Here is a 101,951-nt window from a genome sequence, read left to right on the forward strand (position 1 = left end):
GAACAGTTCGGCGTCACGGCCGAGCGCTTCCTGATTGATGAGGTAGGGCCGATGGTGGCCGAGACCGAGGCTGCGTCCATCGCGGTCAATCAGGCGTCAATGGAGACCTATGACGCGCTGGTTGCCCTGCGCCCCGGCCTGGAGGCGTTTGCCAGTGACGGCGTTTACCAGCTCAACGCGGCGTCGCACGATTTGCGCCAGCTTGTTGAAAACCTGGAGCGTCTGACAGCAGATCTTGAAAATGACCCCGGCGGGCTTCTGACCCGCCGGCGTGGTGAGGAAGTCGAGGTGCCCCAATGATCGCAAGAAACCTGCTGATGGCCGGAGCAGCGCTGGCGCTTTCCGGTTGCATCTCGCTTCTGCCGGAGTCTGAAAGCAGCTCGCTCTACAGGCTTTCAAACCATGTTCCCGTGGACACGGCCGTAAATCACGATGCCCCCGTTGTGCGCATCGCCCGGCCCGTGGCACCGCGCGCGCTGTCGGGTGACAGGATCGCTCTGGACGCGGGGCAGGGGCGGGTGGCCTACATGGCCGGAGCAAACTGGATCAGCGCCGTGCCGGTTCTGGTGCAAGAGCTGGTGGTCGATACGTTCGACCGGCGCTCCACCGTGCTTATGGCGGCCAGACCCGATGACGGTGTGGCTACAAGCTGGGATCTTCGCATGGAGCTGCGGCGGTTCGAGGCCGTCTACGATCAGGGCAGCAATGCCGCGCCGCGGATCGATATCGCCATTCGCGCCCGCCTGATTGACACTACAAGCCGCGAAGTGGCGGGGGTACGTACATTCGAGGCGTCGCGCCGGGCTGATGGCAATCGCCAGACCCTGATTGTCGATGCGTTCAGCCGCGCCGCGTCGGACCTGTCGCTTGAAATGGTTGACTGGGCGTCTGCGCAGGTGACGCAGGCTCAGGAGAATACGGCCCAGGAGGCGCAGCCAGACTAGTCGCGCCGTTTACCGCGTTTGGCCGGACTGCCGGCAGGCGGCTCGTCATCCTCGTCCGGCTCCATATTCGCCAGCAGGTCTTTCCACCGCCAGCCGCCTTCCGGCCGGGCCTGTGTGGCCAGACGCTCGTCGCGCGGGCGCTCCCGGCTGCTGCCGTCCTCGTCGGCGTCGTCAAGAATCCGGTCGCGGGCTTCTAGCTGGACCTCGTCCTCCGCCGGAGCGGGCGACGGACGCGATGACCGCCGCCGGACGTTCAACGGATCGGGCACCTCATCGGGGGCGATGTCGATCGGCTTGCGTCCGCCAGCCACCGAGCCCATGCGCAGCATGAAGTCTGACAGAAGCTCGTAATTATGCCGCACGCGCGCCTGGAACATGGCATCGATCTCGCGTGCGCTTTCAGAAGCGTCCTCGGCGGTCTGGTTAAGCTTGGCGAGCCCTTCCGACAGGGCGCGTTCCAGTTCGAGCGTTGCCCGGCGGGCGGCGGCGGGTGCGTCGTCAAAGCGCGAACGCATGTCGCGCAGCATCAGCTCCACATGGTCGGCCTGCTTGCGCGCGGCTTCCAGCGTGTCGGCAAGCTGCTTGCGGACGGTTTCACCCGCCTCCTCGGAGGCTTTTGCAGCCTTGTCGACGAGCAGTTCAGCCTCCCGCAGCCGCGCCTGGAAGGCTTCGTCAGACCGGCGGGCCGCTTCGAACCCGGCTTCGCTGACGCGTTCCAGTGCGGCCTCGGCGGCGCTCGCCTGCCCGGAGAAGCGTTCAGCGGACTCGGTGGCCGCTTCACGGGCTTCCCTGGCCGTCTCGGTCAGGCGCTTGAGAATGGCCTCATTGGCCTCGGCGGCAAGCCGGGTCTCGCTCTCAACGGTTTTCGACAGGGCGGAGGCGCGGGTAATGGCGTCATTGATAGCGCGCGTAAACACTGCGCCGCTTTCCTCGGCGGACTTGCGCAAAGTCTCTGCGCCCGAGCCTGCAGTCTTGGACAACGTGGCGAGTTCGGCCTTGTGGAAGTCCAGCGCGGCCGCAATCTTTTCCTGCTCCTTGCGCAGGGCTTCACTGGCCTCTGCCAGACGCTCGCGATGCTTGAGATAGGCCGCATCCAGACCATCGCCGCGGCTTTTTAGCGTCTCGGCTAGCTCGCGCATGCTGCTGGCGCGCTGCGCCAGTATCTCGGAGGCTTTCTCAGCGGACTTGATGGTTTCGTCACCGGCGCCGGAAAGGCGTTCCGCCCCAGCGCGCAAGGTGAGGGCGCCTTCATTGGCCTTCTCTTTCGCTAGCTCGGCCGCTGCCGCGACCATCTCGCCCTGTTCCTGAATGGCCGCAGCGATAAGCGAGGCTTTATCATCAAGGCTGTCGGCAATCTCGGCCAGCTTCTCTCGCTCGCCTTTAAGGGAGCGCATAAGCGACTCTACCCGTTCACGGGCCGCCTTCGACGTATCTTCTAGACTGTCGGCATGGTGGGTGATGACTTCCTCCATGGCGGCAAGGCGCGCCAGCGCGCTGTCCATGGCGGTATTTATGCGGCCGACCTGCAGGCTTACGGCATCGGCCATCTGGCGCACCTCGCCCTGCAGGGTGTCGGCGGGGGTGGAGAGCCGGGCAACCGCGCCTTCAACCGAACGGATTTGCGCGCTGGCGCGGGCAACCGTTCGTCCCAGAAGCCCGGAAAGCAGGAAAAGCAGGGCTGGGGCACCGGCGAAGATGGCAATACCCGCCAGCTGGGCAGGGCTTAGCGCCGCGAAATCATCAATCACGTAGCCATAGAGGTAGGCGCCCGCACCACCAAGCCATAGCGCGGCGCAGGCAGCCCCGGCGAACGCAATCCATCCGCCTCCATTTGCCGCCTTCGCGGGCGCCACACTGATCGAAGCCGCGGTTCGCGGTGCTGGCACCTGACCCTCTGCCGGATCTTTCAGCACGGCCGGTGTCACCGGCTGTGCGGTTTTGGCGGATTTGGCAGCGGAGTTGTCGTCGGCAGGCATTATTCGCCTCGATCACAGCACAAGGGGCATGTCAGCACCAATGCCGACAGCAAAAGCTGGTTCTAGGGCGAGACGGAGAAAAATTAAAGCCGCAAGACCGGCGCAGCCGGCACGGATGGCAGGCGGCCGGGCGCTGAAGCGCAGCCGGAGACGGGTTCAACCGGCCCATTGCGAACGACAAAAATCAGCTCGCCGTGGACGGTGCGCGTCTGTTCTACATACACTTCAGATGCAAGGAAGTGGACAGTGGCCGCGTCATCCATGAAACGGGCTTCCTCGAAGCTCTGCTGGCGAACCGCCGGAGTGCAGTCTTCCGCACGATCATAAGCGATGCCCACGAGTGCCAGCACGGCCCCCGCGATCCAGTGCAATATGTCGATTGCCACGCCTAACATCGATTTTGTCCCTATCCCTGTGTCAGCTTATGAACCTGTGCCCGCGCCCGCTCAAGGAGATTTACCCGTTTTGGCCATGAAATCTTCGTAAGGTTGCCGGGTGGTTGCGGGTTTTCTGCTTGCATGGCGCGGCGGGCGGCCCGAAGTTGGCGTCGAAGCAGCGGGGAGAGCTTATCACCATGAAATCGGCACCAGTCACTTTGACGGACCGTCATCAGAGTCTTGATGTGCTGCGTGGCATCGCTGTGCTGGGCATTCTCATGGTGAATATCCCGACCTTTTTCCTGTTGCCGGAAGCCTATCAGTACCCACCAGCTGACCCGGGATTTGACGTGGCCGGTGCGCAGGCCTGGCTGTTTGTTCACGTCTTCTTTGAGATGAAATTCATCACCATTTTCTCTGCCCTCTTCGGTGCAGGCATATTGCTGATGACCGGGGACGGGCCGGACTCTTCCGCGAAGGTTCACTATCGCCGCATGCTCTGGCTGCTCGCCTTCGGCATGGTGCACGCCTACGCGCTCTGGTTCGGGGACATTCTGGTCTCGTATGCCGTGTTCGGCATGATCGCGGTGATGTTCCGCAAGATGAGCGTGGGAAAGTTGGTCTTCTGGGGCTTGTTCTGGATCACGCTGACCGGATTGCTGATGGTGGGCATGTTTGCCGCCTTCATGATGTTACCCGAAGAGGTGGACCCCGCCTCGATCGGTATGGCGCAAAGCCCTGAGGCGGCCGCCAGCATCATTACAGCCTACCAGGAGGGCAGTGCGGGGCGCTGGGGCCACAACGCACTCATGGCCCTTATGGCGCAGCTGAGCGGGATAGCCATGTTTGGTGGCCGGGTGATCGGAGTGATGTTCCTGGGCATGGCGCTATTCAAGACCGGCTTTCTGATGGCGAAATGGGGTGTGACGAAATACGCCGTGGCCGCCATTGCGGGGCTCGCCATCGGCTTGCCGCTCGCCTGGTATGGCGGACAACACGCAGTTGCTGGCAATTTCGATCTGCGCGGCATGTGGGTTTACACAGCCACCAATTATGTCGCCAGCCTGCTGATGGCGTTCGGCTATGCCAGCTTGGTGATGCTCATCTGCAAGATTCCGGTGCTGGCACTGCTGCGCGCGCCTTTCGCCGCCGCCGGTCGGATGGCCTTTACCAATTACCTAACCCAGACGATCACGCTGGTGATCCTGTCCACGGGCACGATTGGTCTGGGCCTCTATGGCACGTTGGGGCGCGAGGAGCTTATACCCATCGTGCTCATCATCTGGGTGGTACAGCTCGCCGTGTCGGTCATCTGGCTGCAGGTCTTCCGCTTCGGGCCGTTTGAATGGCTGTGGCGCTCGCTGACCTACTGGAAGCTGCAACCGATCATCAAACCCAAAGCATGAGCGCGGTAAAGGCGGGAGACGCGTTCGCGGTCTACGGCCTGCTACGCAAGGGTGCGTCGGGATTTGCGCAGTTCGGGCTGGAGCGCGCGTTCCGCCCGCTTGGTCCCTGCCGCATTCCCGGCGTGATCCACGATCTGGGCGGGTATCCGGGGCTTGTGGATGGAGAGGGCGCGGTTATTGGCGAGCTGTTTGAAGTCGCCGACCCGTCAGTGATCGCCCGGCTCGACGCGTTCGAGGACTATTATCCGCAAGCGCCCGACCGCTCGCGCTATCTGCGCCGCCAGATCACGCTTCTGACCCCGGCGCGCAAGGCATGGGTCTATCTCTGGAACCTGCCAGTGACAGGATTTGCACGCGTGGAGAGTGGCGACTGGCTGGAATGGGTGGCCAGCAAGGCCTGATCGCTCCGACCTGTTCCTGAAGCCCGGCCTATTCCTGAAGATAGCCGCTACGCACATCCACGCTGGAGCGCTTGCCGACATGGGTGACGCAATTCTCCAGCCATTCCTTCGCCGCCTGCCGCCCTGCGTCACGAAGGCCGGTCAGGAAGCGCCAGCTTGTGTCGTACTTGCTGGCGGCTGAATAGTCTTTGAGCGCTTCATCGGCGCGGATGGCGTGAATGTGCAGATTGCGCAGGCGGGCCTTTTCCGCGTCTTTGAGTAGATCATCCTCGATCAGCCGCTTGACGAAGGCGACTGCGCGCAATTCGGCCATTAGCGAGGCGTTGAACGTGATCTCGTTGACCCGGTTCATGATGTCGTCGGCCGATTTGGGCGTTCCGGGCCGTTTGAGCGGATTGATATGCACGATCAGCAGATCACCCGGCGTGTCCGCATAGAATAGTGGCCAAAGCGCCGGATTGCCCGTAAAGCCGCCATCCCAGTAAGGCTCACCGTCAATCTCCACGGCCTGACGGATGAAGGGCAGGCAGGCCGACGCCAGCACGGCATCGGTGCTAATGCGCTCGCCGGTAAAGACTTCGGCGCGCCCCGTCGTCACGCAGGTCGCGGTCACGAACAGGGCAATCTGGCCCTGCGCGCGCAGCCGTTCAAAGTCGATCTGCGCGTCCAGAATTTCCTTCAGCGGATCGAGATTGTACGGGTTGAGATCGTAGGGGCTGGTCAGGCGCGAGAAGGCATCGAAGAACGGCATCAGCTTCAGGAACGCCCCGCCCGGAACCATTGGCCGGAAGGCCGCGCCGCGCCGGGACACCTCGTGCCAGAAGCTCTCAAGGCTTTCGCGGGCACCGTCCGCGCCGCCATCCAGCCAGCCATGAGCGAGCGCAACGGCGTTCATGGCGCCAGCGCTGGTAGCCGTTATAGCTTGTGGGGTTATGCGGCCATCTTCCAGCAGGGCATCAAGCACGCCCCAGGTGTAGGCGCCATGCGAACCGCCGCCCTGCAGGGCCAGCGAGACCGCTCTGGCGCGCGCGGCCATCAGGCCGCCACCCAGCCGCCCTCGACAGGGAAGGCCGCACCATTGGCCGAGGCGCCGGAGTCCGACACCAGATAGAGCAAGAGGCCGGTCAGGTGATCGTATTCAACGAACTTCTTCGTCGGCTGCGCGCTCAGCATCACGTCGCGCACTACTTCTTCCTCGGAGATGCCGCGCGCCTTTGCCGTGTCGGCGATCTGGCTTTCCACAAGCGGGGTACGCACATAGCCGGGGCAGATGGCGTTGCAGGTAATGCCCGCTTCAGCCACTTCCAGCGCAACCGTTTTGGTCAGGCCCAGCACTCCATGCTTGGCGGCCACATAAGCCGACTTGTAGGGCGAGGCGACAAGCCCGTGCGCGGAGGCGATGTTCACAATCCGCCCGCGCCCGGCCTTTTTCATCACTGGTACGGCGTGGCGGATGGTGTGGAAGCAGGAGGTCAGGTTAATCGCGACGATCGCGTCCCATTTCTCCGGGGCAAGCTCTTCAACCGCAGCGACCTGCTGGATGCCCGCATTGTTGACGAGAATGTCGAGCCGGCCAAAGGTTTTCACCGTGTCGGCGATCAGCTCCTTGATCTCGCCGGCGTCCAGCATGTTGGCGCCGTTATAGGCCGCCTTCACGCCGAACTCGGTCTCGAGGGACTTGCGGGTCTTCTCGATATCGCCGGCATCGCCCAGCCCGTTGAGCATGATGTTGGCGCCATTCGCCGCCAGCGCATGCGCCAGCGCGAGGCCGATGCCGGAGGTCGAGCCGGTAATGACCGCAACCTGGCCGCTCAAGTCGGTCTTCAGACCGCCCATGACTGTCTCCTCGGCCTTGTTGGCCTGTGTCGGGATTTGTTGCGGTGCAGAAGACGGTTTGCGCCGGTTTTGTCAAGACCTGAGGCGTAGGCTTCAGCCCTTCTTCGAGAGCGGCTGAGGGCGGGTGAACAGGAGCCGGTCTGGATTCGAACCGGCCTTGTCGAGCTTGTAACCCTCAACATTGAAGCGGGAAAGCTGGGCTGGATCCTCAATCCGGTTCTCGATGATCCAGCGGGCCATCATGCCGCGTGCCTTCTTGGCGTAGACCATCAACGCGCGTAGCTGGCCGTCCTTCTCTTCCTTGAAATCAACCGTGATGACCCGCGCCTTCATTGTCGCCAGACGGGCGGCCTTGGCATATTCGTTGGACGCCAGGTTGACGATCACGGGATGGGCATGACCCTCCAGCGTGCGGGTGAGTTCTTGCGCGATATCGTCACCCCAGAAATCATAGAGGTTCGCGCCCTTTTTCGTTTTCAGGCGCGTGCCCATTTCGAGCCGGTAGGGCTGGATGGCGTCCAGCGGGCGCAGGCTCCCGTACAGCCCGGAGAGAATGCGCAAATGGTCCTGCGCCCATTGCAGATCGTCCTTGGACAGGCTCGCCGCATCCAGCCCGCGATAAACCTCGCCTGCGAAGGCCAGGGCGGCGGCTTTGCCATCGTGGCCCTCAGGGTCGAACGCCTTGAAGCGCTCCACATTAAGCGCAGCGAGATCATCGGAAATGTGCATGAGCTGGCGCAGCTGGGTGCGCGACAGCTTCGCTGTGGTCTTTGACAGTTCTGCCGTGCGCGTCAGGAGGGCAGGCTGACTGGTCTCCAGCTCCGGGCGGGCCGGTTCGAAATCGAGCTGTTTGGCCGGGGAGAGAAGGATCAGCATGGAAATTTGGTCTCGCCTGCAACGGTAGTGGTGGTTTCTATCGAAATAGGGGTGTTCACCGGAAATGCCAATGGCAGGTGCCCGGCGGATTTCAGGCCAGCCCCGTCAGGATGCGCGGGTTCATGATATTGTTCGGGTCCAGCGCCGCCTTGATCGTCCGCATCAGCTCCACCTCTACCGGCTTGCGGGCTTTTAGCTCTGCCTGTTTGAGAATGCCGATACCGTGCTCTGCCGAGATTGATCCGTGATGCTTGTCTACCAGATCATAGATGAGCCGCGTGGCGGGTGCCGCGCGCGCGATGAAGTCCTCTCCGGCCCCCGGCTCCCGGGCGGCCAGATTGAAATGCACATTGCCATCGCCGACATGGCCGAACGCGATCACGCGAGAGCCGTCAACCAGCGCTTCGGCCTGCTGGGTTGCCTCGCGCATGAAGGCGGCCATGCGCGATACCGGCACCGACACATCGTGCTTGGCGGCCTTGCCATGGGCGCGCTCGCCTTCCGGTACGTTTTCACGCAAGGCCCAGAACTTCGCGGCCTGCGCGTCCGACTGCGCCAAAGCGGCGTCCGACACCAGCCCGGCCTCGAACGCGCTTTCCAGCGCGGTCTCCATCAGAATGCCGGCGCGTTCTTCCTCCGCGCTCGACAGCTCGATCAGCACCATCCAGTCCGGATTGCCTTCCAGGGGCGAGCGGGCGCCGGGCACGTGCTGGCAGACCAGCTCCATCGCGAAGCCGGAGATCAGCTCGAACGCGCTGACCGCGCCGCCTGTCCTGTCCTTGAGATGGCCGAGCAGGCTCACTGCCGCTTCGGGATCGGGTACGGCCGCGATCGCGACACTCACTGATGCCGGGCGCGGGAATAGCTTCAGCGTGGCCGCGGTGACGAGGCCGAGCGTGCCTTCCGCGCCGATGAAAAGCTGTTTGAGATCATAGCCGGTGTTGTCCTTGCGCAGGCCTGAGAGCCCGCTCAGCACCCGGCCATCGGGCAGCACCGCCTCCAGTCCCAGAACCAGCTCGCGCATCATGCCATAGCGCAGCACCTGCACGCCGCCCGCATTGGTGGAGATCAGTCCGCCAATCATGGCGGAGCCTTGCGCGCCGAGGCTCAAGGGGAAGAGCTTGCCCGCATCCCGTGCAGCCTCCTGCACGGTTTGCAGCACCACCCCGGCCTCCACGGTCATCGACTCATTGGCCGTGTCGATTTCGCGGATGGCATTCATCCGCTTCATCGAGATTACAACCTCATTGGCTGGCGTAGAGGCGCCCACCAGCCCGGTAATGCCGCCCTGGGGCATGACTGCGATGCGCGCATCATTACAGGCGGCCAGCATCTGAGCGGCCTCCTGCGTGCTGGCCGGTTTCAGGACCAGCGGCGTCCCGCCCGCATAGCGTCCGCGCCAGTCGCGCGCATGGCTTTCCAGCTCCGCCGGATCAACGGACCAGGATTTAGGATCCAGCGAGGCGGTCAGCGATGCGAGGGCAGGGGGCAGGGCGTTCATGGCGGGAAGCTAGTCCTCCAGTTCGACAGGCAGGCGGGACATGATTGCGGTCAGTTTCAGGCCGGGTGCGCGATCCATGCGGCCTTCGAGATGGTATAGCTCACCATCCACCCGGCCGTCATAAACCACGCTGAAACGCTCCACATCCCCTACGACTGATACAGTCTCTGGCCTGTGACGGACGAACAGCATGCGCGCGACCGGGCCATCGGGCCCCTCTTCCAGATAGCCGTCATAGTAATAGCTGCTATCGCCGCCCGTCGCGCGGCCATTGCGCACGGTCACGACCCCGCCGGACTGGTCCAGCGGGCTGCGGAAGCGCACGACATAGACGCCGTCGGGTATCCATCGCGAGCGCGGGAAGTGAGGTTTTGTTGTCTGGGTGTCCATGTTGGATTCGCCTGCTGACGGGTTCACTCTTCAGTTGTCTTTCGGTGCGGCGGCGCGGGCAAGCCGGTCATTGATGGCTTCGCCCAACCCTGTCGCGGGAATCGGTGCAACAGCTATTGGCCAGCCGAGTGCGTCTGCTTCGCGCAAACAGGCAAACAGGCGTGTGGCCGCTTCGGCCAGATCGCCGCTGGTGGAGAGGTCCAGCACGGTACTGGCAGGGTCTCCGCGCCATGTGCCAAAAGCCAGATAGGTCTCGTGCGGATCGGGCTCGGTAACATTCAGGCGCAAGGGGCAGTCCGGGGCGTAATGGCTTTTGAGCATGCCGGGCGCGGCAATGGCGGCGTCAGCGCCAGCCCTCTGAACCGGCTGTCCGGTCAGCGCCTCGATGCGTTCAGCTTCCAGGGCGCCAGCGCGCAACATCACCAGACCGTCGGGCGTGTCCGCCAGGATCGTACTTTCGAGGCCCATCTGGCACGGCCCGCCATCAAGGATAAGGCCAATCCGGCCGCCAAGGCTTTCGGCGACATGCAGGGCGGTTGTGGGGCTGATACTGCCCGAACGGTTTGCACTGGGCGCGGCGAACGGGCGGTCGAGGCGAGACACCAGTCCGGTCATTGCGGGCGATACCGGCCAGCGTACGGCCAGCGTATCAAGACCCGCCCGCGCCAGATCACACACTGGGCTGGTGTCGCGGTGACGGCCCACAAGCGTCAGTGGGCCAGGCCAGACTGCTTTAGCTAACGCAATGGCCGCAGGTGACAGGTCCACCAGCGTCAGCGCGCGCTCCAGACTGTCCACATGGGCGATCAGCGGGTTGAATCGCGGACGCCCCTTGGCCTCGTACAGCGCTGTAATGGCTGCCGGGTTGGTAGCGTCAGCGGCCAGCCCGTAAACAGTCTCGGTCGGCACCGCCACAAGCCCGCCCGCATCCAGCAACGCAGCTGCCCGGTCAAGGCTCACAGCATCGTGTGCTGGCAGGATGGGGGCGGTCGCTGTATCGCTCATGGCGGGAGGCTTGGCGTGTGCGCGCCGCGTTGGCAAGAGGCGTGAGGCGCAAACTGCGGCAAAGCGCCCCGGCAAACCTGTTTCAGGTATCACACCCTCGTCACACTGGCCTGCTAGGCCCATATCGCAATCAAGAAGAAACTCCCCGGAGCGTGCCATGACCGATCTCGCCACACGACTCGATCCCGATTTCGAGCCGGAAACCAACCGTTCGGGTAATCGTCCGTTCGCTGATGTGGTGAGTGCGCGCCTCGACCGGCGCAGCTTCCTGCGCGGCGGGCTGGGGCTGGCGGTCAGCGGTTTTGTGGCCGGTCCGGTGGCCGCCTGCGCACGCCCGCCGGAGGCTCAGGCGATGACCGGGCCTTCTCTGGGCTTCAATGCGGTGCCGGTGACGGCGGCCGATACGATTGTTGTGCCAGACGGCTACGAAGCAAAAGTCGTCTATCGCTGGGGCGATGCCATCAGTGGTGATTTCCCGGCCTTTGCCCCGGACAATTCCGGCGACGATCAGGCTCACCAGGCCGGCATGCACCATGACGGCATGCACTTCTTCCCCATCGATGGTAGTTCCACAGACGGGCTGCTGGTGATGAACCACGAATATATCGAGACGCGATTCCTGCACTATGGCGTGACGCAAGGCAGCGAGATTAACTCCTGGGGCACGCCCGATCATGCAGGTCCGCGTCCCGCTGACCACGTCCTTAAAGAGTTGAACGCCCATGGCGTTTCCGTCGTGCGCATGCGTGCGGACGGCAATGGTGACTGGCAGATCGTGCGCGACCCGCGCAATCGCCGCATCACCGGCCTGACCCGGATGGAAATTGCTGGCCCGGCGCGCGGTCACGCCAAAATGGCGACGCTCTACAGCCCGGAAGGCACCCACACGCGCGGTACGCTGTCCAATTGTGCGCACGGCGTCACGCCGTGGAATACGTATTTCGCGGCGGAAGAGAACTGGTCGGGCTATTTCGTCAATACGGACGCGGAGCATCCGCGTGAACATGCCCGCTACGGCGTACGCCCCGATGTCAGCCGGCATAACTGGCACCTCGCTGACGATGGCGGGGACGGGTTTGTGCGCTTTGACGCCTCCACCAAGGCCGATGCGCCAGCCGGCGATTACCGCAACGAACCGAACATGTTCGGCTGGATGGCCGAGATTGATCCGTTCGACCCGGACTCCACGCCCGTCAAGCGCACCACGCTCGGACGCTTCGCCCATGAGGGCGTGGTGTTCGCACCGGCCGAGGCCGGTCAGCCCGTGGTCTGCTATTCGGGCGACGATGCGCGCTTTGAATACATCTACAAATTCGTCTCGGACGGGGTGTATGAGCCCGGCGTCTCGCGCGGCGATATTCTCGACAGCGGCACGCTCTATGTGGCCCGCTTCAATGATGATGGAAGCGGCGACTGGCTGCCGCTCGTTTACGGCCAGAACGGACTGGACGAAAGCAATGGGTTTGCCGACCAAGGCGATGTCCTGATCAACACCCGTACGGCGGCTGACATCGTGGGCGCAACGCCGATGGACCGCCCTGAATGGGGCGCCGTCGATCCGCAGACCCGTGCGGTCTATTTCACGCTGACCAACAATTCCCGCCGCACCGAAGATCAGGTGGATGCCGCCAATCCGCGCGCCGGCAACGCGTTCGGCTCGATCATCCGCTGGAACGAGGCCGATGGCGACCAGACCTCCGCCCGCTTCAACTGGGACATTTTCGTCCTCGCCGGTCCGGAAGGTGACAGCCGCGATGCCAATGGCGAGCCGCTGGATCAGGATGCCATTTTCGCGGCGCCGGACGGGCTGTGGTTCGATGCCGACCGTCGCTTGTGGATCCAGTGCGATATCTCTGACAGCGCCTTGAATGCAGGCGTTTACACGCCCTTCGGCAATAACAAGATGCTGGCGGCCAATCCGGACACGGGAGAGATACGCCGCTTCCTGACCGGCCCTGTCGGCTGCGAGATCACCGGGGTGGTCACGACGCCTGATCAGCGCACCATGTTCATCAATGTGCAGCATCCCGGCGCGAACACGCCGGAGGCCGATTTCGCAGCGGGCAATTTCGACAGTCACTGGCCGGATGGCGGCAACACCCTGCCGCGCTCGGCAACGGTGGCGATCCGGCGCCTGGATGGCGGGAAGATAGGGGCGTAGGGGGCTAGCCCCTTACCCCGTCCAGAAAATCCGCCACTTCGGCCAGCACGCCGGGATCGCGCAATACGCCGCGATGGCCGAGCCCCGGCTTGATGACGAGCTTGGCGCCGGGCCAGTCTCTCGACGCCTTCTCGCCCGCGCCGAGCGGCACGATCACATCGTTGTCGCCGTAGATAAACAGCGCCCTGGCGGTCATGGCGGGAGCGTCACGGGCGATATCGAAGCGGGTTATCGGCGTCTTCAGGACGGATTCCATACCGTCCTTGATCAGCGCTATTGCCCGCTCCGACACACCCATCGAGCCAGCCTGGAAGCTGACATTGTCGTCCATTGAACATGGCGCAGCCAGGGCGATGAAAGCAGCCGGTTTGACGAAGCCTTCGCTCATCGCAAAGACGCTCGATGCTGCTCCCATGGAGTGGGCCACAACCGCGAAGGGCTGGCCGAGAGTTGCCGCTGCGGCGCTCAGGCCTTCGCCAAATTGCGGCAGGGTGGCTGCGTGTCCTTGTGATGCCCCGTGGGCAGGCCCGTCGATCAGGACAACCCGGTAGCCGCGCTCCATCAGGTTTTGTGCATGACTGGAGAGATCCGCCGCATCTGCCTCCCAGCCATGCAGGAAGAAGACGGACGGGCCATTGCCGCCAGAATAGATGCGCTGGCGGCCCAGCGGCCCCTCGATCCAGCTCGCGTCGAGCGTCTCGAGAAAATCCCTGCCGGTATCGCTCTGCTTCCGCACGCGGGGGCGCTCAAAGCGTTTTGCGGCAATGGCGCGGAAGCGCGCGGGTGCGATAGTGGCCATGATATTGGCCATCAGAATTGCAGTTTTCATCGGTCTCTCAGGCGCGTGCGCTGTCGATAAGGGCGGTGAAGCTGGCGCGGGCCAGCCGCCCGGCCTCGTCGCGCCCCTGAACGACCGACCAGGACTGGCAGCCCACGCCAATCGCCTCAAACTGGAAGGCGAAGCGCTTGGCGTCGGTGGTGGCGGCAAATCCGCCTTCGTGGATGGCCAGCTTGGCAAGACGCTCCACCCAGTCTGTCCAGCCGCGCCGTGCCTGCCGGGCGAGTTCTGCCGCCTTTGGCGTCAGGGCAGGTGCCTCGAAGGCGGCTTGCAGGATCGGGCAGGGGCGTGACGGATCGCGTAAGAGCCAGCCCGTCCAGTTCGTGCCCAGCGCCTCGATCCGGGCCAGTGTGCCACTTTGCTGGCGTGCAGGCTCTACCACCTGCTGGCGGAATTGCTCGATAGCAGCTTCGATTACGCAAACCTGCAAGGCTTCCTGGCCGCCGAAATGGGCAAACAGCCCGCTTTTCGACATTTCGCACGCCTTGGCCAGATGGCCGATGGACAAGGTGGCAAGACCACCCTTGGACATCTCGTCCAGCGCGGTTTCAATGATACGGGTCCGGGTGGATTTTTCGTGTGGCATGGCGCCTATGTGCGAACGTTCGTTCGCAATGTCAAGCGGGTGTCATTTCAGTCTCGGAATCGCCAGCCCGAGCGCCGGACCCGCGTTCACCGCCTCCTTGCAGAAGCGGTAGAGCTCTGCCGGGCGGCCGCCCGTGCGTGCCTCGAACCGGCCCGTGCCTTCGACGAAGCCTGCCCGGTCCAGCGCGCGGCGGAAATTCTGCTTGTGCAGGGCAAAACCGGCAATGCCCTCAACCATGCGCTGCAGCTCGGACAGGGTGAAGGTTTCACCCATTAATTCAAACACTACGGGGCGGTACTTCACCTTGCCGCGCAGGCGTGAAATGGCGGTAGCCAGAATGCGCCGATGGTCGGAGGCCATGATCTGTCCGGTTCCGGTGCGTGCGCGGGAAGGTTCGCCCTGATCGCGGGCCGCCTCGGCCACCAGACCCGCTTCATAGAGCAGTTCATAGCGGTCCAGCGCGCGTTCCTCATTCCAGACAAGCCCATCCAGCGCGAAATTGGTACGGACCCGCTCCAGCCGCGCTGCGCGGCCTCCCGGTGCGCCCGCCTCATCGGCCCAGCTGCGCAAGGCAGGCGCCAGTAACTCATCGATGAGGGGCGGGCGGCCATGGCGATGATCTTCCCAGGGAAAGAACTCGTTCCAGCTTGCCCAGCGCGCGCCCAGGCCTGACAGCTCACGCGCTTCACGGGCGAGACCGAGATAGCCCAGCGAGATAACGCGTCCACCGGCTGCGCCGGTGAGCGCCGCCAGCGGGGCCTCACGCCCGCGGTCGCCAAACGTGTAGAGCTGCTCCACATAGCCCAGCTCGAACCCGGTCTGGCCGCGCACCCATTCGCGCAGGCCGATCTCGAAGGTGCGGTGAGCTTCCGGATCAAACGGACCGAAGGGCAGGGCGGCTTCGGGCGTCGCCAGCCCTTGCGTGACCAGCACGCGCGGCTCGCCCTCTTCACTGGCGAAAATCACCGCGTTCAGGCCGACGACCAGACCCTTCGATACCGGAAGAGGCGGGCGCGAAGGACTCATGACTGGCCCGCCTTGTGGCCTGTCTTGCGGTCTTCCTCGTCCATGGCAATCAGTAGCGCCTCAAAACGCATCACGTAATCACCCTGCACCTCGGCGGTAGAGCGTACGGGAACCTCCACGCGCAAACCCAGAGGCGGCTTGCCGAAGAACTCGCGCGCGTCTTCCACGCTGAAACCGGCAAGCTGGACCGCCTCGAAGAAGGCGCACAGACGGTCGGCCTTCTTGATCGTGGTCTTCACGTATTTGGGCAGATGGGCGGGCAGGCCGAAACGGGTGTGGATGGCGCGCTCCAGCCGCGCCTCGAAATCCTTGTAGTCAAAGCCGAGCGCGCTCTTGAAAGGCGAAATCATGTCGCCGATCACGTATTCTGGCGCATCGTGTAGCAGGGCGGCCATGCGCCATTTCGCCGGCCATGAGGGTTCCATCTGGCCGCACAGGCGCTCCACGATCAGGCTATGCTCGGCGACGGAAAAGGCGTGTTCGCCCAACGTCTGCCCGTTCCAGCGCGCCACGCGGGCCAGACCTTGGGCAATATCCTCAATTTCGATGTCGAACGGGGAGGGGTCCAGCAAATCCAGACGCCGCCCGGACAGCATGCGCTGCCAGGCTCTGGGCGGGGGCGTCGATGTCTTGCGTTGAGCCATGTGGGTAATCGTGTCGCGGGCCAGCTTCTCCCCTCCCGGTCTAGAAGGAATTGGCGTAAGTTCAAGCACAAGGACACGCACATGGAGGCTGGTGATGAACCCCGAACGCATTCTGGTAGCCCTGCAGGGCGATGAAGCCGACGACACGCCGCTCGCCGCTGCCATGGCGCTGGCACCGCTGGTCAAGGCGGACATACGCGCTGTTTTCGTGGAGCCGGACCCCGCGAGCTACATGCTGTGGACCGGGCCGGGCGCAGCCGGCGCCTCGGTCGTCACCAGCGCTATCGAGACGGTCCGCGAAGAGGCGGCCAAGGCTGCCATAGAGGCCGAAGCGCGCATGAAGCGCCATCTGGAGACTATGGAAGACCGGGGCGTGAATGCTTCCTTCCGCCGGGTGACGGACAGCCCGTCAGAGGCCGCCCAGCAGGCAAGGCTGGTGCGCATGCTGGTCGCCTGCCCGGACGCTGCCGCCGGTAAGGGGCCGCTCTCCGGCTTTACCGCGTCCTGCCTTGTCGATGAGGCGTGCCCGCTCTTCGTGCCGCGTGGCGGGGCGATACCGCCGAAGAAGATCTGTGTGGCGTGGGATGGCTCGCGCGAAGCCTCACGCGCGGCGTTCGCCGCCGAGCCTTTCTTCACCAAGGGCGTGGAGGTGACGATCCTGCACAGTCCGAAAAACCTCGACTATGCAGACCGGGCTGCCGCCGCGCCCAACCGGCTGGCCAACTGGCTTGCCCCGCGCGGTATCAAGGCGAAATCGCAAGCCGTGGAAGCAAAGGGCAGTCTCGGCGAGGCGCTGCTGGAGGCAGCTTCGGGCGCGGACCTGCTGGTGGCGGGTGCCTATGGCCAGTCCCGGCTTGCCCAGTTCATTTTCGGTGGTGTCACCCGCACCCTGCTGGGCGCCAAGGACGGGCCGTCCTTGCTGGTTGCGCACTAAGCGGTGATGCAATCTGCCTACGCTGACCTGCTGGCGTTTGCGTGCCAGCGGGCGCGCCTTGCCCATGAGGCCGAAGACCTTGTTCAGAACGCCTTGCTGGTTGCCTTGGAAGCGGGCCGGGCTGATCTGGATGATGCGCACAACCGGCGCTGGCTGCGCGGTGTGATCCGCAATCAGGCGCGCATGGAGGCGCGCAGCGCAGCGCGCCGGAAGGAGCGGGAGGCTGGGCATGTGCCGCTGGACAGCGATGATACCGCAGACGCACAGACCAATAGCCCGGTATTTGGGTGGGTGCGCAGCCTGCCCCCTTCCCTGCGCCCTGTCGCGGCGCTCGCCCTGACGGGGCATACGCGTAGCGAAATCCGCAGTGCGCTGGGGCTTTCCGATACGGCTCTGCGCCAGCGCCTTCGGGCCCTGAAGCGCGCTGCCCAGGCGGGCGGCGTGGAGATGGAGGGGTTTACGGCCCTGCGTACTGACCTTGCCCATGGCCTGCTGCGCAGGGGCATGCCTGCGACGCTCGCGCGGCGGAATGCCACGTTCGGCACCTATGACCCGGATGGCAATCTGCTGATTTTCCGCACACAGGCGCTCACAAAAGTCGAAGCGGCGGCAACAGGGGTGCGTCCGCCTGCGATGTCCGCAGGCGCAATTGTGAAGGATTGAACCATGATACCGAGGCCCCATGAAATTGCCGTGGTGTTCAACGTGGCCGATATCGGGCGTACAGAGCGCTTCTATCGTGACACGCTGGGCCTTGATGTCTCCCGTCAGGAAGGGGCGGAGCCGTTCTGGCTGATTGCCGATCTGATACCCGGCACCCAGCTTATCTTCTTCCAGTCCGACGATGTGCGCCCCGGCAATACGCCGATTGTCGTGTTTGATCTGAAAGCGGGCGGTATTGATGACCTGATTACCGCGCTGGCAGAGCAGGGCGTCACCATCGTCACGCCGGTCAGCGAGGCACCGGGCGGCTGGTCTGCCGACTTTCTGGACCCGGATGGGAACATGCTGGCCTTTTGGCAAAGGGCGGAGGTCCCAAAATCGCTGAAGGGCTAGCCCGCTGTGCGGTGAGGCTCGTTATGAGCCACACCTGTGCGCGCGGGAGGGGCGATGACACCCTCTCCCGCTTGCGCTTAAAGCCCTGATGGAGTAAGGACGCGCGCGCTTCGTGATTGCCTTGAAAGCAGGCGGGGCGCTTAACCGGGCACGATTTTGTCATCGGCCCTCCGGCTCCTCCAACCCCTTTCTTCAATGATAGACGGGCCCGGAGTGCCGGGTTCCGGTGGCAGAGACGTGTCCAGACTTTAACCATTCCGGCTGCGAGGGGCGTTTGCTCCAAAGCAGCAAGACCGCCGGAGACAACCGGCCGGCCGGAATACAAACGCATAAGCTGGAGACTGTCTTTTCGCATGAATGCTACATCTTCCTCTGCGGCTAGCCGCGACGATTTTGCCTCAATGCTCGAAGCGAGCTTTGCGGGCCGTGACCTTGTAGAAGGCTCTGTGGTGCGTGGCACCGTGACCGCCGTCGAACACGACATGATCGTGATCGATGTGGGTCTGAAAACCGAAGGCCGCATCTCGCTGCGCGAGTTCGCAGGCCCGGGATCGACCACGCCGAAAGCCGGTGACGAGGTTGAAGTCTATCTGGAGCGCATCGAGAACGCGCTCGGCGAAGCGGTGCTGTCACGTGACAAGGCCCGCCGCGAGGAAGCCTGGGACCGTCTTGAGAAAATGTTCGAGGCCAAGGAGCCGGTCAACGGCGCCATTGTCGGCCGCGTCAAGGGCGGCTTCACGGTTGATCTGGGCGGCGCTTCGGCCTTCCTGCCCGGCTCTCAGGTTGATATCCGCCCCGTGCGCGATGTCGGCCCGCTGATGAACAAGGAACAGCCGTTCGCGGTTCTGAAAATGGACCGTCCGCGCGGCAATATCGTGGTTTCGCGCCGCGCTGTGCTGGAAGAGTCGCGCGCTGAACAGCGCGCCGAGCTCGTCGGCAATCTGGCCGAGGGCGAGACCCGCGAAGGCGTCGTCAAGAACATCACCGATTACGGTGCGTTCGTGGATCTGGGCGGTATTGACGGCCTGCTGCACGTCACCGACATGAGCTGGAGCCGCGTTGGCCATCCGAGCGAAGTCGTGGAAGTCGGTCAGACCGTGAAAGTCCAGATCATCAAGATCAACAAGGACACCCAGCGCATCTCGCTCGGCATGAAGCAGCTGCTCTCCGATCCGTGGGATGCTGTGGCCGCCAAGTACCCGGTGGGCGCGACCTTTGAAGGCCGCGTGACGAACATCGCCGAGTACGGTGCGTTCGTTGAGCTGGAATCGGGCGTTGAAGGTCTGGTCCACGTCTCTGAAATGAGCTGGACCAAGAAAAACATCCACCCCGGCAAGATCGTCTCCACCTCCCAGGAAGTCACTGTCATGGTGCTGGACGTGGACGAGGAGAAGCGCCGCATCTCGCTCGGCATCAAGCAGACCCAGCGCAATCCGTGGGAAATCTTCGCTGAAACCCACCCGGCCGGGACGGTCGTGAAGGGCGAAGTGAAGAACATCACCGAGTTCGGCCTGTTCATCGGCGTCGGCGAAGACATTGATGGCATGGTCCACCTGTCCGACATCGACTGGGATCGTTCTGGCGAAGAGGCGCTTGCCGACTTCAACAAGGGCGACATGGTCGAAGCCAAGGTGCTGGACGTGGATGTCGAAAAAGAGCGCGTCTCGCTCGGCATCAAGCAGCTGGCTGGCGATCCGATGGAAGATTCCGGCGGGTTCAAGCGCGGCGAGACCGTGACCTGCACCGTGACGGAAATCACCACCGGCGGTATCGAGGTTTCCTTCGGCGAAGGCGGGCAGATGAAGTCCTTCATCCGCAAGTCGGACCTGTCGCGTGACCGCGCCGAGCAGCGCCCCGAGCGTTATTCGGTCGGTGACAAGGTTGATGCGCGCATCACCAATGTCGACAAGGGCGCACGGCGCGTATCCGTCTCCATCAAGGCCCTGGAAATGGCCGAGGAGAAGGAAGCGGTCGAGCAGTACGGCTCGTCTGAATCCGGCGCATCGCTCGGCGACATTCTCGGCGCCGCGCTGAAGCAGCAGGACACCAAGAAGGACGAATAGTCCGCCTTGCTGACGTAACGGCAAATGGCCGGACCTGTCACGGGTCCGGCCATTTTCTTTTGCCGGTATCACTCTTTTTGCCTTGAAGTGATTGACCTTGGCCGGTACCCGTCCCAAGGTTCGAGCCTTCGTCATCCCGGGGACGCGAAACCATGATCAAGTCTGAGCTGATCGAAAAACTGGCCGCCGCCAATCCGCACCTTTTCCAGCGTGACGTGGAGCGGATCGTCAATTCGATATTCGAGGAAATCACCCAGGCGCTGGAGCGCGGGGAGCGCGTGGAGCTGCGCGGGTTTGGTGCCTTTTCGGTGCGCAATCGTCCGCCGCGTCAGGGCCGCAATCCGCGTACCGGCGATTCTGTGTCGGTGAAAGAAAAGCATGTGCCCTTCTTCAAGACGGGCAAGGAATTGCGCGAGCGCGTGGACGGCAAGGCGTAAGACGCGTTTCGAGACCGCGTTGCGGCTAGGCGCGCGCGGCAAACCGTCATAGGCTTTCCTGCAGCTTCGTCAGGAGGGCTTTATCATGCTCAATGAATTCAAGAAATTCGCCATGCGCGGCAATGTGGTCGACCTTGCGGTCGGCTTCATTCTCGGCGGCGCGTTCTCCACGATCGTCTCCTCGCTGGTGAACGACATTCTGATGCCGCCCATCGGCCTCCTGATGGGCGGGGTGGATTTCACCAATCTCTTCATCGCGCTCAATGGCGAGGAATACGTGAGCCTTGCCGCCGCGCGCGAGGCCGGGGCTGCGACCATCAATTATGGCATCTTCATCAATGCGGTGATCAGCTTCGTGATCGTTGCCTTCGCGCTCTTCCTGCTCATCAAGGCGATGAACCGTATGGAAGACAAGAAGAAGGACGAGGTGCCAGCCGCTCCGCCCGCCAAGCCGCGCAATGAAGAGCTGCTGGAAGAGATTCGGGATCTTCTGAAGAAATAGCTGGTTTTCTCGCCGCCGGGGGCGGGCTAGGACCGTCCCCATGAGCACGCGCGTAAAAATCTGCGGGATGAGTGACGAGGCCTCGGTGCGCGCCGCTGTGGCCGCGGGCGCCGATTATCTCGGCTTCATCATTTTTCCGAAGAGCCCGCGCGCCGTCACCTTGGAGAGGGCCGCAGACCTGGCCGCGCTGAAAGGCTCTGCCAGATCGGTTGCCGTACTGGTTGATCCTGATGATGCGCTGCTGGGCGAGGTGTTGAAGGTGCTGCGCCCCGACATCATCCAGCTGCACGGGGGTGAGAGCCCTGAGCGCTGTCTGGATGTGAGAAATTACGCTAGGCATGGCGTCTGGAAGGCCGTGCCGGCCAGCGGGGCAGCCGATGTGGCGCGCGCCAGCCGCTATGCGGGCTTTGCCGACGCGATCCTCTTTGACGCCAAACCGCCGGCAGGCGCGGACCGCCCGGGCGGCTGGGGCGAGGGCTATGACTATAGCCTCGTCAAAGCCTTTGACGCCTTGCCCTTCATACTGGCGGGCGGGCTGACGCCTGAAAATGTCGCCGACGCCATCACCGTTTCGGGGGCGCCTGCCGTCGATGCCGTGTCGGGCGTGGAAAGCGCGCCGGGTGTGAAGGATGCTGCCAGAATTATAGCCTTCCTGAGCGCCGCGAAGCGCCCGGAAGCCCGCTAGCGCGGCGTTAGCGGCAGGGAAAATCCGGACGGGTGCGCGCTGCACCAATTGCGTGCAGACGAGCCCCAAACTCCGGCACGTCCGCTCCTGCTGCGCCGCAATACAAGCCGGGACGCTGACAAGCTTCGACAGGCGGACGCACGCTTTGCGCAGGTTTTCTGCCAAGGGGTAATCCGCAAATGGAAGACGCTGCCTTCTCTGCAGGCGATACCGCCTGGATTCTGACTGCTTCAGCGCTGGTGCTGATGATGACCGTTCCGGGCCTTGCGCTCTTCTATGGCGGCATGGTGCGCCGGACCAGCGTTCTGTCCACCCTGATGCATTCGCTGGCGGCGGCTGTTCTGGTCACGGTCACGTGGACGCTGGTTGGCTACTCGCTCGCGCTGACGGGTGAGGGGGCATTCATTGGCGGGCTGGACCGGCTCTTCCTCGCCGGGCTGGAGCCGGGCAGCGACGCGGACGGACTGCCAGAGCCGGTCTTTATCCTGTTCCAGCTCACCTTCGCCATCATCACGGTCGCGATCATCTCCGGCGCGGCGGCCGAGCGGATGAGCTTCAAGGCGTGGGTGATCTTCGTGCCGGTCTGGCTGCTGGTGGTCTATGCGCCGATTGCCCACTGGGTCTGGGGTGGTGGCTTCCTGGATGAGGCGGGCGTCATCGATTTTGCGGGCGGCGCGGTCGTGCACATCAATTCGGGCGTTGCCGGGCTCGTTCTGGCGCTGGTTCTGGGGCCGCGCCGGGGCTGGCCGAAGGAAGGCCATCCGCCGCACAATCTCGTGCTCACGGTCATAGGTGCGGGCCTGCTCTGGGTTGGCTGGTTCGGCTTTAATGGCGGCTCGGCGCTGGCAGCTGACGAGATCGCTGCCCATGCCGCGCTCGTGACGCAGATTGCGGCGGCCATGGCGGCGCTGGTCTGGTGCGCTCTGGAATGGATCCTGCGCGGCAAGCCGACCGTGCTGGGCGCAGCCTCCGGCGCTGTGGCGGGTCTTGTCGCGATCACGCCCGCAGCGGGTTTTGTTGGCCCGCAGGCGGCCTTTGCTCTGGGGGCTGTTGGCGCTGTGGCGGCCTATTTCGCCGTCACGGCCCTGAAAAGCACACTGAAATACGATGACAGCCTGGACGCATTCGGCCTGCACGGGATTGCCGGGTTCGCCGGCGCGGTGCTCACCGGGGTATTCGCCGTCGAGGCGATAGGCGGGACCGCCGGCGGCATTGAAGGCAACTGGCTGCTGGTGTGGACCCAAACCTGGGGCGCGTTGGCCGCCGCTGCCTGGTGTGCCATCGGCACGTTTGTCATTCTCTTCCTGATCGGGCGCGTGGTGAAGCTGCGCATCGAGGAAGAATACGAAGTTACCGGGGTCGATATCGCGCTGCATGGCGAAAGCGCCTGACGACCTCAGTTTACCGTTCCTCCCTGACTGAAAACCCCGCCAGTTCGCTGGCGGGGTTCTTTTTTTCAGGATGTCAGGGCCAGTGCGGTCCGCAGCATCGCCACCAGCGCGCGCGGCGAGGTGGTTTCCTGGTTGGAGTGGTAATTCACTGTCGGCACCTGCAGGCTGGCGCCGGTAAACGCACCCTTGGACTGGGCGGTGATCTTGCCCAGCTCGGTCAGGCCGATGCCTTTGAGTGGCTGCCCGCGCCGGGTGCGCGCTGCATTCTCCGCCTCGATAAACGCATCCTTGAAAATGATCGGCGCGCCTGCGCTTGCGGCTGCGCGTTCGACCCGCTCTACCATCGCTTTGTGGAAGCTGGCACTGGCATCACGCCGCCGCAGGATGACGGCGCCTGCTAGCATGGCCGCCGAATCCTCGAACGGGCTGGTGTCCAGAACGACGACATCCTTGCGCGCGGGCAGCGCCTTGTCTGCCCAATGCAGGAAATGCGCGGCGGAACGCCCGATTTCCTCTTCGGCGGTGAAGACGATATGACCGCCCAGTCCCAGCTCTGCGGCAACGCGCAGTACCGCCACCGATACCGGGTTGTCCAGCTGGCCGGAGACCTGGCCGTTCGAGCTGCGGTCGAGCGCGCGGGCAAAGCTGATAGGGGTTCCCGGCGGCAGGGCCGGCATCCCGGGAATATCCAGAACGATCCGGCCCTCGCCATCCAGCCTCGCGCCGGTGACATCGCCGTAGGCGAGGCGTCCGCCGGTCTTGCGGTCATAGGCGAAGACTTCCTCGCCGCCATAGCGTTCGTTAACGCGCACAGCGAGAACCTCCGACGCAACCGCCTGCTCGCCATACTTCTCGTTCTTGACCGCGTGGGCGGCGTAGACGGGGGCTCCGTCGGGCGCGATCACGGCGCCGTGCCTGTCTATATGCGCGATGAAGACCGGGCCGGGCCTTGCGGTATCGATGACGCACAGATTCGCATGACGCTCGGGGTTAAAGCCAAGCCCCGCAAAATCGCGCGCGAGATGGTCAAGAAACGGTGTCTCGTGGCCAACGACGCTCGGAAAATCGAGATACTCGTTGGTCTTGGCCAGAATCCGCGCGGCGAGATCTGTCTCGCCGGCCAGGTTCATCTAAAGCTTCTCCACAAAGACGGTGCCGGCAGAATATCCGGCGCCGAAGGAGCAGATCACACCCTTGTCGCCGCTTTTCAGATCATCGGAGTGCTTGTGAAATGCGATGATCGAACCGGCAGAGGATGTGTTGGCGTATTCATCCAGAATGGTCGGCGCATCCTCGCCGCCGGCCTCCCGCCCGAACACTTTCTTGGCGATCATCAGATTCATGTTGATATTGGCCTGGTGCAGCCAGACACGGCGCATCTGGTCTGGCTCCAGCCCAAGATCGTCCATGTGCTCGCGGATCATGTCCGATACCATCGGCACGACTTCCTTGAAGACCTTGCGGCCCTCCTGGACGAAGAGCCTGTCATCTTTCGGTGAGCCGTTTTGCAGCGGACGGTTGTCGCCGGTGGCGCGCTCGGTGCGGTTCAGGAAGCCGAAGTTATTGCGGATATTGTTGGAGAACTGCGTTTTCAGGCGCGAGCCGATAATCCGCCATCCGCCTGTCCCCAGCTCCGCGCGCTCCAGCAACACCGCCGTGGCCACATCGCCAAAGATGAAATGGCTGTCGCGGTCGCGCCAGTTGAGGTGCCCGGACGTTATCTCCGGGCTGACCACCAGTATGGCGCGGGCATTGCCCGCCGCGATCATGTCGGCCGCTGCCTGCATGCCGAACGTGGCAGAGGAACAGGCGACATTCATGTCGAACCCGAAGCCGTGCTCCATCCCCAGAAGCTGTTGCACCTCGATCGCGACCGCCGGATAGGCGCGCTGCATGTTGGACGCGGCGACAATGATGCCATCCACGTCAGCAGGCGTCTTGCCGGCGCGCTCCAGCGCATCGCGGGCAGCGTGGGCGCCGATCTCGGCAAGGATGGCAGGCTCATCGTTCGAGCGCTCAGGGATGTTGGGCACCATGCGCGTAATGTCGAGGACGCCGTCCTTCTCCACCACATAGCGCGACTTGATGCCCGACGCCTTCTCGATGAACTCCGCTGAGGAGGGTGTCAGCGCTTCCAGCTCGCCGCGCGCGATCTCGTCGGCATGCTCGCCATTATAGCGCTCGGCGTAGGCGTTATACGCGGCCACCAGCTCTTCATTGGATATGGAATGGGGCGGCGTCCACAGGCCTGTGGCGCGAATGACGGCTTCACTCATCGGTTTCCCCGAACGATTCCTGATCGCTATCTCGTTATCCTAGCCTTCACAATGGTACAAAGTCGACCATCGTGAGGGCGGTGGCCTCCGGCCATACCCGATTATCCGCGCGCGTGCATGTGGCTTGCGCACAACAAGGGATGGTCTTTGGAGCGGGTCAGCCGCTGCGCCCGCCGCTGATGACGCGGTGAATGGGCTGCGGGCGCTCGCGTACGACGCCGTCTCCGTCCGTACACTGGTATTCCAGCACGCCAGTGGGGCCGTGGCGCCCGCCCATCTCGCAGTCCCGGTCCAGCGCGTGCGCTTCCGGCCGGTTGGCGCAGGCGCCGAGCGCGAGAAGACCAAGGGCAAGAACGGCGAGTTTCAGTGCAGATTTCATGATGACCTCGACAGGTTTTTCACTTCCTCATGGCGGTGACAGCTGACCAGATGATCGTTGACCAGTCCGGTCGCCTGCATGAAGGCATAGACGATGACGGGGCCGCAGAATTTGAAGCCTTCTTTCTTCAGGGCTTTGCTCATCGCCTGGCTGACCGGTGTTTCGGCAGGCACTTCCTTCATCGTAGAGAAACGGTTCTGCACGGGCTCGCCGTCCACGAAGTTCCACAGATAGTCGCTGAAGCCCTGTCCGCGGTCGCGCATGGCGAGATAGGCTTTCGCATTGCCGATTGAGGCCTCGATCTTGGCGCGCGAGCGGATGATGCCCGCATTACCGAGCAGGCGGGCAATGTCGGCCTCGTCATAGCGTGCCAGCGTCTCCGGGTTGAAGCCGTCAAACGCCTCCAGGAACGCCTCGCGCTTGCGCAAAATGGTGATCCAGCTGAGGCCGGCCTGAAACCCGTCAAGGATCAGCTTGGCAAACAGCGCCTCGTCATCACGCTCGGGCACACCCCATTCGGTGTCGTGATAATCGACATAGAGCGGGTCTTCGCCCGGCCAGGGACATCGATGGAGCATGGGGTTTTCCCGCCTTACGGAGGCCAGCCAAGCATTGAAGTGCGAGGTGGCCAAGTGAACAAACGCTAATGGTCTTTCAGGGAGCGCCCCTTGATGACCGCCGAGGGGCCAAATCTGGCTCGGGCCTTGTCCATGGCGCGCTCGGCAGCGGCGCGCTTCGGCCCGTCCGGATCCAGAAGGTCGCGCGCATCGCCCGTGGCCGGTTCCAGATCGCTGAAACCTATGCCGATAAGCCGGTAGCGTGGGCCTTGCGCCTCCGCGCGCAATAGCTCGCGGCCGGTGCGAAACAGCGTGTCGGCCAGCTGGGCGGGCTGGTTGAGCGTGCGCCGCCGCGTCAGGGATTTGAAGCTGTCCGTCTTCAGTTTCAGCATGACGACGCGGCCAGCAATGCCTTGCGCCTTCATCCGGTCGGCCACCTTCACGCATAGCGGCCAGAGACGTTTTTCCAGCTCGTCATGGCTTGCGACATCATCAAAGAAGGTGGTTTCGGCTGACACGCTCTTGCGTTCGCCATCGCGGGCCACCGGGCGGTCGTCTATGCCTTGCGCCAGCCGCCAGAGCCGCGCGCCCGACGGCCCGTGACGGCGCACCAGCGCATCCTCGCCGCGCGCAATGACGTCTCCGAGCGTCTTCAGCCCGTCCCGGTTCAGCGTCGCCGCGAAGGCCGGGCCGACGCCAAACACGCTCTGCACCGGGCGTGGGCGCAGGAAGTCTGCCGCCTCAGCCCGTCCTATCACCGAAAATCCGTCCGGCTTGTCGAGCTCGGATGCCGTCTTGGCGAGAAACTTGTTGTAGCTGAGGCCCACCGACACCGTGACGCCCACCTCCGACTTGATGCGCGCCGCCAGCTTCATCAGCGTGAGAGCGGGCGAAGCTCCGTGCAGGCGCTGCGTGCCGGTGAGGTCCAGAAACGCCTCGTCAATGGAGAGCGGCTCCACAGCCGGGGTTACGTCCTCCATCATCTGGCGGATGCGCTTGCCTTCGGCTGCATAGAGGCTCATGCGCGGGCGGATCACCACCGCATCGGGGCAGGCTTTGAGTGCCTTGAACATGGGCATGGCCGAGCGCACGCCGTGTAGCCTTGCCACATAGCAGGCGGTGGCCACCACGCCGCGCTTGCCGCCGCCAATAATGACCGGCTGGTTGGCCAGCGACGGATCATCGCGCTTCTCAATGGAGGCATAGAAGGCATCGCAGTCGATATGGGCGATCGAGAGGGTTTCCAGCTCGTCATGGACGAACACCTTGCGCGAGCCGCACGCCCCGCATCGCGGCAGCGTTGATGGTGCAAAACAGGTGCGGCAATACCCGGTCATTACGCTTCCATTGGCCATAGCCAGGCAGCCCCGCGCACACCGGAGGAGTCGCCGTGCCGGTTCACCACGACGCGTGTGCGGAACTCGTCGGAGAAGACATGCGGGGCGAGGCGGGTTTCCAGATCGGCGGCGAGGCCGGGCAGGTTCGACAGTCCGCCGCCCAGTACGATCACATCCGGATCGATTATATTGACGATGGTGGAGAGCGAGCGCGCCAGCCGGTCAGCGTGACGGGCGAGCGTGGCAGCTGCTTTCACGTCGCCTTCGGCGGCCTTTGTTGCAATCTGGTCGGCTGTAAGGCTTTCGCCTGTCACTCGCTGGTGGTCGCGTGCCAGCGCCGGGCCGGAACACCAGCTCTCCACGCAGCCAAGGCGGCCGCATCCGCATCGGGGTCCGGGAATCTCGTCCGTTGAAGGGCGGGGCAGGGAGGTGTGCCCCCATTCACCGGCAATAAGACCGCCGCCATGGTGGAGGCGTCCGCCGATGACGATGCCGCCGCCTACCCCTGTGCCCGCGATCACGCCGAATACGCAATGCACGCCTGCGCCTGCGCCATCCGTGGCTTCGGACAGGGCAAAGCAGTTGGCGTCATTGGCGCAGCGCACGTCCTGTCCCAGCGCGTCTGACAGATCACGCTGCAGGGGCTGGCCATTTAGATGCGAGGAGTTGGCATTGCGCACCAGCCCGGTGCGCGGATTGACCGAGCCGGGATGGCCGATGCCAACGCTTGCGGGCGTGCCGCCCGCCAGCTGGCGGACTTCGGCGACGAGATCGCGAATCAGTTCCACGCCGAGGCGGTAAGTGGACTGCGACGGCTTGCGGATGCGGGCCAGAATGGTGCCGTCAGCGCCCAGCGCGATGGCTTCTGTCTTGGTGCCGCCCAGATCAACGCCGATGCGGATCATGCGGAATCCCCTGCCAGTCATGGTGTGGCCACGTTCTTATCTTGTTCCTTACCGGGTTCCTAGCGCGCGACTCATCGTTGATTAAGGAAAATGGTGTCTACTCGGCAGTGGATGGAAAAAGGTCCACGCCAAAGGCGGGGCAAACGGGGGAAGCACGCGGTCGCCATGCTGCAGGTCATGTCCAAAAAAGTTCTGATCGTTGAAGATAACGAGCTGAACATGAAGTTATTTCATGATCTGCTCGAGGCCCACGGCTACGAGACCCTCCAGACCCGGGAGGGCCTGAAGGCCATTGATATCGCGCGCGAGCACCGCCCCGATCTCATCCTGATGGACATCCAGTTGCCGGAAGTGTCCGGGCTGGACGTCACCAAATGGCTCAAGAGCGATGAAGACCTCTCCGGTATCCCGGTCGTGGCCGTCACCGCCTTTGCCATGAAGGGTGATGAGGAGCGCATCCGCGAGGGCGGGTGTGAGGGCTATCTCTCCAAACCCATCACGGTGACGAGCTTTATCGAGACAATCCGGAAATTTATCGGATAGGGAGGCGCCAGACCCATGAGTGCGCGCATCCTCGTAGTCGATGATATCGAGACCAACAGGCGCTTGCTGGAAGCGCGCCTGTCGGCTGAGTATTTTGATGTCGTGCTGGCATCTTCCGGGCTTGAGTGCCTGGAAAAGGCGCGCGACACCATGCCGGACATGATCCTTCTGGACATCATGATGCCAGGCATGGACGGGTTTGAAACCTGCCGCCGCCTGAAAGCTGATGCCGCGACACGGCATATCCCCGTCATCATGGTAACGGCGCTGGATCAGCGCGAGGACCGGGTGAAGGGGCTGGAAGCTGGCGCGGACGAGTTCCTCACCAAGCCGGTCAACGACGTTGCCCTGTTTGCCCGCGTGCGCTCGCTCCTGCGCCTGAAGGAAGTGCTCGACGAGCTGCGCCTGCGCCATGAGGGCGCGCTGGCCGATGATGGCGTCGAGGACGGTGATCTGGACGGTCCGGCGATTGTTATCGTGGCCGCTGGCGATGATATTGCCGCCGAGCGCCTGTCTGCCAAACTGCCCAAGGGATTTGCGCCGCGCCCGATTGGCGATCCGGCAGGCGTGGTCAAGGCCGCACGCGCCGGTGCCGAGCTGGTGCTGATCGATCTGGCGACGGCAAAGTTTGATGCCTTGCGGGTCTGTGCGCGCATCCGCTCCGACGCTGTAACCCGGCACACGCCGATTATCTGTGTTGTTGATCCCGATACGCCGCAGGACATGGTCCGCGCGCTGGATCTGGGGGTTAGCGATGTGGTGACGCGCCCGGTTGATCCCGGCGAGCTTGCCGCACGCCTTAATACCCAGCTGAAGCGCAAGCGCTATGCCGAGCAGCTTCGCGAGCGTCTGGAAGAGAGCCTGGAAATGGCGGTCATTGATCCGCTGACCGGGCTTTATAATCGCCGCTATATGGGCTCACGCCTGCGTCAGGCTGTCGATGCCTGGGAGGCCGCCGCCGAGACGGTGTCGGTCATCCTGTTTGACATCGACCATTTCAAGCGCATCAACGACACTTGGGGCCACCAGGCCGGAGATGAGGTGCTGCGCGCCTTCACCGAACGCATGAACGCCCAGCTGCGCGCGCTCGACATTGCCGGGCGTCATGGCGGCGAGGAATTCATGGTCGTGCTCTCCGGTGCGACCCAGAGGGAAGCGGTGGAAGCCGCCGAGCGGGTGCGGGCAGCGATCGCGCGTACCCCCTTCCGTCTGGCGAATGCGGGAATCACAGTGGATGTGACAACCAGTGCCGGCGTGGCCGAGATCATGCATGGCGATACGCCAGAGCGTCTGGTCGCGCGCGCCGATGCCGCGCTCTATCAAGCCAAGGCGTCCGGTCGCAATCAGGTGATGGCGGCACAGAAAAAGGCCGCGTGACGATCACGCGGCCTTCCTCAAATCGGCAGATGCGGTAAGGGGCAGATCTACTTGATCTTGCCTTCCTTGAACTCGACATGCTTGCGCGCGACCGGATCGTACTTTTTCAGCACGAGTTTCTCGGTCATGGTACGCGCGTTTTTCTTGGTCACGTAGAAGTAACCCGTGCCAGCCGTCGAATTGAGGCGGATCTTGATGGTTGTCGGCTTGGCCATGTCACTCACCTGAAACTGGATTGCCGCGCCAGACCGGACCTGACGCTTCGCGAGCGCGCGAAAATACGCATGTTCGTATGGGTGTCAATGGCGGTGATGCGTTCAGCTCCGCCAGCTCATGGACACGATTGCGGGAAAAAGTGACTGAAAGCCAATGAAGCCGTATACTCTGTTTTCGGCGTTGATCCCGCGAATGGGTTGTTGACGTCGTGCGCCCAGGACTAGGTTTATGGCAGACAACGTTACAAACGAGCTTTTGCTTGAACACCTGAAGGCGCTGCGAACCCAAGTGGGACCGCTGCAGAACGATATGTCCGATGTGAAGATCAGCCTTACTAGCCTGCGTCAGCACCTGACCGCGTTCATGTCCACCGATGCCGCACATGAAGGCGCGCTGGCGTCTTCAGGCACGCCTTAATCGCATCGAACGTCGGCTGGAAATCTCCGAAACCTGATCACAAGCCGGGTTCAGCGTCGCCAGTTTCTCAGCGCAATCGGCAGATAGATTGCCGCAATCACGCTGAGTGCGAGCAGGAAGCCGTGCGGGTTGATCCAGTCCATGGCGAGGCCGCCCAGTGGCGGCCCGAACAATGATCCCGAACCGTAGGCGAAGATGAAGGCCGCATTTGCTGCCGCCAGCTGGCCTGCCTGAACCCGCTCGCCGATCACGGACAACCCGACTGTGTAGTAGGCGCTGGCAAGGCCGACATAGAGGAAGATGAGCGGGAAGAGGGCAAAGCCGAACCCGCTCGACGCGATGATGAGCAGCGGTATGGCAACCGCGCCGCCGGTAATCAGCGCCAGTGTACGCATGCGTCCTGCCCGGTCGGCAAAATTGCCGATGGGGATCTGCATGCAGAGCGCCCCCAGCGCGCCAGTGGTCATCAGCAGGCCCACCATCACGGTCGTCAGGCCTATCCGGTCGCCATAGACGGGCATGAGGGCAAAGAAGCTGTTCTCCAGCGCCCCGAACAGGAAACCGGCAAGAATCGCCGCCGGAGCAAGGCGCGCCGTGGTGAGCATGGCCAGCGGGCTGCCCTCATCCCGGCTGGGCGGTATCAGGCCCGGACCGCGCAGGAACACAACCGGCAATACGCCCGCCGCATAGATCGCCGCTCCGGCTATCCAGGGCGCCCAGCCTTCTGCGCCCAGCAGCGCCAGCAGCAGCCCGCCAGAGCCGAACCCTGCTGACAATACGGTCGCATACACCGCCAGCAAGGAGGCACGCCGTTCGGGCTTTGCCAGCTGGTTGATCCATGTCTCGCTGGCGATGAAGACGATGGTGACAGCAATGCCGATAACAAAGCGCGTGCCAAACCATACCCAGACATCGCGCACGGCTGGAAACACCAGAATGCCAAGCGCGATAACCGCCAGGCTGGTGGCCAGCAGCGCGCGCGGGCTGATGCGCGTGAAAAGGCCCGGGATGAAGGGGGTCGCCAGAATCATGGCCAGCGCGGCGGCGGCGGCGTTGACACCTGCTTGCGCGCCAGAACCCGTCATCGCTTCCAGATTGAGCGAAATGAGCGGCATGAGCAGGCCGAAGCCGCACCCGGCCAGCCCTCCGCACATGATCGCCACGAAGAGCGAACGGGTGCGCGCGTGAGTGTCGCTGATGAGGAATGAGAGAGCCATGGGGCCAGTCTATAGCCGGGTCGTAAGCAGCCGTCCCGCCAGTTTTCGCACATGCATCGGCCTGATGATCACGCCGGATGCCGCAGCCCGCGCAAGCGGTATGAAAGGGGCAAGCCCGGCAAGGCCCAGACGTGCCTCTAAGGCCTCTTCCTCAACCCAGATGGCCCGTCCGCCGGGTGCCACGGGAAAGAGTGCCTGCACGGCGCGCGAGGCGGCAATGGCAAACAGGCGCACATGCCAGCGGCCACCACCCGGCAGGGCGAGCATGCTTCGGCCCAGATAGATGAGGCTGTGCCGGTCAGGGGCGAGGCCGTGGCGCGCTGCGCGTCCCCACAGGCCCGGCTGCGGCGTCAGCGCTACGGCATGGTGCGCGGGAGAGGCGAACAGCACGCCCAGCTGTGCATGCGCCGCGCTTAACGCCGTGTCGGTGAATGCACGGGCAGGCAGGCTGCGAACACCAAGGGCGCGTGACGATATATCGGGGTCATCGCCCACATTGACGGCGGCACGCGCGCTCACTGGCGAAAACGCCAGCGGCAGCGCGTCTGGCACGGCGGGCAGGGCGAAGCGGCCTGTGGCGCTGTCGACGACAAAAATACCGGCTGCAGGGCGCGCACGCTGCTTCTGGCGCGGCGCGCTCATAGCTCGTCGACGCGCGGACCTTTCGGCGTCACGCGCGCGCAGCGTACCGGGGCAGGGCCCTTCATGTGGCCAGCCAGCTCGGCCAGAACGAAGCGGGTGATGATGGGCAGGTCCAGCGTGCCGGTATCCTCCAGGGATACCCAGCGTAAATCTTCCAGCTCCGCAGCCAGAAAATCATCGGTGCGTCCGGTAACGGCCTCTTCCGATGCGCGGAAGAACCAGGCGTCAAACCGGCGCGGACGGCCGGGCGGTGTGATGGCGCGCGCCACCAGGTCCAGCGGCGCGGCGGCCGGAGCGAGCCCGGCCAGCGCGAAGGGTTTCCATTGCGGGCCCGCCCGTGCAATGGGCGCGCTTTCGCCGATCAGAAGGCCGGTCTCTTCTGCCGTCTCGCGAATGGCTGCGGCTGCGGCCGCGCGGGCCCTGCGCTCTGTCATGCAGCGGGTCAGCACGTCTAGCACGGGTTCCGCCGGTTCACTGGCCAGCGGCGCGTAGCCGTCCGTCCGGTCTACGCGTCCACCGGGAAATACGTATTTGCGCGGCATGAAGACATGCTCGCCCGAACGCCGGCCGAACAGGATTTCGGTCGTTCCGTTGGCACGCTCGCGCGTGAGGATCAGGGAAGCGGCCAGCGCTGGCCTGCGCACGGAAGGGTGCGGTTTCACGCCGGGGCGTTCATTGCCTTCCGAATGGCGCGTCGGGTCGAAAGGATTGTCTTTAGCCACGTTTTTTAAGGTCTCTACCGCCGTCGTCTGGACTTGTTGCCCCTGTCCCGGCCCGCCGGAGGGCGTCCGCCCTTGCGGCGCCCCATCGGCTTTCTGCCCGGTTCAGGCGGGGTCAGTATGTCCACCAGCAGGCCGCCCGTCACGGGTGTTGCTTCGCTAAGCCGCACATTGACATTCATGCCCAGCCGGTAGGTTGCACCGGTATTCTCCCCGATAAGGGCGTGTGCGGACGGATCGTGATGGAAATATTCCCGGCCCAGCCGCGATACCGGGCAGAGCGCATCAGCCCCGGTTTCGCTCAGACGGATAAAGGCGCCAAAGCGGGTGACGCCGGTAATGCGCCCCTCAAATTCCGCGCCCACCCGGTCAGCGAGGAAGCCGGCAATGAAGCGGTCGGTCGCGTCGCGCTCGGCGGCCATGGCGCGGCGTTCATTCGAGGTCGTCTCCTCGGCGATCACCTGCAGCGAGGCGCGCTCCTCGTCGGTCGTGCCGTCGCGGCCCAGCTTGAAGGCGTGGATCAGCGCGCGGTGAACCGTGAGGTCTGCATAGCGCCGGATCGGCGAGGTGAAGTGCGCGTATTTTTCCAGATTCAGCCCGAAATGGCCCAGATTGCGCGTGTCATAGATGGCCTGTGACTGGCTGCGCAGCACCACCTCGTTGACGGTCTCGTAGTGCGGCCCGTCCTTTGCCCGCTCCAGCACCTGATTGAAGCGCTTGGTCGTCAGGCGTTCACCGCGTGCCCAGCTAAGCCCCACGGTCGGCAGGAAGTCGGAAAGGGCCTCGATCTTCTCGGTGCCGGGCTCGTCATGGACGCGATAGATGAGGGGCGTGCGGGCGGCTTCCAGTGCTTCTGCAGCGGCGACATTGGCCTGGATCATCATCTCTTCGATCAGCTTGTGGGCGTCGAAGCGTTCGCGCCGTTCCACCGCGATCACCGAGCCATCCTCGCCAATGCGTACCTTGCGTTCGGGCGCATCGATTTCCAGCGGCTCGCGCACCGCGCGCGCCTTTTGAAGCGCGGCATAAGCGCCCCAGAGGGGTTCGAGCACGTGTTTTTTGAGCGTTTCCGCTTTGCCGGTGCCCTGGCCGTCAATGGCGGCCTGCGCCTCCTCATAGGAGAGCTTGGCCGCCGAGCGCATCCAGCCGCGCAGGAAGCGGTGGGCGCGCTTGTTGCCATTGCGGTCGAACACCATGCGCACGGCGAGGCAGGGACGGTTCTCGCCCTCGCGCAGCGAACACAGATCGTTGGACAGGCGCTCTGGCAGCATCGGCACCACACGGTCTGGCAGATAGACCGACACGCCGCGCTTCCTCGCGCCCTTGTCGAGCGCTGAACCGCCCTGCACATAGGCGGCCACGTCTGCGATGGCGACGATAACTACCCAGCCGCCCTTATTGGCCGGATCATCGTCCGGTGCAGCCCAGACCGCATCGTCATGGTCCCTGGCGTCTGCCGGGTCGATGGTGATGAGGGGGATGCCGGTCAGGTCTTCGCGGTCCTTGGCCGTCACCGGCTTGATGGCCCGCACTTCCTTTCCTTCGGCATCGCCAAAGCCTTGCGGGATGCCATGTTCGGCCAGGGCGATGATCGACCCGGCGCGCGGGCTGTCCGCGCTGCCGATGACTTCCTCGATGGCGCCGGTCTTGAGCCCGTGCGCGCGTTCGGAGGCGAGGCGCACCATCACCAGATCGCCATCCTTCGCGCCTGTGCCTTCGCCCTTGGCGGGGATCAGCTCGTGCTTGGTGCGCCGGTCCACCGGCACCAGCCGCGCGCCGCCGCGCCCGGTCTCTCGATAGACGCACAAAATGCGGTGCGCAGACTGGCCGAGCGTGCGCATGACGGTGGCGAAGTATTCATCGCCGTCCTTTTCCAGGCGCGCCAGAAACTTGTCGCCAATGCCCAGCGCGCTTTCGCGCCTGCCGCCCTTGCCCTGACCGGGCGCCAGCCGGATGACGGGACTTTCGCCGACGCCCCGCACCGCGCGGCACAGCATCTCGCCATCGACATCCCGGTCGACGATCTCCACCACGGTCACGGGCGGCAGGCCGCCACGTATGGCATAGGATTTCTGCCCTGTGCGGGTGATCTCGCCATCTGTTTCCAGCACTTTGAGCGCGGATTTCAGGGCAATCTTCGCATCCCCGCGCAAGGCCAGAGACCGCGCGATCTCGCGCTTAGTGAAGCGGCCTTCGCCCAGCCGGATCGCTTCCAGCAGGGCTTCGCGGGTAAACCCGCCATCGCGGAACGGATCATTTTCGCGGCTCACTTACTTCCTGCTTTCGCCTTTGAGGCGGCTGTCTTCTTTGCGGCAGGCTTCTTGGCCGAGGCCGCTTTCTTCGCCGCCGGCTTCTTGGCCGCTGCGGTCTTCTTCTTGGCCGGTGCCTTGCTCTTGCCCTTGGCAGAACCGGCCTTGGCGTTGATCAGTTCCACGGCCTGTTCCAGAGTCACGGTCTCCGGCGTCACATCCTTCGGCAGGGTGGCATTGACCTTTGCCCATTTCACATAGGGGCCATAGCGCCCGGCCATGACCTGGATGGGGCCGCCATCGGGATGCTCGCCCAGCTCTTTGAGCGGTTCCGCGCTGGCGCGTCCGCGCCCGCCATTGGCCTTCTTGTCCTCGATCAGCGTGACGGCGCGGTTGATACCGATCTCGAACACTTCATCGATAGAAGGCAGGTTGGCGTAGGTCTTGCCGTGCTTGACGAAGGGGCCATAGCGGCCAAGCCCGGCCTCGATCATCTCGCCATCATCGGGGTGCGGCCCCACCTGACGGGGCAGATCGATCAGCATGACCGCCTTTTCCAGATTGATGGAAGCCGGGTCCCAGCCCTTGGGCAGGGAGGAGCGGCGCGGCTTGTCCTCGCCCTCCAGCTTCATCTCCAGATAGGGGCCAAAGCGCCCATCCTTGAGATAGATCATCTGGCCGTGTTCGGGGTGGGTGCCGATCTCGCCATCACCCTCGATGGCGGATTGCCCCTCGCCATTGCCACCGAGCGGGCGGGTATAGCGGCAGTCAGGATAGTTGGAGCAGCCGACAAATGCGCCGTGCTTGCCAAGGCGAAGCGACAGCGTGCCCTCATTGCAGGACGGGCAGAGCCGCGCATCCTTGCCGTCCTCGCGGGCCGGGAAGATCAGCGGGGCCAGCGCGATATTCATCGCATCGATCACCTGACCGACGCGCAAATCGGCAATGCCTTCCACGTTGGCCGAGAAATGCTCCCAGAAGCGGCGCAGCAGCTCCTTATAGGGCATCTCGCCGGCCGAAACCTTGTCGAGCTGGTCTTCCAGGTCCGCCGTGAAGTCGTATTCGACATAGCGGGTGAAGAAGTTTTCCAGGAAGGCGATGACGACCCGGCCCTTGTCCTCTGGCACGAAGCGCTTGTCTTCCATGCGCACATAATCGCGGTCGCGCAGGACCGAGAGCACGGAGGCGTAGGTGGAAGGCCGGCCAATGCCCAGCTCTTCCATCTTCTTGACCAGCGTGGCCTCGGTATAGCGCGGCGGCGGCTGGGTGAAGTGCTGCTCGGTAAAGGTTTGCGCGGCCTTGCCGCTAGCGCCCTGTTTCACCGCAGGCAGGCGCGCTTCGCCGTCTTCATCGGCATCATCGTCCAGCCCCTCGCGATAGAGCGCGAAGAAGCCGTCGAAGGTGACGACAGAGCCGGTGGCGCGCAGGGCGAGCTTGCCGCCATCCGCTTCCAGATCGATCGTGGTGCGCTCCAGACGCGCGCTTTCCATCTGGCTGGCGACCGCGCGCTTCCAGATCAGCTCGTATAGCCGGGCCTGATCGGCTTCCAGACGCAGCGATGAGGGATGGCGCAGGAAGCTGGTCGGACGGATCGCCTCGTGGGCTTCTTGCGCGTTCTTGGCCTTCGAGGAATAGGCACGCGGCACGTCCGGAACGTATTCTTCGCCATAGCGCTCACCGATGGCCTTGCGGGCCTGATGAATGGCGCTGCCATCCATCGAAACGCCGTCGGTCCGCATATAGGTGATGAGGCCGGTCGTCTCGCCGCCAATATCGATGCCTTCATAGAGGCGCTGCGCCACGCGCATGGTGCGCGCCGCATCAAATCCCAGCTTGCGTGAGGCTTCCTGCTGCAGGGTGGAGGTGGTGAAGGGCGCGGGCGGATTGCGCTTTGTCGGCTTGGCCTCGACCGCCGCGATGGTGAAGTCTGCAGACTTCACCGCCGCCTCGGCGGCGCGCGCGGTCGGTTCGTCGCCAATGGTCAGGCGCGTGATCTTCTTGCCGTCAAACTGGGAGAGGCGCGCGCGGAACGGATCGGAGCCGTCGGCGCGGACATCGGCCTCGATGGACCAGTATTCCTGCGGTGTGAAGCGCTCAATCTCGCCTTCGCGCTCGGTAATCAGGCGTAGCGCCACCGATTGCACACGGCCCGCAGAGCGTGCGCCGGGCAGCTTGCGCCACAGCACGGGCGAGAGCGTAAAGCCGACCAGATAATCGAGCGCGCGGCGGGCGAGATAGGCCTCCACCAGCTCCATATCCACATCGCGCGGGTTGGCGAGGGCGTCCTGCACGGCGCTTTTGGTAATCGCGTTGAAGGCGACGCGCTTGACCGTCTTGTCCTTCAATGCGCGGCGCTTCGTGAGCGCTTCAAGCAAGTGCCAGGAAATGGCCTCGCCCTCGCGATCCGGGTCAGTGGCCAGGATCAGCGTGTCGTGATCTTTGAGGGCGTCGGCGATGGCCTTCACCTTGGGGGCAGACCGGGAATCGATCTCCCACTCCATTGCGAAGTCTTCGTCGGGCCGTACTGATCCATCCTTGGCGGGCAGGTCGCGCACATGGCCAAAGCTGGCCAGGACGGTGAAATCCTTGCCCAGATATTTGTTGATGGTCTTGGCCTTGGCAGGCGACTCAACGACGACGACAGTCATGAAATGCTATAGGCCCTTTGCATGAGGGATGGGGCTGGCCGCCCGGCGCGCGAAAGTGGGGGTGGTTCCGGCGCAAGTCAACATGGCCGGATATCGTCATCGCAAGATGCAAGTTAAAGGTGTGAGCGTTATAAATTGCACGTTAAGCAATTTTCCGCTAACTGGGTGGACAGCAGATTGAGCGGGTTCCTCTCCGATGAAAAACGACTCAACAGACTTGCCGGCCGGTGCGTCATCCAATCTGGTTGCCGATTACCTCATCGACCTGTTGCGGTCGATGGCCGCACTGGCGGACACCGCCGGACTGGAGCAGTCAAAACTGGCGATAGACCGAGCACTGGACGCCGTTCTATCGGAGAAGGACGCTGACGGGAGCGGCCGGATGGCATCAACAGGCTAGGCGCACCATCCCGCCGGGGTCCACTTCGCAGCGTCCGGCCAGTTCCAGCTCTACCAGAGCAGCGGCCACGATGCGGGCAGGCGCGCCAGACAGGCGTACCAGCTCGTCGCGTGAGATGGGCGCGGGCGAGAGCAGGGCGGCAACGCGTTCGCGAACGGCATCGGTGGCGCCATTGTCCTCTGTATCCAGCAAGGGTTCGTCCTCATAACCGGCGCGTTCGCGCTCTTGCACATTGTCCCGGCGCAGGCCGGAGAGGATGGTGATGACATCATCGGCGCACTCAATCAGGGCTGCGCCTTCGCGCAGGAGCCGGTTGGTGCCCTTGGCGCGGGGATCGAGCGGGGAGCCGGGAACGGCCATCACTTCGCGCCCCTGTTCGAGCGCATAGCGCGCCGTGATGAGCGAACCGGACCGCTCGGCGGCTTCCACGATGACAACGCCCATGGACAGCCCGGAGATCAGCCGGTTGCGGCGTGGAAAGTCGCGCGCCTGCGGGGAGTAGCCGGGCGGGGATTCGCTGACCAGCAGGCCCTGTCCGGCGATGGCCGCGTGCAGATCGCGGTGCTCTGGCGGGTAGACGTTGGTCAGCCCACCCGCGAGCACCGCCACGGTGCCCGTGTTGATCGTTGCCGCATGTGCCGCGCCATCTATGCCGCGCGCCAGACCGGAGACCACGACAATACCGTGCTCACCGAGGCCGCGTGCCAGATCACCGGCAAAGCGCAAACCCACGCCCGATGCGCTGCGCGCGCCTACGATGGCGCAGGCCGTGCGGTCAGTCAGATCAAGCGGGCCTAAAGTGGTGATGACGGGTGGGGGCGGATCAAGTACGGCCAGTCCCGCCGGGAAGTCCGGCTCGCACGCACACAATAGCCGCGCGCCGATCCTGTCCAGCCAGTCGAGTTCGGCCTCCGCTTCATCGCGTGAGGCAGGCACCAGCGCGATCGAGCGGCCACCCTTTTTCGCCAAGGCGGGCAGGGCATCCAGAGCGTCTTCGGCGGTCTTGAAACGCTTGATGAGCTCGTTGAAGGTGACGGGGCCAACCCCGCGCGTGCGCGCCAGTCTCAGCCAGGCGGTGCGCCCGGCGGGGCTGAGCGGCGTGCGCTTCACGCCTTCTTCGCCCCGATGCGCGGTTCCTCACCGCGAACGAGGCGCGCGATATTCTCCTTGTGCCGCCACCACAGCAGCGCGGCGAGAAACAGGGCCAGTAGCGCCACGTCCGGCCGGCCAAAGGCCAGCGCCAGCAGCGGCGCGAAGGCTGAAGCGGTCAGCGCGCTAAGGGACGAGATACGGAAAACCAGCGCCATGCCGAGCCATGTGGCGCAGACCAGCAGGCCAACCGGCCACAGCACGGCGAGCAGGACGCCAAGGAATGTCGCCACGCCCTTGCCGCCCTTGAAGCCGAGCCAGACCGGGAAGCAATGGCCCAGAAAGGCTGCGCCGCCGGCGATGAGGCCAGCAGTGGGCGAGACGGCGAAGGTGAAGATGAGCGCGGCGATGCCCGCCTTGCCGCTATCAAGCACCAGAGTGGCGAGCGCGAGATCCTTGCGGCCCGTGCGCAGCACGTTCGTCGCGCCGATATTGCCGGAGCCTACCGTGCGGATATCGCCCAGCCCTGCGAGCTTTACCAGCACCAGGCCAAAGGGGATGGAGCCGAGCAGATAGCCGCCAATCGCAGCGAGGATCAGAAACAGTTCGGCTGGCAAGAGGCTTACTCCGCAAATCCGGGCCGGGCGTACACCATGGCCCCGTCAACGATACTCAGCAAGACACGGCCCTGGAGGCGGCGGCCCGAGAAGGCGGATGGCGCGGGGCTTTCCAGCCCGTCTTTGCCGTAAACATTGGGCGTTTGCGGGTCGAACAGCACCAGATCGGCCGGCGCGCCTTCTTCCAGCCGCCCCTGCGGCAGGCCCAGCAATTCGGCCGGATTGCTGGTGAGGGCTTTCAGGCCCGCGGCCAGCGGCAACTGGCCGTCGGCGTCCAGCGTACACAGGACGGGGATCAAAGCTTCAAGGCTGGATGATCCGGGCGCCGCATCGGAGAAGGGATTGGCCTTGGCCTCCAGCGCGACCGGCGTGTGGTCGGAGACAATCACGTCAATCAGCCCGTCAGCGATGGCGGCCAGCAGCGCCTGCCGGTCGGCTTCGCTGCGCAGAGGCGGGTCGAGCCGGTAGGCCGGGTCCAGCCCGCCCATATCCACTTCGTTGAAGAGCAAATGAGTGAGCGGCGCGCTGGCAGCGACATCCAGCCCGCGCTTGCGGGCGGCTTTCAACGCGTCGAGCCCGTCAGCGGTCGTCAGGCGTTCAAAGAGGATGCGCGCGCCGGTCAGCTCGGCGAGGCCAGCGAGGCGTTCCACGCCAAGGCGCTGGGAAATGCCCGGACGCGCGGATAGGCCGAGGCGCACTGCCATCGCGCTTTCATGGGCGATGGTCCCGGCGGAGAGATGCATGTCTTCCGCCGTCAGCCCCACCCAGGCGTCAAACGCGCTGGCATAGCTTAAAAGATTGCGCAGGAAGCGGGTGTCCGCGATCAGATCACCGCCATCAGAGACCAGCGCCGCACCGGCGCGCAGCATGAGACCGATCTCGGCCATGTCGCCAGCTTGTGTATGCGTGCGCGCCGCGCCCAAGAGGCGCACCGGCGCGTGCAGGGCGCGAAAGCCGATCCAGTCAATGTCTTCAGGCCGGGTGAGGCCAGCGCCACTGGATGAGGACAGGACCAGCGTGCCGACACCCCCTGCGGCAGCAGCACGGATGGTGGTGTCGAGGCTTTCAATGCCGGAGCGGCCCGGCTCAGCGGCGCGCGCGCCGATATCGATGAGGGCCGGGCTGAGCACCGCACCATCCGCCTCGATAATCTGGTCTTCCGCATCCGGGGAGAGACCGGGGCCGATAGCGTCGATCACGCCGTTCTCGACGCGCAGATCGCCTTCTCTGTCGCGCCCCGATGCCGGGTCGATCAGGCGCGCGCCCGCGATGAAGATACCGCCGCTCATGGCACCATCTCCTGCATGCCGCGCCCTGCAAGCAGTTCCAGCACCGCCATGCGCACGGCGACGCCTGCCTCCACCTGATCGAGAATGACGGAAATGTCCGTGTCGTCGGCCAGTGCGGATGTGATTTCGATGCCCCGGTTCATCGGCCCTGGATGCATGACGATGCAGCCCTCATTGGCCAGCGACAGGCGGGCATGGTCGAGGCCGTAGATTGCCGCGTATTCGCGTGCAGACGGGATCAGGCCGGAGCTCATGCGCTCGCGCTGCAGGCGCAGCACCATCACCGCGTCACAGCCCTCAATGGCCGCCTCAACCGAATGGAATACAGATGCGCCCCAGCGGTCGGCATCGGCGGGCAGCAGGCTGGCGGGGCCGCACAGGCGGATATCGGCATTCATCAGCGAGAGCAGGGCGACATTGGAACGCGCGACGCGTGAATGGAGAATATCGCCGATAATCGCGATGCGCTTGCCGCCGATATCGCCGAGGTGTTCGCCCAGCGTGAACAGGTCCAGCAGGGCCTGTGTCGGGTGCTCATTGGCGCCGTCACCGGCATTGATGGTGGAGATGCCGGTCGTGCGCTGGAAAAACTCCGCCGCGCCGGGGCTCTGATGGCGCACCACCAGCAGGTCAGGCTGCATGGCCGCCAGCGTGTTGGCGGTGTCGGCGAGCGTTTCGCCCTTTTTCAGCGAGGCATTGCCAGCGGAGAAGTTCACCACATCCGCGCCAAGGCGCTTGGCGGCGATCTCGAAGCTGGCGAGCGTGCGCGTGGACGCCTCGAAGAACAGATTGATGACCGTCAGCCCTTTAAGGCTGGGGTGCTTCTTGTCCTCGGTCCGGTTGCGGGCGAGATGCGCGCGGGCGCTGTCGAAAATGAGTTCCAGATCAACGCGGTTGAGAGCGGACGCCGCTATCAGTCCGCGATGGGGGAAGGTGTAGCTGTATTCACCCTGTCCCATTCAAGCACTCCGCCTCGATTGCGGTTGCGCGGTATAGTGGTGTGCGCGCCGCCCGGCAATAGACCCTAACCCAAAAGCGTCAGCGCGGTGAGGACCGGCAGGGCAATCGCGCTGGCCAGAACCGTGAGCGTGATCATGCCGGCCGTCAGCCCGGTTTCTCCGTCGAACTCGGTAGCCACCGCGTACACAAACGCCGCTGATGGCCCGCCCGTGGCCAGTACCAGCAGGGTTTCCGCATTGCCGTTTATGCCCAGCATGCCTGCGGCCACGAGCACGAATAGCGGGATGACAACCGACCGGATCGCCGCCGCGCTGAACAGTAGACGGATGCGGCCCTTGAGGGCTGCGAAATCCAGCCCCGCCCCCATGCAGATGAGTACCAGTGCCAGCGAACCGTATCCCGCGAGATCCAGCGGAGAGAGCAGGGTGTCCACCGCTTCTGCGGTCATTAGCGGGGGCATTAGCGGCCAGATCAGCGCGGTGGCCACGGCCAGCAGGCAGGCTATCAGGACCGGGTCCCTCGCCAGAGCAGGCAGCGCCTTTCGCATGCCGCCATCGCGCGTGCCGGCAAAGGCCATGACGATGATGATGGTCGCCAGCACCAACGCGGGCGCTGCGATGGTTCCTGTCCATTGCGTGGAGGCTGCCCCCTGCAGCCGGTCAGCCAGCGTGAAGAACAGGACCACGTTCCACACGCAGCACACCGCCACCAGCGCCGCCGTCTCGCGGGCTGTGGCTTTGAGCAGTCTTGCCACGCCCAGCGACAGGATGAGCGCCAGCAAAATTCCGCCTGCTGACAGGGCGATGACGGGCAGGGCGCCGGCCTGCGTCAGGTCTGCGCGCGCGATGGTCACGAACAATATGCAAGGCAGAAGTACGCGGTAATTGAGAAGATTGATGCCGCGCCACTGACCGTCAGGAATGACCTGCCAGCGCCGAAGTGCGTAGCCCAGGGCGACCAGCACGAAGGCCGGAAAGAAGACGGCGAGTATGTGCAGGGTCATAGCGCGGCAATCGCTATCCAGATGGGCATGGTGATGGCGGCGAGCAGGGTGGTGGCGGTGACGTGGCCTGCCATCATCTCCGCATCCCCGCCCATTTCACGCGCCAGCACATAGGCGGCGGCTGCGCCCGGTGTCGCGCCGATCCCTACCAGCACGGCCAGCGCTACGCCCTCCACGCCCAGCAGAATGCCCAGCGCGTAGAAGACTGCAGGCGCGATGAGCAGCTTCGCCGTCACCGAGAGCGAGATAATGCCGGGACGGGCGCGCAGGGAGGTGAAATCCAGCCCCGCCCCGATGGTCAGAAGAATGAGCGGCAGGGAGGCGCGCCCTGCAAGGTCCAGCGTGTCGGCGACCGGCCCGCTCTGGAACACGCCGGCCACATTCGCGGCAAGGCCTGCCAGACAGCCGATAATGATCGGGTTGGTGATGATGCGCAGGCCGACGCGTTTCAGGTTGGGCACGTGATCGCTTCTGCCCCACACGGTCATCACCGCCACGCACATCACATTGACCAGCGGCACGGTAGGCGCAAAGGCAAGAGCGGCCAGCGCTGCGCCTTCCTCGCCAAACGCGGCAGGCGCGAGCGCCAGCAGCACGAAGCCGTTCCAGCGCACCCCGCCCTGAAAGAGGCTGGTATAGACCGGCCCCGGCATGGGCAGGAGGCGGAAGGCGAGCATGATCACGCCCATGGCCAGAAATCCGCCAGCCGCCGCCAGCATGAAGCTGCCCGCCGGTACGCTGGCATAATCGGCCCGGCTGATCGTGATGAAGAGGAAGGCGGGCATCAGCGCCTGATAGGAGAGCTTGTTGATTCCGCCCCAGAGCGGCGCTGCCACCAGCCCGGACCGGCGCAAGGCCCACCCCAGAGCGATCACCCCAAACACCGGGAAAAGGGCGATGACGACCGGGCTCATGCTTCCGGCACGCCTTCGGCGATACGCAGGAGCGCGTCCTCGAGGATCACGGCGGCGGCTTCGGCGTCGATCATTTCCTTGTGGCGGTGAATGGGTATGCCCGCTTCGGAGAGGGTTTCACCCGCCTCGAAGGTGGAAAGCCGCTCATCCTGATAGGCAATCGGCAGGTCACGCAGACGCAGGAGATTGGTGGCGAGCGAGCGGGCAGACTGTGCGCGCCGTCCATCACCGCCATCCATGTGCAGGGGCAGGCCGATAATCAGCCCCTTGCAGGCGCGCTCGTCATAAAGCTTGAAGATCCGCGCGGCGTCCTCGGAGAATTTCATGCGCTCAATCGTCTCAATCGGGCTGACCAGCGTACGGTCTGAATTGCACGCGGCAACGCCAATTGTGCGTGTGCCGGGATCCAGCGCCATGAGCGGTCCTTTTGGCAGCAAGGCCGGGTGCAGGAAAATCATGGCGCTGGGAATGCTCCGGCTGGGTTCAGGCGGTCAGGCCGCCTGCGACATCAATCGTGGTGCCGGTGACGAAGCTGCTCTCGTCGCTGGCAAGGAACACCGCGACACTCGCGATTTCATCGGCTTTACCATAGCGGCCCAGCGGCACCATCATGCGCTGCAGGTCGGCGGTCTCGCCGTCCGCCGGGTTCATGTCGGTATCGATGGGGCCCGGCTGGATGACATTGGCGCGCAGCCCCTTGCGGCCCAGCTCGCGCGCAGCAGCCTTGGTCAGAAGCTGCACGGCGGCCTTGGAGGCACAGTAAGAGCCAAGGCCGGGCGAGGGCGCGCGGTCTCCCAGGATCGACCCGACCGTGATGATCGAGCCGCCCGGCTCCATGATGTTGGCGGCAAGGCGGATGGCCTCGAACGGCGCGGTGACATTGACCGCCATCACATCGTTCCAGTCCTCATCGCTCATCTTGCGCAAGGTTACTTCGCGCGCGATGCCGGCATTATTGACCAGAATGTCGATACGGCCGTGCTTCTCCGCCGCCGCGCTCATTACGCGGGCAGTTTCGCCCTGTTTGCGCGCGTCGCAGCCGACGGCCTCTGCCTTGCCGCCCTTGGCGTTGATGGCCGCGGCCACCGCCTCGGCCTTGTCCTTCGATCCGCCATAGGTCAGCACCACGGTTGCGCCCTCATCGGCAAATGCCTGACAGATGGCCGCGCCGATCCCGCGTGATCCGCCCGTTACAAATGCGACTTTTCCTGACAGCCTTGCGCCCATGACAGATGTCTCCTCCAACTTGTTGCGTTGCCGCTCTATATGAGCGCGAGAGACAAGCCCGTTCGCTCACCTACTGCAAGTATTGAGACGCATGAATGTCTGAAATCAGCGTGCGCATGATCGAAGGGCTGGCGGAGACCACACCACAGGCGTGGGACGCCATTGCCAACCCGGCGGGTGCGCCGTTCGATCCGTTCCTGAGCTGGGACTTTCTTGAAGCGCTGGAGCAATCGGGCTGCGTCAGCGAGGAGGCGGGCTGGATACCGCGCCATCTGATCGCTGAAGACGGCGCGGGCGGAATTGTTGGCGTGTTGCCGCTCTACGTGAAAACCCACTCCTATGGCGAATACGTGTTTGACCATGCCTGGGCCGACGCGCTGCACCGGGCAGGGGGCGAATACTATCCCAAACTCGTCACGGCCGTGCCGTTTACGCCCGTGACCGGACGGCGCGTACTGGCGGCGGATGAAGGCATCCGCCGGGCGCTAGCCGCATCCGCCAAATCCGTCGCCGGGCAATGGAATGCTTCGGGATGGCATGTGCTGTTTCCTGATGCCTCGGAGCGCGAGGCGCTGGCCGCATCGGGCCTTTGCGAACGCCTCGACATCCAGTTCATCTGGGATAATCGCGGCTATGGCTCTTACGATGATTTTCTGGGTGATCTCGCCTCACGCAAGCGCAAGGCACTACGCAAGGAGCGCGAGGCCGCGCAGGCCGGGCTTGAGATCGTGGCGCTCACCGGCGCGGAGCTGACGCAAGAGCACTGGGATGTGTTCTTTGCCTGCTATCAGGACACCGGCGCGCGCAAATGGGGCACGCCCTATCTCAACCGCGAATTCTTCCAGCTCGTCCATGAGCGCATGGCGCAGCATGTCCTGATGGTGATGGCGCGCCGGGACGGGCAGTGGATTGCCTCCGCGCTGAACTTCATTGGCTCGGAGGCGCTCTACGGGCGCTATTGGGGCTGTCTGGAGGGCCAGGACAGCCTGCATTTCGAGCTCTGCTACCATCAGGCCATTGACTACGCGATTGCTCATGGCCTGAAACGCGTGGAGGCGGGCGCGCAGGGCCATCACAAGCTGGCGCGCGACTACCGCCCGCAGGCGGTCGGTTCCGCCCATTTCCTCACCCATCAGGGCCTTGCCAGCGCCATTGACCGCTATCTGAGCCGTGAGCGGCAGGCGGTGCTCTCAGAAATCGCTTCTCTCGACGCGGATTCGCCCTTTAAATCGGGGGTATGAGCTTTGTCCGGCTTGCCAATCCCCTGAGCTTCAACGCTGCGACCGCAATGGTCGCAGCGCTCAACGGGCAGGGAATTTACGCCTTCATGGGCAATGAGCACCTCGCGCAGATGAACCCTGCCTATCATTTCGCGCTGGGAGGCTTCCCAATTTACGTCGCTGAGGCTGACCTGCAGACTGCACGCGAATATCTGGATCTGATCGATCGAGGGTGGGCGGAAAGGAAAACGTTTGAGCAAAGGGGTGATGATGAGGCGCGTGACGACATGCCTGACTGCCCTGTCTGCGGAGGCGAAAGCCACCCCCGGACCAACTGGCTGCTCACAATTCTGACGAATTTTGCTGTGACGCTGACGGGGTTTCCGGTGCCGTCAAAACGTCGCCAATGTGTTGATTGCGGCCAAGTCTGGCGGCCGGGTGGGCGCGAGCCTTTTTCACCCGAGGAGCTGGGTTATGATCCGGACGGTCCCGTGGAGGGAGATTTTCTGTCGAGGATCCGCTCCATCGGGTACGAGCACATGCAAGACAAGCAGGAGACCCGCCATGAGCCTTGATGGCCGTTATGACGACCAGAATATTTTCGCGAAAATCCTGCGCGGGGAGGCTCCGTGTGTGAAGGTTCGAGAGGATGAGCACACGCTGACCATCATGGACGCGTTCCCGCAGGCGCCGGGCCATGTGCTGGTGATCCCGAAAGAGCCCGCGCGCAATCTGTTCGAGCTGTCCGAGGAAGCGGCGGAAAAATCCATTCTCGCGGTCAAGGCCGTTGCCGCTGCCGTACGGCGCGGGCTGGAGCCGGATGGCGTGTTCGTGGCCCAGTTCAACGGCGCGCCCGCCGGGCAGACCGTATTCCACATTCATTTCCACATCATCCCGCGCGTGGAAGGCGAGGAGATTGCCGGACATGGCAAGGCGGGTATGGCCGATCCGGCGGAGCTGGAACAACTTGCGGAAAAAATACGCGCCGCGCTCTGAATTGGGGTCTGCCCCGAAAATCCCGCTTGATTTTTTCCTTATTCGCGCATCATAGGCGCTGGAGCGTCGCACTCTGCACGGGGCATTGAATCGCCCCTTGCCCCTTTACCCGCCCGCGTCGACGCACGGGCGCGTTCTGGCGTTCTTGCACCATGTTACTCATCGACACCTTTGTCGGTCCCAGTGCCATTGAAGGCGTTGGGGTTTTTGCGGCTGAACCGATCCGCAAGGGACAGCTCATCTACCGCTTTGAGCCGGGTTTTGACCGGCTGATTGGCGAGGCTGAGCTGCCCAATCTTCCCGAAAGCATCCGCCGCTTTGTCGAGCGTTATACCTATCCGCACCCGAAAGAGGCCGGGATGCTGGTGCTGGACGCGGATAATGGCCGGCACATGAACCACTCGCTTCAGCCCAATACCGATTTCCGGGACTCGGTGTTCGGCTATGCGATCTGCGACATTGCGGCGGGTGAGGAAATCACCTGCAATTATGCCGAGTTCGAGCCCGGCTTCTACATGCTGCCCTCTATGGTTTCGGCCCACGCCGCCGCCCCGAAGGCGGTCAATGGCAGCGGCGCGCATCTTTAAGCCCGGGTGGCAATTTGCTTGTGAACGGTGTGAGGTGATGGCAGACACGTGCCCATGCGCACGATTGCCATCACTTCTGCCACCGGCTTTGACCACGTAACGCCGGACGGCCATCCCGAACGCGTGGCGCGGCTTGAGACCGTTTCCCGCGCCCTTGCGCCGCTGTCACCGCGCGAAGCCTCGCCCGCGACGCGCGAGGCTTTGGCCCGCGTGCATGATGCAGTCCATATCGACCAGGTTTTCGCTGCCAGTCCCGCCGAGGGTCATGTCTCGCTGGATGCCGACACCTGGATGAGCCCCGGCTCGCTGGATGCAGCGCTGCATGCGTGCGGCGCGGTGATTGAAGGTGTCGACGCGGTGCTGGACGGGGAGGCCGAGGCGGTGTTCGTCGGCTGCCGCCCGCCCGGCCACCATGCTGAGCCTGATCGGGCGATGGGCTTTTGCCTGTTCAACCAGATTGCCGTCGGGGCGCTGCACGCGCTGGAGGTGAGGGGGCTTTCCCGCGTCGCAATCATCGATATCGATGTGCATCACGGCAATGGCACCCAGGCCACAGCCGAGCGCGAACCGCGCCTGTTTTTCGCCTCCGTCCATCAGGGCTGGATCTATCCCGGCACCGGCGCAGCCCATGAGACCGGCCGTCACGGCAATATCGCCAACCGGCCCCTGCCCGCAGGCGCAACCGGCGAGACCTGGCATCCCGCGCTGGACGAGCTGATCGAGGCGGTGCGCGCCTTCCAGCCTGACCTGCTGCTGGTCTCTGCCGGATTTGATGCGCACAAGGATGATCCCCTTGCAGGGCTGGCTCTGGACCAGGGCGATTTCGCCCGTGCAGGCACCGCTCTGGCGCGGCTTGCACAGGAAAGCGCGCACTCCCGGCTTGTCTGCGTGCTTGAGGGCGGATACGACTGCCCGGCGCTTGAACGGTCGGTTGCGGCTTTTATTGGCGCGCTGCAGGCGGCCTGACGGGGACCAGCGCTTGTCAGTCCTTGTTGATCTATCTCCGAAAAGCACCATGAAACAGACCGTTGCCACGCGCCTGCCCGGCTCCATCATCATTGCCCGCCACGGTGAACCCGATGCGGACCGCCGCATGGTGCTGGACTGGCGCGGCTATGAGAAATGGTGGGCCGATTATGACCTTGCGGGTCTGAAAAACGGGCAGAGCGCGCCGAAGGCATTGTGCGAGGCCGCTGGAAAGGCCCATTCGGTCTATGCCTCCACCCTGATCCGCGCGATTGAAACCGCGCAGGCTTGCGTCGGCGCGCAAGAGATCACGCAGAACTCGGTCTTTATTGAAGCGCCGCTGCCGCCTCCACCCATTCCGGGCCGGTTCAAGGCGCGCACCTGGGGCGTCTATGCCCGCTGCACCTGGTGGCTCGGCATGGCGCGCGGCAAGGAAACCCGCGCGCAGGCCGAAACCCGCGCCGAGGAAGCCGCCGCCATCCTCATCGAGGCCGCCCAGCACGGCGATGTGGCCCTGTTTGCCCATGGCTGGTTCAACCGCATGCTGCGCCCGGTGCTCAAACGCCATGGCTATGTCTGCGTGCGCGATGGCGGGGATGATTACTGGTCCTGGCGGCGCTACGAGCTCAAAGGGCGCAGCTAGCGTTCTCGCCACTGGACGTGCGCCGCGGCGCTTGTCACTCTGGTAACATGACCGACTCGAACCCATCCGGTAACGCCAAACTCAGATTTGAAGCCGCGCTGAAAGAGCTGGAGGACATTGTCCAGCAGCTTGAGCGCGGGGATGTGGAGCTGGAGAAATCCATCGCCATGTATGAGCGCGGCGCTGCGCTGCGTGCCCATTGCGAGGCGCGGCTGAAAGATGCGCAGCTCAAAGTTGACAAGATCGTGCTGGGTGCGGACGGCAAGCCGGGGGCCGAGCCTGCGGGCCTTGACGGCTGATGCGCCGTCCTTCCGACCCGCCTGCCAGTGAAATCAGCCCGGACCATTTCTTCGCCGCCGATATCCGCCTAGGCACGGTCACGCGCGCCGAACCGTTCCCGGAGGCGCGAAAGCCAGCCTACAGGCTCTGGATCGATTTTGGTGAAGGCGTAGGCGAAAAGCGCTCATCCGCGCAGATAACAGCCCATTACAGACTGGAAGACCTGCCGGGACGGCGCGTGCTGGCGGTGGTCAATTTTCCGCCGCGCCAGATTGGCCCTGTGCGCTCTGAAGTGCTGGTGCTCGGCGTAACGGACAGCGCGGGAAATGTGGTCTTGCTGGAAGTGCCGGAGCACGCGGATGTGGCCAACGGCGCTGGTGTCAGCTAGACCGGCTGCGTACCAACCCCTTTTGCCCGGAGCGCACCGCCCGTCATGGCCAGTTTTCAGGCCCAGTTGGAAGAATCCGCTGATCGCGTGACCGTGGCGCTCGACGCGCTGCTGGCGCGCGCTGACGGGCCTGAGGCGCGCCTGGCCTCGGCCATGCGCTATGCGGCCCTGGGGCCTGGCAAGCGCATCCGGCCCTTCCTTACCCTCGCCGCCGGGCGCATGCTCGGCGCGGATGAGCGCGGGCTGTTGCGCGCGGGCTGCGCAATCGAGTGCATTCACGCTTATTCGCTGATCCACGATGATCTGCCGTCCATGGACAATGATGATGTTCGCCGGGGCCGGCCCACCGTGCACATCGCCTATGATGAGGCGACGGCGATCCTGGCCGGTGATGCGCTGCAATCGGCGGCCTTCGAGATCATGGCCGGCGCCGACACCCATCCCCATCCGACTGTCCGTCTGGCGCTGGTCGAAGGGCTGGCCAAGGCCTCCGGCGCGCGCGGCATGGCTGGCGGGCAGATGATCGACATGCTCTCGCCCCAGCGCGTAGGCGATGATATTGGCGTGCTGACGCGCCTGCACCGGATGAAGACCGGCGCGCTTATCAGCTTTTCGGTGGAGGCTGGTGCAGTGCTGGCGGAGGCGGGCAGCGATGCGCGCCACGCGCTTGAAGGTTACGCCCATGATCTCGGGTTAATCTACCAGATCGTCGATGACCTTCTGGACGCCGAAGGCCTGCCAAGCATTGCCGGCAAGGCGGTCAATAAGGATGCCCGTCAGGGAAAAACCACATTTGTCACGATTCTGGGGGTGGACGGCGCGCGCGAACGGGCGCGTCATCTCGCCGCTCAGGCCAAGGAATACCTCGCACTCTTCGGCAGTTCTGCCAATATCCTCAAGGACTGCGTGGACTTCGTTCTTGAGCGGCGTTCCTGACCGCCACAAACATTGCCACGGGAACCGGCAGATGCCGGACTGACGCTGGAGCCATCATGCCCGAGACGCCCAATCTGGACCGCATCGCCTCTCCGAAGGACCTAAAGGGCCTCGACCTTGCCACCCTGCGCGCGGTTGCAGACGAGCTGAGGACCGAGACGATTGATGCGGTGTCGGTAACAGGCGGGCATCTGGGCGCGGGGCTCGGCGTGGTGGAGCTGACTGTAGCGTTGCATCACGTGTTCGACACACCCGATGACGTGCTGATCTGGGATGTCGGCCATCAGTGCTACCCCCACAAGATCCTCACCGGGCGGCGCGATCGTATCCGCACGCTGCGCCAGGGCGGGGGGCTTTCCGGCTTCACCAAGCGCTCCGAGAGTGAATACGACCCGTTCGGCGCAGCCCACGCCTCAACCTCCATCTCCGCCGCGCTCGGCTTTTCTGTTGCCAGCGATCTCAAGGGCGAGAAGCGCCATGTCGTGGCGGTGATCGGGGATGGCTCCATGTCGGCCGGCATGGCCTATGAGGCGATGAACAATGCCGGGGCGCTGGACAAGAATCTCATCGTCATCCTGAATGATAACGATATGTCGATCGCTCCGCCCGTGGGCGCGATGAGCCATTACTTTGCGCGCCTTGTATCTTCCAAGGGCTATCGCTCCCTGCGCAGGATCGGCAAGGGCCTCGCCAAGGTGATCGGCGTTGAGGAAGCTGCGCGCCGCGCCGAGGAATATATGCGCGGCATGGCGGTTGGCGGCACCATGTTCGAGGAGATGGGCTTTCGCTATGTCGGCCCGATTGATGGCCATGACGTGGCCCAGCTCGTCGCGGTGCTGAAGAATGTACGCGACGGGCAGGACGGCCCGGTCCTGATCCACGCCGTAACCCATAAAGGCCATGGCTATGCGCCTGCCGAGGCCGCTGCCGACAAGTATCACGGCGTTGCCAAGTTCAATGTCATCACTGGCGAACAGGCCAAGTCCAAGCCCGCCGCGCCCAGCTATACCGGCGTCTTCGCCGACGCGCTGATCCGCGAGGCAGAGGCCGATCCGTCAATCGTCGCCATCACGGCCGCCATGCCGGGCGGGACGGGTCTGGACAAGTTCGCCGCCCGCTTCCCGGAGCGCTGCTTTGATGTCGGTATCGCTGAGCAGCATGCCGTCACCTTCGCGGCGGGGCTCGCAGCAGCGGGCATGAAGCCGTTTGCCGCGCTCTACTCCACCTTCCTGCAGCGTGCCTATGACAGCGTGGTCCACGATGTCGCCATCCAGAACTTGCCGGTGCGCTTTGCCATCGACCGGGCAGGGCTGGTCGGCGCGGACGGCTCCACCCATGCGGGCAGCTTTGACGTCGGTTATCTCGGCATGTTGCCGGGCATGGTCATTATGGCCGCAGCCGACGAGGCCGAGCTGGCACGCATGGTGAAAACCGCCACGCTGATTGATGATGGCCCCAGCGCCTTCCGCTATCCGCGCGGCGAGGGCATTGGCGTGGAAATTCCCGCCAACCCTGAAGCGCTGGAAATCGGCAAGGGCCGCATCGTGCGCGAGGGCAGCGCGGTGGCGATCCTTTCGCTGGGCACGCGGCTTGCGGAATCCCTCAAAGCCGCAGACCAGCTGGCCGCCCATGGCCTGTCCGCCACGGTCGCCGATGCCCGCTTTGCCAAGCCGCTTGATGAGGATCTGATCCTGCGCCTGGCCCGCGAACATGAAGTCCTGATCACCATCGAGGAAGGCTCGCGCGGCGGATTCGGCGCGTTTGTGCTGCACCTGCTGGCGGAGAAAGGCGTGCTCGACCGGGGCCTCAAAATCCGCACCATGACGCTCCCGGACGTGTTCCAGGAGCATGATAGCCCGGTGAAGCAGTATGACGAGGCGCGCCTGAATGCCCGCCACATCACCGCGACCGTGCTCGATGCGCTGGGGCGATCCGAAGAGGCGGCAAAAGCGCTGGCGTGATAGGAGGGGGCGGTTCCATTTCGAGGATTCGCCCCATGCCCTTCGCCAAACCCTCCCGTTCCATCCCGGAGGTTTCCGGCACGTCCTATCCTCCGCCGCATGATGAGCCGGTAAAGCACCGCGCATGGCGCGCGCTGGGCGATGCGTTCGGGCTGACGCAGTTTGGTGTCAATCTGGTGCGGCTGGAGCCGGGGGTATGGTCCTCCCAGCGCCACTGGCATGCGAAGGAGGACGAGTTCGTCTACGTGCTCTCCGGCCATCCCACGCTTGTCACCGATGCGGGCGAGGAGCGCCTGTCGCCCGGCGATTGCGCAGGCTTCCCAGCCGGCGTGAAGGACGGTCACCATCTTAAGAACGATACAGGTGAAATGGTGGAGTTTCTGGTCGTCGGCAGCCGTATTCCCGAAGATCACGGGGAGTATTCCGATATCGACATGGTCTTCCTGCCCGGCAGGGGTGGCTATACCCGGAAGGACGGGCGGCCGTTCGGCCTCTCGGGCCGCTTTACGGCCCGCAAGCGCGACCGCGCGCCCGAGCCTATGCGAGGAGCGAAGCCCGGATGGGCTGAGCATCAAAATAAAAGGTCTGGGTTCCGGGTCTGCGCTGCGCTTCGCCCGGAATGACGAAAAATGGGGCCGCGCTTGACCGCATTTTGGCCCTTCTATTCGTCGTTCCCGCGCAGGCGGGAACCCAGAGCCGCCCGGCACTGTCTTCGCTTTATGATCTCTGGATCCCCGCCTGCGCGGGGATGACGAAGCGGGAGAGTTACAGCCAAAGAAAAACCCCTCCTGCCCGTCGGCAGGAGGGGTTTTCCCGGTCAACGCCTGCGCAGCAAGCTGCGCGGTCGTGATCTCAATCTGTCAATCAGGCCGATTGCAGGTTGGTCGCGGAGAATTTGCCGCTCTTGGCGTCGCGCGCTTCCTCGTAGGAAATGCGCTGGCCTTCGTTGAGGGCGGCCATGCCCGCACGTTCAACAGCCGTAGCGTGGACGAATACGTCCTTGCTGCCATCATCCGGTTGGATGAAGCCGTAGCCTTTGGTGGTGTTGAACCATTTTACAGTTCCCGTAGCCATGGGAGTATTCCTTGTAACAAGACAAAACAAAGCGGCCTGTCGCACAGGCGCGCCAGCGGTATCGAAGAGAGGTAGAGGGAAGGGGGCGCCAAAAAAACGGAAGCGCAAAACCTGATCGTCGGCCAAATCTCGATAGGGCTTTATAGCCCACCTTGCCCGTGAACGCAAAGCAATTCCGCTGTTCAATGAATATCAAGTCACCGATAGTGGAGTTTTCATTGAAAGATAGTTCTTTGAAATCTGGCAGAGCAGATCTCCAGCTGGTCGCGCTTGGCCATTTTGAAACGCGCGCGCGTGCTCAGGCGGCCATCAGGGCAGGGCGGGTGCGGGTGAATGGCGAGGTGCTGACCAAACCGTCGCAGACCATCCCACCCGGCGCTGAGATCGAGGCAGAGGCCGAACACCCTTTCGTAAGCCGCGCCGCGCTCAAGCTGGTCGCGGCTCTCGATGCATTTGCGGTCAGTCCGCAGGGACGCGTCTGTCTTGATGTGGGCAGTTCCACCGGCGGCTTTAGCGAACTTCTGCTGCAGCGCGGCGCAGCGCAGGTTTATGCGGTCGATGTTGGCCGGGACCAGCTTCATCCGTCCTTGCGTGGCCGTCCCCGCCTGACGAGCCTGGAAGGAACCGATGCGCGCAGCCTGTCACCGGCACTGATACAGGAATCACCCTCGCTGATTGTCTGCGACGCGAGCTTTATCGGTCTTGCCAAACTGCTCGGTGTGCCCCTCTCGCTGGCAGCAGCTGACGCGGATTTGATCGCCTTGTTCAAGCCACAGTTCGAGGTTGGCCGGGCCCATATCGGCAAGGGCGGTATCGTTAGCGATGAGTCGGCCGTGCAGACAGCGCTGCAGGCCTTTCAGGACTGGCTGCAAGGGCAGGGCTGGCCCGTGCAGGCTGTCACGCCCAGCCCGATTTCCGGCAGTGATGGCAACCGCGAAATCCTCGTCCATGCGAGGCGCTCATAAAGCCCCACATGGCGCATGGTTCTTACAATTATCATTGACGCTGCATCGCAGTATTTGCTTAACACACCCCTCCTGTCTCGACTGTTTACCCCCAATTGCCGGAGGCCCGATGTCGCCTGTCTGGTTTGTGATCATAGCGGGCGTGAGCGCGCTCATCGCCGCTCCTGTTACGCGCGCTGCCGGGCGTTTTGCCGGGCCGCTGCTGGCACTGGTGCCGGCTTTCCTGTTCGTTTCGCTGCTGATGCAACTGCCTGACCTGCCGGCAGGTACGGCCATTCTCCAGACGATTGACTGGGTGCCCGCTTACGGCGTTTCGCTGGGCTTCCGGCTGGACGGCTTCTCGCTGCTCTTCTCGCTTCTGATCACCGGCATCGGCACGCTGGTGGTGATCTATGCGGGCAGCTATTTCAGCGATGACGCGAAGGACCGGGGCCGTTTCCTGGGCTTTATCCTGCTGTTCATGACCGCGATGCTCGGCACGGTGCTGGCCGATGACCTCATCATGCTGTTCATCTTCTGGGAGATGACCAGCCTGGTCTCCTTCTTCCTGATCGGCTTCAAGCATGAAGACGCCAAGGCGCGCAAAGCCGCGCTCCAGTCGCTGGTCGTTACGGCGGGCGGCGGTCTGGCGCTGCTGGGCGGTATCATCATTCTGGGCCTGACGGCTGGCACGTTCTCGCTGACCGGGATCACGGCGCAGGCACCGCAGATTGCCAATTCGCCTGCCTTCCCGGCGATTATCGTTCTGGTGCTGATCGGCTGCTTCACCAAGTCGGCGCAATTCCCCTTCCATTTCTGGCTACCGAACGCCATGGCCGCGCCGACCCCGGCCAGCGCCTATCTGCACTCGGCCACCATGGTGAAGCTCGGCGTCTATCTGCTTGCCCGTTTTGATACCGGGTTTGGCGAGTACGTGATCTTCTACGGTCCGCTCATGGTATTTGGCGGTATCACCATGCTGATCTCGGCCTATGCCGTGATGCGCTCCACCGGCTTCAAGGCGGTGCTGGCCTGGTCGACCGTATGCTCGCTGGCAACGCTGGTCCTTCTGGTCGGTGTGCCGGGAGAGGCGGGCGTCAAGGCGATGATCGGCTTCCTGGTGGCCCACGCACTGTACAAGGCAGCCCTCTTTTTTGCCGCCGGGCAAGTCATTCACTCCACCCATCAGTATGAGCTGGCGCGTCTCGGGGGGCTTCGCTTCAAGCTGCCGATTACCGCGATTGCCAGCCTCCTGGCGGCGATCTCCATGGCGGGCGTGCCCTTCTTCCTCGGCTACAAGGCGAAAGACCTGTTCCTGACCGCGGCCTTCGAGGGCGGAAACTGGGGCATGTGGCTTACGCTGGTGGCGCTGGCGAGCTCCGCCGTGATGACGGCGGTGGCTGGTCTGGCTGCGCTTAAACCCTTCTTCCTTAAGCCGCCCTATGGCGAGGTGAAGCTCTATCACAACGAGTATTACGGCATGGCCCTGCCGCCGCTGGCGCTCGGCGTGCTGGGACTGTTCATCGGCGTCATGCCGGCTCTTGCGTGGAACAGCGTGCTGATCCCGGCGATGAGCGCGCTCTATGGCAACACGGTGGTGCTTGAAGTTCACGCGGCGCCCAGCCTGGGCCTCAAATTCCTCATCACCCTGGGGCTTCTGGCTTCTGGGGCGGCGCTGGTCTGGTTCTGGACGCGGCTCTATCGCGACCCCGATAACGTCAAGGCCAATGTGGTCTTTGCAGACCTTGGCTATGGCGCGGTCATGAGCTGGCTCGACCGGGCAGGGCAGGTAACAGCGCGCGCGCTGCAGACGCTGTCCTTGCGCACCTATATCGCGATTACGCTGGGCGTCTCCACGCTGGCTCTCCTGCTGTCGCTCACCGGCTTTGGCGGGGAGATGGTAACGGCTGCCGCCGCCGAACCCGTACGGCCCTACATGATCGTAGTATTGCTGCTGACCCTGATCGGCGCCGCCGTGGCCGCGTTTGCGCGCTCGGTACTCATTGCAATCCTGGGCGTGGGTATTGTCGGCTACACCATGGCGGTGGTGTTCCTGATGAATGGCGCGCCGGACGTGGCGTTTACGCAGTTCACCGTCGAGACGCTGTCCATCGTGATCCTGCTGGCCGTACTGCTACGCCTGTCTCTGGCGCCGGCCCCGCAAAAATCCCTGTTCAAGCGTCCTCTGGCGCTGGCGATTTCGCTGGGCTTTGGCATTGCCTGCGGCCTCGGCGTACTGGCGATGAGTGTGCTGCCCTTCGATCCGCGCCTGTCAGAATTCTTTGGCGAGGCCAGCTATGCCGAGGCGCAGGGCCGCAATGTCGTCAACGTCATCCTGGTTGACTTCCGCGCGCTCGACACGCTCGGCGAAGTGACCGTCGTGGCCTTTGCCACATTGTGCGTCTGGGCGCTGCTGCGCCGCCGCGTGAAGAAGGAGGGCTAGGACCATGCAGTCGGTCATTCTTAACGCGCTGGCGCGGATGTTCTTCGTCGCCATGCTGGTGTTCTCGGTCTTCATCCTGCTGCGCGGCCATGACGAGCCGGGCGGGGGCTTTATCGGCGGTCTGGCGGCGGCGTCTGCCTACACCATCGTGACCCTGGCCTTTGGCGCAGCCCGCGCCCAGCGCTGGCTGATCCTTCACCCGGTCGTGCTGATGGGGGTTGGTGTTTTCTGCGCGATCATTTCGGGCCTTCCGCCGCTGATCGGCGATTTGGGCGGCTTCCTCTACCATCTGTGGTGGGAAGGCCAGATCGGCTTTTTCCAGCTGAAGCTCGGCACCACACTGCTGTTCGATATCGGCGTCTATTTCGTCGTTATCGGCGGTGTGCTCTCCATCCTTTTCCGCATGTACGAGACCGGCGCCGAGGAGGCCAGCGAATGACGCTTCTCTACGCTATCGCCGTTGCTGCCATCATGGCGGCGGGCATATTCCTGATGCTGGACCGCAATGTGATCCGCATCGTGCTGGGCACGGCCCTTATCGCCACGGGTGTGAACCTGATCCTGTTCCTTGCCGGGCGGCTGGGAGCCACGGACCCGGCCATCATCCAGGCGGGCAGCTATGCGCTGGGGGAAAGCGCAGCAAACCCGTTGCCGCAAGCCCTCGTCCTGACCGCCATTGTGATCGGCTTTGCGTTGCTGGCGCTGGCCGCCATTGTCGCCTACGAGGCGACGCGCGCGCTCGGCACGGTCAATGCCGACGAGATGATTGCCGCGCGCGATCTCGGTGATCCGTTCAAGGGTGAAGATGCCAAGGGGAGCCCTGCACGCAAATGAGCGCTGATCTTCTGGTCATTCTTCCCATCGTGCTGCCGCTGACAATGGCGGGTTTCTGCACCGTTTTCTGGCTGCGTCCGGACTGGCAGCGCTGGGTCACGGTGTTCGGCATGGCCCTTCTTGCGGCCGCCGGTATCGGCCTGCTGCTGGCCGTGCAGGCAGAAGGCGTGCTGTCCACGCAGCCGGGTAACTGGGCTGCGCCGTTCGGCATTTCCATCGTGGCCGATCCGCTATCGGCTCTGGCTGTGGCGGCAGCAGGACTGGTGGCGTTTGCCGCCTCTGTCTACGCCTTCCGGGGTGTGGACCAGAATGCCCTGCATGGCGGCTTCTTCCCGCTCTTCTGCGGCCTGATGGTCGGCGTCAACGGCTCCTTCCTCACGGGCGACATCTTCAACCTCTATGTCTGGTTCGAGGTGCTGCTGGTCTGCGCGATCGGTCTCCTGGTCGTTCACCGCGAAGGCATCAACCTTGATGCAGCCGTGAAATACGCCGCGCTGAACCTGTTTGGCACCATACTGTTCCTGACGGGCGTAGCGTTCCTTTACGGCGCCACCGGAACGCTGAACTTTGCTGATCTGGCGCGTATCGTGCCTGAGATGGAGCCGTCAGCGGGCCTGACCTTCGCACTGGTGTTGTTCCTGCTCGCCTTCGGGGTGAAGGCCGCTGCCTTCCCGCTCTTCTTCTGGCTGCCGATCGCCTACCACACAGCCCCGCCGGTCGTGTCGGCGCTGTTTGGCGCGCTGCTCACCAAGGTGGGCATCTATTCGGCCATGCGCGTCTTCATGCTGCTGTTTGAGGGCACTACGGGGCTCGTCGGCGAGGTTGTCGTCTGGGTGGCGGCGATCACGATGGTGACGGGCGCCATAGCCGCCCTCATCCAGACCGATCTGCGCCGGATGCTCGCCTTCCTGATCGTGTCGGGCATGGGCTATCTGATGATGGGCCTCGCCCTGTCGACGCCGGAAGGGCTTGGCGCGGCGAGCTTCTACCTGATCCACGATATTCTGGTAAAAGGGGCGGTCTTCCTGCTCGCGGGCGTGATTGCCATTGCCGCCGGGTCGTCTGACCTGACGAAAATTGGCGGGCTCATCCGCACTCATCCCGTGCTGGCGGTAATCTTCCTCGGCGCCGGACTTTCGCTGGCCGGCCTGCCGCCTTTCTCCGGCTTCTGGGCCAAGGTTCTGGTGGCAGATGCAGCCTTTGACGGCGCAAAGCCCATCCTTGGCGGAATCGCGCTCGGCACCGGCCTTATCAGCCTGATGTGCGTGGTGAAAATCTGGATGGAAGCCTTCTGGAAGACCGCGCCCGAAGGCATGCGCGTCACGGCGCGCCTGCCGCTGGTGATGGTGGTTCCGGCGACCGCGCTGGTCCTCGTCAGCTTGGCCATCGGCCTTTATGCCGGTCCGCTTATGGAGCTGACGCAGGCTGCTGGCGAGGGCCTCGCTGATCCTTCGGCCTATATCGACGCCGTCATGGGAGCAGGTCAATGAACCCGTTTCGACTGATCATGAAGCTTGGGATATGGGCGCAGCTCGGCGTCATCTTCCTGATCGAGCTGTTCAAGTCCTCGTTTGCAGTGGCCTGGGCGGTGATCAATCCCTCCATCAGGTTTAATCCGGCCATTGTTGCTGTACCGCTGGACCTGAAAAGCGACATCCATATCGCCACGCTGGCCAATCTGGTTTCGCTCACGCCCGGCACGACCTCGCTGCATGTCTCAGAGGATCGTTCGACCCTTTACGTGCATGCGCTCGATTGCCCGGACAGGGAGGCGATCATTTCCGGGATCAAGACGACGTTTGAAAGCATTCTTCTCCGGTCGGAGGCATAACGGCCATGCTGGTTGATCTTTTCCCTTCCTACCTGCTGCTGGGTCTGGTTCTGGGCCTTCTGCTGACCGGCATACGTCTCGTCATCGGGCCGGGCGTGGCTGACCGCTTCGTCGCTCTGGACATGATGACGGTGCTGGCTATCGGCATCACGGCTCTGACCACGCTGGTGACCGGACGCAAGGAATTCCTCGATATCGGGCTTGGCCTCGCCGTCACCGGCTTCATCGCCACGGTGGCGCTGGCCGTGTTCCTGGAACGCAAGGAGAGGGATCAATGATCCGCGAGATTATCGGTGCCGTCCTGATGCTGGGCGGGATGTTCTTCCTGATCGTGGCCGCGATTGGCGTGTTCCGCCTGCCTGATCCCTTCCTGCGCCTGCATGCCTCCACCAAGGCGGGTACGCTGGGCGCGGGCCTGCTGGTGGCGGGTGTCGCCGTGTCCTACACGGAGGAAAATCTGGGCCTCACCGCCTTCGTCATCATCGTCTTCCTGCTGGCGACACTGCCTGTCGCCGGGCATCTTCTGGGGCGGGCGACCTATGTGTCGGGCGCGGACTTCGTGATGAAGGACGGCAATGACGGGCTGAAGGGCGTGCTGCCGCGCGCAGAAGCGTCGCTGGAGGCGCGCCTTGCCGGGCGCAGCGCCGACCCGGCTTTGCCGACACCGGAAAAGCAGAAGGAAAAGGCCGAAAAGGCCAAGGTCAAAACCGGGGAATAGAATAAGGGCGGCTCATCTGAGCCGCCCTTTTTTAGTTCTGCAACGCATCCGCGTTGCGATGTTCCGCGAAAAGTCGCGGGCGGGCGGTCGCCCTTTTCGGCGGCCTCTGGCCGCCGCAAGCCCGAACGGGCGTCCGAGACACCCTCACCCTGAGGAGCCGCCGCAGGCGGCGTCTCGAAGGGGCGAGGGGCGAGGCCCGGCCTGTCACCGCGCAGGCGGGGAATGCGTTGCGGACAACTAGTTCGACGGACGCCACACCCCGTCAGGCCCCTGGCAGACCCACTCATACCGGCCGGTGATCTGCACCTGGCGGCAATTCCGGTTTACCTGCTGGGCCGGATAGTGCGGCTGGGTGCCATGCGGCTGATAGCTGTAGGGGTCATAACCCGGACCGCCGGCCAGCTGGCTGTTATCCTGATAGCCGTAATTGTCGTAATACGGGTCATAGCCCTGCTGGCTGTAGCCATATTGCTGCTGGCCGTAATGGGGCTGCTGGTAGCCGACCTGTGGGCGCGGGCCACCCGGCAGATGGTCGCAATTACTGCCAACGCTGCCCATCGCACCGCCAGCCAGCGCGCCAAGGCCCGCACCGGCGATCACGGCGCCATCATTGGAACGGCGGTTGTACGGCTCGACATAGCCGCGGCCGCGATGACCGCGCCAGCCACGATTATTGTAGGCCTGGTTCTGATAGTGGCGGTCGCGCCGGGCCGATTCGTTGGAATTATGGATCTGCGCGCCAAGCACTGCGCCGAGAAGCCCGCCGACAACGGCGCCGGTGACCTGCTGATTGCGCTGCTGGGAGATGCACTCCGCGTAGGTCTGCTGCGCCTGCGCGGCAGGGGCGAGAGCCAGCGGGGCTGCGAGCGCTGCGGCAACGATGGCCGAACTTTTCAGAACATGTTTCATCGCAAGGGGCTCCTTTCGTGCCTGGTCCTTGAATATGGTCTTACCCTGCCAGATCGCGGATGAGCGCAACATGAACGAGAGCCGCCCCCCGGAGGTTCCCGGAGGGCGGTTCGCGCGTCGTCCCTGACGGGAAAGCTACTGAACCCGCGCAACCTGCCAGTAGCCGTACTGGTCCTGACACATGCGCACGCGGTCATAGGCGACCTCGCCGTTGGGCAGGAAGATCTCCGCATCGCCCCAGCGGCAGCGCTGATTGCTCCAGTTGTGATAGTCGCGGGCGTAGACGACACCACGCACGCCTGAATACGGGTTGTGCCAGTAATACGGATTGCCCGTGGAGAAGGCGTAGTGCGTGGCATAGTGGTATTGGCCACGGTCGCAATCGCTCAGGGCTGCGCCCAGCGTGCCGCCAATCAGGCCGCCAGCCAGCAGCGCGCCGGCATCACCGTCCGAGATCGCGGCACCGAGCAGGGCGCCAACCAGGGCACCAGCAGCGACACTGCCTCCACTCGGGCGGCACAGGCCGTCCGTGTAGTAGAAATTGTGGCGGGCATAGCTGGAATGCCAGCGCGGATGATAGGTCCAGCCCGAATAGTGGATATGATGGTGGACGATCCGTACCGGCGGCGTCCAGCGCACATTCCGGCGGCCATAGCGGTTCACATAATAATGATTGTGATAGACCACGGGTGCGCGAACGGCATTCGAGCGTGAATAGCGCACATTATAGTGCTGGTGGCGATAGTTCGGCCGGGCGTGGTGTTGCGGACGGTTTTGCCACTGGCCCTGCTGCGGGCGCCCTTGCGGACGGCCTTGATATTGTTGCTGTTGCGGGCGGTTCTGCCACTGGCCCTGTGGGCGCTGCTGCTGCTGCGCCTGCCTGCGGTCCTGCCAGTCGCGGCGGTCAGGCCGGCTTTGAGGTTGCTGCTGCGCCTGCCTGCGGTCCTGCCAGTCACGGCGGTCGGGCCGGCCCTGTTGGCTCTGCGTCTGTTCGCGGCGCTGCTGGAACTGGGCGCGGCGGTCGCTATCGCCACGGTTCTGCCACTGGCGTTGCGGCTGGCTCTGCTGCGCGACAGCCTGCTGCGGGGCGATAGCGGGTTGGCCGCCCGGGCGTGAGGGTTGCCCCTGTTGTTGTGGGCGCTGTGTCGCCTCGTGCTGGCTCGTCCATTGCTGGCGCTGCGGGGCTTGCTGTTGTTGCGGGCGCTGCTGGGGCGCGCTCTGATGTGAGGGGCGTTGCTGCGGGGCAGACTGCTGGGATTGTTGGCGCCCCTGCCAGCCGCCTTCACGGCCTCCGCCACCACGCTGGCCGCGGCTTTCCTGTCCACCGCCACCGCGCTGGCCACGGCTTTCACTGCCGCCTCCGCGCCGGCCCTCACGGCCACCGCGTTCTTGCGTATCAAGGGCAAGGTCAACCGCATTGGCGGCTTCTGCGGACGGGATGAAAGGCAGTTCGCCGGGCGCAGCGAAGGCGGTCATCAGCGCTATTGCTGCCACCGATATGGTCAGTTTTCCGGTCGCCATCGGGCTTCCTCCTTGGTTTCAAGAGGCCACAATCGGGCAATTAACCAGACGGTAACAATGCCAAGCTGAGCCGGACATGAACAATGCCTTCAGGTTGGCTCAGCCGCGCGATTTACCGCGTGGCGCTTGACGATACAGCCCTTACAGGGGCAAACGCTCAGCCATGAAGCGCCGTTCCCGTTCATCTTCGCCCCAGAGGGCCGTGCCGGAGCGGACGCTGCGCGTGACCGCCCGTGCCATAGGCGCGCGCGGTGATTCCATCTGTCCTGATCCGGAAACCGGCGGATCGGTATTTGTACCCGGCCTTCTGCCCGAAGAGACCGCTGATATCGTGGCGCGCGGTGATCGCGGACGGATTCGCGAACGCCTTACCCACTCACATGAACGGATCGCCCCGGCCTGTTCCGTCGCCGAAAAGTGCGGCGGCTGCTCGCTGCAGCACTGGCAGGGCGATGCCTATCGCGCGTGGAAGCGTGATCTGGTCGCCGACGCGTTGGAGCGTGAAGGGCTGACGGCTGAGCTGTTGCCGCTTGTTGATGCGGGCGGCGCGGGCCGCCGCCGTGTGGCCCTGCATGCACGCAAGATGGGCACCCGCCTGCTGCTGGGGTTCACCGAGCGGGCAGGGCAGGCGATTGCCGACACCAATGACTGTCCGATAGCCGAGGCGCGTATCCGCAAATCCTTCCCGGCCTTGCGCGAACTGGCCATGGCCGTTCTGAACGCAAAATTCGACACCGCGACGATCTCCGTCACCGCAACTGATCCGGGCCTGGACGTGCATGTGGCGCGAAAAGGGCCGGTCACGCTTGATGACCGGCTGACGGGCGGGGAGCTGCTGGCGCGCGAGGGCTGGGCGCGCCTGACCATTGGCAGTGAACTCATCGCGGAAGGCACGCCGCCCGTCGTGCGCTTTGGCACGGCGAAAGTGGCCCCACCGCCCGGCGGCTTCCTGCAGGCGACCGATGCGGGTGAGGCGGCGCTGGCCGCCATCGTGATGGACGCGCTCAAAACCGCCCTCAAGGCCGCGCCAAAAGAGGCCAGAGGCGTGATCGACCTTTATGCCGGTTCGGGTGCCTTCGCGCTGCGCATGGCCTCTCTGGCGCCTGTAAGGGCCGTGGAGGGGGAGGCCGCGCCGCTGGCCGCGCTGGACCATGCTGCGCGCCATACGCCGGGCCTGAAGCCTGTGAGCGTGCTGCAGCGCGATCTGGCGCTTGAGCCGCTCTCCATCCGCGAACTGACTGGCGCAGCGTTTGCCGTGGTTGATCCGCCGCGCGCGGGCGCAAAAGAGCAGATGGAGCTGCTCGCCGGATCCGGCATACCCGTCATTGTTTCGATCAGCTGCAATCCGGCGACGTTCGCGCGTGACGCGGCGATTCTGGTCCGCGCCGGATACCGTATGGGGCCGGTCACGCCGGTCGATCAGTTCGTCCACACCGCCCATGTGGAATGCGCCGCCGTGTTCACGAAGGGCGCGTAGCCCTTATATCCTCGTCATTCCGGAAACGCCGCAGGCGTTATCCGGAACCCAGTCGGCGGCCATTGGCCGCCGCAAGCGCGACTGCGCGCCCACGACTTTTCGCGGAACATCGCAACGCGGATGCGTTGCGGAACTAAAAAATTCTGGGTTCCGGCTTTCGCCGGAATGACGAAGGGTTGGGGGCTAGGCTCACCCCCACCGCCTAACCCCGGTGGACGTGCGCACCGGGCGGGGCTATCACGCGGGCCTAACTTTTCGGCGGGCCAAATCCCATGCACGACATACGTTTCATTCGCGAAAACCCGGACGTCTTCGACGCCGCCATGAAAAAGCGTGGGCGCGGGCCGGAGGCATCACGCCTGCTGGAGCTGGACACGGCGCGCCGCGAAGCAACCGCGCGCCTGCAGGAGATCGAGACGGAGCGCAACGCCAAGTCCAAGCTGATCGGGCAGGCCAAAGCCAAAGGCGATGACGCGCTGTTCAACCAGCTGCGCGCCGAGGTGGATGCGCTCAAAGGCGAGATGGAGACGGCCGATGCCGCCCAGAAGGCCGCTGATGAGGCGCTGCGCACTGAACTGGCTTCGCTGCCCAACATGCCGTTCGACGATGTGCCCGAAGGCGCGGACGAAAACGATAATGAGGAAGTGCGCGGCTGGGGCGAGCCGAGAGAGCTTGGCTTCGAGCCGAAGGACCATGTGGCCATCGGCGAGGGGCTGGGCGGGCTCGATTTCGAGGCGGCTGCCGCCATGTCGGGCGCGCGCTTTGCGGTGCTGAAAGGCCAGCTCGCCCGGCTGGAGCGCGCGCTAGCCGCCTTTATGCTGGACCTGCACACCATTGAGCACGGCTATTCGGAAACAAGCGTGCCGCTGCTGGTGCGAGATGAGGCGCTGTTCGGCACCGGACAACTGCCGAAGTTTGCCGAGGACCAGTTCCACACGACCGATGGCCGCTGGCTCATCCCCACCGCTGAAGTGTCGCTGACCAATCTGGTGCGCGACGCGATCCATCCTGAGAGCGCTTTCCCGATGCGGCTGACGGCGCATACGCCCTGTTTCCGCTCTGAGGCTGGTGCGGCGGGGCGTGATACGCGCGGGCTGATGCGCATGCACCAGTTCTACAAGGTGGAGCTGGTCTCCATCGTGAAGCCCGAAGAGAGCGAAGAAGAGCTGGAGCGGATGACGGGCTGCGCGGAGGCCGTCCTGCGCGCTCTGGAGCTGCCCTACCGGGTGATGCTGCTGTGTGCGGGCGATATGGGCTTTGGCGCGCGCAAGACCTACGATCTTGAGGTCTGGCTGCCGAGCCAGAACACCTATCGCGAGATTTCGTCCTGCTCGAACTGTGGTGATTTCCAGGCCCGCCGCATGGAAGCCCGCTTCAAGCGCGAGGGCGAGAAGAAGCCGGAATATCTCCACACGCTCAATGGCTCGGGCGTGGCCGTGGGCCGCGCTTTGCTGGCGGTGCTGGAAAACCATCAGAATGAAGACGGCTCGGTGACGATTCCGGCGGCGCTGCGCCCCTATATGGGCGGTATCGAGGTGCTGAAACCGTGAGCAAGCTTTTTACCGGCAGCAATCCGCGCATCCTCATCACCAATGATGATGGAATCCGCGCACCGGGCCTGAAGGTCCTGCGTGCTATTGCCGAATCCATCTCCAACGATGTGTGGGTGGTGGCGCCTGCCGAAGAACAGTCCGGCATGAGCCGGGCGCTGTCGCTGAATTCGCCCCTGCGCGCGCGCCGCGTGGCGGACAAGCGCTATGCGGTCACCGGCACACCGGCTGACTGCGTGCTTATGGCAATCAATGACATCATCGAAGGCAAAGAGCCTGATCTGGTACTGTCGGGCGTCAACCGCGGCCAGAACATCGCTGAGGACGTGACGGTTTCCGGCACGGTGGCCGGCGCGATGCAGGGCCGCCAGATGGGCATTCCCTCGATCGCCTTCTCGCAGGCCTATGGCTTTAGCGGGCGCGACACGATCAAATGGCAGACGGCCAGCGCCTTCGGCCCGGTCATCCTGAAAAAGCTGCTTGAAGAGCGCTGGTCGGAAAATGTCGTGATGAACGTCAACTTCCCGGACCGCGAGCCAGAGGATGTGGCCGAGATTGAGGTAACGGTGCAGGGCACGCGTGACCAGCATAATATCAAGACCGTGCGCCGCGAAGATCTGCGCGGGCAGGCCTATTACTGGATCGGGTTCGAGGGACGCCCTTCGACTCCGGCGGTCGGCACCGATCTGCGCGCCATCTACGAAGGCCGCATCTCGATCACACCGCTGCACCTTGATCTGACCCACCATGAGACGCGAGACCGGCTGGCCGATCATCTGGGCGGCCCGGTGGAAGCGCCGGTTGAAAGCTGAAGGCGGCCATGAGCGGGGGCTTTGACACGCGCGTTATCGAGCTGGTCATGGCGCTCCGCAATGCGGGCGTGAAGGACAAGGCCGTGCTATCGGCCATAGAACGCACACCGCGCGATCTGTTCGTGCCGGAGACCTTTGCTGACCACGCGTTTGAAAACCGTCCTTTGCCGATTGATTGCGGCCAGACCATTTCCCAGCCGCTGATCGTCGCGCTGATGACGCAGGCGCTGGAGGTTACCGACCGCTGCAAGGTTCTGGAGGTCGGCACAGGCTCCGGCTATCAGGCTGCCGTGCTGGCGCGCCTGTGCCGCCGGGTCTACACGATTGAGCGCTACCGTACCTTGTCGCTGGAGGCGGTGAAGCGCTTCGAGGCGCTGCGCCTGACCAATATCGTGACGCGCATCGGCGATGGCACCAAGGGCTGGCCCGAGCAGGCGCCCTTCGACCGCATCATCATCACGGCGGCTGCGCCCTCGCGCCCCGATGCCATTCTCGCCCAGCTGCGCGAAGGCGGCGTGTGCGTGGCGCCGGTGGATAATGGCCCGGTCCAGACCCTCTATCGCTACCGCCTGGAGGGCGGTGAAATCAGTGAGGAGGCGCTGCTGGATGTGCGCTTCGTGCCGCTGGTAGAGGGCGTCGCCCGCTCCCTGTAATCGGCAATTGTGAACGGACGCTAACTTGACCTCGCCGGGGGAGGGTTCATGCTTGCGCGAGGGACTGGATTGTCTTTTTTGGGAGATATCCGCATGAAACCACGTAATTTTGTCACCGGGATGGCCGCTGCGGCAGCGGCGCTCGGCATGGCGTCGGCCGTATCGGCTCAGGACATGTCGGAGGCCGCCGCAGAGCGGCTGGCCCAGTTTGAGCGCACCGGGGAGACCCGCACCTGCATCAACATCACCCAGCTTCGCTCGATACAGCCGCTGGATGACAGACATTTCCTGATCGAGATGCGTAATAGGGATACCTATCTCAACGTGGTCAGTGGCCGGTGCAGCCACGCCGCCACCTCCAACACCTATCTGCAATACTCCACCACCGGCACCCAGCTTTGCCGCGGCGAGATCGTCCATGTGATCGATAATGGGGGGCAGGGCATGCTTTCCGGCAGCTGCGGCCTTGGCGAGTTCGAGCGCCTGACCCCGGCCGGGGAAGGTGGCAGCGCAACGCGCTGACACCGTGCGTGTAGCTAACGCGTGATTAACGCTCCCGCGCCATGATGCCTGTCCGTACCCCCTATGGTACGGACAGGAATGGCGGTTGATGATAACGCAGGCGTTTCGTTGGGCGGCTTTGGCGGTGCTTTGCGCCGCCCTTGGCGCGTGCGCGTCCCGCCCCGAACCGATTCGCGGCGCATCTGCGCCGGCTTCTGGCGCTTCCAGCGAGCCTGCCAGCTGCGGCAGCCGCTATACCGTCCGGCGCGGTGACACGCTCAGCGGTATTGCTGATCGGTGCGGTGTGCGCTGGCTCGATCTCGCCGCCGAGAACAATATCTCCGCGCCCTACACCCTGCGTGACGGCCAGGTGCTGGTCATGCCGGGCGGCGCGCGTACCTACACGGTCCGGCGCGGCGACAATCTCTACCGCATCGCGGTCAGTCACGGCATGACCCAGCAGGAGCTGGCGGCGATCAATGGTATTGCCCCGCCCTATACGATCTATCCCGGTCAGGAATTGCAGCTGTCAGGTAATGCGCGGCCGGTGCAGACGGCGTCTGCCACGCCGGCGCCAGCACCGCGCCCGGCCCAGACATCAACCCAGCAACCCGCGCAACAGCCTTCCCAACAGCCCGCTCCGGCGCAGCAGCCTGCGCCCGCTCCCTCGCAGCCTGTCGCCGGGGCGCCCCAGTTCCGCTGGCCGCATGACGGGCAGGTAATCGCCAATTTCGGCTCCCAGCCCGGCGGGCGGCGCAATGATGGCATCAAGATCGCAGCCAGCGTTGGTGAGCCGGTGCGCGCGGCAGCGGCAGGCGAAGTGGTCTATGCGGGCAATGAGTTGCAGGGCTATGGCGAGCTTGTCCTGCTGCGCCATGGCGACTGGGTGACCGCCTATGCCCATAATTCGGTGCTGCGGGTCTCGGTGGGCCAGCAGGTGGAGGCCGGCGCGGTGATCGCCGAGGCCGGCTCTACCGGATCGGCAAACCGCGTACAGGTACATTTCGAGATCCGGCGTGGCGTGACCCCGGTCGATCCGCTGCAATACCTGCCCCGGCGCTAATAACTGAGCACAACAAGCCGATGCGAGTTGCGCCTGCGGCTCGCGTGGATATAGTCCCGCGCAAATTTCCCCTTGCATCCAAGGATACAACGCCATGCCCGCATTTCTCGACTCTGTGACGCTTGCTGCCGCCGGTGGTGGTGGCGGAATGGGTGCGCTGCTGATCCAGCTTTTCCCGTTCGTGCTGATCTTTGTGGTCTTCTACTTCCTGCTGATCCGCCCGCAGCAGCAGCGCGTGAAGAAGCATCGCGAAATGGTCGAGGCGCTGCGCCGCGGCGATGAAGTCGTCACGGCAGGCGGCCTGATCGGCAAGGTGACGCGTGTCGCCGATGGCGAACTGACCGTCGAACTGGCGCAGGGCGTGCGCGTGAAAGTGGTGCGCCACACCATTTCTGAAGTGCGCGCCCGCACCGAGCCGTCCCGTTCGCGCCGCGACGAAGACGATGCCGATGACAGCGATGAGGAACAGCGCGGCTAGCGCTCAGCGCTGCTGCGCCCTATCTGCAATCCGCCATGCTTTATTTTGCCCGCTGGAAGATCGCCCTCATCCTTGGAGCCATCCTGATCGGGGTGCTGTTCCTTCTGCCCAATTTTGTGCCGGAGAGCACGCGCTACGGCCCTGATGGCCGTCCGCAAGGCGTGTGGACAGTCCTGCCCAGCGACACGCTCAATCTGGGTCTGGACCTGCGGGGCGGATCACACCTCGTTTTCCAGGTGGATATGGATGAGGTGCGTTCGGAGCGCCTCGTGCGCCTGTCTGATGATGTGCGCACCGTATTGCGCAACCAGCCGGCCATCCTGACGGCGGCGCCTGCCGTGGTCGAGGGCCGCGTTGTCGTGCGTCTGTCTCGCCCGGACGACATGGAGGCGGCGCTGCGCCGGCTCAGAGCCATCAACGAGCCGGTCTCGAACTCCTTCGGTCAGGCCAGCATGGACCAGACACTGTCCATTGATGCTGATCCGGATGGCCGTACGATCCGCGTTGGCATTACCGAGGCCGCTTTCTCTGAAATCCAGCGCCGCACCGTCACCCAGTCGGTGGAAGTCATCCGCCGGCGTATTGACGGCACGGGCACGACCGAGCCGACGATTGTCCGTCAGGGCGATGACCGAGTGCTGGTGCAGGTGCCGGGCGAGAGCGATCCCCAGCGCATTATCGACGTTGTCGGCACCACGGCGCGTATGACCTTCCACATGGTCGAGGCCAATGTGGATCCCGGCCCGGACGGGCAGGGGCGTACACCGCCCGGCGTCATCATTCTGCCGACCGAAGAAGCGGGCGAGCCCTTCCTGGCCGTACAGCGCCGTGCGCTGGTGACCGGCGAGCAGCTCGTGCGCGCCAGCCAGGGCTTCAACGAATCCGGCCAGCCTTCGGTGAACTTCACCTTCAACACCTCCGGCGCGCGCGCCTTTGGTGATGCGACGGCAGCCAATGTCGGGCGCCGCTTCGCCATCGTCCTCGATGATGTCATCATCTCCGCGCCGCGCATCCGCTCACCCATTATGGGCGGATCGGGCATGATCGATGGCGGTTTTACGGTTCAGTCCGCGAATGACCTGGCCAATATGCTCAATGCCGGCGCGCTGCCTGCGCGCCTGACGCCGGTCGAGCAGCGCTCGGTCAGTGCCGGTCTGGGGCAGGACTCGATTGAACGCGGCCAGACCGCCATCATTATCGGCTTCAGCCTCGTCATTGTCTTCATGCTGCTCGCCTATGGCTTCTTCGGCATCGCGTCCACGCTGGCGCTGATCGTCAATATCTGTCTCCTGATGGGCGGTCTGTCGGGGCTGCAGGCGACGCTGACCCTGCCGGGTATCGCCGGTATCGTCCTGACAATCGGCATGGCGGTGGACGCCAATGTGCTGATTTTCGAGCGTATCCGCGAGGAATACCGATCAGGGCGGACGGTCACCAACGCCATCGAGAACGGCTATCAGCATGCGCTGTCGGCCATTCTGGACGCAAACGTGACGACCTTCATCGCGGCGGCCGTGCTCTACATGATGGGCGCCGGTCCGGTGCGCGGCTTCGCCGTCACGCTGGGTATCGGCATCGTGACCTCGGTCTTTACCGCCTTCGTGTTCTCGCGGCTTCTTCTGGCGGGTTGGCTGCGTTTCGCCAAACCCAAAGCCCTGCCGATGTAGGCGGGAGAAAAAACCATGAATCTTTCCAGTTTTGCTCTCGTACGCTTCCTGCCGGTGGAGACCAATTTCGGCTTCATCCGCATGCGGGTCGGCGCGTTTGTCCTCTCGCTCTTCATGGTGCTGGGGTCGGTGACGGCCTTCTTCACCATGGGCCTCAATCTCGGCATTGATTTTCGTGGCGGCACGGCAATCGAAATCAGCACGCAGGGACCAGCCGACATCGCGCTGATCCGCGAGGTGGTCACGGCTGCGGTCCCCGGCGATGTGCAGGTACAGGGCTTTGGCACCGAGGAAGACGTCCTTATCCGCGTCGGTGAAATCGATCCTGAAGTCATCAACGCGCTCGAAGGCTTTGACGCTCTTGACGCTGCACAGGCCCAGCAGGCCGTGCAGCAACTGGTGCGCGCCGCGATGGTCGAGGCGATTCCCGATGTCAGCTTCGAGCGGATGGAGGTCATCAGCCCGCAAGTTTCCGACGAGCTGCGCGTCGCCGGCGCGACAGCGGTGCTCGTCTCGCTCTTCCTGATGCTGGTCTATATCTGGCTGCGCTTTGAGTGGCAGTACTCGGTAGGCGCGGTGCTGGCACTGGCCCATGACGTGATCATCACGATCGGCTTTTTCTCCGTCACCCAGCTGCAGTTCAACCTGCCGACCATCGCGGCCATTCTCACCATTGTCGGTTATTCGATGAACGATACCGTGGTCATTTATGACCGCATCCGTGAGATGTTCCGCAAGTATAAATCCCTGCCAACGGCCGAGGTGCTGGACCTTGCCATCAACGCCACCCTGTCGCGCACCATCCTGACGTCGGGCACCACGCTGGTGGCGCTGATCGCCATGGCGGTCATGGGCGGTCCGGCTCTGGAAGGCTTTGCGATGGCGCTGATCTGGGGTGTGGCCATCGGCACATATTCCTCGATCTTTGTGGCTGCACCTCTGCTCACTGTGACAGGTGTCCGCCGCGATGCCGGGGACCGCGAGGACTGACCGGCCCCGCCAGCAGGCATCTGAACCAAAGAAAAACCCCGGCGCTGGCGCCGGGGTTTTTGCTTGCAGGCTGTGTGGCAGGCTTACTCGGCGATTACCGCAGGCATGAGCTGGCGGAATATCGCTCTGGCGCCTTCACGCGGCGTTGTAGCAGAAGGCTGCTCCTGCGCCAGGATCAGCGCCACCACGCCGGTTTGCGGGCTGACGAAGAAATCGGTGTCGAAATAGCCGCCCCAGCCGAAATCGGCCGGGTAGCCGCTCGCCGATGAGCCCTGTCCCTCATAGACAACGCCCAGCGAGTAGCCAAAGCCCAGATTGCCGGCATTCATGTTGTCCGGCATGCGGTCTGCACCGACATGAACCCTTGTCATCGCGTTCACACCCTCTTGCGACAGGATGCGTGTGCCCTCCAGTTCCCCGCCATTGGCAAGCGCCTGCGCGAAGCGGAAATAGTCGTTGGCGGTAGAGAACAGGCCTGCGCCGCCTGCGGCGACATTGGCGCCAAACGCATAATCCAAGCTGGACGGCAGCGGCTGGATCGCCCCGCTCTCATCGTGGGTGTACAGCGTTGCGATGCGGCCATGCAGCGCCTCATCCGGAAAGAATGTCGTGCTGTCCATGCCAAGCGGCCGGAAGATGCGCGACTGCATATAGCTTTCTAGATCCTGCCCGGAGACAACTTCCACCACCCGGCCCAGAATGTCGTTAGACCAGCTATAATACCAGCGCTCTCCGGGCTGGAAATAAAGCGGCAGTCCGGCCAGATGGTCGATGCGCTGCTCCAGCGTCATGTCGCGGTCTTCATAGACGTTGCGGGTAAGGTAGAGGCGGCCCAGATCCGTCTCGTAATCAAACACATAGCCGATACCGGATGTATGGGTGAGGAGATCTTCAATCGTGATCGCGCGGGCGGCCGGCACGGTCGCGATCTCACCGCTTTCATTGGCCATCACCGACACCGCCACGTGTGCATCGGCAAAAGCAGGGATGATGTCGGCCAGCGGCTGGTCGAGCCGCAGCGCGCCATCCTCGACCAGCTGCATCACCGCGACGGCAGTAACGGGTTTGGTCATGGAGGCAATACGCACCAGCGTGTCGGCATTCATCGGGCGTTCCGCCTCGATATCGGCGTAGCCGGCCTCGGAGATGTGTTGCACCACACCGTCACGCGCGATGAGCGCCACATAGCCGGAGCGCGCCTGCGCGGCGGCGAACTGGTTCAGCGTGGCATCCAGCGCGGCCAGACCTTGCCCGTTAAGCTCGCGCGCGGCGGGTATGAACTCGCTCACCGTATCGGCACTGGCCTGCGTTTGCGGGCTGCAGGCGGCAAGGCCGAGGGATCCCGCCAGCGCGGAAGCCAGCAGAAGGGTGGTCAGGCGCCAGCGCGCGTCATACATGTCGGGTCTCCGCAGCAAGGGGGTGGTGTCTGGTGACGCGAAGCTCACCCCGCAGCTGCAGTATTGGCAAGTCAAAACACGCCTCTCTCCTGCGATTGGCGCCGTATTTTCTGGAAACTGTCACGATATGAGTGCCGACACCTTCGCTGATACGCTTCGCCGCGAGGATCCCGCCCGGTATCTGGCCAGCCTGTTTGCGCCTGCGCCGGTTCGCGCCAATCTCTGGGCGCTGTACGCCTTCAATGCAGAGATCGCCCGCATCCCCGCCAGCGTAAGCGAGGCTGTGATCGGCGAAATGCGTCTGGCGTGGGCCAGGGAGGCTCTGGCCGACCTGTATGCCCGCCCGCCGCGCGTGCGCCGCCATCCGGTCTATGAGGCGCTGGCCATCCTGCGTGACCAGCCAGGTGCCCCGGACGAGGCCCTGCTAGCAGGCCTGGTCGAAGCAAGAAACGCTGATCTGGGTGAGGGCGCGTTTCCCGACGCGGCAGAGCGTGACGCTTACATTGACCGCACAGCAGGCACGCTGATGCGCGCGGGCGCCCGCCTGTGTGCTCCGGACTGGCAACCTGGCGATGAGGCGGAGCGCGCCCTGACGGCAGCGGTGCGCCTGTGGGGATATACCGGCCTGCTGCGCGATTTTGCCCGGCTGTGCGCGGCTGGCCGGCCGCCTGTCACGCAAGACGAGCTGGAGGCCAGTGGCGCCAGTGTGGAAACGCTGCGCCGGGGCTTGCAACCCGAAGCCGCCATAAAGGCCCGTCAAGGGCTGGTGGACCGGGCGCGACGGGCGGCCAGTGAACTCAGTGCCGCGCGCCGGGCGCTCCCGGCACCGGTTTTTCCCGCCATCGGCTATGCGGTGCTGGCGCGAGGCCATCTCGCCGCTGCCCGCCGGCCGGCAGACCCATACAACTACGCCCCCGCGGATAATCCGCTGGGGGCGCAGCTTGCCCTGCTGTGGGCTTCGGTTACAGGCCGGGTCTAGCGCTGTGCGTCATTGCCGATATGAGCGTCCAGGAACCGAACGGTTTCAACTAGCGTGCTCATCCGCCCGCCATAAGTTGAAAGCCAGTGGTCTTCGCCATCTACAACAATCAGTTCCACCGGCTTGCCTGCCTGACGCATGGCCCGTTCCATGATCTCGGACTGGCGGAGGGGGACAACCGTATCGTCGCGACCGTGGATAAGCAGCAGGCCTGCGGTTACGCGGTCAGCAAACAGGGCGGGCGAGTTTTCTCGCATCCGGCCGCGGCCCTCATCGTTCGCCATGGCCTGCATCCAGTAGCGGGCCACCGGATTGTTTGGATCGCGTCGTCCGCCGGCGAATGTGTACATTTCTGACAGGTCGGACACGGGAGCGATAGCTACGCCGCACTGGTAGAGATCAGGAGTGAATGTCAGGCCGGCAAGCGTCGCGTATCCACCATAGGATGCGCCCACGATGCATACGCGATCAGGATCCGCCAGGCCTTCTTCAATGAGAGCTCGAACGCCATCAGTCAGATCGTGCTGCATGATGCCATTGCCCCACTCACCGTCGCCAGCGCGCTCCCACGCGCGGCCATAGCCGGTCGATCCACGAAAGTCGGGCTGAAGGACCAGATAGCCCTGTGACGATATGCCGTGAGCCAGCCAGTCAAATCCGCTGGTTTCATGCGAGGCCGGTCCGCCATGCGGCAATATTACCAGCGGCATCGGGCCATCACCGGCAGGGCGGGTCAGGAATGCCGGAATGTCGGCTCCATCTCTTGCGGTGTAGTTGTAGCGTTGACGAGCTGGCAGCTCGACCCCGCGCAGCGCAGGGTAGCCTGTGGCCAGAAAGTTGAGGGACATGGTTTCGGGGTAAAACAAATAATAATCTGGTGCGGCGGCACTGTCATTTGTCCCTACCAGTATGACCGAACGGTCGCGCGACCAGCTGAAAATGCCGACTTCATCGTCCGGCAGAGCTTCAGCGATCATGTTTTCATATCGCTCCAGCTCCTCGTCGAACCAGTGTGCAGAGTTCTCATCACGCGTGAAATACGCAGAGACGATGCGGTTGGTGTAGGGGTCAACCAAAGCGCCTCCAACTTCTGACCGGGGGTCAGAAAGCACGGGGTCGCTGAACTCGCCTGTTTCGAGGTCCATCCACGCCAGGCGGCGGGTATTGCCAGGAACCAGTACGGCCGCTCTGTTACCTTCCGGTGCCATGCCGATGGGGATGACCATTTCCGTTCTTGATGAAGACCGCCACACCTCGCGCCACCGATTGCCCTGGCGAAGCTCAATCCACTGGTTGCGCCCAAGCCGGTTGACCGAGACACGCACAGCAGGCTCTCCGCCGTCGTCAAACAGCCAGCCGCGCGTTTCGCCGCTCCCGCGCTCCACCATGCGCGCTTCTCCCGTAACGGCATTCACGGCAAAAAGGTAAAGCGGAATATCACTGAACCGCATATTGCGTCCCAGGACGCCATAGGCAGCGGTGTAGATTTCACCTGCTTCCCAGTCTACGGCGAGCACCGAGGACAGAGACGAGTTCACACCCACCCGGCTCTCGCCGACAAGAAGCTGCGATACAGGCGCGTTTGGCACATCGGTGCGGACAAGAAAGGCCGCGCCAAACTCGTAGGCATTGCTGCGACGGGAGCCGAAATCGTTGGTCTGGGTTACATTGATCAGCAGGACGTTGTCGGCAACCCAGCGCACGGAACGCGCTTTTTGCTGGCCAACGCTTATCCATCGCGTATCGCCGCCAGTAAGAGAAGCAATGCCTACAACGATCAGGTCTTCTTCAGCGCGCAGGAACGCCACTTCAGTGCCATCGGGTGATAGGCTAGGGCTTGAGAATGCCGGCAGCCGGGCGAAATGTGACACATCCAGCGTTTGAGCAGTGGCGTGTCCCAGCGTTGCCAGACCGATGAGGCTGGCACATAGAGCGGTGAAAATTCTAATCATTACAGTCCCCTCGAAATCCTGAGGGCAAGCATAGTGCCGCCGATTACGAAATTGCAATGATTCACCGCGCTCGCGGCGCAATTACTCAGCTGCGTGTTTCGTCAGTCCCAGCCAGGCATCGCAATCGGCAAGGGCGCGCGCGCTCATTACCCGCTTCTTGGCTTGCGCCTTGGCAGCGCCGCGCAGGCGCTCGCCGTTCGGCCCCTTGGACGGCCCCTGCATATCCGGGAATAGGCCGAAATTGACATTCATCGGCTGGAACGCGCCCTTGCGGCCCGGCACATGGCCGGTGGTGATGTGCATCAGCAGCGCGCCCAGTGCCGTGGTCGGCGGGGGCGGCGTCACGGGCCGGCCCAGACGCTCAGCGGCGGCAAACCGGCCCGCGAGCAGCCCCATGGCCGCGCTTTCCACATAGCCTTCAACGCCGGTGATCTGGCCAGCAAAACGTAAAGAGGGCCGGGCTTTCATCCGCATCACCGGGTCCAGCAGCTTTGGCGAGTTGAGGAAGGTATTCCTGTGAATGCCGCCCAGCCTTGCGAACTGTGCGTTCTCCAGCCCCGGTATCATCCGGAAAATGTCGGTCTGCGCGCCGTATTTCAGCTTGGTCTGGAAGCCGACCATATTGAACAGCGTGCCGTGGGCATTGTCCTGACGCAGCTGGACGACGGCATAGGGCTTCTCGTCGGGTTTATGCGCATTGGTGAGGCCGCGCGGCTTCATCGGCCCGTGGCGCAGTGTTTCGATGCCCCGCTCGGCCATCACTTCGATGGGCAGGCAGGCTTCGAAATAGGGCGTGTCCTTCTCCCAGTCGCGGAACACTGTCTTGTCACCGGCCAGCAGCGCCTCGACGAAGGCGTGATACTGCTCGCGGTCCATAGGGCAGTTGATATAGGCGGCGCGGTCTTCCTCCGTCTCGCCCTTGTCATAGCGTGACTGCTTCCACGCCACGCCCATATCGATGCTGTCGGCAAAGATGATTGGCGCGATGGCGTCAAAGAAGGCGAGCTCGCCTTCACCCGTCAGCCCATGCACCGCCTCGGCCAGTGCAGGCGAGGTGAGGGGGCCGGTCGCCACGATCACATTGTCCCAGTCTTCAGGCGGGAGCCCGGCGATTTCCTCACGGCGTATCTCGATATTGGGGTGGGCTTCCAGCTTCGCGGTCACCGCGCGGGAAAAGGCTTCCCGGTCCACGGCCAGCGCGCCGCCTGCAGGCACCTGGTTCACATCGCCCATCGCCATGATGAGCGAGTTCGCCCGGCGCATCTCTTCATGCAGCAGGCCGACCGCATTGGTCTCATGATCGTCCGAGCGGAAGGAGTTGGAGCAGACCAGCTCAGCAAGGCCATCTGTCTGGTGGGCCTCGGTACGGCGTACCGGGCGCATTTCGTGCAACGTAACGCGCGCGCCAGCCTCTGCCGCCTGCCAGGCCGCTTCCGAACCGGCCATGCCGCCGCCAATGATGTGTATGGGTAAGGTCTGTGTCATGGCGCGGATATAGCGCCGCAACGGCGCAGGCTCAAACCGGCAGGGCAGGCGGCCCAGGATAATTCCCGCCGGGCGCAAATTTCGTGTTGACCATCCGCGGTTTGCATCCAAGGATTGCGTCAGGGGAAGGCGGGCTGAACGGGGGCAGCAATGCAGAAACTTATTATCGCGGCGCTGGCCGCTATTGGCCTGAGCGCGGCTGTCCACGCCATTCCGCCATCGGTGATGGAGCCGTACCGCGCCTATATGGCCGCGATCGAGGGTGATGATCTGGCAAGCGCCACCACTCACGCCGAAGCGGCGTATCAGGCAGGCGTGGCCGCGCAGATCGACGCCGACACGCTGGCTGCACTGGCCGAAAACAGGGCGCAGATTTACACCGATACTGGCGATCATCGCCGCGCCGCCGCCGCGTGGAATGACTTGACCGGGGTGCTTGAGCGTGCGGGGGCGGACGTCAATGCACGGGCAAGAGTCCATGTGTTAGCCGCGTCACAGCAACTTGCAGCCGGGGAGCGTAGAAATGCGTTGAACCGTGCCGGCCAGGCACTTGAACTTTTCCCGGAGGGTTCGGCGTCCAGTATCGTGTTCGAAGCGCTCCTTATCCAGGCCACAGCCGAGTGGCAAAGCCAGCGGGTGCGCAGTGCCGGGCCGCCGGCCGTGCGCGCGCTGGACGTTTTTGGCGCGATAGAAGCTCAGCCAACAGCCAGCCTTATTCAGCTCTCGGTATTCGCCGGATCGTACTACGCACTGGTCCGCGAGCCGTCAGAGTCAGCCTTTTACCTCAGTCTCGCGGCGGATTATGCCGAGCTCTTTCTGGGGCGTGGCGACCGCTATGCGATTGAACTGGGAATTTGGGCAAATTATGTGCGCCGCACCCTTGATGACGCCCAGCGCGAGGCCTTGTTCAACCGCCAGGTGCAAAGCCCATTATATCTCGCAGATATAGCGCGCCCAGCGCAAAACGAAGAGGAGCCGGAGCCACGTCCGGCTGGCTGGGTGGACGCCTCGCCGTCAAACCGTATCCCGCCAACGTACCCATCAGCAATGCTCCATGCGGGTCTGGAAGGTGTCGCGGTTGTGCAGTTTTCTGTCCTGGAGAACGGACGGACCGGGAATATCAACGTTCTGTTTTCCGTCCCGCATCAGGAGTTCGGCCGTGCGGCGCGTCGTGCTGTCCAGCAATGGCGGTACACCCCGGCGACGGTAGACGGTGTTCCGGTTGTCCGTGACGGCGTACATACTCAGTTCGAGTTTAACCTGAGGGATTAGGGCAATGATCCCGATAGTGGTGGCAGCCTTGTGGTTGCAGGTCAGCTCCGAATGTGCGCGTGTCAATCCCGGGTCAGCCTGCGTCGAAGCAATCATTGAGGCATGGAATTCAGGCGATGCCGTTACTGCTGGCCACATGGCCGGCGACTATTTGCTCTCAACAGTTGAATCCAAGGGGCAGCTGGCACCGGAAGGGGCTGGTCTGGCCTTTATTGCCGCTATCGGCGCGGAGATGGAGCGGAACAGTGACGCAGCGTACTGGTTCTGGGTGGCACGTCAGCATGAGGATGTTTGCGGGCCACTGCCCGATGAATTGCGCCGGGTCGTAGACGAACAACATTACCCTATTGGCTCAAGACGTGGGGGCGACCGGCGGGTGCTTGCAAGTGCATTTTACGAGGCCGGCCAGCACCCCTGCGGCGTATCGTTAGCGCCAATGCCTGATATTGCCGCCCCGGCGGCAACGGCGGCAACCGCATCAGCGCCCGCACTGATCGTTTTTGGGGATGGCAGCTCTCAGCGAGCGGGCTTGCCGCCCGCTACCAATTTGCCGCGCAATGCGCCTGTTCAGATTATCTACGAATACCCGCAAGGCGTGACCCTCTCTGAACCAGGACTCGACGAGATCAACAGATTCAGCCGGTTTCGTGCGGCGGTGCGGGGCACAAGTGTCGTCCTTAATCCCTGCACTTCCGTTTACGGCGTCAGGACGAGGCGGCCTGTAGAACTCTGCCGGGCTGATCAGCCAGCCTCCGGCGCCGATTGATATGAAAGAAGGCTGGCGGCGATCCATTTTGGCGTAACCAGCTTCAAACCTGGCGGAATAGGGGGGTGATTGAAATGGGGGCTGGTGGCATATGCAAACTGGCGATGATCGTTCTGGCGCCTGTTCTGGCGGCTAGCTGGCAGGCTGACATTGCCTACGCCATTCCGCCATCGGTGATGGAGCCGTACCGCGCCTATATGGCCGCCATCGAGAGTGATGAGCTGGCAAGCGCCACCACCCACGCCGAAGCGGCATATCAGGCAGGCGTGGCCGCTCGGATTGACGCCGGCACACTGGCCGCACTGGCCGAGAACCGGGCACAGATTTACTACGACCTGGAGGATTACGCTGCCGCCGCCCCGGCCTGGGATGATCTTCATGCACTGGCACCGGATACAGATACGCTAGCGCTGGCGGCAGCAGCCTATCTGTTGGCGGGGGACCGGGCCAGCGCGGCAGCGCGTGCCAGAAGCTTGCAGGTGTCCTCCTCCTCGCTTTCGGAAGATTTGCGGTTTTTCACTGGCTACATCATCGCCGTTCATGAAGGTCCAGGTCAGTATCTGGCTCAAACGGGCAATCAGATACGCGGCGGTGATGACCACGCCCCGGCGATCCTGCGGCAAATTCTCTTGGAGGGTGACAGAGCTGTCAGGTCTCGACAGCGTGAGCGCGTGATTTTGCTGTCAGGGCTCGCCACTGGCGTGGCACGCGGCACAGGCATGGATGAAGCGGTGACCGGCCATCTTGCCTCTTGGTATCACAGCGCCCTGAATGGACTGAGAAATCGCCGGGCGCTGCAGGAGTCTCTGGAGACATCGCATCTCGTCAAGCTATTGCTACGGCAGGGGTATTTCCCAGGTGTCCCGCAGGGAGAAGCCGGAATTTCTGACGAGTCCCTTATCGAGCGGTTTCCGCCTCAGTATCCAGTTCGGGCATCGGAGCGCGGTTTGGAGGGCTATACGGTGCTCAGGTTCGAGGTGGGAACCGACGGTCAACCAGAGAATATTGAGGTGGTTTTCGCCACGCCTGACGGGAATACTTTTATCCGGGAAAGCGTCAGGGCGCTTGAGAGATGGCGATATACACCGCCTGTCGAAGACGGTGAACCATTCCGTCGTGAATGCGTGGAGACGACGTTCAGTTTTTTCTTGGACAATTAGCCCCCTGCGTCACAGTGATCCTTGGCAGGTGGAACGCATCGGGCTAAGTCCCGCTGCCATGAAACTCATCCATGCCGATGCCCTGCAAGACGGGCTTGCCCTCATATTGCGTCATCCCCGCGCCGTTCTGGCCGCCAGCGCGCTGTGCGCAGGCATTGCCGCGCTCGAAGCGCTTGTCTTCTCGCTTACTGGCGAAACGGGGCCGGGGCTGATTGGCGTCACCCTGCTTTTCATTCTTGGCTTTCATGCCTGGGTGATTGCGGCGGTGCTGGTCACGCGCCCGGCGCTGGGGCTGGCTGAGGGAGACATTCAGGACCGGGTTCGCGACGTGTCGCGTCTGGTGCTGGTAGCCGGGCTGACGCTTGTGCTTGTGCTGACCGTGCTCGGCACCGCCTTCGTCATGCTGGCCTTCATGCTGGGCGCGCTGGCGATACTGGGCGCGGAGCGTACAGGCCTGACCGAGCCGCCCGAAGGCTTTGTGAATATCTTCGCCCTGTTCAGCACCGCAGAATGGATCATCGCGGTTGCGCTGATCACGGTGTTCGCCGGTTTTGGCCTCTGGTTCATCTCCCGCCTGCTGCCCGGCATTCCAGCCACGCTGGCGCGCGGCAAGGTGCAGCTTCTGGCCGCTTGGCCGATATTGCAGGGAAGGGGGCTTGGCGGCTTCATCACCGGCACGCTGGCGGTGCTGCCCGGCATTGTGCTGCTGGTGGCCTTCGCCTTTCTGGTGGAAAGCGTGACAGGATATAACCCCGCGCAGGGCGTGCGGGCAGACGGGCTGAACCCGCTTGGCATTGCGCTTTTGCGCGCCGTTCTGGTGGGCGGATCGGTGGCCTTCGTGCTGACCCCGCTCCTGGGCGTGCATGCCCGCCTCTACATGAAATTTACGTCACAAAGCGTGTAAAACACGCCTTGAGGCGTGCCGTGCTCACGGGCCTGTGATAGCGTCCCGCCAAATTGTTGCAGGGCAGGGACATACAATGGCATCTCCGAGCGAAGCGAAATACGATTTCACCAGCGCAGCCTTCTGGTTCTTCAAGTGTGTGGGCCGCAATCCGGGCGGTGCCTTCTCGATCGCGCTCTGGCAGATCATTGCCTATGCGGTGATCATCGGTGCTCTGCTGGTTTTCGGCCTGCCGGCGATCCAGTCGATACTGGAGCTGGTCGCTGTCAATGACGACCCGGACCCCAGCGAGGTCTTCGCTGCTGCAGGCACACTGCTGGCTCTCTCCCCGGTTATTGTTATTGTCTCGCTTCTTATAGCCCTGATGGCGCAAGGCGCCTGGCTGCGTTTCATGACGCGCAACGAGGTGGCGGGCGGTATCCCCTTCCGCCTCGGCGCAGACGAGGGCCGGCTGTTTCTCGTCAATCTGTGCCTCGTCGCCTTCGTGATCGCGGGCTATGTCGCCGCCATCCTCTCTTTCGGGATCATTGTTGCCGTAACGATGGGGATCAATTCTGCCGCGGAGGGCGCTCTCTGGGCGGCGCTTCTCAACGGCGTGATCTGGTTTGTGGCAGTCGTGGGCTTCACGGTGGCTGCCTTCATCATCGCGGTGCGTTTTGCGGCCGGTCCGGCGCTCACCGTGCGCCAGAAAGGCTTCCGCCTGTTCCATTCCTTTGCCGCCACGAAGCGGATCGTCGGCTGGCTGGTGCTGACCTATTTCGTCCTGCTTCTGATCGCGCTCGTCGGCTCCATGGTCCTGTCCATCGTCCAGCAGATCGCCGTGATGGGCGGCATGATGGGCGCCATCGCCCCCTACTGGGGTGATCTGATGGCGGGCGCCGAGCCGGACCCCGAACAGGTCCGCGAGATGATCACCGGGCTCATCACCAGCCCGGCAGCCATTATCGCCCTGTGCGTGATGTTGCTGGCGCAGGTGATCTTCCACATCGTGTTTGAAGGCCTGTGGCACGGCGTCGGCGCCTACACGGCGGTTCGCCATGATGGCGGTGATGGCCCGTTTGAAACCGATCTTGCTGCCCCGGCTGAATCGGTCGGCAACGCGCCCTCCGAAGGATAACTCGATGACCGAACAGGCCCTCATCCCGCCGCCCTGGCAGGCGCTCTACGCGCCGTGGGCGCCCGCATCGCGGCGCAGTTTTGGCTGGGCGACGCCCTTCATCCTGTTTCTGACCTACGTCATCTCGTCCATTCCGATGATCGTGCTGACGGTCATTGCGATGGCCGGGGCGCCGGGCGGTCTCGAATCTGCGGCTGAAGGTGACACCTCGGCAGCCTTGTCAGGCGATGTCATGCTGCCCGGCATTCTGTTGCAGTTTGCCTTGTGGGCGGCGCTCATCATCGTCTGGGTGAAGGCGTTTGAACGGCGCAGCCTCGCGTCGATGGGCTTTACCGCCACGGGCTGGCTGCGGCGGTATTTGCGCGGGCTTCTCGTGGGCATAGGCCTCGTCCTCCTGCTGGGCGGGGTGATGGCCGCGCTGACCACGCTTGCGCCGCAGGCCGTGCCCGAAAGCATGCGCGACATGACCGGGCCGGAAAATGCTGACTGGGCGGTGCTGGCGGGCGGCGCTTTTATCGGCTTTGCGCTGTTGGCCATCATCACCTTCCTCATTCAGGGCGGTGCGGAGGAAGTTGTATTCCGCGGCTGGCTGATGAGCACGCTGACCGCGCGCTGGGGCGCGGTGGCGGCCATTATCGCCTCCAGCGTGATTTTCGGTGCTTTCCACCTGCATGTGATGGTGTCCGGCGTGGCCTACGGCCTGATGGCCGTATTCGGCATCACCGCGACGGGGCTCTTCTTCGCGCTCTACGCCTGGGCCGAGCGCGGCGTGTGGGGCGCAGCCGCCGCCCATGGCACATTCAACGCCGCCGCCACGCTGATGCCGCTGGCGGTCATGCAGGCCAGCGAGCCGGACCGCACGCCGTCCGATCTCTTCGCCGAGGTGCTGACCCGCGCGACCGGCATGGCCGGCGTGGAAGCCACCGAAGTCGGCCCGCACCTGCTGGTCCAGCCGGGCGTGTTCCTCACGCTCAGCCTCATCCTCTTCCTGCGCCTGCGGGCGAGGAAGGGGTAGGGCGTCCATTGCGTTGAAACCCCGGACGCGCAGCGATCCGGGGCCTCCGTTTGAGGGGCTTTTCCCTCGTCCTTCGAGACGTTCGCTTCGCTCACCCTCAGGATGAGGGAAAAGCGCAACCCTAGCCCTCATCCTGAGGAGGCCGAAGGCCGTCTCGAAGGGCGAGGGCTGATTGTGCATCCGGCCGTTGCCCGCTAACCCGCCTTCTGTTTCAGCGCTTTCTGGCGGGCCATGTCGCGCTCCAGCACGGGCTTGAGATAGCGCCCGGTCCAGCTCGCCTCCACGCCGGCGACGTGTTCGGGCGTACCGGCGGCCACGATCTCGCCGCCGCCATCGCCGCCTTCGGGGCCGAGATCGATGATCCAGTCGGCGGTCTTGATGACATCGAGATTGTGCTCGATCACGATCACCGAATTGCCCTGCTCAACGAGCTCATGGAGCACTTCGAGCAGCTTCTTCACGTCCTCGAAGTGAAGCCCTGTGGTCGGCTCATCAAGGATGTAGAGCGTGCGGCCCGTGGCGCGCTTGGAGAGCTCCTTGGAGAGCTTCACCCGCTGCGCCTCACCCCCCGATAGCTGGGTGGCGGGCTGGCCGACCTTCACATAGCCAAGGCCGACGCGTTTGAGCGTTTCCATCTTGTCGCGCACCGACGGCACGGCCTGGAAGAAGTCGGCGGCTTCTTCCACCGTCATGTCGAGCACCTGCGCGATGGATTTGCCCTTGAAGGTCACTTCCAGCGTCTCGCGGTTGAAGCGCGCGCCATGGCACACATCGCAGGTGACATAGACATCGGGCAGGAAGTGCATCTCGATCTTCACCACGCCATCGCCCTGACACGCCTCGCAGCGCCCGCCCTTGACGTTGAAGGAGAAGCGGCCCGGCTTGTAGCCGCGCGTCTTGGACTCCGGCAGACCGGCAAACCAGTCGCGGATCGGCGTGAAAGCGCCGGTATAGGTGGCCGGGTTGGAGCGCGGCGTGCGGCCAATGGGCGACTGGTCGATATCGATAATCTTGTCGAGCAGCTCCAGCCCCTCGACCGTCTCGTGCGGGGCAGGCACCGCGCTTGCGCCATTGAGCTTGCGCGCAGCCGCCTTGTAGAGCGTTTCCAGCGTCAGGGTAGACTTGCCGCCGCCTGACACGCCGGTGACGCAGGTGAACACGCCCAGCGGAAACTCCGCCGTCACGTTTTTGAGGTTATTGCCGCTCGCGCCCGTCACTTTCAGCACGCGCTTTTTATCAATCTTGCGGCGCTTTTCCGGCACCTCGATCATGCGCGTACCGGCAAGATACTGCCCGGTGAGGCTTTTCGGGTTGGCGCGGATGTCTTCCGGCTTGCCTTGCGCCACCACCTCGCCGCCATGCACGCCGGCAGCGGGGCCGAGATCGACCACGTAGTCTGCCGTCTCGATGGCTTCCTCGTCATGCTCCACCACGATCACGGTATTGCCGAGATCGCGCAGGCCCCGAAGGGACTCCAAAAGGCGGGTATTATCGCGTTGGTGCAGGCCGATGGACGGTTCATCCAGCACGTAGAGCACGCCCGTCAGGCCCGACCCGATCTGGCTGGCAAGGCGGATACGCTGGCTCTCTCCGCCCGACAGCGTGCCGGAGGCGCGGCTGAGCGTGAGATAATCCAGCCCCACATCGACCAGGAAGCGCAGCCGGTCGCGGATTTCTTTCAGGATACGCCGGGCGATCTCCTGTTCCTTGTCGGTCAGGCGTTCCTCGATATTGGAGAACCAGCTGAGCGCCTCGCGGATGGAGTGTTCACCGGCCTGCGAGATGTCATAGCCGCCGATCTTGACCGCCAGCGCTTCGGGCTTCAGCCGCTTGCCGTGACAGGTCTCACACGGCTGGTTGGACTGGAAGCGGCCCAGCTCCTCGCGCACCCAGGCGGAGTCCGTCTCGCGCCAGCGCCGTTCGAGGTTGGGGATCACGCCTTCAAACGACTTGGTGGTGGAGAACTGGCGCAGGCCATCTTCATAGGTGAACTTGATCTTGTCGGCGGTGCCATAGAGCACGGTGCGCTGGAATTTCTCCGGCAATGTGCGCCAGGGCTTATGCATGTTGGCGCCATAATGGTCGGCCAGCGCCTGCAGGGTCTGCTGGTAGAGCTTGGAGGTGCCACGGCTCCACGGCGCAACCGCGCCTTCATAAAGGCTCTTTTCCCGGTCCGGGACGATCATCGCCTCGTCAAATTTCAGGCTGACACCGAGGCCATCACAGGCCGGACACGCCCCGAACGGATTGTTGAAGGAGAACAGGCGCGGCTCGATCTCCTCAATCGTGAAGCCGGTCTCCGGGCAGGCAAACTTCTCCGAGAAGGTCAGGCGCTCGGGCGCGCCCTTCTCGTCGGCGGGCGCATCAGCAAACTCGGCCATGGCAAGCCCGTCTGCGAGGCGCAGCGCGGTCTCCAGACTGTCGGCAAGGCGCTGCTCCAGCCCCTCACGGATCGCCACCCGGTCCACCACCACGTCGATATCGTGCTTGAACTTCTTGTCGAGCTCAGGGGCTTCTTCCAGCGTGTAATAGGTGCCGTCCACCTTCACCCGCTGGAAGCCCTGCTTCATCAGCTCGGCAAATTCCTTGCGGTACTCACCCTTGCGCCCGCGCACGATCGGCGCCAGCAGGTAAAGCCGCGTGCCATCCTCCAGTGCCATCAGCCGGTCGACCATCTGGGAGACGGTCTGCGAGGTGATGGGCAGGCCCGTGGCGGGCGAGTAGGGGATGCCGACGCGCGCCCACAAGAGGCGCATATAGTCATAGATCTCGGTGACGGTGCCGACCGTGGAGCGCGGGTTCTTGGACGTCGTTTTCTGCTCGATGGAGATCGCGGGCGACAGACCCTCAATGGAGTCCACATCCGGCTTGCTCATCAGCTCCAGGAACTGACGCGCATAGGCCGAAAGGCTTTCCACATAGCGGCGCTGGCCCTCGGCATAGATCGTGTCAAATGCCAGCGAGGACTTGCCGGACCCGGAAAGCCCAGTGAACACGATCAGCTCGTCGCGCGGCAGATCGACCGACACGTCTTTCAGGTTATGCTCGCGCGCACCGCGCACCGAAATATGCTTCAACGGGTCGGCCATTGGGCGGAAAATCCATAAATCTGCAAGGGGCCAGCGGGCGGCGCCGGCCGGTGGTTAGATAGGCTGCAAGGTGGCCGTGCGCCACCTTGCCTGTACCCTCATTACACCTCGCGGTGCGATTGCGTTCACCGGGCGCATGGACACCCCGGCGGTGATGGAGTGAGATGCGCTCGAAAATTCACTTGGCGACTCGCCCGTTGACGGGCGGAACAATATGTGAACATTTTAGATAAAAGCGCAAGAAGTACGAGGCATCCCATGGCAGGCAGCGTCAACAAGGTCATCATTATCGGCAATCTGGGCGCGGACCCGGAAGTGAAGGCCATGCCGTCCGGCGACCGGATGGCGAAATTTCCCGTCGCGACGTCGGAAACCTGGCGCGACCGCCAGTCCGGCGAGCGCCGCGAGAAAACCGAATGGCACAACGTGGTCATCTTCAACGAGAACCTCGCCAAGGTCGCCGAGAACTATCTTAAAAAAGGCGCCAAGGTTTACATCGAAGGCTCGCTGCAGACCCGCAAATGGCAGGACCAGAACGGGCAGGACCGCTACTCCACCGAGATCGTGCTGCAGAAATATCGCGGCGAGCTGACCATGCTCGACGGTAAGGGCGATGGCGGCGGTTCGGGCGGTGGCAATTATGGCCGCATGGATGACCGCTCCTCCGGCGGCAATGAGCGCCCGCGCGAAAGCTTCGCCTCCGACACGCTGGACGACGATATTCCGTTCTAGGGGGATGGCGCGTTAACGCGCTTTACACCTCCCGGCAGACCGCGCCATGGTCCCCGCTCAATTTCCTTTGAGCGGGGACTTCCATGAATCGTCACAGCTACTCGACCGAGCTTTACGCCATTGTCGGCTCACTGCCGGAGGCCAGCCGGCCCGGCTTCATCTCTGCCTTCCAGGCGTCGGAGAAGAACCCGGTCCTGCTCTACGGCTTCAATATCTGGCTCGGCTTTCTCGGCATTGACCGTTTTCTCGTCGGCGACATCCTTGCCGGCGTGCTCAAGCTGATCACGTTTGGCGGCTTTGGCCTGTGGCAGATCATTGACTGTTTCCTGATTGGCGGCCGCGCCCGGCAGAAGAATATCGAGCAGGCCCGCCGCCTGCGCGAGTCCTTCATCAACCGCGCCAGCCCGCCCTCCGCCCCGCCGGCGCCCGCTTCCTCCGAGCTTCCGCCGCCGCCGGCCTCCTGAGCGCTATTCCGGCCTGAACACTTCCACCTTCGCGCTGGTATCGGCCGCGCCGCGCTGGGCGGCTCCGCCTATGGTGTAGATCGCACCATCAAGGGCGTGCGCGCCGAGGCCGTGGCGCGGTGTCGGCATGGTGCTGACCGCTTGCCAGCTATCGGTCTCCGCCCGCCAGGCCCACACTTCTTCATAGACGCCGCCGCCATCCTCAAACCATTCCCCGCCAAACACGTAGAGCGTGTCACCGACGCTGGCGGCGGCCAGCCCGCCAGACCCGCGCGGGCCGCGTGAGGGCTGGGGCAGGGGCGCGGCCAAAGTCCAGCTATTGCTGGCCGGGTCATAGACCTCATGGGCGGGCGTATTGCCGCCAGAGACGGTGCGCCCTGCCACCACATGGATCAGCCCGTTCATCACGGCGGCAGCGGCTGAATTGCGTGCGCTGGGTGAGGGCGCAAGTGTCGTCCATGTCCCTTCCGCCGGGTCCAGCACCAGATGCGCGGTCACGTCCGACTGGTGGTTCCATTCCGAATTTTCTACGCCGGACGGACGCCGCCCGGTGATGACATGGATGCGGCCATCCAGCGCCACCGCCACATTCTCCGACCACGGGCCGGGCAGGGGCGGCCCTTCCTGCCAGGCGGTGTCCTCGCCGGGGCGCAGTGTCCATACCCGGTTGGTATTGGACCACACCCCGCCCTGCTCGGTGGTGTAGCCGCCAATCGCATAGAGCGTGCCGTCAACGCCCACGCATTGCGGGTGATGGGTCGGGATGGGCAGGCGCGGCATCTCGCGCCAGCTTTCATCGGCGCCGGGGGTAAGGGCCAGCACGCGGTCTGAAATGTCCAGCGGACGGTCTGAAATCCCCGTCGCGAACCCGCCAATCACGTAGATCGTGCCGTCCAGCAGGGCAGGGTAGATCTCTTGCACCGGGAAGGGCAGGTCCGGAGCATTGCTCCAGCGCGTGTCGTCATCGCGGCGCGCGAAGCCCGCGCCCGATGCGATCAGGCCCGTTCCGGCGGCCATTCCAAGCGTTGCAGCCCTGCGTGTGAGTTTCATGGGGTCAGCCTCCCTGTCTCGTGTTTTCAACACGGTAGCATCGGGGAGAGGGGATAGGCCAGAAGGGCCGCCCCCCATTTTCGCCAATGTTATTGGATCCGGCCGGTCTCATCCATCCAGTCGAGTGCGTCGATAAAGGCTCCGACCAGGTTGGCGAAGGGGGCGCCCTCGTCCGTGTTGAGAATATGCCCGCCGCCGAATACCCGTTCGACACGGATAGCCTTCCCGGCGGCCAGCCTTGCTGTGGTGATCATTTCTACGCCGTTGGCATCGATCTGCTCATCCTCGGTGCCGTAATAGACCAGCACGCCCGCGCCAGAGCCAGCCAGGTCTTCGGCGGGGCAGGCCCGCCCGAAGGTCGACCAGAAAAGGTGTGTCTGCCCCTGGAAGTAGGCATCGGAATTCAGCGGATCGCGCGCCACCCCGGCAAAGCCGGCCTCAAGCACGGCCAACGCCTCGCGCGCCCGCTCCTGGCGCTCTTCCGGCGTACCCTCACCGGCCATCGCATCCAGCCGCGCGCGCGCCAGCCGGTCAGACCATAGATCGCAGCCGAAGCCGGACAGGAAGGCGACATGACTGATATCATCGCGCCGGGCGGCCAGACGCGCGGCGATGATCGCCCCTTCCGACAGGCCGAGCAGGCGAACGGTGTCACCAGCGGACGTGGCGCCAGACCGCACGGCTGCGTCGATGGCCTGCCCCACCTCGGCCGTCCAGTTGTCCAGCGTGTGGTTGCGCCGGAACTCCGGCGGACAAGCGTCGGAAACCTGGCCTGCGGTTGCAGCCGTCTGGCCCGTAAGGTGTGGTTTTTCCACAACCATTACAGCAAAGCGATCCGCCGCGAGCTGGTGGATGATGTCCTGTCCGGCGGTGGCGACCAGCCCCTCGTCACTGCGGGCAAACACCGGCTCGCAGCCCGATCCCTGCAGGACCACCAGCAGAGGCCGGGGGCCGTCCGCCGGGGCGGCAATATAATATGTGACGTTGCCTGACGGTCCGGGCGCATGCGCAAGGCGGAATGGCCCTGCATCGTCGGCTGCTGCGGCCTGCCCAAGACCAAGTACAGTAATCGCTGCTGTAAACAAACCAGTGCGGGTCATTGTTTTATCTCCCGAATTACAGATGCCTGACCGGCTGCGAACGTTAGTGGCGAAGGCAAAATCCTCAAATGAAATCGATGTCATATTTGGTGCGCGCGAAGGGGCTGAAACACACCTCATCGTTTGCCCCTGTGGCTGGGGCTTGGTAAACCCTTTCCCAGCTTTGCTGACACGTGATTCCGGCTGTCGGCGCCCATTCCTTGCGGGGCATCTTCCATGCCCGCCTGACTACAGGACAGATACGCTTGAGCGACACACCGAACGAGCCCGGCCCGGACGATATCGATATTGACGAATCCGGCGCTGGCGGGAACGGCATGAATGGCGGCGCAGCGGACGGTCAGGAGCCTCCGCGCCCCGAAGGCGGGCCGATGATCGCCATCGAGGAGGAGATGCGCCGCTCCTATCTCGATTACGCGATGAGCGTGATCGTGAGCCGCGCCATCCCCGATGCGCGCGATGGCCTCAAACCTGTGCACCGGCGCATTCTCTGGTCGATGCACGAGCAGGGCTATACCCACGACAAACAATACCGCAAATCGGCCCGCGTCGTCGGTGACGTCATCGGTAAATACCACCCGCACGGCGACCAGGCCGTCTATGATGCGCTGGCACGCATGGCGCAGGACTTCTCGATGGGCCTCAAGCTCCTCGACGGTCAGGGCAATTTCGGCTCGGTCGATGGCGATCCGCCCGCCGCCATGCGTTACACCGAAGTGCGCATGGACAAGCCTGCCGAGGCGCTGCTGGCCGATATCGACAAGGAAACCGTCGATTACCGGGAAAACTACGACGCGTCGGAAAAAGAGCCGATTGTCCTGCCTGCCCGCTTCCCCAACCTGCTGGTGAACGGCGCTGGCGGTATCGCGGTCGGCATGGCGACCAATATCCCGCCGCACAATCTGGGCGAGGTGGTCGATGCCACCGTGGCGCTGCTGGAAGACCCGGAACTGACCGATCTCGATCTGATCGAGTTCGTGCCGGCGCCAGACTTCCCGACGGGCGGCGAGATCATCGGGCGTACCGGCGCGCGCAATGGCTTGTTGACCGGGCGCGGCTCGGTGCTGGTGCGCGGCAAGACGTCGATCGAGGAAATCCGCAAAGACCGCCAGGCCATCCTGATCCACGAAATTCCCTATCAGGTGAACAAGGCTTCGATGATCGAGAAGATCGCCGAGCTGGTGCGTGAAAAGCGCATTGAGGGTATTTCAGACCTGCGCGACGAATCCGACCGTTCGGGCATGCGCGTGGTGGTCGAGCTGAAACGCGATGCGAATGCCGAAGTGATCCTGAACCAGCTTTACCGCTGGAGCCCGCTGCAGACCTCGTTCGGGGTCAATATGCTGGCGCTGATTGGCGGCAAGCCGCAGCTGGCGGGGCTGAAAACTTACCTCGAAACATTTATCGCCTTCCGCAAGGACGTGACGGCCCGCCGGGCCAAGTTCGACCTGAAAAAGGCGCGCGACCGCGCCCATATCCTGATCGGGCTTGGCATTGCAGTGGCCAATATCGATGAGGTGATCCGCCTGATCCGCGCCGCGCCGGACCCTGCGACGGCCCGTGAACAGCTTAAAGAGCGTGCCTGGCCGGCGGCGGACATTGCGTCTCTGGTGGCGCTGGTGGCCGATCCGCGCTCGATCATTCTCGACAACAACACCATCCACCTGACCGACGAGCAGGCGCGCGCCATTCTGGAACTGCGCCTGAACCGCCTGACCGCGCTGGGGCGTGACGAGATTTCCGGTGAAGCGGAGAAGCTGGCGGTCGAGATCGCCGACCTGCTGGACATTCTCAAAAGCCCCGTGCGCATCCGCGAGATCGTCAAGGGCGAGCTGCTGGATTCCAAGGAACGCTTTGGCGTGCCGCGCCGCACCGCGCTTGTGGAGGGTGATTTCGAGATCGAGGATGAAGACCTCATCCCCCGCGAGGAGATGGTCGTCACCCTGACCCATGGCGGTTATGTGAAGCGCACCCCGCTCTCGCTCTACCGGGCGCAGAACCGGGGCGGGCGCGGCCGGGCCGGCATGGCGATGAAGGACGAGGATTTCGTCTCCACGCTGTTTGTCGCCTCCACCCATGCGCCGCTGCTCTTCTTCACGTCCGACGGCATGGTCTACAAGACCAAGACCTGGCGCCTGCCGCAGGGCGCGCCCAACACCAAGGGCAAGTTCCTGACCAACCTCCTGCCGACGCTTGGCGAAGGCGCGCGCGTCACCTCCATCATGGCGCTGCCGGAGGACGAGGCTGAATGGAGCCGGTTTGATGTGATGTTTGCCACCACATCGGGCGGCGTCCGGCGCAACAAGCTGTCGGACTTCGTGCAGGTGAACCGCAACGGCAAGATTGCCATGAAGCTGGAGGAGGCTGACGGCCAGATCCTCGATGTGCGCCTGTGCCATGAGGGGCAGGACGTGCTGTTGACGACCGCGAACGGCAAGGCGATCCGCTTCCCCGTGACCGATGTGCGCGTGTTTGCCAGCCGTAATTCCACCGGCGTTCGCGGCATACGCATGGAGAAAGGCGATACGGCCATCTCCATGGCGATCCTCAACCATGTCGAGATCGGGCGGGCCGAAACGCGCGCCTATCTCAAACGCCGCCGCGCCGAAATGCGCAATGAGGGCGACGAGGAGCTGGATGCGGCCGAGGCCGACATCGACGCTGGCGACGAGGAAGAGGGCGAGGAAATCACCCTGTCCGAGGTCCGCTACATGGAGCTTCGCGCCCATGAGGAGATCCTGCTCAATGTCGTGGAGTCCGGCATGGGGAAGCGGGTCATCTCCTATGAATACTTCCCGCAGAGCCGGGGCGGGCAGGGCGTGTGGACCAAGGACAAGCGTCAGTCCGAGCCGCTGGCAGCCTGCTTCCTGATCGAAGAGGGCGATACCGTGATGGCCGTCACCGATGGTGGCCAGCTTATCCGCTTCCCCGTCGACACGGTGCGCATTGCCAGCCGCGCCACCAAGGGCGTGCGCCTGATCCGTCTTGCCAATGACGAAAAGGTGGTGTCCGTTGCGCGCATCGCCAAGAACGACGAAGCCGAGGGCGATGAAGACGCCGGCGGCGGCGAAGCCGATACGGCGCCGGAAACCGGCCCGTCTGGAGAAAGCTGATGAAAGAGCGCGTCGCCCTTTATCCTGGCACGTTCGATCCGCTGACGAACGGCCATATCGATATCGTGCGCCGCGCGGTGAAGCTTTACGACAAGCTGGTCATCGGCATTGCCCGCAATGAGGACAAGCGCCCGCTTTTCTCGCTCGATGAGCGGGTGGAAATGGCGCTGGACCTGACGCGCGAATATACCGGCGAGACCGTGATCGAGGTACGCCCGTTCTCCGGCCTGCTGATGCACTTTGCCGAGGAAGTTGGCGCCGGAGCGATTATCCGCGGCCTGCGCGCCGTCTCGGACTTCGAGTACGAGTTCCAGATGGTCGGCATGAACCAGCGCCTCAATCCTGACATCGAGACGGTGTTCCTTATGGCCGATCCGCGCCATCAGGCGATTGCCTCGCGGCTCGTCAAGGAAATCGCGCGGCTGGGCGGTGACATTACCGCCTTCGTGCCGCCCACCATCAAGACCCGTGTGCTGGAGAGATTTGCCAAATGATCCGTATGACTTCTGCTCTGCTGACGGCGAGCGTCAGCGCCTTCGCCCTGGCGGCCACGGCCTGCGCAGACGCGTCCACCGATACCGGGATGGCGGAGTCGTCCGCCACGATCCAGGAAGCCGATGGCAGCCGCTATGCGCGCGACGGTATCCCGTCCGGCCCCGATGCGGCCCGTCAGATCATCGCGGACGCGCCTGAGGCGGCATGGCGCAGCGTTGATCCGGACAGGCTTCTCGTCATCTCCACGCGTCATGGTGATATCTGGGTGGAGCTGGCGCCGGAATTTGCGCCCAACCATGTCGCGCGCATCCGCGAGCTCGTGGCTGAAGGCTTTTATGACGGCAAGGTCTGGCACCGCGTAATCCGTGATTTCATGGCGCAGGGCGGCGGCGCGTCCGACAATCCGGGGCTGAATGCCGACAGGGAGCCGCTGCAGGCGGAGTTCATGATCGCCCGCGGTCTGGATACTGATATCGCCATCAGCGAGCTGCAGGACCGTGTGGTCAATCCGCGAGAGGCAAATACGCGCGCACGCGCTGGCTTCTGGAACGGATTCCCGGCCTCCACCATGCCGCTAGGCCAGGCCGGCATTCGCGCCGATGGCCAGGTCGAATCCTGGCTTCTGCACTGCCGCGGCGCAGTAGCAGCCGCGCGGACCAGCAATCCCAATTCGGCCAATAGCCAGTTCTACATCACCACCGGCACACCGGCCCATCTGGAAGCGGTTTACACCGTGTGGGGACGTGTCCGGGCCGGGCAGGATGCGGTGGATGCCATCCGTGTCGGCACGATGGGCGAGACGATGGGCTTCCGCCCCGACTTCATCATGTCCATGCGCATGGCCAGCGAACTGCCAGAGAGTGACCGTCTCACGATCGAGGTGTTCGACACCGATACACCTGACTTTGCCGTCTATCTCGAAGCCCTTCAGGCGGCCAACAATGACCGTCTGCCCGATGTCTGCAACATCGAAATTCCTGTCCGCATCACGGAGTAAATCCCTTGGCCGATACCCTCATCTTCACCCTCGACACCGGGGGTGATGTAAAAATCCGTTTCCGCCCCGATCTCGCCCCCAAACATGTCGCCCGCATCAGCGAGCTGGCACAAAGCGGCTTTTATGACGGCATCAGCTTCCACCGCGTGATTGATGGCTTCGTTGCGCAGGGCGGCTGCCCGAAAGGCACCGGCACGGGCGGTTCGGGCCAGAAAATCCCGGCCGAGTTCAGCGCCGAGCCGCATGTGCGCGGCACCATGTCCATGGCGCGCACCAATGACCCCAATTCCGCTGACAGCCAGTTCTTCATCTGCCTGGACGCCGTGCCCTATCTGGACAATAGCTACACGGTCTGGGGCGAGGTGATCGAGGGCATGGAATTCGTCGACGCCCTGCCCAAGGGCGAACCGCCCCGCAATCCGGGCAAGATCGTGAAAGCGACGGTTCAATAGCAATGGCGGTTTCTCCCCCCGTTTACGGGGGGAGTGCCCCTGAAAGGGGCGAGGGGGGGGATAAAACAAACTCCCCCCTCCGTCAGCTTCGCTGACACCTCCCCCGTAAACGGGGGAGGAAAAGACACGGCCACCCCATGAAACTCTCCGACTTTGATTTCCACCTGCCAGAGGACCGGATCGCGCTGAGGCCCGCGCGGCCTAGGGACAGTGCGCGCCTGTTACATGTGGGGCAGGGCGGGGCGCTGGCCGATCACACCATGCTGGACCTGCCAGAGCTGCTGCAGCCCGGCGATCTTCTGGTGCTGAACAATACCAGCGTCATCCCGGCGGCGCTGACCGGGGAGCGTCCGGCGCGCGCGGTTGGCGGCGGCGGCCCGGCCCGCATCGAGCTCAACCTGCATACGCGCGTGAGCGAGGATAGCTGGCGCGCCTTCGCCCGGCCTGCCAAGCGCGTGCGCGAAGGCGACACGATCCATTTCCCCGAAGGCCTGTCGGTGACCGTAATGGCGAAAGCCGAAGGCGGCGATATCACCTTGCAATTCAATGCGTCAGGGGCAAACCTTGATGCCGCACTTGAAGGCGCGGGCAACCCGCCACTGCCCCCTTATATTGCCTCGAAGCGCGATGCCGATGCCGAAGACCGCACTGATTACCAGACCCTGTTCTCCGACCCCGCCCGCAAGGGCTCGGTCGCGGCGCCGACGGCTGGCCTGCACTTCACTGACCGCCTGTTCGCGGCGCTGGAGGCAAGGGGCGTGGCGACCACCCAGCTGACCCTTCATGTCGGCGCTGGTACCTTCCTGCCGGTGAAGACCGAAAACGTGTCCGAGCATCGTATGCACGCCGAATGGTATGAGATCAGCGAGGAGGCTGCCGCCGCCATCAATGCGGCCAAGCGAGAAGGCCGCCGCATCATCCCGGTCGGCACCACGGCGCTGCGCACGCTGGAAAGCGCCGCCGACAATGAAGGCCGGGTGAGGGCGGGCAGCGCCGAAACGGCCATCTTCATCACGCCGGGCTATTGCTTCCGGGTCACGGACGCGCTGCTGACCAATTTCCACCTGCCCAAGTCCACGCTCTTCATGCTGGTCAGCGCGCTGGCGGGGCTGGAGGTGATGCAGGGCGCCTATTCGCACGCGATTGCGCGTGGCTACCGCTTCTTTTCCTATGGCGATGCCTGCCTGATCGAGCGGGGGTGAGCGCCTCGTCCCCGGACTATCCAGCTTGGGGGCAGGTGAACTGAAAGCCCAGCACCGCCATTGGAAGCCGTAAAGGTCCTAAACATCTATCGAATCAGCTAATGGTACAATTGAATTTAGTCGTTCTATAGAGCGTAATAAACCAATGCTGGTCGATATTTTTGCCCGCCGATACGAGAAGGCGCAGCTTAGGGCTTCATTTGAAGACTGTGATAAGCGCCTCTTAGTGCAAGCGTTTCGGATTCTTTCCGAGGATATTGCACCTTATTACCGCGAAGGGAAGGAGAGCGAATACGGCGTTAAATTTTGGACGCGACTGCACAACGATTTATCCCGTGAGCTCGGCCTTAAAGAGCTTTCTCCACTGTATTATTCCTACACCGTGCCGCGTAATGGGAGCCAGCAGCAAGTTTCTGGGAAATACACGTTAGTTTCGGTTTGTGAGACATGGATGAATGGCCCGGTTGCCGGGTCGATAGATCAGCACATCAAAGAGCGTTTGAGTCTGGTCGAGCTGGGGTTCCGATACCGCGAGCTTGAGCTGAGAGCACGAGCGGCAACCGCCAAGATTGAAGCGGCGATGTCTAAGCCTGCAGCATCAGCCCCCTTAGCGTCAGGAGGTCGGTTTGTGGTGCGATCAAAACCACCGACGAGTGCTTTCCTGGAGCAAATTCAGAAATCGACTGAGCAGAACTTTCAAGGCAATGTTGAAGAGTTAAATACACGTTTCAAGCAGGCGGGGTATTTGCTGAATTATCACAATGGATTTATCCAAATTGTAGCCGATGATTTGGTTCAACAAGAAGTCGAGACGCCATTTTGGCAGTTAGTCTCGGATGGTCGCTGGAAAAATATCGACTTAGATATGAAGGAAGCTTTGGATCTGCGTGATTCCAATGGCCGGGACCCCGCTTGGTATGCGGCAAAGTCGCTAGAGAGTGCGATCAAGATTATCTCGAGTGAGAGGGGGTGGACGCATGGCGGTGAGAAAGGAGCAGCAAACTATATTGAAAATCTCGCATCAAAAAAGAATGGCTTTCTCGAGCCTTGGGAAGCTGAAATCCTCAAAGAATATTTTAAGAGTGTGAGAAACCCCTTCGGTCATGGACCAGGTGGAGGAGAGATGCCGACGTTATCGCCGACACAGACGGAATGGGCGATTGAGTTTGCGATGAGCTGGATCAAGGCGCTGATCAAGCGTCACCAAAATAACGTTAAACCTTCGTAGCCCACGACTGTCGGCCTCCGCGCCATGGGAAACCATGAAGCTTAGAAGGTGGACCCCGGCTCGGGGGCCGGGGCCCCGGTGTTTATCATCGAGCCTCTCAACCGGGTTCCCGGGCTTGACCCGGGATCCATTTTTCAAAGCACCACAAGAGTGTCATCCCCCGCTTTATGCGGGGGAGCCATGCCTATAACGAACGATCAGCCGGAAACTCTAGAGGCATGGGTGGCCCGGATAAACCGGGCCATGACAATGATGGTCCGCCGCGTCGAGCGACCCCAAAAAGATCAAGCCTTGTCGCGGCTGGCCTTCTTGCGCTCGTGCTCCAGCAGGAGTTTCTTGCGGATGCGGATGGATTGCGGTGTCACCTCGACCAGCTCATCGTCATTGATGAATTCCAGGGCGTATTCCAGCGTCACGCGGATGGGCGGAACGAGCACCACGGCCTCGTCGGCCCCTGCGGCGCGGATATTGGTCAGCTTCTTGCCTTTGAGCGGGTTCACGATCATGTCCTCCTCGCGGGAGTTCAGACCGATAATCATGCCCTCATAGACTTCGGTGGCGTGGCCGATGAAGAGCTTGCCGCGCTCCTGGATATTCCACAGCGCATAGGCCAGCGCCTTGCCGGTTTCCATGGAGATGATCGCACCCTTGGGCCGCTGGCCGACATCGCCCGCCTGCTTCGGCCCGTAATGGTCAAAGCTGTGGAACATCAGGCCGGAGCCTTGCGTCAGCGTCAGGAACTCAGAGCGGAAACCAATCAGGCCGCGCGTCGGCACGATGTAATCCAGGCGCACCCGGCCATTGCCATCGGGCACCATGTTCTTCATCTCGGCCTTGCGTGAGCCGAGGCGCTCCATCACGCCGCCCTGGTGGATTTCCTCCACATCGATGGTGAGGTTCTCGTAGGGCTCGCTTTCCACGCCATCGATGATTTTCGTGATGACTTCCGGGCGGCCCACGGCCAGCTCAAAGCCTTCGCGGCGCATCGTCTCGATCAGGATGGAGAGATGCAGCTCGCCCCGGCCCGAAACCTTGAACTTGTCGGCATCGTCGAGCTGCACCACGCGCAGTGCCACATTGTGGATCAGCTCGCGGTCAAGCCGCTCCTTGATATTGCGCGAGGTGACGAACTTGCCTTCGCGGCCCGCGAAGGGGGAGTCGTTGACCTGGAAGGTCATGGCAATGGTCGGCTCGTCGACCACCAGCGCCGGCAGGGCCTCGACATGCTCCGGATCGCACAGCGTGTCGGAAATGTTCAAAGGATCAATGCCGGAGAAGGTGACGATGTCACCGGCGCTCGCGCTCTCCATCTCCACGCGCTCCAGCCCGTGAAAGCCGAACACCTGTAAGACCTTGCCTTTGCGCGTCTTGCCGTCTGCGCCGATCACCGAAACCTGCTGGTTACGCGCCAGCTTGCCGCGCCGGATGCGGCCAATGCCGATCACGCCGGTATAGCTGGAATAATCAAGCGCGGAGACCTGCAGCTGAAGCGGGCCGTCACGGTCAACATCCGGGTGGGAGACACGCTCCACGATGGTCTGGAACAGCGCGTCCATATTGTCGCTCTGGGCGCTCGGATCGAGCGTGGCAAAGCCTTGCAGGGCGGATGCGTAAACTACGGGAAAGTCCATCTGCTCGTCATTGGCGCCGAGCCGGTCAAACAGGTCAAAGGTCTGGTCCACCACCCAGTCAGGGCGCGCGCTCGGCCGGTCGATCTTGTTGATGACCACGATGGGTTTCAGGCCCAGCGCCAGCGCCTTTTTCGTCACGAAGGTGGTCTGCGGCATCGGGCCGTCCACCGCATCGACCAGCAGCAGCACCGAATCGACCATGGACAGGACGCGCTCCACCTCGCCGCCGAAATCGGCGTGGCCGGGCGTGTCGACGATATTAATGCGCCAGTCGCCCCAGGTGACGGCGGTGTTCTTGGCCAGGATGGTGATGCCGCGCTCTTTTTCCAGATCGTTGGAATCCATCACCCTTTCGACTTCTTCGCCGCGCGTGCCCAGCGTGCCCGACTGGCGCAGCAGCTTGTCAACGAGGGTGGTCTTGCCGTGGTCGACGTGGGCGACGATGGCGATATTGCGCAGCTTTTCGACCGGGAAGGTCATGGAGGTGTTCCTGACGTCTTGGGGAGCTAAGTGTTCTTTTCGCGCGCCCTCATACAGGCGGGCGGGCCTTATGGCCAGTCATGATGCAGCCCCTCGCGCTTTTCGTTCTCGCGGTGAAACGCGAAAGGGGCGGGGGTGTTTGCAAGATCGTCTGGGTCTCCCGTTCCCCGTTTTCACGGGGACAGGCGAGGCGGGAGACCCCGGAATTTGAAACGTCTGCGTAGAGTAGGCCAGACCTTGTGTAGCGCGAACCTCTCCACCGGGGTCTCCCGCCCCGACGGGAGACCCATAAAGCCCGGCAAGCTGCTCCAGCAGAAAGCCCCCGCCACTCGTCATGCCCGCGCAGGCGGGCATCCAGAGATCGAAGAGCGAAGGCAGCGCCAAGTGGCTCTGGGTTCCCGACTGCGCGGGAAC

The 101,951-nt window shown here is 63.6% G+C and carries 102 protein-coding genes (1 of these 102 running past the window's edge); 60 read left to right on the plus strand and 42 right to left on the minus strand.

Translation table 11 applies throughout. The features are described from left to right. Nucleotides 1–300: the 3' portion of an MlaD family protein gene (locus ACTIGC_RS11305; protein ID WP_439634503.1), read on the plus strand. It extends 657 nt beyond the left edge of the window; only the last 300 of its 957 coding nucleotides appear in the window; its start codon lies beyond the left edge, outside the window; it ends in the stop codon at nucleotides 298–300. Next, on the plus strand, nucleotides 297–944 hold the full coding sequence (locus tag ACTIGC_RS11310) for an ABC-type transport auxiliary lipoprotein family protein (RefSeq protein ID WP_439634504.1): 648 nt from the start codon (nucleotides 297–299) through the stop codon (nucleotides 942–944). The genes ACTIGC_RS11305 and ACTIGC_RS11310 overlap by 4 nt, the downstream gene beginning before the upstream one ends. Here the strand turns inward: ACTIGC_RS11310 and ACTIGC_RS11315 are convergent. Further along, nucleotides 941–2,920, minus strand: coding sequence for a hypothetical protein (locus tag ACTIGC_RS11315; protein ID WP_439634505.1), 1,980 nt, complete (start codon nucleotides 2,918–2,920; stop codon nucleotides 941–943). The two genes, ACTIGC_RS11310 and ACTIGC_RS11315, sit on opposite strands and share 4 nt — an antisense overlap. An 83-nt stretch (nucleotides 2,921–3,003) precedes the next feature. Then, nucleotides 3,004–3,315: a hypothetical protein gene (locus ACTIGC_RS11320; RefSeq protein WP_439634506.1), complete on the minus strand. Its 312-nt coding sequence runs from the start codon at nucleotides 3,313–3,315 to the stop codon at nucleotides 3,004–3,006. 179 nt (nucleotides 3,316–3,494) lie between these two features. On the opposite strand from ACTIGC_RS11320, the gene ACTIGC_RS11325 reads away from it, so the two are divergent. Together ACTIGC_RS11325 and ACTIGC_RS11330 are read left to right on the plus strand one after the other, a co-directional pair. Beyond that, the gene (locus ACTIGC_RS11325; protein WP_439634507.1) at nucleotides 3,495–4,703 is read left to right on the plus strand and encodes a DUF418 domain-containing protein; all 1,209 of its coding nucleotides are present in this window, start codon (nucleotides 3,495–3,497) and stop codon (nucleotides 4,701–4,703) included. After that, complete coding sequence (locus ACTIGC_RS11330; RefSeq protein WP_439634508.1) at nucleotides 4,700–5,104, plus strand: gamma-glutamylcyclotransferase family protein; 405 nt, start codon at nucleotides 4,700–4,702, stop codon at nucleotides 5,102–5,104. Before ACTIGC_RS11325 ends, ACTIGC_RS11330 begins: the two co-directional genes overlap by 4 nt. A 28-nt stretch (nucleotides 5,105–5,132) precedes the next feature. On the opposite strand, the gene ACTIGC_RS11335 is transcribed toward ACTIGC_RS11330, so the two are convergent. From ACTIGC_RS11335 to ACTIGC_RS11360, 6 genes are all read right to left on the minus strand, one after another. Then, a complete protein-coding gene (locus ACTIGC_RS11335; protein ID WP_439634509.1) occupies nucleotides 5,133–6,140 on the minus strand; it encodes a patatin-like phospholipase family protein in 1,008 nt (335 codons plus the stop codon). Next, nucleotides 6,140–6,940: a 3-hydroxybutyrate dehydrogenase gene (locus ACTIGC_RS11340; protein WP_439634510.1), complete on the minus strand. Its 801-nt coding sequence runs from the start codon at nucleotides 6,938–6,940 to the stop codon at nucleotides 6,140–6,142. Before ACTIGC_RS11340 ends, ACTIGC_RS11335 begins: the two co-directional genes overlap by 1 nt. A gap of 93 nt (nucleotides 6,941–7,033) precedes the next feature. After that, a complete protein-coding gene (gene yaaA, locus ACTIGC_RS11345) occupies nucleotides 7,034–7,816 on the minus strand; it encodes a peroxide stress protein YaaA (RefSeq protein ID WP_439634511.1) in 783 nt (260 codons plus the stop codon). A gap of 91 nt (nucleotides 7,817–7,907) precedes the next feature. Further along, on the minus strand, nucleotides 7,908–9,317 hold the full coding sequence (locus ACTIGC_RS11350; protein WP_439634512.1) for an FAD-binding oxidoreductase: 1,410 nt from the start codon (nucleotides 9,315–9,317) through the stop codon (nucleotides 7,908–7,910). Nucleotides 9,318–9,326: 9 nt separating this feature from the next. Further along, nucleotides 9,327–9,734 (minus strand): hypothetical protein, encoded by a 408-nt coding sequence (locus ACTIGC_RS11355; protein ID WP_439634513.1) that lies wholly within the window; start codon nucleotides 9,732–9,734, stop codon nucleotides 9,327–9,329. 3 nt (nucleotides 9,735–9,737) lie between these two features. Next, nucleotides 9,738–10,712, minus strand: coding sequence for an L-threonylcarbamoyladenylate synthase (locus tag ACTIGC_RS11360; protein WP_439634514.1), 975 nt, complete (start codon nucleotides 10,710–10,712; stop codon nucleotides 9,738–9,740). 157 nt (nucleotides 10,713–10,869) lie between these two features. Between ACTIGC_RS11360 and ACTIGC_RS11365 the strand changes: the two genes are divergently transcribed. Beyond that, the gene (locus ACTIGC_RS11365; protein WP_439634515.1) at nucleotides 10,870–12,873 is read left to right on the plus strand and encodes a PhoX family protein; all 2,004 of its coding nucleotides are present in this window, start codon (nucleotides 10,870–10,872) and stop codon (nucleotides 12,871–12,873) included. A 4-nt stretch (nucleotides 12,874–12,877) separates the two neighbouring features. Here the strand turns inward: ACTIGC_RS11365 and ACTIGC_RS11370 are convergent, their stop codons facing one another. The 4 genes from ACTIGC_RS11370 to ACTIGC_RS11385 are packed head-to-tail and all read right to left on the minus strand — an operon-like array spanning nucleotide 12,878 to nucleotide 15,967. Continuing rightward, entirely contained in the window at nucleotides 12,878–13,702 is an 825-nt protein-coding gene (locus ACTIGC_RS11370; protein ID WP_439634516.1) for an alpha/beta fold hydrolase, read from the minus strand. A gap of 7 nt (nucleotides 13,703–13,709) precedes the next feature. After that, nucleotides 13,710–14,297 (minus strand): TetR/AcrR family transcriptional regulator, encoded by a 588-nt coding sequence (locus ACTIGC_RS11375; protein WP_439634517.1) that lies wholly within the window; start codon nucleotides 14,295–14,297, stop codon nucleotides 13,710–13,712. A gap of 42 nt (nucleotides 14,298–14,339) precedes the next feature. Beyond that, nucleotides 14,340–15,323, minus strand: a complete 984-nt coding sequence (locus ACTIGC_RS11380; RefSeq protein ID WP_439634518.1) for an NUDIX hydrolase — start codon at nucleotides 15,321–15,323, stop codon at nucleotides 14,340–14,342. Then, nucleotides 15,320–15,967: an HD domain-containing protein gene (locus ACTIGC_RS11385; RefSeq protein WP_439634519.1), complete on the minus strand. Its 648-nt coding sequence runs from the start codon at nucleotides 15,965–15,967 to the stop codon at nucleotides 15,320–15,322. The genes ACTIGC_RS11380 and ACTIGC_RS11385 overlap by 4 nt, the downstream gene beginning before the upstream one ends. A gap of 94 nt (nucleotides 15,968–16,061) precedes the next feature. On the opposite strand from ACTIGC_RS11385, the gene ACTIGC_RS11390 reads away from it, so the two are divergent. The 8 genes from ACTIGC_RS11390 to ACTIGC_RS11425 all read left to right on the plus strand — a co-directional run bounded on the left by ACTIGC_RS11390 (nucleotide 16,062) and on the right by ACTIGC_RS11425 (nucleotide 23,035). Further along, nucleotides 16,062–16,901, plus strand: a complete 840-nt coding sequence (locus ACTIGC_RS11390) for a universal stress protein (RefSeq protein WP_439634520.1) — start codon at nucleotides 16,062–16,064, stop codon at nucleotides 16,899–16,901. Between the two features lie 6 nt (nucleotides 16,902–16,907). After that, nucleotides 16,908–17,564: an RNA polymerase sigma factor gene (locus ACTIGC_RS11395; protein ID WP_439634521.1), complete on the plus strand. Its 657-nt coding sequence runs from the start codon at nucleotides 16,908–16,910 to the stop codon at nucleotides 17,562–17,564. Between the two features lie 3 nt (nucleotides 17,565–17,567). Then, the gene (locus ACTIGC_RS11400; protein WP_439634522.1) at nucleotides 17,568–17,957 is read left to right on the plus strand and encodes a VOC family protein; all 390 of its coding nucleotides are present in this window, start codon (nucleotides 17,568–17,570) and stop codon (nucleotides 17,955–17,957) included. Nucleotides 17,958–18,310: 353 nt separating this feature from the next. Next, entirely contained in the window at nucleotides 18,311–20,020 is a 1,710-nt protein-coding gene (gene rpsA / locus ACTIGC_RS11405) for a 30S ribosomal protein S1 (RefSeq protein ID WP_439634523.1), read from the plus strand. Nucleotides 20,021–20,172: 152 nt separating this feature from the next. Continuing rightward, nucleotides 20,173–20,457 carry an integration host factor subunit beta gene (locus tag ACTIGC_RS11410; RefSeq protein ID WP_439634524.1) on the plus strand — a complete coding sequence of 95 codons (285 nt, stop codon included), beginning with the start codon at nucleotides 20,173–20,175 and terminating at the stop codon, nucleotides 20,455–20,457. Between the two features lie 85 nt (nucleotides 20,458–20,542). Next, nucleotides 20,543–20,959 carry a large conductance mechanosensitive channel protein MscL gene (gene mscL, locus ACTIGC_RS11415; RefSeq protein ID WP_439634525.1) on the plus strand — a complete coding sequence of 139 codons (417 nt, stop codon included), beginning with the start codon at nucleotides 20,543–20,545 and terminating at the stop codon, nucleotides 20,957–20,959. Between the two features lie 40 nt (nucleotides 20,960–20,999). After that, nucleotides 21,000–21,644 (plus strand): phosphoribosylanthranilate isomerase, encoded by a 645-nt coding sequence (locus ACTIGC_RS11420; RefSeq protein WP_439634526.1) that lies wholly within the window; start codon nucleotides 21,000–21,002, stop codon nucleotides 21,642–21,644. A 179-nt stretch (nucleotides 21,645–21,823) separates the two neighbouring features. Then, nucleotides 21,824–23,035 (plus strand): ammonium transporter, encoded by a 1,212-nt coding sequence (locus ACTIGC_RS11425; RefSeq protein WP_439634527.1) that lies wholly within the window; start codon nucleotides 21,824–21,826, stop codon nucleotides 23,033–23,035. 65 nt (nucleotides 23,036–23,100) lie between these two features. Here ACTIGC_RS11425 and ACTIGC_RS11430 read toward each other — a convergent pair whose 3' ends face one another. From ACTIGC_RS11430 to ACTIGC_RS11455, 6 genes are all read right to left on the minus strand, one after another. Next, nucleotides 23,101–24,165, minus strand: coding sequence for a hypothetical protein (locus tag ACTIGC_RS11430; protein WP_439634528.1), 1,065 nt, complete (start codon nucleotides 24,163–24,165; stop codon nucleotides 23,101–23,103). After that, nucleotides 24,166–25,311: a beta-ketoacyl-ACP synthase III gene (locus tag ACTIGC_RS11435; RefSeq protein ID WP_439634529.1), complete on the minus strand. Its 1,146-nt coding sequence runs from the start codon at nucleotides 25,309–25,311 to the stop codon at nucleotides 24,166–24,168. 157 nt (nucleotides 25,312–25,468) lie between these two features. Beyond that, nucleotides 25,469–25,690 (minus strand): hypothetical protein, encoded by a 222-nt coding sequence (locus ACTIGC_RS11440; protein ID WP_439634530.1) that lies wholly within the window; start codon nucleotides 25,688–25,690, stop codon nucleotides 25,469–25,471. Next, nucleotides 25,687–26,268: a DNA-3-methyladenine glycosylase I gene (locus ACTIGC_RS11445; RefSeq protein ID WP_439634531.1), complete on the minus strand. Its 582-nt coding sequence runs from the start codon at nucleotides 26,266–26,268 to the stop codon at nucleotides 25,687–25,689. Before ACTIGC_RS11445 ends, ACTIGC_RS11440 begins: the two co-directional genes overlap by 4 nt. A 65-nt stretch (nucleotides 26,269–26,333) precedes the next feature. Beyond that, nucleotides 26,334–27,584 (minus strand): DNA polymerase IV, encoded by a 1,251-nt coding sequence (locus ACTIGC_RS11450; RefSeq protein WP_439634532.1) that lies wholly within the window; start codon nucleotides 27,582–27,584, stop codon nucleotides 26,334–26,336. Then, the gene (locus tag ACTIGC_RS11455) at nucleotides 27,584–28,489 is read right to left on the minus strand and encodes an ROK family protein (protein ID WP_439634533.1); all 906 of its coding nucleotides are present in this window, start codon (nucleotides 28,487–28,489) and stop codon (nucleotides 27,584–27,586) included. Before ACTIGC_RS11455 ends, ACTIGC_RS11450 begins: the two co-directional genes overlap by 1 nt. A 177-nt stretch (nucleotides 28,490–28,666) precedes the next feature. On the opposite strand from ACTIGC_RS11455, the gene ACTIGC_RS11460 reads away from it, so the two are divergent. Together ACTIGC_RS11460 and ACTIGC_RS11465 are read left to right on the plus strand one after the other, a co-directional pair. Further along, nucleotides 28,667–29,032 carry a response regulator gene (locus tag ACTIGC_RS11460; protein WP_145962654.1) on the plus strand — a complete coding sequence of 122 codons (366 nt, stop codon included), beginning with the start codon at nucleotides 28,667–28,669 and terminating at the stop codon, nucleotides 29,030–29,032. A 15-nt stretch (nucleotides 29,033–29,047) separates the two neighbouring features. Next, complete coding sequence (locus tag ACTIGC_RS11465) at nucleotides 29,048–30,409, plus strand: PleD family two-component system response regulator (protein WP_439634534.1); 1,362 nt, start codon at nucleotides 29,048–29,050, stop codon at nucleotides 30,407–30,409. A 47-nt stretch (nucleotides 30,410–30,456) separates the two neighbouring features. On the opposite strand, the gene rpmG is transcribed toward ACTIGC_RS11465, so the two are convergent. Beyond that, entirely contained in the window at nucleotides 30,457–30,624 is a 168-nt protein-coding gene (gene rpmG, locus ACTIGC_RS11470; RefSeq protein WP_009800672.1) for a 50S ribosomal protein L33, read from the minus strand. 229 nt (nucleotides 30,625–30,853) lie between these two features. On the opposite strand from rpmG, the gene ACTIGC_RS11475 reads away from it, so the two are divergent. Beyond that, entirely contained in the window at nucleotides 30,854–31,042 is a 189-nt protein-coding gene (locus tag ACTIGC_RS11475; RefSeq protein ID WP_439634535.1) for a hypothetical protein, read from the plus strand. Nucleotides 31,043–31,092: 50 nt separating this feature from the next. Here the strand turns inward: ACTIGC_RS11475 and ACTIGC_RS11480 are convergent, their stop codons facing one another. Genes ACTIGC_RS11480 through topA form a run of 5 tightly spaced genes read right to left on the minus strand, consistent with a single transcriptional unit; the run spans nucleotide 31,093 to nucleotide 38,517 of the window. Next, the gene (locus tag ACTIGC_RS11480; protein ID WP_439634536.1) at nucleotides 31,093–32,259 is read right to left on the minus strand and encodes an MFS transporter; all 1,167 of its coding nucleotides are present in this window, start codon (nucleotides 32,257–32,259) and stop codon (nucleotides 31,093–31,095) included. Between the two features lie 9 nt (nucleotides 32,260–32,268). After that, nucleotides 32,269–32,901, minus strand: coding sequence for a hypothetical protein (locus ACTIGC_RS11485; RefSeq protein ID WP_439634537.1), 633 nt, complete (start codon nucleotides 32,899–32,901; stop codon nucleotides 32,269–32,271). Then, on the minus strand, nucleotides 32,898–33,623 hold the full coding sequence (locus ACTIGC_RS11490; protein ID WP_439634538.1) for an NUDIX domain-containing protein: 726 nt from the start codon (nucleotides 33,621–33,623) through the stop codon (nucleotides 32,898–32,900). Before ACTIGC_RS11490 ends, ACTIGC_RS11485 begins: the two co-directional genes overlap by 4 nt. Before the next feature lie 14 nt (nucleotides 33,624–33,637). Beyond that, entirely contained in the window at nucleotides 33,638–35,890 is a 2,253-nt protein-coding gene (rnr, locus tag ACTIGC_RS11495) for a ribonuclease R (RefSeq protein WP_439634539.1), read from the minus strand. Continuing rightward, on the minus strand, nucleotides 35,887–38,517 hold the full coding sequence (gene topA, locus ACTIGC_RS11500) for a type I DNA topoisomerase (RefSeq protein ID WP_439634540.1): 2,631 nt from the start codon (nucleotides 38,515–38,517) through the stop codon (nucleotides 35,887–35,889). The genes rnr and topA overlap by 4 nt, the downstream gene beginning before the upstream one ends. Before the next feature lie 196 nt (nucleotides 38,518–38,713). Here topA and ACTIGC_RS11505 point away from each other — a divergent pair, with 196 nt between their 5' ends. Continuing rightward, nucleotides 38,714–38,917: a hypothetical protein gene (locus ACTIGC_RS11505; RefSeq protein ID WP_439634541.1), complete on the plus strand. Its 204-nt coding sequence runs from the start codon at nucleotides 38,714–38,716 to the stop codon at nucleotides 38,915–38,917. Here ACTIGC_RS11505 and dprA read toward each other — a convergent pair. The 8 genes from dprA to ACTIGC_RS11545 form a co-directional block, all read right to left on the minus strand. After that, nucleotides 38,906–40,027 (minus strand): DNA-processing protein DprA, encoded by a 1,122-nt coding sequence (dprA, locus tag ACTIGC_RS11510; RefSeq protein WP_439634542.1) that lies wholly within the window; start codon nucleotides 40,025–40,027, stop codon nucleotides 38,906–38,908. The genes ACTIGC_RS11505 and dprA overlap by 12 nt on opposite strands. Next, complete coding sequence (gene plsY / locus ACTIGC_RS11515; RefSeq protein WP_439634600.1) at nucleotides 40,024–40,641, minus strand: glycerol-3-phosphate 1-O-acyltransferase PlsY; 618 nt, start codon at nucleotides 40,639–40,641, stop codon at nucleotides 40,024–40,026. The genes dprA and plsY overlap by 4 nt, the downstream gene beginning before the upstream one ends. Further along, the gene (locus tag ACTIGC_RS11520; RefSeq protein ID WP_439634543.1) at nucleotides 40,629–41,912 is read right to left on the minus strand and encodes a dihydroorotase; all 1,284 of its coding nucleotides are present in this window, start codon (nucleotides 41,910–41,912) and stop codon (nucleotides 40,629–40,631) included. The genes plsY and ACTIGC_RS11520 overlap by 13 nt, the downstream gene beginning before the upstream one ends. Then, on the minus strand, nucleotides 41,909–42,871 hold the full coding sequence (locus tag ACTIGC_RS11525) for an aspartate carbamoyltransferase catalytic subunit (protein WP_439634544.1): 963 nt from the start codon (nucleotides 42,869–42,871) through the stop codon (nucleotides 41,909–41,911). Before ACTIGC_RS11525 ends, ACTIGC_RS11520 begins: the two co-directional genes overlap by 4 nt. Before the next feature lie 65 nt (nucleotides 42,872–42,936). Further along, nucleotides 42,937–43,875, minus strand: coding sequence for an AEC family transporter (locus ACTIGC_RS11530; protein WP_439634545.1), 939 nt, complete (start codon nucleotides 43,873–43,875; stop codon nucleotides 42,937–42,939). Further along, nucleotides 43,872–44,789 (minus strand): AEC family transporter, encoded by a 918-nt coding sequence (locus tag ACTIGC_RS11535; RefSeq protein ID WP_439634546.1) that lies wholly within the window; start codon nucleotides 44,787–44,789, stop codon nucleotides 43,872–43,874. The genes ACTIGC_RS11530 and ACTIGC_RS11535 overlap by 4 nt, the downstream gene beginning before the upstream one ends. Then, on the minus strand, nucleotides 44,786–45,247 hold the full coding sequence (gene ruvX, locus ACTIGC_RS11540; RefSeq protein ID WP_439634547.1) for a Holliday junction resolvase RuvX: 462 nt from the start codon (nucleotides 45,245–45,247) through the stop codon (nucleotides 44,786–44,788). Before ruvX ends, ACTIGC_RS11535 begins: the two co-directional genes overlap by 4 nt. Nucleotides 45,248–45,272: 25 nt before the next feature. Then, entirely contained in the window at nucleotides 45,273–46,016 is a 744-nt protein-coding gene (locus ACTIGC_RS11545) for an SDR family NAD(P)-dependent oxidoreductase (protein WP_439634548.1), read from the minus strand. A gap of 95 nt (nucleotides 46,017–46,111) precedes the next feature. Between ACTIGC_RS11545 and ACTIGC_RS11550 the strand changes: the two genes are divergently transcribed. The 11 genes from ACTIGC_RS11550 to ACTIGC_RS11600 all read left to right on the plus strand — a co-directional run bounded on the left by ACTIGC_RS11550 (nucleotide 46,112) and on the right by ACTIGC_RS11600 (nucleotide 54,615). Next, nucleotides 46,112–47,257, plus strand: a complete 1,146-nt coding sequence (locus ACTIGC_RS11550; protein WP_439634549.1) for a GNAT family N-acetyltransferase — start codon at nucleotides 46,112–46,114, stop codon at nucleotides 47,255–47,257. Continuing rightward, nucleotides 47,254–47,811, plus strand: coding sequence for a hypothetical protein (locus tag ACTIGC_RS11555; protein WP_439634550.1), 558 nt, complete (start codon nucleotides 47,254–47,256; stop codon nucleotides 47,809–47,811). Before ACTIGC_RS11550 ends, ACTIGC_RS11555 begins: the two co-directional genes overlap by 4 nt. Beyond that, complete coding sequence (locus tag ACTIGC_RS11560) at nucleotides 47,801–48,232, plus strand: HIT family protein (RefSeq protein ID WP_439634551.1); 432 nt, start codon at nucleotides 47,801–47,803, stop codon at nucleotides 48,230–48,232. The genes ACTIGC_RS11555 and ACTIGC_RS11560 overlap by 11 nt, the downstream gene beginning before the upstream one ends. 152 nt (nucleotides 48,233–48,384) lie before the next feature. After that, nucleotides 48,385–48,819: an SET domain-containing protein gene (locus ACTIGC_RS11565; RefSeq protein ID WP_439634552.1), complete on the plus strand. Its 435-nt coding sequence runs from the start codon at nucleotides 48,385–48,387 to the stop codon at nucleotides 48,817–48,819. Between the two features lie 54 nt (nucleotides 48,820–48,873). Beyond that, nucleotides 48,874–49,785: a histone deacetylase family protein gene (locus ACTIGC_RS11570; protein ID WP_439634553.1), complete on the plus strand. Its 912-nt coding sequence runs from the start codon at nucleotides 48,874–48,876 to the stop codon at nucleotides 49,783–49,785. Nucleotides 49,786–49,834: 49 nt separating this feature from the next. Next, entirely contained in the window at nucleotides 49,835–50,428 is a 594-nt protein-coding gene (locus ACTIGC_RS11575) for a histidine phosphatase family protein (protein ID WP_439634554.1), read from the plus strand. Between the two features lie 47 nt (nucleotides 50,429–50,475). After that, nucleotides 50,476–50,727: an exodeoxyribonuclease VII small subunit gene (locus ACTIGC_RS11580; RefSeq protein WP_439634555.1), complete on the plus strand. Its 252-nt coding sequence runs from the start codon at nucleotides 50,476–50,478 to the stop codon at nucleotides 50,725–50,727. Beyond that, entirely contained in the window at nucleotides 50,727–51,095 is a 369-nt protein-coding gene (locus ACTIGC_RS11585; protein WP_439634556.1) for a tRNA-binding protein, read from the plus strand. Before ACTIGC_RS11580 ends, ACTIGC_RS11585 begins: the two co-directional genes overlap by 1 nt. Before the next feature lie 45 nt (nucleotides 51,096–51,140). Then, nucleotides 51,141–52,031, plus strand: a complete 891-nt coding sequence (locus tag ACTIGC_RS11590) for a polyprenyl synthetase family protein (RefSeq protein ID WP_439634557.1) — start codon at nucleotides 51,141–51,143, stop codon at nucleotides 52,029–52,031. Between the two features lie 56 nt (nucleotides 52,032–52,087). Beyond that, a complete protein-coding gene (dxs, locus tag ACTIGC_RS11595) occupies nucleotides 52,088–53,992 on the plus strand; it encodes a 1-deoxy-D-xylulose-5-phosphate synthase (RefSeq protein ID WP_439634558.1) in 1,905 nt (634 codons plus the stop codon). 35 nt (nucleotides 53,993–54,027) lie between these two features. Further along, complete coding sequence (locus ACTIGC_RS11600; protein WP_439634559.1) at nucleotides 54,028–54,615, plus strand: cupin domain-containing protein; 588 nt, start codon at nucleotides 54,028–54,030, stop codon at nucleotides 54,613–54,615. A 241-nt stretch (nucleotides 54,616–54,856) separates the two neighbouring features. Here ACTIGC_RS11600 and ACTIGC_RS11605 read toward each other — a convergent pair whose 3' ends face one another. Then, nucleotides 54,857–55,066 (minus strand): cold-shock protein, encoded by a 210-nt coding sequence (locus ACTIGC_RS11605; RefSeq protein WP_127566583.1) that lies wholly within the window; start codon nucleotides 55,064–55,066, stop codon nucleotides 54,857–54,859. Nucleotides 55,067–55,299: 233 nt separating this feature from the next. On the opposite strand from ACTIGC_RS11605, the gene ACTIGC_RS11610 reads away from it, so the two are divergent. From ACTIGC_RS11610 to mnhG, 8 genes are all read left to right on the plus strand, one after another. Then, a complete protein-coding gene (locus ACTIGC_RS11610) occupies nucleotides 55,300–56,031 on the plus strand; it encodes a TlyA family RNA methyltransferase (protein ID WP_439634560.1) in 732 nt (243 codons plus the stop codon). A 109-nt stretch (nucleotides 56,032–56,140) separates the two neighbouring features. Then, on the plus strand, nucleotides 56,141–58,453 hold the full coding sequence (mbhE, locus tag ACTIGC_RS11615) for a hydrogen gas-evolving membrane-bound hydrogenase subunit E (protein WP_439634561.1): 2,313 nt from the start codon (nucleotides 56,141–56,143) through the stop codon (nucleotides 58,451–58,453). A gap of 4 nt (nucleotides 58,454–58,457) precedes the next feature. After that, the gene (locus ACTIGC_RS11620) at nucleotides 58,458–58,892 is read left to right on the plus strand and encodes an MnhB domain-containing protein (protein WP_439634562.1); all 435 of its coding nucleotides are present in this window, start codon (nucleotides 58,458–58,460) and stop codon (nucleotides 58,890–58,892) included. Then, on the plus strand, nucleotides 58,889–59,287 hold the full coding sequence (locus ACTIGC_RS11625; protein ID WP_439634563.1) for an NADH-quinone oxidoreductase subunit K: 399 nt from the start codon (nucleotides 58,889–58,891) through the stop codon (nucleotides 59,285–59,287). The genes ACTIGC_RS11620 and ACTIGC_RS11625 overlap by 4 nt, the downstream gene beginning before the upstream one ends. Then, nucleotides 59,284–60,777 carry a proton-conducting transporter transmembrane domain-containing protein gene (locus tag ACTIGC_RS11630; protein ID WP_439634564.1) on the plus strand — a complete coding sequence of 498 codons (1,494 nt, stop codon included), beginning with the start codon at nucleotides 59,284–59,286 and terminating at the stop codon, nucleotides 60,775–60,777. The genes ACTIGC_RS11625 and ACTIGC_RS11630 overlap by 4 nt, the downstream gene beginning before the upstream one ends. Next, nucleotides 60,774–61,118, plus strand: a complete 345-nt coding sequence (locus ACTIGC_RS11635) for a Na+/H+ antiporter subunit E (protein ID WP_439634565.1) — start codon at nucleotides 60,774–60,776, stop codon at nucleotides 61,116–61,118. The genes ACTIGC_RS11630 and ACTIGC_RS11635 overlap by 4 nt, the downstream gene beginning before the upstream one ends. A 5-nt stretch (nucleotides 61,119–61,123) precedes the next feature. Continuing rightward, entirely contained in the window at nucleotides 61,124–61,396 is a 273-nt protein-coding gene (locus tag ACTIGC_RS11640) for a monovalent cation/H+ antiporter complex subunit F (RefSeq protein WP_127566595.1), read from the plus strand. Then, entirely contained in the window at nucleotides 61,393–61,836 is a 444-nt protein-coding gene (gene mnhG / locus ACTIGC_RS11645; RefSeq protein WP_439634566.1) for a monovalent cation/H(+) antiporter subunit G, read from the plus strand. The genes ACTIGC_RS11640 and mnhG overlap by 4 nt, the downstream gene beginning before the upstream one ends. A 237-nt stretch (nucleotides 61,837–62,073) precedes the next feature. Here the strand turns inward: mnhG and ACTIGC_RS11650 are convergent, their stop codons facing one another. Both ACTIGC_RS11650 and ACTIGC_RS11655 read right to left on the minus strand, forming a co-directional pair. Then, on the minus strand, nucleotides 62,074–62,745 hold the full coding sequence (locus ACTIGC_RS11650) for a hypothetical protein (protein ID WP_439634567.1): 672 nt from the start codon (nucleotides 62,743–62,745) through the stop codon (nucleotides 62,074–62,076). Nucleotides 62,746–62,880: 135 nt separating this feature from the next. Then, nucleotides 62,881–64,266: a hypothetical protein gene (locus ACTIGC_RS11655; RefSeq protein ID WP_439634568.1), complete on the minus strand. Its 1,386-nt coding sequence runs from the start codon at nucleotides 64,264–64,266 to the stop codon at nucleotides 62,881–62,883. A 163-nt stretch (nucleotides 64,267–64,429) separates the two neighbouring features. On the opposite strand from ACTIGC_RS11655, the gene ACTIGC_RS11660 reads away from it, so the two are divergent. The 9 genes from ACTIGC_RS11660 (at nucleotide 64,430) to secF (ending at nucleotide 73,457) form a co-directional block, all read left to right on the plus strand. Continuing rightward, complete coding sequence (locus tag ACTIGC_RS11660; protein WP_439634569.1) at nucleotides 64,430–65,743, plus strand: class I SAM-dependent RNA methyltransferase; 1,314 nt, start codon at nucleotides 64,430–64,432, stop codon at nucleotides 65,741–65,743. 272 nt (nucleotides 65,744–66,015) lie between these two features. Further along, nucleotides 66,016–67,293: a serine--tRNA ligase gene (gene serS, locus ACTIGC_RS11665; RefSeq protein ID WP_439634570.1), complete on the plus strand. Its 1,278-nt coding sequence runs from the start codon at nucleotides 66,016–66,018 to the stop codon at nucleotides 67,291–67,293. Then, nucleotides 67,290–68,105 (plus strand): 5'/3'-nucleotidase SurE, encoded by an 816-nt coding sequence (gene surE / locus ACTIGC_RS11670; protein ID WP_439634571.1) that lies wholly within the window; start codon nucleotides 67,290–67,292, stop codon nucleotides 68,103–68,105. Before serS ends, surE begins: the two co-directional genes overlap by 4 nt. Before the next feature lie 8 nt (nucleotides 68,106–68,113). Beyond that, the gene (locus ACTIGC_RS11675; RefSeq protein ID WP_439634572.1) at nucleotides 68,114–68,758 is read left to right on the plus strand and encodes a protein-L-isoaspartate(D-aspartate) O-methyltransferase; all 645 of its coding nucleotides are present in this window, start codon (nucleotides 68,114–68,116) and stop codon (nucleotides 68,756–68,758) included. A 93-nt stretch (nucleotides 68,759–68,851) separates the two neighbouring features. Further along, nucleotides 68,852–69,280, plus strand: coding sequence for a DUF6491 family protein (locus ACTIGC_RS11680; RefSeq protein WP_439634573.1), 429 nt, complete (start codon nucleotides 68,852–68,854; stop codon nucleotides 69,278–69,280). 88 nt (nucleotides 69,281–69,368) lie between these two features. Next, nucleotides 69,369–70,322: a LysM peptidoglycan-binding domain-containing protein gene (locus ACTIGC_RS11685; RefSeq protein WP_439634574.1), complete on the plus strand. Its 954-nt coding sequence runs from the start codon at nucleotides 69,369–69,371 to the stop codon at nucleotides 70,320–70,322. A 94-nt stretch (nucleotides 70,323–70,416) separates the two neighbouring features. Then, nucleotides 70,417–70,800: a preprotein translocase subunit YajC gene (gene yajC / locus ACTIGC_RS11690; RefSeq protein WP_127566615.1), complete on the plus strand. Its 384-nt coding sequence runs from the start codon at nucleotides 70,417–70,419 to the stop codon at nucleotides 70,798–70,800. A 35-nt stretch (nucleotides 70,801–70,835) separates the two neighbouring features. Then, on the plus strand, nucleotides 70,836–72,467 hold the full coding sequence (secD, locus tag ACTIGC_RS11695) for a protein translocase subunit SecD (protein WP_439634575.1): 1,632 nt from the start codon (nucleotides 70,836–70,838) through the stop codon (nucleotides 72,465–72,467). Between the two features lie 15 nt (nucleotides 72,468–72,482). Further along, the gene (gene secF / locus ACTIGC_RS11700) at nucleotides 72,483–73,457 is read left to right on the plus strand and encodes a protein translocase subunit SecF (RefSeq protein WP_439634576.1); all 975 of its coding nucleotides are present in this window, start codon (nucleotides 72,483–72,485) and stop codon (nucleotides 73,455–73,457) included. A gap of 83 nt (nucleotides 73,458–73,540) precedes the next feature. Here secF and ACTIGC_RS11705 read toward each other — a convergent pair whose 3' ends face one another. Further along, nucleotides 73,541–74,854, minus strand: a complete 1,314-nt coding sequence (locus ACTIGC_RS11705; protein ID WP_439634577.1) for a serine hydrolase domain-containing protein — start codon at nucleotides 74,852–74,854, stop codon at nucleotides 73,541–73,543. A 127-nt stretch (nucleotides 74,855–74,981) separates the two neighbouring features. On the opposite strand from ACTIGC_RS11705, the gene ACTIGC_RS11710 reads away from it, so the two are divergent. Then, entirely contained in the window at nucleotides 74,982–75,833 is an 852-nt protein-coding gene (locus tag ACTIGC_RS11710; protein ID WP_439634578.1) for a squalene/phytoene synthase family protein, read from the plus strand. On the opposite strand, the gene ACTIGC_RS11715 is transcribed toward ACTIGC_RS11710, so the two are convergent. Next, nucleotides 75,830–77,785 (minus strand): alpha/beta hydrolase family protein, encoded by a 1,956-nt coding sequence (locus ACTIGC_RS11715; protein WP_439634579.1) that lies wholly within the window; start codon nucleotides 77,783–77,785, stop codon nucleotides 75,830–75,832. The genes ACTIGC_RS11710 and ACTIGC_RS11715 overlap by 4 nt on opposite strands. A gap of 81 nt (nucleotides 77,786–77,866) precedes the next feature. Further along, nucleotides 77,867–79,270 carry a methylenetetrahydrofolate--tRNA-(uracil(54)-C(5))-methyltransferase (FADH(2)-oxidizing) TrmFO gene (gene trmFO / locus ACTIGC_RS11720; RefSeq protein WP_439634580.1) on the minus strand — a complete coding sequence of 468 codons (1,404 nt, stop codon included), beginning with the start codon at nucleotides 79,268–79,270 and terminating at the stop codon, nucleotides 77,867–77,869. 150 nt (nucleotides 79,271–79,420) lie between these two features. On the opposite strand from trmFO, the gene ACTIGC_RS11725 reads away from it, so the two are divergent. The 6 genes from ACTIGC_RS11725 to ACTIGC_RS11750 all read left to right on the plus strand — a co-directional run bounded on the left by ACTIGC_RS11725 (nucleotide 79,421) and on the right by ACTIGC_RS11750 (nucleotide 85,504). After that, a complete protein-coding gene (locus ACTIGC_RS11725; RefSeq protein ID WP_439634581.1) occupies nucleotides 79,421–80,542 on the plus strand; it encodes an energy transducer TonB in 1,122 nt (373 codons plus the stop codon). A 4-nt stretch (nucleotides 80,543–80,546) separates the two neighbouring features. Then, nucleotides 80,547–81,308 carry a hypothetical protein gene (locus tag ACTIGC_RS11730; RefSeq protein WP_439634582.1) on the plus strand — a complete coding sequence of 254 codons (762 nt, stop codon included), beginning with the start codon at nucleotides 80,547–80,549 and terminating at the stop codon, nucleotides 81,306–81,308. Nucleotides 81,309–81,412: 104 nt separating this feature from the next. Beyond that, nucleotides 81,413–82,468, plus strand: coding sequence for an energy transducer TonB (locus ACTIGC_RS11735; protein ID WP_439634583.1), 1,056 nt, complete (start codon nucleotides 81,413–81,415; stop codon nucleotides 82,466–82,468). A 58-nt stretch (nucleotides 82,469–82,526) separates the two neighbouring features. Continuing rightward, entirely contained in the window at nucleotides 82,527–83,372 is an 846-nt protein-coding gene (locus tag ACTIGC_RS11740) for a hypothetical protein (protein ID WP_439634584.1), read from the plus strand. Nucleotides 83,373–83,448: 76 nt separating this feature from the next. After that, a complete protein-coding gene (locus ACTIGC_RS11745) occupies nucleotides 83,449–84,489 on the plus strand; it encodes a hypothetical protein (protein ID WP_439634585.1) in 1,041 nt (346 codons plus the stop codon). 4 nt (nucleotides 84,490–84,493) lie between these two features. Next, nucleotides 84,494–85,504, plus strand: a complete 1,011-nt coding sequence (locus ACTIGC_RS11750) for a lysostaphin resistance A-like protein (protein ID WP_439634586.1) — start codon at nucleotides 84,494–84,496, stop codon at nucleotides 85,502–85,504. 194 nt (nucleotides 85,505–85,698) lie between these two features. Here the strand turns inward: ACTIGC_RS11750 and uvrA are convergent, their stop codons facing one another. After that, complete coding sequence (uvrA, locus tag ACTIGC_RS11755; protein ID WP_439634587.1) at nucleotides 85,699–88,593, minus strand: excinuclease ABC subunit UvrA; 2,895 nt, start codon at nucleotides 88,591–88,593, stop codon at nucleotides 85,699–85,701. Between the two features lie 258 nt (nucleotides 88,594–88,851). Here uvrA and ssb point away from each other — a divergent pair, with 258 nt between their 5' ends. Continuing rightward, nucleotides 88,852–89,325 carry a single-stranded DNA-binding protein gene (ssb, locus tag ACTIGC_RS11760; protein ID WP_439634588.1) on the plus strand — a complete coding sequence of 158 codons (474 nt, stop codon included), beginning with the start codon at nucleotides 88,852–88,854 and terminating at the stop codon, nucleotides 89,323–89,325. An 83-nt stretch (nucleotides 89,326–89,408) separates the two neighbouring features. After that, a complete protein-coding gene (locus ACTIGC_RS11765; protein WP_439634589.1) occupies nucleotides 89,409–89,789 on the plus strand; it encodes a TM2 domain-containing protein in 381 nt (126 codons plus the stop codon). 3 nt (nucleotides 89,790–89,792) lie between these two features. Here the strand turns inward: ACTIGC_RS11765 and ACTIGC_RS11770 are convergent, their stop codons facing one another. Next, nucleotides 89,793–90,839, minus strand: a complete 1,047-nt coding sequence (locus tag ACTIGC_RS11770) for a Kelch repeat-containing protein (RefSeq protein ID WP_439634590.1) — start codon at nucleotides 90,837–90,839, stop codon at nucleotides 89,793–89,795. 89 nt (nucleotides 90,840–90,928) lie between these two features. Next, nucleotides 90,929–91,939, minus strand: coding sequence for a hypothetical protein (locus ACTIGC_RS11775; protein ID WP_439634591.1), 1,011 nt, complete (start codon nucleotides 91,937–91,939; stop codon nucleotides 90,929–90,931). Between the two features lie 245 nt (nucleotides 91,940–92,184). Between ACTIGC_RS11775 and gyrA the strand changes: the two genes are divergently transcribed. The 6 genes from gyrA (at nucleotide 92,185) to ACTIGC_RS11805 (ending at nucleotide 99,426) form a co-directional block, all read left to right on the plus strand. Continuing rightward, a complete protein-coding gene (gene gyrA / locus ACTIGC_RS11780) occupies nucleotides 92,185–95,052 on the plus strand; it encodes a DNA gyrase subunit A (RefSeq protein WP_439634592.1) in 2,868 nt (955 codons plus the stop codon). Next, complete coding sequence (gene coaD / locus ACTIGC_RS11785) at nucleotides 95,052–95,546, plus strand: pantetheine-phosphate adenylyltransferase (protein ID WP_127566655.1); 495 nt, start codon at nucleotides 95,052–95,054, stop codon at nucleotides 95,544–95,546. Before gyrA ends, coaD begins: the two co-directional genes overlap by 1 nt. Then, entirely contained in the window at nucleotides 95,543–96,544 is a 1,002-nt protein-coding gene (locus ACTIGC_RS11790; RefSeq protein ID WP_439634593.1) for a peptidylprolyl isomerase, read from the plus strand. The genes coaD and ACTIGC_RS11790 overlap by 4 nt, the downstream gene beginning before the upstream one ends. Nucleotides 96,545–96,549: 5 nt before the next feature. Further along, the gene (locus ACTIGC_RS11795) at nucleotides 96,550–96,996 is read left to right on the plus strand and encodes a peptidylprolyl isomerase (protein WP_439634594.1); all 447 of its coding nucleotides are present in this window, start codon (nucleotides 96,550–96,552) and stop codon (nucleotides 96,994–96,996) included. Between the two features lie 137 nt (nucleotides 96,997–97,133). Then, nucleotides 97,134–98,198, plus strand: a complete 1,065-nt coding sequence (queA, locus tag ACTIGC_RS11800) for a tRNA preQ1(34) S-adenosylmethionine ribosyltransferase-isomerase QueA (RefSeq protein ID WP_439634595.1) — start codon at nucleotides 97,134–97,136, stop codon at nucleotides 98,196–98,198. A gap of 145 nt (nucleotides 98,199–98,343) precedes the next feature. Then, entirely contained in the window at nucleotides 98,344–99,426 is a 1,083-nt protein-coding gene (locus ACTIGC_RS11805) for an AbiJ-NTD4 domain-containing protein (protein ID WP_439634596.1), read from the plus strand. Nucleotides 99,427–99,710: 284 nt separating this feature from the next. On the opposite strand, the gene typA is transcribed toward ACTIGC_RS11805, so the two are convergent. Next, nucleotides 99,711–101,537 carry a translational GTPase TypA gene (gene typA, locus ACTIGC_RS11810; RefSeq protein WP_439634597.1) on the minus strand — a complete coding sequence of 609 codons (1,827 nt, stop codon included), beginning with the start codon at nucleotides 101,535–101,537 and terminating at the stop codon, nucleotides 99,711–99,713. Nucleotides 101,538–101,951: the final 414 nt, after the last annotated feature.

This window comes from Glycocaulis sp., assembly GCF_051859565.1.
Lineage (GTDB): Bacteria > Pseudomonadota > Alphaproteobacteria > Caulobacterales > Maricaulaceae > Glycocaulis.

Bases quoted from the DNA above. Each gene is read 5' to 3' on its own strand.
- ACTIGC_RS11340 (WP_439634510.1), bottom strand. From the start codon at position 6,940: ATGGGCGGTCTGAAGACCGACTTGAGCGGCCAGGTTGCGGTCATTACC.
- ACTIGC_RS11740 (WP_439634584.1), top strand. From the start codon at position 82,527: ATGAAACTCATCCATGCCGATGCCCTGCAAGACGGGCTTGCCCTCATA.
- ACTIGC_RS11375 (WP_439634517.1), bottom strand. From the start codon at position 14,297: ATGCCACACGAAAAATCCACCCGGACCCGTATCATTGAAACCGCGCTG.
- ACTIGC_RS11605 (WP_127566583.1), bottom strand. From the start codon at position 55,066: ATGGCTACGGGAACTGTAAAATGGTTCAACACCACCAAAGGCTACGGC.
- coaD (WP_127566655.1), top strand. From the start codon at position 95,052: ATGAAAGAGCGCGTCGCCCTTTATCCTGGCACGTTCGATCCGCTGACG.
- ACTIGC_RS11460 (WP_145962654.1), top strand. From the start codon at position 28,667: ATGTCCAAAAAAGTTCTGATCGTTGAAGATAACGAGCTGAACATGAAG.
- rpsA (WP_439634523.1), top strand. From the start codon at position 18,311: ATGAATGCTACATCTTCCTCTGCGGCTAGCCGCGACGATTTTGCCTCA.
- topA (WP_439634540.1), bottom strand. From the start codon at position 38,517: ATGACTGTCGTCGTCGTTGAGTCGCCTGCCAAGGCCAAGACCATCAAC.
- ACTIGC_RS11505 (WP_439634541.1), top strand. From the start codon at position 38,714: ATGAAAAACGACTCAACAGACTTGCCGGCCGGTGCGTCATCCAATCTG.
- yaaA (WP_439634511.1), bottom strand. From the start codon at position 7,816: ATGCTGATCCTTCTCTCCCCGGCCAAACAGCTCGATTTCGAACCGGCC.
- ACTIGC_RS11575 (WP_439634554.1), top strand. From the start codon at position 49,835: ATGAAACAGACCGTTGCCACGCGCCTGCCCGGCTCCATCATCATTGCC.
- ACTIGC_RS11350 (WP_439634512.1), bottom strand. From the start codon at position 9,317: ATGAACGCCCTGCCCCCTGCCCTCGCATCGCTGACCGCCTCGCTGGAT.
- ACTIGC_RS11555 (WP_439634550.1), top strand. From the start codon at position 47,254: ATGAGCTTTGTCCGGCTTGCCAATCCCCTGAGCTTCAACGCTGCGACC.
- ACTIGC_RS11430 (WP_439634528.1), bottom strand. From the start codon at position 24,165: ATGAACCTGGCCGGCGAGACAGATCTCGCCGCGCGGATTCTGGCCAAG.
- uvrA (WP_439634587.1), bottom strand. From the start codon at position 88,593: ATGGCCGACCCGTTGAAGCATATTTCGGTGCGCGGTGCGCGCGAGCAT.
- ACTIGC_RS11320 (WP_439634506.1), bottom strand. From the start codon at position 3,315: ATGTTAGGCGTGGCAATCGACATATTGCACTGGATCGCGGGGGCCGTG.
- ACTIGC_RS11435 (WP_439634529.1), bottom strand. From the start codon at position 25,311: ATGAGTGAAGCCGTCATTCGCGCCACAGGCCTGTGGACGCCGCCCCAT.
- ACTIGC_RS11450 (WP_439634532.1), bottom strand. From the start codon at position 27,584: ATGACCGGGTATTGCCGCACCTGTTTTGCACCATCAACGCTGCCGCGA.
- ACTIGC_RS11455 (WP_439634533.1), bottom strand. From the start codon at position 28,489: ATGATCCGCATCGGCGTTGATCTGGGCGGCACCAAGACAGAAGCCATC.
- secF (WP_439634576.1), top strand. From the start codon at position 72,483: ATGAATCTTTCCAGTTTTGCTCTCGTACGCTTCCTGCCGGTGGAGACC.
- ACTIGC_RS11705 (WP_439634577.1), bottom strand. From the start codon at position 74,854: ATGTATGACGCGCGCTGGCGCCTGACCACCCTTCTGCTGGCTTCCGCG.
- ACTIGC_RS11420 (WP_439634526.1), top strand. From the start codon at position 21,000: ATGAGCACGCGCGTAAAAATCTGCGGGATGAGTGACGAGGCCTCGGTG.
- ACTIGC_RS11680 (WP_439634573.1), top strand. From the start codon at position 68,852: ATGAAACCACGTAATTTTGTCACCGGGATGGCCGCTGCGGCAGCGGCG.
- ACTIGC_RS11775 (WP_439634591.1), bottom strand. From the start codon at position 91,939: ATGACCCGCACTGGTTTGTTTACAGCAGCGATTACTGTACTTGGTCTT.
- ACTIGC_RS11410 (WP_439634524.1), top strand. From the start codon at position 20,173: ATGATCAAGTCTGAGCTGATCGAAAAACTGGCCGCCGCCAATCCGCAC.
- rpmG (WP_009800672.1), bottom strand. From the start codon at position 30,624: ATGGCCAAGCCGACAACCATCAAGATCCGCCTCAATTCGACGGCTGGC.
- ACTIGC_RS11625 (WP_439634563.1), top strand. From the start codon at position 58,889: ATGACGCTTCTCTACGCTATCGCCGTTGCTGCCATCATGGCGGCGGGC.
- ACTIGC_RS11635 (WP_439634565.1), top strand. From the start codon at position 60,774: ATGAACCCGTTTCGACTGATCATGAAGCTTGGGATATGGGCGCAGCTC.
- ruvX (WP_439634547.1), bottom strand. From the start codon at position 45,247: ATGATTTTCCTGCACCCGGCCTTGCTGCCAAAAGGACCGCTCATGGCG.
- ACTIGC_RS11370 (WP_439634516.1), bottom strand. From the start codon at position 13,702: ATGAAAACTGCAATTCTGATGGCCAATATCATGGCCACTATCGCACCC.
- ACTIGC_RS11580 (WP_439634555.1), top strand. From the start codon at position 50,476: ATGACCGACTCGAACCCATCCGGTAACGCCAAACTCAGATTTGAAGCC.
- ACTIGC_RS11385 (WP_439634519.1), bottom strand. From the start codon at position 15,967: ATGGCTCAACGCAAGACATCGACGCCCCCGCCCAGAGCCTGGCAGCGC.
- trmFO (WP_439634580.1), bottom strand. From the start codon at position 79,270: ATGACACAGACCTTACCCATACACATCATTGGCGGCGGCATGGCCGGT.
- ACTIGC_RS11745 (WP_439634585.1), top strand. From the start codon at position 83,449: ATGGCATCTCCGAGCGAAGCGAAATACGATTTCACCAGCGCAGCCTTC.
- ACTIGC_RS11660 (WP_439634569.1), top strand. From the start codon at position 64,430: ATGAAGCGCCGTTCCCGTTCATCTTCGCCCCAGAGGGCCGTGCCGGAG.
- ACTIGC_RS11310 (WP_439634504.1), top strand. From the start codon at position 297: ATGATCGCAAGAAACCTGCTGATGGCCGGAGCAGCGCTGGCGCTTTCC.
- ACTIGC_RS11445 (WP_439634531.1), bottom strand. From the start codon at position 26,268: ATGCTCCATCGATGTCCCTGGCCGGGCGAAGACCCGCTCTATGTCGAT.
- ACTIGC_RS11520 (WP_439634543.1), bottom strand. From the start codon at position 41,912: ATGAGCGGCGGTATCTTCATCGCGGGCGCGCGCCTGATCGACCCGGCA.
- ACTIGC_RS11790 (WP_439634593.1), top strand. From the start codon at position 95,543: ATGATCCGTATGACTTCTGCTCTGCTGACGGCGAGCGTCAGCGCCTTC.
- mscL (WP_439634525.1), top strand. From the start codon at position 20,543: ATGCTCAATGAATTCAAGAAATTCGCCATGCGCGGCAATGTGGTCGAC.
- ACTIGC_RS11770 (WP_439634590.1), bottom strand. From the start codon at position 90,839: ATGAAACTCACACGCAGGGCTGCAACGCTTGGAATGGCCGCCGGAACG.
- ACTIGC_RS11685 (WP_439634574.1), top strand. From the start codon at position 69,369: ATGATAACGCAGGCGTTTCGTTGGGCGGCTTTGGCGGTGCTTTGCGCC.
- yajC (WP_127566615.1), top strand. From the start codon at position 70,417: ATGCCCGCATTTCTCGACTCTGTGACGCTTGCTGCCGCCGGTGGTGGT.
- ACTIGC_RS11475 (WP_439634535.1), top strand. From the start codon at position 30,854: ATGGCAGACAACGTTACAAACGAGCTTTTGCTTGAACACCTGAAGGCG.
- ACTIGC_RS11600 (WP_439634559.1), top strand. From the start codon at position 54,028: ATGCCCTTCGCCAAACCCTCCCGTTCCATCCCGGAGGTTTCCGGCACG.
- ssb (WP_439634588.1), top strand. From the start codon at position 88,852: ATGGCAGGCAGCGTCAACAAGGTCATCATTATCGGCAATCTGGGCGCG.
- ACTIGC_RS11765 (WP_439634589.1), top strand. From the start codon at position 89,409: ATGAATCGTCACAGCTACTCGACCGAGCTTTACGCCATTGTCGGCTCA.
- ACTIGC_RS11360 (WP_439634514.1), bottom strand. From the start codon at position 10,712: ATGAGCGATACAGCGACCGCCCCCATCCTGCCAGCACACGATGCTGTG.
- secD (WP_439634575.1), top strand. From the start codon at position 70,836: ATGCTTTATTTTGCCCGCTGGAAGATCGCCCTCATCCTTGGAGCCATC.
- ACTIGC_RS11525 (WP_439634544.1), bottom strand. From the start codon at position 42,871: ATGGGACAGGGTGAATACAGCTACACCTTCCCCCATCGCGGACTGATA.
- ACTIGC_RS11480 (WP_439634536.1), bottom strand. From the start codon at position 32,259: ATGGCTCTCTCATTCCTCATCAGCGACACTCACGCGCGCACCCGTTCG.
- ACTIGC_RS11465 (WP_439634534.1), top strand. From the start codon at position 29,048: ATGAGTGCGCGCATCCTCGTAGTCGATGATATCGAGACCAACAGGCGC.
- ACTIGC_RS11335 (WP_439634509.1), bottom strand. From the start codon at position 6,140: ATGGCCGCGCGCGCCAGAGCGGTCTCGCTGGCCCTGCAGGGCGGCGGT.
- ACTIGC_RS11560 (WP_439634551.1), top strand. From the start codon at position 47,801: ATGAGCCTTGATGGCCGTTATGACGACCAGAATATTTTCGCGAAAATC.
- typA (WP_439634597.1), bottom strand. From the start codon at position 101,537: ATGACCTTCCCGGTCGAAAAGCTGCGCAATATCGCCATCGTCGCCCAC.
- ACTIGC_RS11650 (WP_439634567.1), bottom strand. From the start codon at position 62,745: ATGAAACATGTTCTGAAAAGTTCGGCCATCGTTGCCGCAGCGCTCGCA.
- ACTIGC_RS11545 (WP_439634548.1), bottom strand. From the start codon at position 46,016: ATGGGCGCAAGGCTGTCAGGAAAAGTCGCATTTGTAACGGGCGGATCA.
- ACTIGC_RS11640 (WP_127566595.1), top strand. From the start codon at position 61,124: ATGCTGGTTGATCTTTTCCCTTCCTACCTGCTGCTGGGTCTGGTTCTG.
- ACTIGC_RS11655 (WP_439634568.1), bottom strand. From the start codon at position 64,266: ATGGCGACCGGAAAACTGACCATATCGGTGGCAGCAATAGCGCTGATG.
- ACTIGC_RS11400 (WP_439634522.1), top strand. From the start codon at position 17,568: ATGATACCGAGGCCCCATGAAATTGCCGTGGTGTTCAACGTGGCCGAT.
- dxs (WP_439634558.1), top strand. From the start codon at position 52,088: ATGCCCGAGACGCCCAATCTGGACCGCATCGCCTCTCCGAAGGACCTA.
- serS (WP_439634570.1), top strand. From the start codon at position 66,016: ATGCACGACATACGTTTCATTCGCGAAAACCCGGACGTCTTCGACGCC.
- ACTIGC_RS11675 (WP_439634572.1), top strand. From the start codon at position 68,114: ATGAGCGGGGGCTTTGACACGCGCGTTATCGAGCTGGTCATGGCGCTC.
- ACTIGC_RS11530 (WP_439634545.1), bottom strand. From the start codon at position 43,875: ATGACCCTGCACATACTCGCCGTCTTCTTTCCGGCCTTCGTGCTGGTC.
- mnhG (WP_439634566.1), top strand. From the start codon at position 61,393: ATGATCCGCGAGATTATCGGTGCCGTCCTGATGCTGGGCGGGATGTTC.
- ACTIGC_RS11630 (WP_439634564.1), top strand. From the start codon at position 59,284: ATGAGCGCTGATCTTCTGGTCATTCTTCCCATCGTGCTGCCGCTGACA.
- ACTIGC_RS11585 (WP_439634556.1), top strand. From the start codon at position 50,727: ATGCGCCGTCCTTCCGACCCGCCTGCCAGTGAAATCAGCCCGGACCAT.
- ACTIGC_RS11390 (WP_439634520.1), top strand. From the start codon at position 16,062: ATGAACCCCGAACGCATTCTGGTAGCCCTGCAGGGCGATGAAGCCGAC.
- ACTIGC_RS11710 (WP_439634578.1), top strand. From the start codon at position 74,982: ATGAGTGCCGACACCTTCGCTGATACGCTTCGCCGCGAGGATCCCGCC.
- ACTIGC_RS11550 (WP_439634549.1), top strand. From the start codon at position 46,112: ATGTCTGAAATCAGCGTGCGCATGATCGAAGGGCTGGCGGAGACCACA.
- ACTIGC_RS11725 (WP_439634581.1), top strand. From the start codon at position 79,421: ATGCAGAAACTTATTATCGCGGCGCTGGCCGCTATTGGCCTGAGCGCG.
- ACTIGC_RS11565 (WP_439634552.1), top strand. From the start codon at position 48,385: ATGTTACTCATCGACACCTTTGTCGGTCCCAGTGCCATTGAAGGCGTT.
- ACTIGC_RS11805 (WP_439634596.1), top strand. From the start codon at position 98,344: ATGCTGGTCGATATTTTTGCCCGCCGATACGAGAAGGCGCAGCTTAGG.
- ACTIGC_RS11365 (WP_439634515.1), top strand. From the start codon at position 10,870: ATGACCGATCTCGCCACACGACTCGATCCCGATTTCGAGCCGGAAACC.
- ACTIGC_RS11380 (WP_439634518.1), bottom strand. From the start codon at position 15,323: ATGAGTCCTTCGCGCCCGCCTCTTCCGGTATCGAAGGGTCTGGTCGTC.
- ACTIGC_RS11425 (WP_439634527.1), top strand. From the start codon at position 21,824: ATGGAAGACGCTGCCTTCTCTGCAGGCGATACCGCCTGGATTCTGACT.
- queA (WP_439634595.1), top strand. From the start codon at position 97,134: ATGAAACTCTCCGACTTTGATTTCCACCTGCCAGAGGACCGGATCGCG.
- ACTIGC_RS11325 (WP_439634507.1), top strand. From the start codon at position 3,495: ATGAAATCGGCACCAGTCACTTTGACGGACCGTCATCAGAGTCTTGAT.
- ACTIGC_RS11715 (WP_439634579.1), bottom strand. From the start codon at position 77,785: ATGATTAGAATTTTCACCGCTCTATGTGCCAGCCTCATCGGTCTGGCA.
- ACTIGC_RS11730 (WP_439634582.1), top strand. From the start codon at position 80,547: ATGATCCCGATAGTGGTGGCAGCCTTGTGGTTGCAGGTCAGCTCCGAA.
- ACTIGC_RS11395 (WP_439634521.1), top strand. From the start codon at position 16,908: ATGCAATCTGCCTACGCTGACCTGCTGGCGTTTGCGTGCCAGCGGGCG.
- ACTIGC_RS11620 (WP_439634562.1), top strand. From the start codon at position 58,458: ATGCAGTCGGTCATTCTTAACGCGCTGGCGCGGATGTTCTTCGTCGCC.
- ACTIGC_RS11485 (WP_439634537.1), bottom strand. From the start codon at position 32,901: ATGAGCGCGCCGCGCCAGAAGCAGCGTGCGCGCCCTGCAGCCGGTATT.
- ACTIGC_RS11570 (WP_439634553.1), top strand. From the start codon at position 48,874: ATGCGCACGATTGCCATCACTTCTGCCACCGGCTTTGACCACGTAACG.
- ACTIGC_RS11590 (WP_439634557.1), top strand. From the start codon at position 51,141: ATGGCCAGTTTTCAGGCCCAGTTGGAAGAATCCGCTGATCGCGTGACC.
- ACTIGC_RS11315 (WP_439634505.1), bottom strand. From the start codon at position 2,920: ATGCCTGCCGACGACAACTCCGCTGCCAAATCCGCCAAAACCGCACAG.
- ACTIGC_RS11330 (WP_439634508.1), top strand. From the start codon at position 4,700: ATGAGCGCGGTAAAGGCGGGAGACGCGTTCGCGGTCTACGGCCTGCTA.
- ACTIGC_RS11750 (WP_439634586.1), top strand. From the start codon at position 84,494: ATGACCGAACAGGCCCTCATCCCGCCGCCCTGGCAGGCGCTCTACGCG.
- ACTIGC_RS11535 (WP_439634546.1), bottom strand. From the start codon at position 44,789: ATGAGCCCGGTCGTCATCGCCCTTTTCCCGGTGTTTGGGGTGATCGCT.
- ACTIGC_RS11735 (WP_439634583.1), top strand. From the start codon at position 81,413: ATGATCGTTCTGGCGCCTGTTCTGGCGGCTAGCTGGCAGGCTGACATT.
- mbhE (WP_439634561.1), top strand. From the start codon at position 56,141: ATGTCGCCTGTCTGGTTTGTGATCATAGCGGGCGTGAGCGCGCTCATC.
- ACTIGC_RS11440 (WP_439634530.1), bottom strand. From the start codon at position 25,690: ATGAAATCTGCACTGAAACTCGCCGTTCTTGCCCTTGGTCTTCTCGCG.